This window comes from Flagellimonas sp. (assembly GCF_965222555.1).
In the GTDB taxonomy this organism is placed as follows: domain Bacteria; phylum Bacteroidota; class Bacteroidia; order Flavobacteriales; family Flavobacteriaceae; genus Flagellimonas.
Map to the genome: position 1 here is coordinate 346,030 of NZ_CBDCUG010000004.1, position 115,343 is coordinate 461,372.

108 protein-coding genes, 1 tRNA gene, 1 other RNA gene and 1 pseudogene (2 of these 111 only partly in view) are annotated in these 115,343 nt (G+C 39.5%); 61 read left to right on the forward strand and 50 right to left on the reverse strand.

Annotation, left to right across the window (positions count from 1 at the left end):
• The 11 genes from ACOQO1_RS05970 to ACOQO1_RS06020 all read right to left on the reverse strand — a co-directional run.
• On the reverse strand, nt 1-890 hold the 5' portion of the coding sequence (locus ACOQO1_RS05970; RefSeq protein WP_420601953.1) for a DUF4249 domain-containing protein. It extends 295 nt beyond the left edge of the window; only the first 890 of its 1,185 coding nucleotides appear in the window; the start codon lies at nt 888-890; its stop codon lies off the left edge, out of view.
• Nucleotides 887-2,068 carry a DUF4249 domain-containing protein gene (locus ACOQO1_RS05975; protein WP_420601954.1) on the reverse strand — a complete coding sequence of 394 codons (1,182 nt, stop codon included), beginning with the start codon at nt 2,066-2,068 and terminating at the stop codon, nt 887-889. Before ACOQO1_RS05975 ends, ACOQO1_RS05970 begins: the two co-directional genes overlap by 4 nt.
• A 36-nt stretch (nt 2,069-2,104) precedes the next feature.
• Nucleotides 2,105-3,322, reverse strand: a complete 1,218-nt coding sequence (locus ACOQO1_RS05980; protein ID WP_420601955.1) for a DUF4249 domain-containing protein — start codon at nt 3,320-3,322, stop codon at nt 2,105-2,107.
• 5 nt (nt 3,323-3,327) lie between these two features.
• Nucleotides 3,328-4,497 carry a DUF4249 domain-containing protein gene (locus ACOQO1_RS05985; protein WP_420601956.1) on the reverse strand — a complete coding sequence of 390 codons (1,170 nt, stop codon included), beginning with the start codon at nt 4,495-4,497 and terminating at the stop codon, nt 3,328-3,330.
• Nucleotides 4,498-4,527: 30 nt separating this feature from the next.
• Nucleotides 4,528-7,302 carry a TonB-dependent receptor gene (locus tag ACOQO1_RS05990; protein ID WP_420601957.1) on the reverse strand — a complete coding sequence of 925 codons (2,775 nt, stop codon included), beginning with the start codon at nt 7,300-7,302 and terminating at the stop codon, nt 4,528-4,530.
• Nucleotides 7,302-8,051, reverse strand: coding sequence for a hypothetical protein (locus ACOQO1_RS05995; protein WP_420601958.1), 750 nt, complete (start codon nt 8,049-8,051; stop codon nt 7,302-7,304). The genes ACOQO1_RS05990 and ACOQO1_RS05995 overlap by 1 nt, the downstream gene beginning before the upstream one ends.
• Before the next feature lie 199 nt (nt 8,052-8,250).
• Nucleotides 8,251-10,644, reverse strand: coding sequence for a penicillin acylase family protein (locus ACOQO1_RS06000; protein WP_420601959.1), 2,394 nt, complete (start codon nt 10,642-10,644; stop codon nt 8,251-8,253).
• Nucleotides 10,645-10,724: 80 nt separating this feature from the next.
• On the reverse strand, nt 10,725-12,704 hold the full coding sequence (locus ACOQO1_RS06005) for a cytochrome c biogenesis protein CcdA (RefSeq protein WP_420601960.1): 1,980 nt from the start codon (nt 12,702-12,704) through the stop codon (nt 10,725-10,727).
• The gene (gene tilS / locus ACOQO1_RS06010) at nt 12,701-14,008 is read right to left on the reverse strand and encodes a tRNA lysidine(34) synthetase TilS (RefSeq protein WP_420601961.1); all 1,308 of its coding nucleotides are present in this window, start codon (nt 14,006-14,008) and stop codon (nt 12,701-12,703) included. The genes ACOQO1_RS06005 and tilS overlap by 4 nt, the downstream gene beginning before the upstream one ends.
• 21 nt (nt 14,009-14,029) lie before the next feature.
• Entirely contained in the window at nt 14,030-15,331 is a 1,302-nt protein-coding gene (locus ACOQO1_RS06015; RefSeq protein WP_420601962.1) for an anthranilate synthase component I family protein, read from the reverse strand.
• 6 nt (nt 15,332-15,337) lie between these two features.
• Entirely contained in the window at nt 15,338-15,871 is a 534-nt protein-coding gene (locus ACOQO1_RS06020) for an NADPH-dependent FMN reductase (protein ID WP_420601963.1), read from the reverse strand.
• Nucleotides 15,872-15,999: 128 nt separating this feature from the next.
• Here ACOQO1_RS06020 and ACOQO1_RS06025 point away from each other — a divergent pair, with 128 nt between their 5' ends.
• A complete protein-coding gene (locus ACOQO1_RS06025) occupies nt 16,000-17,193 on the forward strand; it encodes an acyltransferase family protein (protein WP_420601964.1) in 1,194 nt (397 codons plus the stop codon).
• A 188-nt stretch (nt 17,194-17,381) separates the two neighbouring features.
• Here the strand turns inward: ACOQO1_RS06025 and lpdA are convergent, their stop codons facing one another.
• Entirely contained in the window at nt 17,382-18,785 is a 1,404-nt protein-coding gene (gene lpdA / locus ACOQO1_RS06030; protein ID WP_420601965.1) for a dihydrolipoyl dehydrogenase, read from the reverse strand.
• Between the two features lie 168 nt (nt 18,786-18,953).
• Here lpdA and ACOQO1_RS06035 point away from each other — a divergent pair, with 168 nt between their 5' ends.
• The 4 genes from ACOQO1_RS06035 to ACOQO1_RS06050 all read left to right on the forward strand — a co-directional run bounded on the left by ACOQO1_RS06035 (nt 18,954) and on the right by ACOQO1_RS06050 (nt 22,927).
• Entirely contained in the window at nt 18,954-20,003 is a 1,050-nt protein-coding gene (locus tag ACOQO1_RS06035; protein WP_420601966.1) for a helix-turn-helix domain-containing protein, read from the forward strand.
• A gap of 94 nt (nt 20,004-20,097) precedes the next feature.
• A complete protein-coding gene (locus ACOQO1_RS06040) occupies nt 20,098-20,697 on the forward strand; it encodes a hypothetical protein (protein ID WP_420601967.1) in 600 nt (199 codons plus the stop codon).
• Nucleotides 20,698-22,017 carry an NTP/NDP exchange transporter gene (locus ACOQO1_RS06045; RefSeq protein WP_420601968.1) on the forward strand — a complete coding sequence of 440 codons (1,320 nt, stop codon included), beginning with the start codon at nt 20,698-20,700 and terminating at the stop codon, nt 22,015-22,017.
• Nucleotides 21,998-22,927, forward strand: a complete 930-nt coding sequence (locus ACOQO1_RS06050) for an aldo/keto reductase (protein ID WP_420601969.1) — start codon at nt 21,998-22,000, stop codon at nt 22,925-22,927. Before ACOQO1_RS06045 ends, ACOQO1_RS06050 begins: the two co-directional genes overlap by 20 nt.
• 6 nt (nt 22,928-22,933) lie before the next feature.
• Here the strand turns inward: ACOQO1_RS06050 and ACOQO1_RS06055 are convergent, their stop codons facing one another.
• Both ACOQO1_RS06055 and ACOQO1_RS06060 read right to left on the reverse strand, forming a co-directional pair.
• Complete coding sequence (locus tag ACOQO1_RS06055; protein ID WP_420601970.1) at nt 22,934-23,323, reverse strand: hypothetical protein; 390 nt, start codon at nt 23,321-23,323, stop codon at nt 22,934-22,936.
• A 107-nt stretch (nt 23,324-23,430) separates the two neighbouring features.
• Nucleotides 23,431-23,889, reverse strand: coding sequence for an Lrp/AsnC family transcriptional regulator (locus ACOQO1_RS06060; protein ID WP_420601971.1), 459 nt, complete (start codon nt 23,887-23,889; stop codon nt 23,431-23,433).
• A 150-nt stretch (nt 23,890-24,039) separates the two neighbouring features.
• Between ACOQO1_RS06060 and ACOQO1_RS06065 the strand changes: the two genes are divergently transcribed.
• The 11 genes from ACOQO1_RS06065 (at nt 24,040) to ribB (ending at nt 34,924) form a co-directional block, all read left to right on the forward strand.
• A complete protein-coding gene (locus tag ACOQO1_RS06065; protein WP_420601972.1) occupies nt 24,040-25,260 on the forward strand; it encodes an aminotransferase class I/II-fold pyridoxal phosphate-dependent enzyme in 1,221 nt (406 codons plus the stop codon).
• Between the two features lie 60 nt (nt 25,261-25,320).
• Nucleotides 25,321-26,808, forward strand: a complete 1,488-nt coding sequence (locus ACOQO1_RS06070) for a Na+/H+ antiporter NhaC family protein (RefSeq protein WP_420601973.1) — start codon at nt 25,321-25,323, stop codon at nt 26,806-26,808.
• A 204-nt stretch (nt 26,809-27,012) separates the two neighbouring features.
• Nucleotides 27,013-27,657: a peroxiredoxin gene (locus tag ACOQO1_RS06075; protein ID WP_420601974.1), complete on the forward strand. Its 645-nt coding sequence runs from the start codon at nt 27,013-27,015 to the stop codon at nt 27,655-27,657.
• Nucleotides 27,658-27,661: 4 nt separating this feature from the next.
• Nucleotides 27,662-27,976 carry a thioredoxin family protein gene (locus ACOQO1_RS06080; RefSeq protein WP_420601975.1) on the forward strand — a complete coding sequence of 105 codons (315 nt, stop codon included), beginning with the start codon at nt 27,662-27,664 and terminating at the stop codon, nt 27,974-27,976.
• Nucleotides 27,957-28,214, forward strand: a complete 258-nt coding sequence (locus tag ACOQO1_RS06085) for a DUF6952 family protein (protein WP_420601976.1) — start codon at nt 27,957-27,959, stop codon at nt 28,212-28,214. Before ACOQO1_RS06080 ends, ACOQO1_RS06085 begins: the two co-directional genes overlap by 20 nt.
• A gap of 102 nt (nt 28,215-28,316) precedes the next feature.
• Entirely contained in the window at nt 28,317-28,823 is a 507-nt protein-coding gene (gene tpx, locus ACOQO1_RS06090; RefSeq protein ID WP_420601977.1) for a thiol peroxidase, read from the forward strand.
• Nucleotides 28,816-29,181, forward strand: a complete 366-nt coding sequence (locus ACOQO1_RS06095; protein WP_420601978.1) for a diacylglycerol kinase family protein — start codon at nt 28,816-28,818, stop codon at nt 29,179-29,181. Before tpx ends, ACOQO1_RS06095 begins: the two co-directional genes overlap by 8 nt.
• Before the next feature lie 62 nt (nt 29,182-29,243).
• Complete coding sequence (locus tag ACOQO1_RS06100) at nt 29,244-31,616, forward strand: DNA translocase FtsK (protein ID WP_420601979.1); 2,373 nt, start codon at nt 29,244-29,246, stop codon at nt 31,614-31,616.
• Nucleotide 31,617: 1 nt separating this feature from the next.
• Nucleotides 31,618-32,268 carry a LolA family protein gene (locus tag ACOQO1_RS06105; protein ID WP_420601980.1) on the forward strand — a complete coding sequence of 217 codons (651 nt, stop codon included), beginning with the start codon at nt 31,618-31,620 and terminating at the stop codon, nt 32,266-32,268.
• Nucleotides 32,269-32,272: 4 nt separating this feature from the next.
• Nucleotides 32,273-33,781: an LptF/LptG family permease gene (locus ACOQO1_RS06110; protein WP_420601981.1), complete on the forward strand. Its 1,509-nt coding sequence runs from the start codon at nt 32,273-32,275 to the stop codon at nt 33,779-33,781.
• Entirely contained in the window at nt 33,782-34,924 is a 1,143-nt protein-coding gene (ribB, locus tag ACOQO1_RS06115; RefSeq protein ID WP_420601982.1) for a 3,4-dihydroxy-2-butanone-4-phosphate synthase, read from the forward strand.
• Here the strand turns inward: ribB and ACOQO1_RS06120 are convergent.
• Complete coding sequence (locus ACOQO1_RS06120) at nt 34,921-36,114, reverse strand: DegT/DnrJ/EryC1/StrS family aminotransferase (RefSeq protein WP_420601983.1); 1,194 nt, start codon at nt 36,112-36,114, stop codon at nt 34,921-34,923. The genes ribB and ACOQO1_RS06120 overlap by 4 nt on opposite strands.
• A gap of 44 nt (nt 36,115-36,158) precedes the next feature.
• Nucleotides 36,159-36,914 (reverse strand): sulfite exporter TauE/SafE family protein, encoded by a 756-nt coding sequence (locus ACOQO1_RS06125; RefSeq protein WP_420601984.1) that lies wholly within the window; start codon nt 36,912-36,914, stop codon nt 36,159-36,161.
• A gap of 103 nt (nt 36,915-37,017) precedes the next feature.
• Between ACOQO1_RS06125 and ACOQO1_RS06130 the strand changes: the two genes are divergently transcribed.
• A tRNA-Ser gene (locus ACOQO1_RS06130) sits at nt 37,018-37,102 on the forward strand.
• 92 nt (nt 37,103-37,194) lie between these two features.
• Here ACOQO1_RS06130 and ACOQO1_RS06135 read toward each other — a convergent pair.
• Entirely contained in the window at nt 37,195-37,968 is a 774-nt protein-coding gene (locus tag ACOQO1_RS06135; RefSeq protein WP_420601985.1) for a MerR family transcriptional regulator, read from the reverse strand.
• A gap of 197 nt (nt 37,969-38,165) precedes the next feature.
• Here ACOQO1_RS06135 and rluF point away from each other — a divergent pair, with 197 nt between their 5' ends.
• From rluF to ACOQO1_RS06150, 3 genes are all read left to right on the forward strand, one after another.
• Nucleotides 38,166-38,888 (forward strand): 23S rRNA pseudouridine(2604) synthase RluF, encoded by a 723-nt coding sequence (rluF, locus tag ACOQO1_RS06140; RefSeq protein ID WP_420601986.1) that lies wholly within the window; start codon nt 38,166-38,168, stop codon nt 38,886-38,888.
• 223 nt (nt 38,889-39,111) lie between these two features.
• Complete coding sequence (locus ACOQO1_RS06145) at nt 39,112-39,972, forward strand: hypothetical protein (protein ID WP_420601987.1); 861 nt, start codon at nt 39,112-39,114, stop codon at nt 39,970-39,972.
• Between the two features lie 683 nt (nt 39,973-40,655).
• Nucleotides 40,656-41,300: a response regulator gene (locus tag ACOQO1_RS06150; RefSeq protein WP_420601988.1), complete on the forward strand. Its 645-nt coding sequence runs from the start codon at nt 40,656-40,658 to the stop codon at nt 41,298-41,300.
• Between the two features lie 115 nt (nt 41,301-41,415).
• Here the strand turns inward: ACOQO1_RS06150 and dnaK are convergent, their stop codons facing one another.
• The gene (gene dnaK / locus ACOQO1_RS06155; protein WP_420601989.1) at nt 41,416-43,335 is read right to left on the reverse strand and encodes a molecular chaperone DnaK; all 1,920 of its coding nucleotides are present in this window, start codon (nt 43,333-43,335) and stop codon (nt 41,416-41,418) included.
• A gap of 220 nt (nt 43,336-43,555) precedes the next feature.
• Between dnaK and ACOQO1_RS06160 the strand changes: the two genes are divergently transcribed.
• From ACOQO1_RS06160 to ACOQO1_RS06175, 4 genes are all read left to right on the forward strand, one after another.
• Nucleotides 43,556-44,980, forward strand: a complete 1,425-nt coding sequence (locus ACOQO1_RS06160; protein WP_420601990.1) for an L-serine ammonia-lyase — start codon at nt 43,556-43,558, stop codon at nt 44,978-44,980.
• Between the two features lie 24 nt (nt 44,981-45,004).
• Nucleotides 45,005-45,250, forward strand: a complete 246-nt coding sequence (locus ACOQO1_RS06165) for a VF530 family DNA-binding protein (RefSeq protein WP_420601991.1) — start codon at nt 45,005-45,007, stop codon at nt 45,248-45,250.
• 239 nt (nt 45,251-45,489) lie between these two features.
• Complete coding sequence (locus ACOQO1_RS06170; protein WP_420601992.1) at nt 45,490-47,220, forward strand: hypothetical protein; 1,731 nt, start codon at nt 45,490-45,492, stop codon at nt 47,218-47,220.
• 11 nt (nt 47,221-47,231) lie between these two features.
• The gene (locus ACOQO1_RS06175; RefSeq protein ID WP_420601993.1) at nt 47,232-47,891 is read left to right on the forward strand and encodes an SCO family protein; all 660 of its coding nucleotides are present in this window, start codon (nt 47,232-47,234) and stop codon (nt 47,889-47,891) included.
• Between the two features lie 16 nt (nt 47,892-47,907).
• Here ACOQO1_RS06175 and ACOQO1_RS06180 read toward each other — a convergent pair whose 3' ends face one another.
• Entirely contained in the window at nt 47,908-48,390 is a 483-nt protein-coding gene (locus ACOQO1_RS06180; protein WP_420601994.1) for a nuclear transport factor 2 family protein, read from the reverse strand.
• Between the two features lie 70 nt (nt 48,391-48,460).
• Here ACOQO1_RS06180 and panB point away from each other — a divergent pair, with 70 nt between their 5' ends.
• Together panB and ACOQO1_RS06190 are read left to right on the forward strand one after the other, a co-directional pair.
• Complete coding sequence (gene panB, locus ACOQO1_RS06185) at nt 48,461-49,279, forward strand: 3-methyl-2-oxobutanoate hydroxymethyltransferase (RefSeq protein ID WP_420601995.1); 819 nt, start codon at nt 48,461-48,463, stop codon at nt 49,277-49,279.
• 10 nt (nt 49,280-49,289) lie between these two features.
• Complete coding sequence (locus tag ACOQO1_RS06190; protein WP_420601996.1) at nt 49,290-49,991, forward strand: RluA family pseudouridine synthase; 702 nt, start codon at nt 49,290-49,292, stop codon at nt 49,989-49,991.
• Here the strand turns inward: ACOQO1_RS06190 and ACOQO1_RS06195 are convergent.
• Entirely contained in the window at nt 49,988-51,532 is a 1,545-nt protein-coding gene (locus ACOQO1_RS06195) for a hypothetical protein (RefSeq protein ID WP_420601997.1), read from the reverse strand. The genes ACOQO1_RS06190 and ACOQO1_RS06195 overlap by 4 nt on opposite strands.
• Nucleotides 51,533-51,678: 146 nt before the next feature.
• Between ACOQO1_RS06195 and ACOQO1_RS06200 the strand changes: the two genes are divergently transcribed.
• Complete coding sequence (locus tag ACOQO1_RS06200) at nt 51,679-52,851, forward strand: 2-isopropylmalate synthase (RefSeq protein WP_420601998.1); 1,173 nt, start codon at nt 51,679-51,681, stop codon at nt 52,849-52,851.
• 40 nt (nt 52,852-52,891) lie between these two features.
• Nucleotides 52,892-54,010, forward strand: a complete 1,119-nt coding sequence (gene leuB, locus ACOQO1_RS06205; RefSeq protein ID WP_420601999.1) for a 3-isopropylmalate dehydrogenase — start codon at nt 52,892-52,894, stop codon at nt 54,008-54,010.
• On the opposite strand, the gene ACOQO1_RS06210 is transcribed toward leuB, so the two are convergent.
• Entirely contained in the window at nt 54,003-55,241 is a 1,239-nt protein-coding gene (locus ACOQO1_RS06210; RefSeq protein ID WP_420602000.1) for a peroxiredoxin family protein, read from the reverse strand. The genes leuB and ACOQO1_RS06210 overlap by 8 nt on opposite strands.
• Before the next feature lie 129 nt (nt 55,242-55,370).
• Here ACOQO1_RS06210 and pheT point away from each other — a divergent pair, with 129 nt between their 5' ends.
• Entirely contained in the window at nt 55,371-57,791 is a 2,421-nt protein-coding gene (pheT, locus tag ACOQO1_RS06215) for a phenylalanine--tRNA ligase subunit beta (RefSeq protein ID WP_420602001.1), read from the forward strand.
• Here the strand turns inward: pheT and ACOQO1_RS06220 are convergent, their stop codons facing one another.
• Nucleotides 57,792-58,331: a fasciclin domain-containing protein gene (locus ACOQO1_RS06220; protein ID WP_420602002.1), complete on the reverse strand. Its 540-nt coding sequence runs from the start codon at nt 58,329-58,331 to the stop codon at nt 57,792-57,794.
• Between the two features lie 225 nt (nt 58,332-58,556).
• On the opposite strand from ACOQO1_RS06220, the gene ACOQO1_RS06225 reads away from it, so the two are divergent.
• Nucleotides 58,557-59,276 (forward strand): hypothetical protein, encoded by a 720-nt coding sequence (locus tag ACOQO1_RS06225; protein WP_420602003.1) that lies wholly within the window; start codon nt 58,557-58,559, stop codon nt 59,274-59,276.
• A 2-nt stretch (nt 59,277-59,278) separates the two neighbouring features.
• Here the strand turns inward: ACOQO1_RS06225 and ACOQO1_RS06230 are convergent, their stop codons facing one another.
• Nucleotides 59,279-60,910 (reverse strand): ABC-F family ATP-binding cassette domain-containing protein, encoded by a 1,632-nt coding sequence (locus ACOQO1_RS06230; protein ID WP_420602004.1) that lies wholly within the window; start codon nt 60,908-60,910, stop codon nt 59,279-59,281.
• Between the two features lie 169 nt (nt 60,911-61,079).
• On the opposite strand from ACOQO1_RS06230, the gene ACOQO1_RS06235 reads away from it, so the two are divergent.
• A complete protein-coding gene (locus tag ACOQO1_RS06235; protein WP_420602005.1) occupies nt 61,080-62,465 on the forward strand; it encodes a TlpA family protein disulfide reductase in 1,386 nt (461 codons plus the stop codon).
• A 60-nt stretch (nt 62,466-62,525) separates the two neighbouring features.
• Here ACOQO1_RS06235 and fsa read toward each other — a convergent pair whose 3' ends face one another.
• From fsa to ffs, 4 genes are all read right to left on the reverse strand, one after another.
• Nucleotides 62,526-63,182 carry a fructose-6-phosphate aldolase gene (gene fsa / locus ACOQO1_RS06240; RefSeq protein ID WP_420602006.1) on the reverse strand — a complete coding sequence of 219 codons (657 nt, stop codon included), beginning with the start codon at nt 63,180-63,182 and terminating at the stop codon, nt 62,526-62,528.
• 104 nt (nt 63,183-63,286) lie between these two features.
• Nucleotides 63,287-63,703 (reverse strand): hypothetical protein, encoded by a 417-nt coding sequence (locus ACOQO1_RS06245; RefSeq protein ID WP_420602007.1) that lies wholly within the window; start codon nt 63,701-63,703, stop codon nt 63,287-63,289.
• 33 nt (nt 63,704-63,736) lie between these two features.
• Nucleotides 63,737-64,546 (reverse strand): SDR family oxidoreductase, encoded by an 810-nt coding sequence (locus tag ACOQO1_RS06250; RefSeq protein ID WP_420602008.1) that lies wholly within the window; start codon nt 64,544-64,546, stop codon nt 63,737-63,739.
• Nucleotides 64,547-64,604: 58 nt separating this feature from the next.
• Nucleotides 64,605-64,703: signal recognition particle sRNA small type (gene ffs, locus ACOQO1_RS06255), an RNA gene on the reverse strand.
• Nucleotides 64,704-64,799: 96 nt separating this feature from the next.
• Here ffs and ACOQO1_RS06260 point away from each other — a divergent pair.
• From ACOQO1_RS06260 to ACOQO1_RS06305, 10 genes are all read left to right on the forward strand, one after another.
• Nucleotides 64,800-65,846 carry a glutaminyl-peptide cyclotransferase gene (locus tag ACOQO1_RS06260; RefSeq protein WP_420602009.1) on the forward strand — a complete coding sequence of 349 codons (1,047 nt, stop codon included), beginning with the start codon at nt 64,800-64,802 and terminating at the stop codon, nt 65,844-65,846.
• 2 nt (nt 65,847-65,848) lie between these two features.
• Nucleotides 65,849-66,238 carry an acyl-CoA thioesterase gene (locus ACOQO1_RS06265; protein ID WP_420602010.1) on the forward strand — a complete coding sequence of 130 codons (390 nt, stop codon included), beginning with the start codon at nt 65,849-65,851 and terminating at the stop codon, nt 66,236-66,238.
• Between the two features lie 2 nt (nt 66,239-66,240).
• Nucleotides 66,241-67,797 (forward strand): hypothetical protein, encoded by a 1,557-nt coding sequence (locus ACOQO1_RS06270; RefSeq protein WP_420602011.1) that lies wholly within the window; start codon nt 66,241-66,243, stop codon nt 67,795-67,797.
• Between the two features lie 128 nt (nt 67,798-67,925).
• Complete coding sequence (locus ACOQO1_RS06275) at nt 67,926-68,660, forward strand: LytR/AlgR family response regulator transcription factor (protein WP_420602012.1); 735 nt, start codon at nt 67,926-67,928, stop codon at nt 68,658-68,660.
• A gap of 140 nt (nt 68,661-68,800) precedes the next feature.
• Nucleotides 68,801-68,962 (forward strand): hypothetical protein, encoded by a 162-nt coding sequence (locus tag ACOQO1_RS06280; RefSeq protein ID WP_420602013.1) that lies wholly within the window; start codon nt 68,801-68,803, stop codon nt 68,960-68,962.
• 31 nt (nt 68,963-68,993) lie between these two features.
• A complete protein-coding gene (locus ACOQO1_RS06285; RefSeq protein ID WP_420602014.1) occupies nt 68,994-69,191 on the forward strand; it encodes a hypothetical protein in 198 nt (65 codons plus the stop codon).
• A 107-nt stretch (nt 69,192-69,298) separates the two neighbouring features.
• On the forward strand, nt 69,299-71,341 hold the full coding sequence (locus ACOQO1_RS06290) for a tetratricopeptide repeat-containing sensor histidine kinase (RefSeq protein WP_420602015.1): 2,043 nt from the start codon (nt 69,299-69,301) through the stop codon (nt 71,339-71,341).
• A gap of 85 nt (nt 71,342-71,426) precedes the next feature.
• Complete coding sequence (locus ACOQO1_RS06295; protein ID WP_420602016.1) at nt 71,427-71,585, forward strand: hypothetical protein; 159 nt, start codon at nt 71,427-71,429, stop codon at nt 71,583-71,585.
• Complete coding sequence (locus ACOQO1_RS06300; RefSeq protein ID WP_420602017.1) at nt 71,566-72,096, forward strand: histidine kinase; 531 nt, start codon at nt 71,566-71,568, stop codon at nt 72,094-72,096. Before ACOQO1_RS06295 ends, ACOQO1_RS06300 begins: the two co-directional genes overlap by 20 nt.
• A 510-nt stretch (nt 72,097-72,606) precedes the next feature.
• Nucleotides 72,607-72,912: a hypothetical protein gene (locus ACOQO1_RS06305; protein WP_420602018.1), complete on the forward strand. Its 306-nt coding sequence runs from the start codon at nt 72,607-72,609 to the stop codon at nt 72,910-72,912.
• A 71-nt stretch (nt 72,913-72,983) separates the two neighbouring features.
• On the opposite strand, the pseudogene glyA reads toward ACOQO1_RS06305, so the two are convergent.
• Nucleotides 72,984-74,263: pseudogene (gene glyA / locus ACOQO1_RS06310) on the reverse strand (serine hydroxymethyltransferase).
• A gap of 249 nt (nt 74,264-74,512) precedes the next feature.
• Here glyA and ACOQO1_RS06315 point away from each other — a divergent pair.
• The gene (locus tag ACOQO1_RS06315) at nt 74,513-75,718 is read left to right on the forward strand and encodes a hypothetical protein (RefSeq protein ID WP_420602019.1); all 1,206 of its coding nucleotides are present in this window, start codon (nt 74,513-74,515) and stop codon (nt 75,716-75,718) included.
• Between the two features lie 95 nt (nt 75,719-75,813).
• Here the strand turns inward: ACOQO1_RS06315 and ytxJ are convergent, their stop codons facing one another.
• A complete protein-coding gene (gene ytxJ, locus ACOQO1_RS06320; RefSeq protein ID WP_420602020.1) occupies nt 75,814-76,203 on the reverse strand; it encodes a bacillithiol system redox-active protein YtxJ in 390 nt (129 codons plus the stop codon).
• 143 nt (nt 76,204-76,346) lie between these two features.
• Between ytxJ and clpB the strand changes: the two genes are divergently transcribed.
• Nucleotides 76,347-78,947 (forward strand): ATP-dependent chaperone ClpB, encoded by a 2,601-nt coding sequence (gene clpB / locus ACOQO1_RS06325; RefSeq protein WP_420602021.1) that lies wholly within the window; start codon nt 76,347-76,349, stop codon nt 78,945-78,947.
• A 121-nt stretch (nt 78,948-79,068) separates the two neighbouring features.
• Nucleotides 79,069-79,665 carry a TetR/AcrR family transcriptional regulator gene (locus tag ACOQO1_RS06330; protein ID WP_420602022.1) on the forward strand — a complete coding sequence of 199 codons (597 nt, stop codon included), beginning with the start codon at nt 79,069-79,071 and terminating at the stop codon, nt 79,663-79,665.
• An 11-nt stretch (nt 79,666-79,676) separates the two neighbouring features.
• Here ACOQO1_RS06330 and ACOQO1_RS06335 read toward each other — a convergent pair whose 3' ends face one another.
• Complete coding sequence (locus ACOQO1_RS06335) at nt 79,677-81,155, reverse strand: PorP/SprF family type IX secretion system membrane protein (RefSeq protein ID WP_420602023.1); 1,479 nt, start codon at nt 81,153-81,155, stop codon at nt 79,677-79,679.
• A 150-nt stretch (nt 81,156-81,305) separates the two neighbouring features.
• On the opposite strand from ACOQO1_RS06335, the gene ACOQO1_RS06340 reads away from it, so the two are divergent.
• Nucleotides 81,306-81,761 (forward strand): histidine phosphatase family protein, encoded by a 456-nt coding sequence (locus ACOQO1_RS06340; protein ID WP_420602024.1) that lies wholly within the window; start codon nt 81,306-81,308, stop codon nt 81,759-81,761.
• Here the strand turns inward: ACOQO1_RS06340 and ACOQO1_RS06345 are convergent, their stop codons facing one another.
• Nucleotides 81,762-82,502, reverse strand: a complete 741-nt coding sequence (locus ACOQO1_RS06345) for a DUF6503 family protein (protein ID WP_420602025.1) — start codon at nt 82,500-82,502, stop codon at nt 81,762-81,764. It lies immediately after the preceding gene.
• Between the two features lie 80 nt (nt 82,503-82,582).
• Between ACOQO1_RS06345 and smpB the strand changes: the two genes are divergently transcribed.
• Nucleotides 82,583-83,044 (forward strand): SsrA-binding protein SmpB, encoded by a 462-nt coding sequence (smpB, locus tag ACOQO1_RS06350; RefSeq protein ID WP_420602026.1) that lies wholly within the window; start codon nt 82,583-82,585, stop codon nt 83,042-83,044.
• Here the strand turns inward: smpB and ACOQO1_RS06355 are convergent.
• Nucleotides 83,041-83,682, reverse strand: coding sequence for a protein-L-isoaspartate(D-aspartate) O-methyltransferase (locus tag ACOQO1_RS06355; protein WP_420602027.1), 642 nt, complete (start codon nt 83,680-83,682; stop codon nt 83,041-83,043). The genes smpB and ACOQO1_RS06355 overlap by 4 nt on opposite strands.
• Nucleotides 83,683-83,795: 113 nt before the next feature.
• Here ACOQO1_RS06355 and ACOQO1_RS06360 point away from each other — a divergent pair, with 113 nt between their 5' ends.
• The 8 genes from ACOQO1_RS06360 to ACOQO1_RS06395 all read left to right on the forward strand — a co-directional run bounded on the left by ACOQO1_RS06360 (nt 83,796) and on the right by ACOQO1_RS06395 (nt 91,292).
• Complete coding sequence (locus tag ACOQO1_RS06360; protein WP_420602028.1) at nt 83,796-84,761, forward strand: Gfo/Idh/MocA family protein; 966 nt, start codon at nt 83,796-83,798, stop codon at nt 84,759-84,761.
• 116 nt (nt 84,762-84,877) lie between these two features.
• On the forward strand, nt 84,878-85,765 hold the full coding sequence (locus tag ACOQO1_RS06365) for a 3-hydroxyacyl-CoA dehydrogenase family protein (protein ID WP_420602029.1): 888 nt from the start codon (nt 84,878-84,880) through the stop codon (nt 85,763-85,765).
• Nucleotides 85,766-85,771: 6 nt separating this feature from the next.
• Complete coding sequence (locus ACOQO1_RS06370) at nt 85,772-87,007, forward strand: DUF1015 domain-containing protein (RefSeq protein WP_420602030.1); 1,236 nt, start codon at nt 85,772-85,774, stop codon at nt 87,005-87,007.
• Between the two features lie 3 nt (nt 87,008-87,010).
• Nucleotides 87,011-87,670, forward strand: coding sequence for a YggS family pyridoxal phosphate-dependent enzyme (locus ACOQO1_RS06375; RefSeq protein ID WP_420602031.1), 660 nt, complete (start codon nt 87,011-87,013; stop codon nt 87,668-87,670).
• A 17-nt stretch (nt 87,671-87,687) separates the two neighbouring features.
• Nucleotides 87,688-89,049, forward strand: a complete 1,362-nt coding sequence (locus tag ACOQO1_RS06380) for an exonuclease domain-containing protein (RefSeq protein ID WP_420602032.1) — start codon at nt 87,688-87,690, stop codon at nt 89,047-89,049.
• On the forward strand, nt 89,046-89,885 hold the full coding sequence (locus ACOQO1_RS06385) for an ion transporter (RefSeq protein WP_420602033.1): 840 nt from the start codon (nt 89,046-89,048) through the stop codon (nt 89,883-89,885). Before ACOQO1_RS06380 ends, ACOQO1_RS06385 begins: the two co-directional genes overlap by 4 nt.
• Entirely contained in the window at nt 89,882-90,805 is a 924-nt protein-coding gene (gene miaA / locus ACOQO1_RS06390; protein WP_420602034.1) for a tRNA (adenosine(37)-N6)-dimethylallyltransferase MiaA, read from the forward strand. Before ACOQO1_RS06385 ends, miaA begins: the two co-directional genes overlap by 4 nt.
• Entirely contained in the window at nt 90,798-91,292 is a 495-nt protein-coding gene (locus ACOQO1_RS06395; protein WP_420602035.1) for a gluconokinase, read from the forward strand. The genes miaA and ACOQO1_RS06395 overlap by 8 nt, the downstream gene beginning before the upstream one ends.
• A 70-nt stretch (nt 91,293-91,362) precedes the next feature.
• On the opposite strand, the gene ACOQO1_RS06400 is transcribed toward ACOQO1_RS06395, so the two are convergent.
• The 13 genes from ACOQO1_RS06400 to ACOQO1_RS06460 form a co-directional block, all read right to left on the reverse strand.
• Nucleotides 91,363-92,076 carry a response regulator transcription factor gene (locus ACOQO1_RS06400; RefSeq protein ID WP_420602036.1) on the reverse strand — a complete coding sequence of 238 codons (714 nt, stop codon included), beginning with the start codon at nt 92,074-92,076 and terminating at the stop codon, nt 91,363-91,365.
• 5 nt (nt 92,077-92,081) lie between these two features.
• On the reverse strand, nt 92,082-93,662 hold the full coding sequence (locus ACOQO1_RS06405; RefSeq protein WP_420602037.1) for a sensor histidine kinase: 1,581 nt from the start codon (nt 93,660-93,662) through the stop codon (nt 92,082-92,084).
• Nucleotides 93,663-93,739: 77 nt separating this feature from the next.
• Nucleotides 93,740-94,327 carry a dephospho-CoA kinase gene (gene coaE / locus ACOQO1_RS06410; RefSeq protein ID WP_420602038.1) on the reverse strand — a complete coding sequence of 196 codons (588 nt, stop codon included), beginning with the start codon at nt 94,325-94,327 and terminating at the stop codon, nt 93,740-93,742.
• Complete coding sequence (locus ACOQO1_RS06415; RefSeq protein ID WP_420602039.1) at nt 94,324-95,265, reverse strand: CdaR family protein; 942 nt, start codon at nt 95,263-95,265, stop codon at nt 94,324-94,326. Before ACOQO1_RS06415 ends, coaE begins: the two co-directional genes overlap by 4 nt.
• Before the next feature lie 17 nt (nt 95,266-95,282).
• A complete protein-coding gene (locus ACOQO1_RS06420) occupies nt 95,283-96,290 on the reverse strand; it encodes a glycosyltransferase (protein WP_420602040.1) in 1,008 nt (335 codons plus the stop codon).
• Nucleotides 96,291-96,345: 55 nt separating this feature from the next.
• The gene (locus tag ACOQO1_RS06425) at nt 96,346-97,158 is read right to left on the reverse strand and encodes an enoyl-ACP reductase FabI (RefSeq protein ID WP_420602041.1); all 813 of its coding nucleotides are present in this window, start codon (nt 97,156-97,158) and stop codon (nt 96,346-96,348) included.
• Between the two features lie 89 nt (nt 97,159-97,247).
• Entirely contained in the window at nt 97,248-98,900 is a 1,653-nt protein-coding gene (gene recN / locus ACOQO1_RS06430; protein WP_420602042.1) for a DNA repair protein RecN, read from the reverse strand.
• 46 nt (nt 98,901-98,946) lie between these two features.
• Nucleotides 98,947-99,837, reverse strand: a complete 891-nt coding sequence (locus ACOQO1_RS06435; RefSeq protein WP_420602043.1) for a DUF4835 family protein — start codon at nt 99,835-99,837, stop codon at nt 98,947-98,949.
• A complete protein-coding gene (coaBC, locus tag ACOQO1_RS06440) occupies nt 99,830-101,035 on the reverse strand; it encodes a bifunctional phosphopantothenoylcysteine decarboxylase/phosphopantothenate--cysteine ligase CoaBC (RefSeq protein WP_420602044.1) in 1,206 nt (401 codons plus the stop codon). Before coaBC ends, ACOQO1_RS06435 begins: the two co-directional genes overlap by 8 nt.
• Nucleotides 101,036-101,038: 3 nt before the next feature.
• Nucleotides 101,039-101,365, reverse strand: a complete 327-nt coding sequence (locus ACOQO1_RS06445; protein ID WP_097046104.1) for a DNA-directed RNA polymerase subunit omega — start codon at nt 101,363-101,365, stop codon at nt 101,039-101,041.
• 20 nt (nt 101,366-101,385) lie between these two features.
• Nucleotides 101,386-102,213 (reverse strand): outer membrane protein assembly factor BamD, encoded by an 828-nt coding sequence (locus tag ACOQO1_RS06450; protein WP_420602045.1) that lies wholly within the window; start codon nt 102,211-102,213, stop codon nt 101,386-101,388.
• Between the two features lie 106 nt (nt 102,214-102,319).
• On the reverse strand, nt 102,320-103,210 hold the full coding sequence (gene dapA, locus ACOQO1_RS06455) for a 4-hydroxy-tetrahydrodipicolinate synthase (protein WP_420602046.1): 891 nt from the start codon (nt 103,208-103,210) through the stop codon (nt 102,320-102,322).
• Nucleotides 103,210-103,743: a DUF6913 domain-containing protein gene (locus ACOQO1_RS06460; RefSeq protein WP_420602047.1), complete on the reverse strand. Its 534-nt coding sequence runs from the start codon at nt 103,741-103,743 to the stop codon at nt 103,210-103,212. Before ACOQO1_RS06460 ends, dapA begins: the two co-directional genes overlap by 1 nt.
• A 116-nt stretch (nt 103,744-103,859) precedes the next feature.
• Between ACOQO1_RS06460 and ACOQO1_RS06465 the strand changes: the two genes are divergently transcribed.
• From ACOQO1_RS06465 to ACOQO1_RS06480, 4 genes are all read left to right on the forward strand, one after another.
• Nucleotides 103,860-104,573, forward strand: coding sequence for a 5'-nucleotidase C-terminal domain-containing protein (locus ACOQO1_RS06465; protein WP_420602048.1), 714 nt, complete (start codon nt 103,860-103,862; stop codon nt 104,571-104,573).
• Complete coding sequence (locus ACOQO1_RS06470; RefSeq protein ID WP_420602049.1) at nt 104,574-105,485, forward strand: metallophosphatase; 912 nt, start codon at nt 104,574-104,576, stop codon at nt 105,483-105,485.
• A 127-nt stretch (nt 105,486-105,612) separates the two neighbouring features.
• Nucleotides 105,613-107,124 (forward strand): ComEC/Rec2 family competence protein, encoded by a 1,512-nt coding sequence (locus ACOQO1_RS06475; RefSeq protein ID WP_420602050.1) that lies wholly within the window; start codon nt 105,613-105,615, stop codon nt 107,122-107,124.
• A 71-nt stretch (nt 107,125-107,195) separates the two neighbouring features.
• Nucleotides 107,196-108,665, forward strand: coding sequence for a T9SS type A sorting domain-containing protein (locus ACOQO1_RS06480; RefSeq protein ID WP_420602051.1), 1,470 nt, complete (start codon nt 107,196-107,198; stop codon nt 108,663-108,665).
• Nucleotides 108,666-108,716: 51 nt separating this feature from the next.
• On the opposite strand, the gene ACOQO1_RS06485 is transcribed toward ACOQO1_RS06480, so the two are convergent.
• From ACOQO1_RS06485 to ACOQO1_RS06505, 5 genes are read right to left on the reverse strand one after another with little or no spacing between them, the layout of a single operon-like run.
• Nucleotides 108,717-109,016, reverse strand: a complete 300-nt coding sequence (locus ACOQO1_RS06485) for a hypothetical protein (RefSeq protein WP_420602052.1) — start codon at nt 109,014-109,016, stop codon at nt 108,717-108,719.
• 9 nt (nt 109,017-109,025) lie between these two features.
• Nucleotides 109,026-109,607, reverse strand: a complete 582-nt coding sequence (locus ACOQO1_RS06490; protein ID WP_420602053.1) for a M23 family metallopeptidase — start codon at nt 109,605-109,607, stop codon at nt 109,026-109,028.
• 2 nt (nt 109,608-109,609) lie between these two features.
• Nucleotides 109,610-111,604, reverse strand: a complete 1,995-nt coding sequence (gene ligA / locus ACOQO1_RS06495) for an NAD-dependent DNA ligase LigA (RefSeq protein WP_420602054.1) — start codon at nt 111,602-111,604, stop codon at nt 109,610-109,612.
• The gene (prmC, locus tag ACOQO1_RS06500) at nt 111,601-112,485 is read right to left on the reverse strand and encodes a peptide chain release factor N(5)-glutamine methyltransferase (protein ID WP_420602055.1); all 885 of its coding nucleotides are present in this window, start codon (nt 112,483-112,485) and stop codon (nt 111,601-111,603) included. The genes ligA and prmC overlap by 4 nt, the downstream gene beginning before the upstream one ends.
• A gap of 2 nt (nt 112,486-112,487) precedes the next feature.
• A complete protein-coding gene (locus tag ACOQO1_RS06505) occupies nt 112,488-112,973 on the reverse strand; it encodes a GNAT family N-acetyltransferase (protein ID WP_420602056.1) in 486 nt (161 codons plus the stop codon).
• A gap of 29 nt (nt 112,974-113,002) precedes the next feature.
• Between ACOQO1_RS06505 and ribD the strand changes: the two genes are divergently transcribed.
• The 3 genes in view from ribD to ACOQO1_RS06520 are tightly spaced (each overlapping or abutting the next) and all read left to right on the forward strand, a layout consistent with a single transcriptional unit that may run on beyond the window.
• Nucleotides 113,003-114,055 carry a bifunctional diaminohydroxyphosphoribosylaminopyrimidine deaminase/5-amino-6-(5-phosphoribosylamino)uracil reductase RibD gene (gene ribD / locus ACOQO1_RS06510; RefSeq protein ID WP_420602057.1) on the forward strand — a complete coding sequence of 351 codons (1,053 nt, stop codon included), beginning with the start codon at nt 113,003-113,005 and terminating at the stop codon, nt 114,053-114,055.
• Nucleotides 114,048-114,650: an HAD family hydrolase gene (locus tag ACOQO1_RS06515; RefSeq protein WP_420602058.1), complete on the forward strand. Its 603-nt coding sequence runs from the start codon at nt 114,048-114,050 to the stop codon at nt 114,648-114,650. Before ribD ends, ACOQO1_RS06515 begins: the two co-directional genes overlap by 8 nt.
• Nucleotides 114,651-115,343 carry the 5' portion of an EamA family transporter gene (locus tag ACOQO1_RS06520; protein WP_420602059.1) on the forward strand. The gene runs 171 nt beyond the window's last position, so 693 of the gene's 864 nt are visible here — the first part of the coding sequence; the start codon lies at nt 114,651-114,653; its stop codon lies off the right edge, out of view.

The window sequence follows — 115,343 nt, forward strand, 5'->3', positions numbered from 1 at the left end:
TCCTGCTCAGAATAAATATTGCCCTCCAAAAACCCCGGTTGGGTCTCTGAGAACAAACTCTCATTTGTGGAAAAGTTGTTCAACGTTTCCAGAAAACTAGCCGTCTCTATGGAATGTGTATGTTGGCGCACCAAAATACTGTACCTATGTGAAATAATATAATCATTCCTGTTGATGAAGTGTACCATAAAATCTGAAACCGTACCTCCAGTAAAATCCTCTGTATCGGCAAGAAGAATTTTGTTGGAAACCCTACTTGGATAACAAATCCTTTCATCCAGAGAGCGGGGAACAAGGATTATGGAGTCACCTATACCACCCCGTATTACCTCCAATTCCCTGGGAGCCCATCTTGGTGCAATTACCTTGTAAGTTTCTTCATATTCATACCTGTAAAAACTGTTGGCATCATCAGTAAGGGCTGCACTTACGAATATGGCCATCCCTTCTTCACCTAAATCATTGGTCAATCTTTTGGCATAGACAGTATCTATTTTGGATTCTTGTGGCAGGCTCATGTCCTGTGACCTATACTTTTTGCCATTTTGAGTGGTAATAGATAGGTGATATTCTTTTTGTGGAGAAGCTGCAAAGGGTATTTTGGACAGATATTTGCCCGAGTCGGTTTCTTCAAAAGCATATTCGTTTCCAGAATTGTCCTTTACCATGATACTTGCATTGGCTTCTGGCGGTGGTCCTTCATCTTGAAACCTATATGTTCTTGTTAGTACAATTTCTTGCCGCTTCATTTCATCAGTAATCTTGGCATCCACTACAAAAGCATCCTTAAAATCCACAAATTCCGTTTCAAAGGGTTCAATGCAACCCAACAGCAGCCAGGCCATCATGATGGCCAACGACTTCAGATATGTGGCTTCAAGTTTTATCATTCAATCCAAAAATCAGGTACCTCTGTGGTTCCCAAAACCTTACAGTCCCCACAAACTCTGGGAACTATAAAATATGGCCCTTCATTCTCAGAGGGCTCTCCATTGTCGCCAAAATATATTCCAGCTCCAATTTCAAGGATAGGCCTTAATACGCAACCACCCATATTAGCAATAACGGGAGCACTTGGCACGCAGGGTTCCACATATGGTGGTAATGCTTCGCCCGGATAAAAATCATCAAAGTTGAAAAAAATACGTTTCTCCGAGACGCTGCTAACATCAAAAAATCCCAGCACTATTTCATTTGCATTCTCCTTGGAAGACACATTTCCTTGCAAAAAACCCGGCTGGGTTTCTGAAAAAAGGCTTTCCGATCCAGAAAGTTCATTAAGCGTCTTAAAAAAGGTAAATGCCTCATTGGATTGCACAAGTTGCTTTACCAAAATACTGTACCTATGCGAAATAATGTAGTTATCCCTCGATATAAAATGTACCATAAAATCACTTACCCTATCTTCTTCCAAATCCTCTGTTGATGTTAGGATTATCTTGTTGGAGAAGCTTGTAGGATAGCATATTTGTTCATCCGTGGTATTGGGTATTTTGATTACATCACAACCTGGTTCCGGAGCACCGGTCAAAGATGTTGGGTTCCAAGTAGGAGCAATAACCCGATAAGTTTCCACGTATTCGTACCTATAATTCTTGGAATTACCGGTAGAATCAAAACTGTCGACCAAAATTGCCACCCCGTCTACCCCATCATCATTGGTGATTCGTACTGCATTTACCTCATCTATGGAGGTAGCCGCCGTAAGCTGTGTTGGATCAGACCCATAGTTCCTTCCATCCACTGTGGTTACCGAAAGTTGATAACTTCTACCTGACTGGGCGGCAAATGCATTTTCCGAAAGATAAACACCATTACCAGTATCTTGAAAATTGAATGTATTGCCCATATCGTCACTAACACTAACAATGGCATTGGATTCGGCAGTAGGTCCTTCATCCTCAAACCTATAAGTCCTGGATAGTACAACTTGCTGCTGTTTTATCTCATTGGTTATGGTCGCTTCAATAACCAAAGCACTTTCAAAGTCCACAAATTCAGCTTCAAATGGTTCAATACAGCCATAAAGCAAAATACTTATAAAGCCGATAATAATTCTATTTTTCATATGGAGTTTACAACTCTTAGTCATTAATTCAATTAATTATTCTATCCAAAACTCTGGTATCTCTACTTTCCCAATTTCCGTGCAATCTCCGCATACGGATGGAACAACAAAAAAGGGGCCTTCTGTTGATCCTCCACTATCATTATCTCCGGCATAACTTACAACTCCAAGGTCAGCCTGAATCGCCAAAATACATCTTGGAGGAATTCCAGGCGTACTCAATGGCGGGGAGCTCAATTGACAAGGGTCAACGTATGGAGGTAGGTCTTCCCCTGGGAAAAAATCATCATAGTTGAGGAAAATACGTTCTTCAGATACCGAAGCAACATCAAAATAGCCAAGTACTTTTTCATTTCTACTCTGGTCTGAAGAAATATTACCCTCCAAAAAGCCCGGCTGGGTTTCGGAAAAAAAACTGTCGCTGCCAGAAAACTCATTTAGGGTCTCATAAAAGGTGAAAGCTTCATTGGATTGTATATACTGCCTCACCAAAATGCTGTATCTGTGCGAAATGATATAGTTATCCCTATTTATAAATCTTACCCTAAAGTTGCTGACTCGATCCTCGGAAAGATCCACAGTAGATGCCTGAATTATTGAGTTGGAAAAATCTGTTGCAAAGCAAGTTTCCTTGGATTTTTCATCTGGAATTTTTCTTACATCGCAAATCTGTGTTGCTTCATCCACTGGTGTTCTCTCCAAACCAATGGGCGACCAAAAAGGGGCCACGATCTTATAGGTTTCTTCATATTCATATCGGTAATTGACCGAATTACCCGTTGGGTCAAAGCTGTCCACAAAAACACCAATTCCTTCTTCGCCACCATCATTGGTGATTCTCTCTACTCTTAGATCATCTATTTGGGTGGTCTGGGTCAATTGCACTTCACTCGAACTATAGGTCCTACCGTCCTGTGTTTCAATAATTAGCTGATAAGACGTATTTGGTTGTGCAGCAAACATTTGTTCCGATGTATAAATTCCCGCGGCGTTTTCCTGAAAAACATAGGTGTTGCTCCCCCCTATTACCCTCACGCGAGCGCTACTTTCTGCAGAAGGTCCATCATCTTCAAATTTGTAGGTCCTGGTCAGAACAACTTTTTGTTGTTCTACCTTATTGGTAATGGTAGCCTCAACCACCAAAGCACTTTCAAAATCCTCAAAGGTCACATCAATGGGCTCAATACAGCCGGATATGGGCATGAAAGTCATTGCCAGTATATACAATCCTATCTTGTTAATTGTCTTTTTCATATCAATCATTCCGTCCAAAATTCGGGAGCTTGGTTGCTTCCTAAAACGGTACAGTCCCCACATTCCCGTGGAACTACCAGATAAGGACCTTCTTCAAACGGAGGGTCATCATTTACATTTAGGTAACTGACCTGATTTGCCTCTACCATAGCACTCAAAACACAACGTGCCCCCCCCTGACTTATTAATTTAGGGGCAATTGTCATACATGGATTAACATAATCCGGAAGGTCTTCCCCTGGATAAAAATCATCATAGTTGAAGAAAATCCTCTTTTTGGAAACTGCACTTACCTCGAAATACCCTAATACTTTTTCATCTTGGTTCTCCTCTGAAAAGACATTTCCGACCAAAAATCCAGGTTGACTTTCCGAAAAAATGCTTTCAGTACTGGAGAATTGGTCCAATGAACTGAAGTAGGAAGCGGCATCATTGGACTGGGTATATTGAGTGACCTCTATGCTATAGCGATGGGATATGATATAGTTGTTTCGATCCATAAAACGGACCATGAACCTTTGTACCCTATTTTCATTCAAATTTTCTGTATTCGTCAAAATAATGCCCGTAGACCTATCGTTGGCAAAGCATATCCTATTTTGCACTGTCTTGGGAATAACATCAACCCCACAATCAATACCGGTACTTAAAAGATCAAAATCGTTCCATTCCGGGGCAATGACCTTATAAGTCTCCTGGTATTCGTAACGGAAGTTTTGGGAATTGCCCGTGGCATCAAAACTGTCCACGAAAATTGCAATGCCGTCTTCTCCCAAGCTACTGGTAATCCTGTCAGCATAAACGCTATCCAATGCCACTGCCTGAGGCAAGGAAGTACTTTGGGAACTATAATTCGAACCTTCCCTAGTGGTAACCTTCAATGTATAGCTACTTCCTGGTTGAGCGGCAAACTCCTGTTGAGACCTATACTCACCAGGGTTTGTTTCAACAAAGAGAATTTCATTGGTTTCATTCTCAATGACTTTGACAGATGCGCCTGATACCGTTTCAGGTTCTTCCTCAAAGCCGTAGGTATTGGAAAGGTAGATGGCTTGTAATCCCATTTCATCCGTTATGGTGGCATCTATTACCAAAGTGCTCAAAAATTCATCAGAATCCACTTCAAAAGGGTCAACGCACGAAGAAGTTAATGCTGCCGTGAAGACCAATACCATTAATATGTCCTTTTGAGCCAGTTGCACCTGTTAAAACTTGAAATTATATGTAATAGTTGGCACAGGAATCGAAAATATGGAGCTTTGATATGCTTTAATATCTCCATCCTCGGTAACAAAAAACACGGAATACGGATTATTTCGTCCCAATACATTATAAATGGAGAAGCTCCAAAAACTATGGGCAAACTTTTTGATCTTATGATTTCCTTCCATGTTGAAGCTCAAATCCAACCTATAATAATCTGGTATCCTAAACTTGTTTCTATCACTGTAAAAAACAAACTCAGAATTATTGAAGGAGAAACTTCCTATAGGAAAAGTAACTGGCCTTCCGGTTTGGTAAACAAAATTGGCCGAAGCACTGAACCTTCTGGTAAACTTATAATTGGCTACCAAACTTATATCATGTGGCTTATCAAAGTTTGAAGGGAAAAATTCACCGTTATTTACACGCTCCTCATTAAACTCACTGTCCAACTTCACAAAAGAACGTGAATAGGTATATCCCAACCAGCCATTTAACCTGCCTTCGTTTTTCTTCACTAAAAACTCAACTCCGTATGCTTTACCATCTCCTTGCAAAACCTCTGTCTCAATGGCTTCGTTAAGCAGTAGTTGTGCCCCGACTTTATAGTCCAAAAGGTTTTTTTGTTGTTTGTAATACCCTTCCAGACTCAGCTCATATTTGTTGCCTTCAAAGTTTTTATAAAAACCCAATGAAGCTTGATAGGCTTCCTGTGGTTCAATGTTTAGGTCTGATAATTTCCAAGTATCCGTTGGGGAAACGGTTGTGTTATTGGATAGCGTATGAATATACTGATAGGCATTGTTGATACTCGCCTTAACCGAGAAATCCGGTTTAATGAAATATCGGGTCGAGAGACGTACTTCAGGGCCTCCGTAGGTTTCAATGACCTCATTCTTATCAAATTCTTGGGTCTCTACAAAAGTTCCGCTATTTCTGGGTGCATTGTCTTGGTATATACGCTGGGAAGAAGCTCCAAGTGCGGCATAAAAGGAATATCTCAGACCCATGTCTATCAGCAACTTGTCATTAACCTTATAACTGTCCGATAGAAAAATGGCCGATTCCAATCCACGTTCTTCAGGTATCGTCAAAGCGGTTACATCCGAATCCAAGCCAAGGGGTACAATATCACCAGGGTTTACTATATAAAGTTTACTGGACAAGCCATAATCAAACTTATGTTTGTCACTATGAAGATATTTCATCTTTAGTTTGAACTCCGTTTCGCTGTTTTTGTAACCAAGGTCAAAATCGTCATTGGATTCGCCATCAAACTCAATTCCAAACTTATACTCGCTATTGGAGAGGATAAGACTTCCTGTGGTCTTTCCACTAAATTTATGGTCCCATTTAAGAGACACCAATCTGTTGCTATAATCGTAAATGGAATCCGAAGTAATACTAAACTCATCACGACTGAAGTATCCAGTTGCCTTTATTTCGTTGTTCTCATTTATGGTATGATTGTATTTGGCAACTACATCGAAAAAGGAGGCCGTGCTGTTGTTCAATTGTTCATCATCCAGTGAGCGCAATATCCAATCCGAATAAGTGGCCCTTCCACCAACCAATAAAGCAGATTTATCCTTTACAACCGGAGTTTCCAAAACAATATTACTGGTAACCGGTCCTATGGATGCCTCGCCTGCAAATTTTTGCGTATTCCCATCCTTAGTGGTAATATCAAAAACCGAGGAAAGCCTACCTCCAAATTCGGAAGGGACATGGCCTTTATAAATTTCCGCAGTACCTGTACTGAAAGGGTTTATAGCCGAAAAAATACCAAAAAAGTGAGAAGGGTTATAAATAACCCCATTGTCCAGCAGTATTAAATTCTGGTCGGTTCTACCCCCACGAACGTTATATCCTGCCGCACCTTCACCAGCCGTAGTTATTCCCGGTAGGGTTATCGCTGCCTTAAGGATATCTCTTTCTCCAAGCACCAATGGGATATTTTTGATTTTTTCCACCTCAATAAGTGTTACCCCCGTAAGCGCGGTTTCCACGTTCCTATCAATATTGCCCTGCACCACAACTTCATCCAAAACCTCAAAACTTTCATTTAATTGGAAATTATAGGTGCCATCATTATAAAGTACAACCTTGGTCCTGGAATCTTGGATACCCAATCCTCTGGTCTGGATAATATTTTCACCAACAGGCAATTCAACACTATAATTCCCATTTGCATTGGTCGATGTTCCTATATCTTTTCCCTGTACAATAATTGCCAAGTCAGGAATGGGCTGTCCTTTGGTATTTACCACTTTACCTGAAAGTGTGAACGTTCTTCTCCTATTGTTTCTGTTTTCTTTACCAATTCTAACTACCTGCAATCCCCTATTTGCGCTATCTTCATCTGTATTTACGAACAATGGTCCCAAATCTTGGAGTTCATCGTACCCCGGCTCATCATCCACAATCTGATCTTCTACTTTTCCAAAGAAATCTTCGGGCAGGGTATCATAAATTTGATTGTTCTGCAACAGGAATATTTTTCCATTATCCGCTATGTAGAAGTTGAGTACGGTCTTCTTGAAAAGATCATCCAAAATCAGGCTTACCTGGGTGTTCTCATAACTTCCTGAAACTTTTATATCTTTCAACCATCCCTCCAGATAATAGAACTTATATGGGGTTTTGCTTTCTATTGTATCAAGCGCTTCCTTAATATCAACATTTGTGAACGTCACCGATATTTTCGGAATTTCTTCTTGCGCAATAAGACATTGCATGCTTATCAAAAGCATGGTCACGGTCAAAATTTTTCTCATTATTCTGATTGGTTTGTGTTCTGGGATAGTAGTATATCTATTCGTTTCATAAGACTAATTAGAAAACCATTTGGGTTTGATTTTCTTAGTCCCCTGGCCACATTGTAGAATTTATCTATTTCCTTTTTAAGATCTGGAAACAGTGTAACAATATCTTTTTTGGATTTGATAATGTAATATGTCCCATCATACAATAGGACATTTTCACTGGGACCTTCCAAAAATTCATAATAGAGCGATTTCCTATCTTTTCTTTCAAAACTCTTTTTCACATATTTGGTATACAGCGTAAAAGTTGAGCTTTCCATTGCTATTTCATAAAACCCATATGAATTCAGTAAAGGAGCATCTTTGGGCTGCAGTTTAATAAATCGGCTGCCTCCAATTTCAAAACTGTCCAAATACTCTTTGATTAATTGAACAGTTCCTCCTCCTGCTTTTGTAATCAATTTAAACAGCACTTCATCACCGTAAACATCATACTTCAAATCAAGGTCATAATAACATTGTCCATCATAACAGACATTACCTTTTTGAAAGTCTTTTGTTTTAAAAAATTGATTTTTTTCATTTATGGTCCTATACTTTTCATCATAAACAACTCCTTGGTATAGACCAGTATTTTCAATCCCGATTCGTTGGTCAAAAGAATTATAGTATTCTTCCTGAGCTACCTCTTGGCCTTTGGCGCACAGGCAACATCCTAAGACCAAAAATGGCACTAAAGTATTCCTAAAAAAAAATGTCATAAATGAGTTATGTTATGTCAGGGATTTGACAATGATTATTTGAACTAGCTAGACCTAAAATACTATTTATAATTGTTAATTTTAATCTTATGTTAAAAATTAAATGATCCTCATTAATTCTTATAAAAAACAATGGATATTCTTACTTTTTAACTAAAATTAACAAGTTATTTTCAATAGATTGTAATGTGATTGAAGTCTAATCCTTGGTAAGTTTTAGTACAGATTCTGCATTACGTTCGATCTCTTCCCTATTCATCATCATTTTACGGAATTTTCCATTTACAAAAAGTTCAGCCTGGTCTTTGTAATGTTTGCTAAATGGATTTCCAGATTGTCCTGTGGGCAGGATACTTATGCTGTTCTCGATATCTGAGAAATCGATGATCCGACGGGTAGAAGGGCCAGAATTCACCTTATAAAACCCAGTGCTATCGTATGGGAAGGCCATATTATTGATAACTTCTCTAGTGCCATTGACGGGATAAGGACCAACATTGAAGAATTTTCTAAGGGACTCTACTTGACCTATTGGGTGTTGATGCTCCAAAGTATGTACTCTGTTCCAAGTCCATTGCTTTGGGTCTGGTCCCAAATCGTTCACTAAGGAATTCCAAGCATCTGCGAAAGATTTTAGGACAATATCACTTCGTGTTTCCACTTTGTCCTTAGTGAAAATGTTGTCCCACCATTTACCGACTCCCATTTTGGCACCCCATGCAATATGCCGTTTTAGCAAATGTGTACCCATAAATTGGTCAAACTGTTCTTTACCCAATTCATCTTCAAAAGTATTTTTGAGCACGTAGTATTCACATCTGTGATATAGTGTAGGGTTTGTGCTGTCCAAGGTATAAGACCCATCCCAATTTTTCAGGGCATCAATCAAAACCAACTGTTCTTCCGCTAGGTGGGAAACATCCAGAAGTTTTATGAGCTCTGTGATCAGGGCTGGATTAATTGAGGAGGTAACATCAAGTGTCATTTCAGCAACAGATTCTTTGTCCCAATCATTTTTACCATCCAATAATTGTACTATTCTCTTTGCCCTGTTTTCCGGCAAGTAATACCCTGGGTACACCATCCCTGAAATTGAATCGGGTTGGTTATTTGCCGAATACACATAATACCATGGCGGATTAATGGCGCTAGGGTTTTCAGAAAAATCCAAATAACGAATGGGCTCTTCTTTTCCTGTTTTTCCGTTGAGCACAAACTTGGTTGATATACTATCGGGCATCTGATATAGTTTGGCCGCTGCCCACCAAGCCACATTCCCAGAAGCATCGCCATACATGACATTTAATCCCGGAGCATGAATCTTTGGCAATGCACTTGTAAACTCCTCAAGGTTTTTTGCATCACTGATTTCGTAAAGGGCATCTAAAACCTCGTTTTGAGGTTTGGTATATATCCAAGACATGGCAATGGGCTCTTCGGTAGTAATTTGTTTGGCAATGTTGTTCAATACCGGACCATGCCTTGTCTTTTTATAGGTAAAGGAAATGGTCTCTTCATCCTTGACCTTAATCTCTTTGGTTACATATTCATAATCCTCAAACCCAAATTCTGTTACATACCTTGTGCTATCTGTGGGATGTGTCTCCTCCAGATAAAAATCTATGTCATCGTTCTCGAACATTGTCAAGCCATATGCCAAATTTCTGTCATGGGCAAGAACAGGAAAAGCAACACCCGCAAAGTGATATCCATATTTTTCATAATTGGGCGTACTTATATGGGCTTCATACCAGACCGAAGGCTGTGCAAACCCTATATGGGGATCGTTTGCCAAAATGACCTTTCCGCTTTTTGTTTTTTCAGGAGCGATCACCCAGCTGTTGCTTCCTTCAAATAATGGTAATGAAAGCTGTTCCAATGCCCTGGTAACATTTGCAGTAATGTCTGTGCCAATGGAATCCGCTTTACTATTCTTATAATTCTTAATCCAAACGGTAGAAGTGTCTGAATCAATCGCCAGTTCCCTTATATATTCATCTCCAAGTTGATTCCTTATGTTTGTTAACAACGGGTCAGTCTTGTGGGCCATGGCAAAACTGAAAGCCATATAGCCAATGGCATTGTAACTATCCTCAAGCGAAAAGGGTTCCTTTTTCAACCCTGTAAGGTAAAACTCTATAGGAGTTGGCCCCTTTTCTATAAATTCATTGACACCTTCCAGATAAGCATTGGACAATCGAACCATCTCACTTTCCATGTTCAGTTCAGAAATGGTTTTTGACGTATAATCGTCTATACCAAGTGAAAGAAAGAATTTATCCGTTTCCACCAAATCTTTTCCAAAGACTTCAGAAAGTCTTCCTGTGGCAACCCTTCTTAATAATTCCATTTGCCAAAGACGATCCTGGGCATGCACGTAACCCAAGGCATGAAATGCATCTGCTTTATTTTGGGCATAAATATGCGGGATTCCATAAGTATCGTAAAAAACATTGACCTCACTTTCAAGCTTGGGCAACATTTTTTTTCCTTCGTAATCCGGTTTAAGACTACTGATAATTATTATGGAACCAATGAATAGAATGAACAATAGGCTGGCAAGCACTATGAGTACTTTCTTTAACTTCTTCACGGGGGTCTTGGTTAAGTTAATTAGCTCAACTAAGTTAACTATTTTTCCAAGAAAGGAAAATTTACCCGATGAACTCTGTACTATTTGTTCATGGAAAGATGGTACTTTTCCAAACCTGATTTCAGCCATCTTTCGTAAACATCAATGTCTACATATTGCACGGCATCGTTCAAAATTTCCAGGTTTGGAGAAAGAAGCACATAATATGGCTGGGAAGCTGCATTGAAGTTAATGGTCTGGAAAGTGCCCCATTTTTGCCCAATGGTCTCAATGGCCTTAATTCTTCCTGAATCATACTGAAAGTCGAACTTTTCTGAATCGGGAAGCTCTTTTCTATCATCCACATATAAAGAAATAAGGACATATTCATCCTTCAGCAGCGAATAGATTTTTGAATCGCTCCAAACATTTTCCTCCATTTTTCTGCAATTAACGCAGGCCCATCCGGTAAAATCCAATAGAATAGGTTTGTTCACCTCTTGTGCGTAGGCAACGCCTTCTTCGAAATCCTTAAAACAATCCAATCCTAGAGGGCAATCACTTTCAGTTTCGGTTACGCTATAAAAATCTGGTGGAGGAAATCCACTTAACAACTTCAAGTTGGTAAAGTTCAATAAGCCCAAAATTAAATAGATGCTAAAAGCTCCGCTTAACAATCCAACCAACTTTCTAGCAGGGGAAAGTTTTTGTTTTGGTCCATCGTGTGGAAATCTGAAAACTCCAAAAAGATAAAGGGTGGTCAACACAAAAAGTATGATCCAAATTCCCAAGAAAATCTCTCTTTTAAAGATACCCCAATTACCAACCAAATCGGCATTGGAAAGGAACTTGAAGGCGAGTGCCAATTCCAAAAAACCTAAAACCACTTTTACCGTCGTCATCCAACCTCCAGATTTGGGCAAGGAGTTCAACCATGCGGGAAATAACGCAAACAAAGCAAATGGCAGAGCCAAGGCCAAGCCAAAACCTACCATCCCTGCTGATAAGTTTACGGCAACATTTCCTTCGGCTAGGGTTGTGCTCCCCAAAAGTCCACCCAAAATGGGGCCGGTACAGGAAAATGATACAATAGCCAAGGTAAGTGCCATAAAAAATATGCCCAGTGCCCCACCTGCCTTGGAAGAGGCTGCATCCATTTTATTGGCCCATGAACTTGGCAGTGTCAGTTCGTAATAACCGAAAAATGAAAAAGCGAAAAACACAAAAATGACAAAGAATAGCACATTCAACCAAATATTGGTTGCAATGGTATTCAGTATTTGTGAATCAACAGAATCAAAAACGTGGAAAGGTAAGCTCAATAAAAAGTATATGAGTACAATAAAAAGCCCATATAATATGGCATTTATTATTCCTTTAGATTTCTGCTGCGATTGTTTTGTGAAAAAAGACACCGTGAGGGGAATCATTGGAAAAACACAAGGGGTCAATAGGGCAATCAGCCCTCCTAAAAATCCCAACCCAAAAATCATCCATAGGTTAGATTTGTCTTTGGCTCCATTTAATCCACCTTGATTTAGAAGCTCCTTGTTCTTTAAATCCAGTTTTAATGCGCCACTTAAAATCTTGCTGCGTTCATCTAATTTTTGTTCTGAAGCAACAAAGGCATTGCCATCCAACGAAATCTGAAACAATTCATCTTTTGGGATACATACTTCCTTACAAATCTGATAAAACAGATTGACCGAAATCTGCTTGACCTCGGGTTTCAGCAGTTTTATGCGCTGTTTGAAAATCGCCTCTTTTTTAAAGAAGGTCTCTTCTACTTCAAAAATCTCACTGTATTCCTTAATGGTTTCACTTTCTTCTGTACTACCAATCAGTTCATAGTCCTCTCCTACTTTTTCAAAAGTAAACTCGCTTGGCAAAGAACCTCCCTCTGCTGTATATTGGGAGTATACATGCCACCCATCTAGAATTTTTCCCTTAAACACCAATTCATACTCGGTGTCCGATATCTTTTTCACCTCATGACTCCATAAAGCCGGGTTATCCGCAGATTGGCCTTGCATGGTCAAGATGGTAAAGAACATTCCTAAATACAGCAACAAAAATCTCATACTGTTAGCGTAATTTTTAAAATGGTTTTGGTTGAGTCATCAACTTTAAAGCGTTCGTCCTGCCTCTTGCCCATTACCCAGACAATATCATTGCCTGAACATAACAACCATTGTTTTTCCTTGGACAAAACATCCATTTTTTCATCCTTGAAAAACTTGGAAAGCTTTTTCTTCCCACGCATTCCAAAAGGATAAAAATAGTCGCCTTTTTCCCAATTCCTTAATATTAACGGATAGTTTAACTTTTCCTTATCTAAAAAAACCACATTTTTTAAGGCTTCATCTATTGATTTCACCTCCTCAATCTGTAAAGGAACAGGGGTTTCAATACTGCTATTTTCTTCTGAAATAAGATAAGTTTCTTTATTCCCAAGCTCCATCTTGGACAAGAATAAATGTTCCCTGTCCTTTAACAATCTATGCGTTTTTGAGTGTACTTCCTTCCCGCTCATTGCAGTCAAAAGCTGTTTAACATCATTCCATTCCGTAAAACCATATGGCTTGAAAAGCTGGTACAGATAGGCTTCAACTGGTTGTAATTCCAGCAAATGCCCAATATTTATCTTAAACCTATCACCTTCTCTTTTGAACAAATCTTTCTTAAGCTGTGCAATATACTGTGCAACGATTGTACCGGTCTGATGCAAATGCGATTGTGTTTGTTTGAAATTTTCCAAAAAAGTAGGATGAAGCTCTTTCAGTCGCGGAACAATTTCCAATCGTATTTTATTGCGGAGATATTTATCATCCTGGTTACTGCTATCTTCCCTCCATTTCAAATTTTCCTTATGGGCATAGGCTGAAATCTGATTTCTGGAGAAACTCAATAATGGACGAACCACTTTGTCATTTTGAGCGGGAATCCCTGTGAGGCCATCCAACCCTGTGCCTCTAGAAAGGTTTATCAAAAAAGTTTCCAAACTATCATCGGCATGATGGGCTGTCAAAACATAATCAAAACCCTTATTGTCCATTAATTCATTAAACCAATGATACCGAAGTTTCCTGGCCACCATTTGTATAGAACCTTTGCCAAACTGAACCTGTTCCTGGGTATTAAATGACTTTACTTCTATTTCTGTTTTAAGGTCATTGGCAAGGTTACGGACAAACAACTCATCCCCATCACTTTCTTCTCCCCGTAAATTAAAGTTGCAATGGACCAACGTAACATCCAAATCAGATCTTACTGATAAATGGGCAAGAACGACACTATCCAATCCACCGCTGCAAGCCAGCAACAATCGCTTTCCTTTTAAGAAGGAAAAGTTGTTTTGAATATGTGTTTTGAAGCGTTCCAACATGTTGCAAAGTAACAATAAACATTAGGTCCCTTCCAAAACACTACGCATTGCTTTTGCTTTGAGCAGACATTCTTGGTATTCTTTTTCAGGATCCGATTTTGCCGTTATGGCTCCTCCCACGGAAAAGGAAACATACTTTTTGGTAGCGTTATACAGAATGCTGCGAATGACCACATTAAAATCAAAGTCCCCCGAAGGGTCAAAATATCCCACTGCTCCACTGTAAAGTCCTCTTTTGGTTTCTTCCAATTCCTCAATAATCTTCATAGCAGAAATCTTGGGAGCACCTGTCATGCTTCCCATAGGAAAAGTTTCCTTTATAATCTCTACTGGGCTTTTATCCTTTGAAACTTTTGAAACTACCGTCGAAATCATTTGGTGAACCTGTTCAAACGTATGCACTACACATAGTTCTTTAACTTCAACGCTTCCTTTTAACGCACTCTTGGAAAGGTCGTTCCGGACTAAATCTGTAATCATAATATTCTCCGCTCTTTCCTTCGCATCATTCTTCAAGCCAACCTTGTTCGCCTCATCTTCCATTTTGGTCGTTCCTCTGGGAGCGGTACCTTTTATAGGCTGCGATATAACAGTTTGCCCTGCTTTTTTTAAATAACGTTCTGGTGAAGCACACATCAAATACTTATCCTCCATTCTTAGGAACGCGGCAAACGGAGGTTTGGAAATGGTGTTGAGATTCTTGTAGGTTTCAAAAGGGTTTATTTCTGTATCCTCCGCATAAAACTCCTGACAAAAATTTGCCTCATAAATATCCCCACGGTGAATATGCTCCAAGAACCTATGGGCTTTTTCAAAATAGGCATCCTTATGAATGCGCAATTTTATACGCACGGACTGATGCAACTTTGTTTTTTCTTCTTTTGAATCAGCAATCTGGCATATTTGGTCAAAATCTTTTTGTATTTCATCAGCAGCATCTTCCAGATATAAAAAGTTGATTTCCCGTCCTTTAATTGTAATTATCTTATCTGGTTGAAAAAAATGAATCTTGGAAAAACCAAGACCATCATGGTTGTCGGAAACCAAATCCTCCAACTCATTTTTCAAGTCATAGCTAAGGTATCCGAAGAGCCAATCTTGTTTTTTACCGACAAAAAACTCCAATTCATCGATGTTTTTAACCTCAAAACCAGACTTATCGGTCTGTCCTGAAATCGCCAAAATTGCATCAAAAGAACCATATGCATCAGAATGCTCATTACTATCCAACCAAACTATTTTGTTATTAGGTTTTGACCATTCCAACAAAGCCAGTTTGAACTTTTGGATAGATTGTACAAGGAAAGATTGGTGCTTGCGCAATAGCTATTACTTTAATGATTGTAAAAAGATGTCCAAGGCTTCTTGATGTTGTTGTTTTAATGAGGCATCGGTTATGTCATTTTCATCAAAATTATCATAGAATGACGGCAGGGAGAATTCGGACACAATCTCAGCACCAAATCTTGGTAACATATTTTTAACCACTTCCAATGCGCCAATCCCACCTCTTTTCCCAGGGGAAGTTGACATTAGCAACACCTTTTTGCCTTCTAAAAACTTTCGCTCAATTCTTGATAACCAATCCAATACATTTTTAAAGTATGCAGACGGATTACCATTGTGCTCATTAACAGAAAGTACTATGGCATCAACCTTTCCAATATCATCCTTTAGTTCCACCAAAGAATTGGAATAGCCCTTCTCCTTTTCTTCATCCTCACTAAACATGGGAAAAGGATATCCGGCCATATTGAGCAACCTAACTTCATGCCCTTCGACCAATGATGTTGTATGTTTTACAAGCTTATAATTAACGGAAGTTGAAGAATTGCTCCCTGCGAATGCTAAAATTGCTGCCATATCGTAAAAAAATGATTGTTTGGCTAAAATACCCCAATTGCGTAATACATGCGAGTATTTTGTCTAATTTTGCCCTGCAAAACATCCAAACTTGCTGTTAGGCAAGTATATAGGATAATTATTTGCAAATGAAAGCCAAGACCAACAGATTATTCTTTATTGATGCAATGCGTGCCTGGGCCATTTTAATGATGCTTCAAGGGCATTTTATTGATGGGCTGTTAGATCCTATTTTTAGGGATAAGGAAAATATGGTTTTTAACATCTGGCTCTATTTTAGGGGTATTACGGCTCCCGTTTTCTTTACAGTTTCTGGTTTTATTTTTACGTATTTGCTGATACGCGTTCCTCAAAAAGGGTTTGATAACCCCAGAGTGAAAAAGGGCATTAAACGTGGCCTGCAATTATTGTTGATAGGGTATTTATTGCGAATGAACCTTTTTGGACTACTAAATGGTCATATTTATGATTCTTTTTATCTGGTTGATGTCTTGCACTGCATAGGACTTTCCATTTTAGCAGTAATTGGGGTTTACCTCTTGACCATACAAAAGAAGAAATATCTCTTCCCAGCACTGCTTTTGAGCATTACCATACTGCTATTCTTGTTTGAACCTTTATACAAACAGTGGTCGTTTTCGTTTTTGCCAGAAGCCATTGCCAATTATTTTACCAAGTCCAATGGGTCAGTCTTTACCATAATTCCATGGTTGGGCTACGCCACTTTAGGAGGCTTTATTTCCATTCTTTTTACCCGATTTAAAGACCAAAAATATTTATACGCCATTGCCATTGCAACAGCAACACTTGTAGGATACTTGTTGATTTTCCACTCTTCAAACGGATTTGTTTTCCTTCATAGATTAACCGGAATAGAGTTGTTTAAACTCATTGAAATGAACAACTATCTGTTCATTAGGTTGGGCGATGTTTTTGTGGTCTTTGCAATTTTTATGTTGCTGCGCCAATTCATGACGAACAAAACAGTATTGAACATAGGCGCAAGTACACTTTCCATATACGTTATCCACTTTATCATTTTATATGGAAGTTTTACCGGTTTGGGACTCTACCGCTTTTTCAACCATTCCCTAAATCCAATGGTGGTCATTTCGGGGGCTATGTTGTTCATGATTGCCTGTACATATTTGGCTTTAAAATACAACCAACATGAAACCGAAGTGAAAACCAATATTTCGCTCGGGATCAACTACGCAAAAAACAAAGGAGTGGAATTGTATTCGACAAGTAGGCCGATATTCAAAGAAATTCTGATAAAAATAAGGCTCTTTTTAAGCAGGGTTTTTAAGCCTGCCAAATAGAGCCCTACCAATACTTTGTAACTTACGAAACAACTCAAAATCAACATTAATGTTGATTTGATTTATTTGTCAGGTCGAGCGCAGTCGAGACCTTTTAAAAAAAACTGTGCTTTTATTACTTCTCGACTGCGCTCGAAGTGACAATTATTCTTTTCTTGGAATAGCTACACAAATAATACTATGTCAAATTAAATATGCACAGCCCTATCGTCAGTGGCTGCCAATGCTGCCTCTTTAACTGCTTCGGCATAGGTTGGATGGGCATGACTCATACGGGCAATATCCTCTGCAGAAGCTCTAAACTCCATCGCCGTAACGCCTTCAGTAATTAAATCAGCGCAACGGGCACCGATCATATGGACACCCAAAACCTCATCCGTGGACTTATCAGCCAATATTTTTACAAATCCATCTATATCCATGCTCGCACGGGCCCTGCCCAAAGCACGCATAGGAAACTGACCAACTTTGTACTCCACACCGGCCTCTTTAAGCTCTTCTTCGGTCTTACCTACAGCTGCCACTTCTGGCCAAGTATACACTACTCCCGGAATCAGATTATAGTTGATATGTGGTTTTTGTCCAGCCAATAGCTCAGCAACCATGGTTCCTTCTTCTTCGGCTTTATGCGCCAACATAGCACCACGGACTACATCGCCAATAGCATAAATATTGGAAACATTGGTCTGTAAATGGTCATTGACCTCCACTCTACCCCTATCGTCCAATTTTACTCCGGCAGCTTCCGCGTTCAATCCATCTGTATAAGGTCTACGTCCAACAGAAACCAAGCAATAATCCCCTTTAAAAGTGACTTCTTTTCCTTTTTTATCATCGGCCTTAACCACAACCTCATCACCAATACGCTCAACCGACTTTACTTTATGGGACAGGTTGAACTTCATTTTCTGCTTCTTCAAGGATCGTGTCAACTCTTTGGAAAGTCCGCCATCCATACCCGGAATGATTCGGTCCATAAATTCTATGACCGTAACCTCAGCACCCAAACGTTTATATACCTGACCCAATTCCAAACCAATTACCCCACCACCGATTACAATCATGTGCTTTGGAACTTCTTTTAGTGCCAATGCTTCGGTGGAAGTGATGATTCGTTCCTTATCTATTTTAATAAAAGGAAGTGATGATGGTTTAGATCCGGTGGCAATAATGGTGTGCTTTGCCTCTATGGTCTCGCTTTTTCCATCTTTATCAATATTGATATGTGTAGCGTCTTTAAAACTTCCCAGACCTTCGTATACATCAATCTTGTTTTTATCCATCAAAAACTGGATGCCCTTGGTGGTTTGGTCCACAACTCCCTGCTTACGGGATATCATTTGCTTTATGTTGACCTTAATCTCACCGGGAATATCAATTCCATGCTCTTCAAAATGCTTTACGGCATCTTCATAGTGGTGCGAGGAATCCAAAAGTGCTTTTGAGGGTATACAGCCTACGTTTAGACAAGTTCCTCCCAAAGTGCTATACTTTTCAACGATTGCAGTTTTCATTCCCAATTGTGCACAGCGAATTGCCGCTACATAGCCTCCAGGTCCAGACCCGATCACGGCCACATCATATTGATTCATATCTATTTATTAACGATATTATTTAGTTCGAAAATCTTAACAAAAGTAACAATGTTTATCCGAAAAGACCCTCTTCTTTTTGTATTTGATTTAGTCTTCGTGCCGATGTGCTAAGGCACCTCAAATTGGATATGTCGAACCTATTCAATTTCTGATTACATTTGGATTATGCGTCTATGGAGACTAAACAAAGAAGTTGAAATTTTTATTGCAGGAATTGGCGCTGCACAGAGCCTTCTGATGGCCTTTTTCAGTTTTTTTGAACGAAAAAAGGATTTTAGAAACCTTCTGCTTTTTGTTTTTTTTCTGGCCATTACCATCCGCTTGACCAAATCAATCCTCTGGGTTTATTTGGATGTCACACCTCTTTGGATGCTCAATTTGGGATTTATGGCCCATTCCATTTCTGGTCCTGCCCTATTTTTGTATACACTTCATTTCTTATATCCTAGAAAATGGGCATCATGGAGTCTTTTGCATTTTTTGACTGGTCTAATTTTGCTTTTCTATATTGATTCCCTTTCATTGGAAGAGTTTTGGTATGAAGGCGGTTATTCAGTACTACTATTTCACCAAGTAGGCTATAGCTTGACTTCATTGTTTCTTTTGAGCAAATGGTTATTGCAAAAAAATCAAAATGAACAACTGCAGCGCACATCCATTATTTGGATTATTGCTTTGGTGTTGGGTACTGCTATTTTGCAATTCTTGTACTTTTCAAACTATATTCTTGGGATAACACCTTATCTACTTGGTCCTATTAGCTATCTCCCTTTCATTTACTTTCTGGCATTTTTACTTTTTAAAAATCCATCCCTTCTTAAAAATAACACTGCTAAAAAGAGTCAGAACATACGATTGACCCAACATGAACTCCATGAACACGGAAGTAAATTAGAGGAATTTATGCAGGTCCAAAAGCTTTATCTGGACACTAATTGCACTTTGGACATGGTGGCCAAACAAGCTAAATTACCGGCATATATGGTTTCGTACATTCTTAATAATGCCATTGGGAAAAGTTTTCCAGATTTCCTGAACAGTTACAGAATTGAAGAAGTAAAAAAAAGATTGTCACATCCGGATTATAGGCATACAAAAATTGCAAGTATCGCTTATGATTGTGGGTTCAACACGCTATCTTCATTTAATATTGCATTCAAAAAAACTACTGGAATTACCCCATCCCAATTCCAAAAAAACCATCGCAGCACTTAGCATTTTATAAATCCATCAGATTGATTTGCCAATTTTAAACTAAACGAAAAGGAGAAGTATTAACTAGTAAGCTGTTAATACAAACCTTTTCAAGATGAACTATCAAAAGTCAATTCAGTTTTTATTCGTTCTATTTTTTTCCTGCACCTTATTTTCCCAAACCAAGGAGCAAAAACCATCTATTAAAGATTTGGATTTTCTAATTGGTACTTGGGAAATCCAATTTGAATTTTACAATACATACCATCCAGAAAAAGGGGTTTGGTTTACTGAAAAAGGAAAGCAGGTCTGCTACTACGACCTTGACCTAAACGGAGAACCCCGATATATTATATGTAAAGGTGAGGTTACAAGTGATAGCGGAAGGTTTAAAGATAGAAAGAGAACTTTTTTAGAGGCAATCCGATATGGAAATTTTGTGGACGGGTTTGAGCGTGTGGGCCTTTATAGCAATTGGCCCGGTACGGCCAAGGAACGTTTGAGTTACGACTCCATTTCAAGAGTTATGACCATTGAGGGTGAGTTGGAGGTTAGAAATGGCAAAGAACGTTATGAGGACATTTATTCATTTGACCAAAATCATACTTCGTATACAAGAAAAAATGTGGCAAACTTCCCAGATATGCCCATTACCAAATTCAACCTTACCGTAAAGGGAACCGGAAAAAAGATATCATCCAAAAATCTTGATTAGTTGGTCAGTTCAAAAGCGCCATACCATTCCAAAGGGAACAATACCCCAATAAAGAGCAGCCAATTAAAAATAGTGGCCTGTTCAGCAATCTATTTTTTCTGTTTGTTGTGTTCCTATTTTATTCTGAGGCCGCTTCGTGATGAAATGGGAATAGTAAACGGCGCCATAAATATGCAATGGCTATTTTCTGGGACTTTTTTGGCAATGCTTTGCATAGTGCCTCTTTTTGGTTTTCTGATGTCCAGAAATTCGATAAAAAAGGTCCTTCTCTTTTCCTACTCGTTTTGCATTGGCAACATTTTATTGTTCTATATATTATTTGAATTTTTTGGAACCACAAGAAGCATTGCTATTTCGTTCTTTATTTGGTTGAGTGTGTTCAATCTTTTTGTGGTCTCCCTGTTCTGGAGTTTTATGGCCGATGTTTTCTCCAGCAAGTCCTCCAAGCGCTACTTTGGCATTATAGCTTCTGGTGGCAGTCTTGGCGCACTGACCGGTCCGGTAATCGCCAACAGATTAAACCATATATTCTCCATAAGTTCACTCTTGTTGGCCGCAGTCTTCTTTTTGATAATCGCCCTGATCTGTATCAGGATTATTCTTAAGCTATCCAACAAACCTGCTCATTTCAATAAGACTTCCAAAAACATCCAACTCAGCACCAAGGTATTGTTTGAGGGTATTCAAAAGATAATTAAGTCTTCATACCTTAAGGGTATTGTCGGATTTATTCTCCTTTACACCTCCATTTCCACAGTGCTTTATTTTGAACAAGCACATATTTTGGAAAAGACACTGGTCAACAGCGCACAACGCATCAGTTATTTTTCAAACATCGATTTCACTGTAAACGCAATTGCAATCATAGGTCAGTTCTTTTTCACAAGTAAAATCATAAAGAAATTGGGATTGTCCATTGTTTTGGCCTCTATTCCCCTATTCATGGGGTTTGGGTTGTTGGTTTTGGGTCTAAATCAATCTTTAATCACCGTTGCAATTTTATTGGTGATTCATCGCTCTGGAAATTTTATGCTGTTGCGTCCAGGAAGGGAGATACTCTTTACTGTTTCTTCCTTGGATGAAAAATACAAGGCCAAGAATTTTATAGACACTGCCGTTTATAGAGGTGGTGATGCCTTAGTAGGTTGGATTTTCGCTGGTTTCTTTACCCTTGGATTGAGTCTCGGGGCTATCGCGTTTTTAGCAGTACCCGTTGCATTTCTTTGGAGCCGTATAGGCCGAAAATTAGGAAAAGAACAGCAACAAAAAGAGAATGTCTTAACTTTAAATGAAACCATATATGAAAGCAATGTACAATAGAAGGGAACTCATAAAACTATCCTTACTAGGAGGGATTGGACTGTCCTTCCATCCCTATTTAGAGACATTCTCGGCAAGTAGCAAAATTTTAACCAGAGCCATTCCAATTACTGGTGAACTATTACCTGTTGTAGGATTGGGTACTTGGCAAACATTTGACGTGGAAAGCTCCAAGCAGCAACATGCAGTTTTGAGTCAAGTGCTTACGGAGATGCATCGATTGGGAGGTACAGTAATTGACTCCTCCCCCATGTACGGCAGCTCTGAAAAAGTTGTGGGGGGCTTAACCAGTAAACTCAAGTTTAAGGATGACCTGTTTTATGCCACCAAAGTTTGGACATCTGGCAGGGAAGTCGGTATACGACAAATGGAAGCTTCAATAGCCAAAATGCGAAGAAAAAAAATGGATTTAATCCAAATCCATAATCTGGTGGACTGGAAAACCCATGTAAAAACATTGCGAGAATGGAAAGATCAGCAAAAGATCAGGTATTGGGGCATTACACATTATGTGGATTCGTCCCATAGCACATTGGAAAAAATCATTAAAGCTGAAAGACCAGATTTTGTCCAGTTCAACTATTCCATTCGGTCAAGGCATGCCGAAAATTCATTGTTCGATACCGCCAGAAAACACAAAACTGCAACGATAATAAATCAACCTTATGAAAGTGGTTCCTTATTTCGATTGGTTAGAGGAAAACAACTTCCACAGTGGGCCAAAGAACAGGACATAAACAGTTGGGGACAGTATTTTTTGAAGTTTATCCTATCCAATGAGGTTGTCACCTGTGTAATCCCCGGCACCTCAAAACCCCACCATATGATAGACAATATGGGTGCTGGTCATGGCAAAATGCCCAATGTCAAACTAAGAAACAGAATGATTTCCTATATTAAATCTTTGTAGGCGATTCTAAACGGGGGCCAGCGGGAATTTTACCGCTCCGTAGCATCCAATCCAAAGTCCGGCCAAAAGTGATAGGTTCATTCCTGTCTCAAACCAAATTGGACCGCTCCACTGACCACAAAGTACCGCAAAGGACATTTTCCCGACGATAAAAAGTGAAATGAAAAAATGTGGCCAATGGTTATCTCTGACCACGATGAGTGAAGCAATAAAGCCAGCCAAAACTGCAGATGCAAAAGTGGCAAGGCCTCCAAAAGCTAAATCACTACTAGACGATGTGCAATAACTCAGTCCATCAAAAATGATGTCTTGTGACAAGGTTGTGTAAAGTACCAGGGACAGCCCGCCAATGACGGTTGCCAGTATCGTGAGCAAAGCTCGTATACGCGAATTCATTTGTAAAAAGGTGTTTTTTGATTGTAGTTTGTTTCTTGATTGACCAAAATTTAGGAATATCGCTCCAATGTCGATTCCTTTTTAACACCGTTTTACGTTAAACTTTCTTAAATGCTTACCGCAGTACTATGCTTCACTTCCTTTATAGTGAAAGAACTTTGGGTGCTTCCAATATTGTTAATAGCAGTAAGTTTGGTTACCATAAATTCCCGATATTTCTTCATGTTTTCCACGTTGACTTTTAAAATATAATCGTAATCACCACTTACATGGAAGCACTCTGAAACTTCTTCCAACTTTAGGATTTCCCGTTCAAACCGAAGCACATTCTCCTTGGTATGCTGTACCAATTTAATATGGCATAACACAGTAAAATTCCGTCGTACCTTTTCTTTATCCACCAGTGCTACGTAGTCCGTAATAACCTGGTTCCGTTCAAGACGGCGAATTCGTTCATAAACCGCTGTTTTAGACAATTGTAAGCTGTCCGCATATTGTTTAGTGGTCTTTTTACAGTCTTCCTGTAATAGTTTTATCAATTGTATATCCGTATTGTCCAACTCCATTCCGATTGTTTTTCCGTTAGTCTCTATAAACACATTAAAATTATGAATTTTATTCTATTAAATAACAAATTATAGATTTATAATCTATATATACTACTATTAATTGACATTAATTCTAATCATAGGTATTTTTACATCAAAACTAATCCAATGGACTACAAAGCATCAGAAAACATACAGGACTTACAGTATTTTGGCGAGTTTGGAGGAGTAAATCCTTCCATTTCAGACTCATCTACCTATACCTTTTTATCGGCAAAAACCATGTTCGATACTTTTGAGGGCAATACCGAAGGTTGCTATCTATATAGCAGGCACTCCTCCCCTTCAAACCTGTATTTAGGTGAAGCAATGGCGCAACTGGAAGGAACAGAATCCGCCAACATCTATGCTAGTGGGATGGGGGCAATCAGCTCTGTTATCTTTCAACTTTGCAATGCAAATGAACATATTGTTTGTAGTAGGACTATTTATGGGGGTACTTATGCTTTTCTAAAGAATTTTTTGAAAAAGTTCAATATCTCCACATCCTTTGTTGATATTACTAATCTTGAAGTGGTTGAGCAATCCATCACACCAGAAACCAAAATGATATACTGTGAGGCGGTGAGCAACCCTTTGTTGGAAGTAGCAGATATAAAAGCACTTTCCAAATTGGCCAAAAAATACGGTATCCCTTTGGTAGTGGACAATACCTTTTCTCCTTTGAACATTAATGCGGCTAAGTTAGGAGCTGATATTGTGGTTCACAGTCTCACCAAGTTCATTAACGGTAGTAGTGATTGCGTAGCCGGTGCAGTTTGTGCCTCAACAGAATTTTGTCTGAGTCTAAAAGATGTAAATGATGGAGCGGGAATGCTTTTGGGCAGTACATTGGATAGCGTAAGAGCAGCTTCTATTCTCAAAAATATGAGAACATTGCACATCAGAATAAAAAAGCATAGCGAAAATGCATATTACCTTGCTGAACAATTTGAAAAAGATGGGCTTAAAGTGGTATACCCAGGACTGGAAAGTCATCCTGGACATGAAACTATGAAAGCACAAATGAATGCTGAGTACGGGTTTGGGGGCTTGATTACGTTGGATGTAGGTTCACTGGACAAGGCCAACGCCCTAATGGAACTCATGCAAAAAGAAAAATTGGGGTATTTGGCCGTTAGTCTCGGTTTTTATAAAACCCTGTTTAGTGCTCCAGGTACTTCTACTTCTTCAGAAATTCCTTTGGAAGAGCAAGAAGAACTTGGATTGTCACAAGGACTTATCCGTTTTTCAATAGGTCTTGATAATGACATTCACAAAACCTATTTGGCCATGCGCAGCTGTATGCAAAAATTGGGCGTTTTGGAAAACGATACGGTAATAGTGTAAACATCCGTTTGCAGAACAAACTTCAAAATCGTAATATTACCCGTAACAAAATTAGACTTCATGCCTAAAAAAGAGGAAAAGCCCAAGTATCGACAAGATGAACATATCGTAGAAAATAAAGAGTTGAATATTTGGGAGGCGCTGATTCCTGTTTTTGCATTGGTAATCATGCTGGCCTACAACGTTTTTGTCTTTGGAGACAGTGCTGTTGATGGTTCAAACCAGTTTATTTTGTTGCTTGGTGGCGCAGTGGCTGCTATTGTAGGCTTTTTGAACAAGGCGTCCTACAAGCAAATGATTGCGGAGGTGGCCGAAAATGTGCGATCCACCACCGGAGCCCTGCTCATCCTACTAATGGTGGGTGCATTGGCAGGTACTTGGTTGATCAGTGGCATTATTCCGGCTATGATCTATTACGGACTTCACATATTGAACCCTACAATATTTCTCGCCGTATGTGTTGTTATCTGTGCTATTATATCCATTGCCACAGGTAGTAGTTGGACAACCGCAGCTACAATTGGTATTGCACTGATCGGAATTGGGGATGTTTTAGGAATCTCTCTTGGAATGACAGCCGGTGCCGTACTTTCAGGTGCTTATTTTGGGGATAAGATGTCCCCGTTAAGTGACACCACCAATCTGGCCCCTGTGATGGCCGGAGGCGAGCTTTTTTCCCATATAAGATATATGGCTTTAACAACTATCCCAACAATTTCCATTACCCTATTGGTCTTTGTAATTATGGGATTCACCGTTGATTCCACAGGCCCTACGGACGCATCCGATATACTTGGCATAATTGATGCCAAGTTCAACATCAATGGTTGGTTATTCATTGTTCCAATAGTGGTCATTTTCTTGATTATCAAAAAAACCCCTCCTTTGGTCGCCTTATTAATCGGCACACTACTTGGAGGATTGTTTGCGCTTATTTTTCAGCCAGAAATAGTAAGTTCTTTGGGTGGCGGTGACAAACTTACATTTGAATCTGGATACAAGGGAGTTCTAAATGCGATTACTGGGGAAACCCAATTGGATGCGCCAGAGGAATACCGAAAGCTTTTCAAGTCCAAAGGGATGTTTGGCATGTTAAATACAATTTGGCTCATTATCTGTGCCATGGTCTTTGGTGGTATTATGGATGGTATAGGGGCACTGGAGCGCATCACCCAATCCTTGTTGAAAATGGCAAAGTCCACTTTGGGCCTATTTGCCAGTACCGTAGGAAGCTGCTTGGCATTGAATATTACGGCCTCAGACCAATATCTGGCCATTGTTGTACCTGGAAAAATGTTTTCCAAAGCTTACCACGACCGCGGATTAGCTCCTGAAAACTTGAGCCGAACCTTGGAAGATTCCGGTACCGTAACCTCCGTACTGGTTCCTTGGAATACATGTGGCGCCTATCATAGTGGAGTTTTAGGCGTGGGCGTGGGTGAATATGCGCTGTATGCCGTTTTTAATTGGTTAAGTCCATTTATGACCCTCTTGTTTGCTGCTTTCAAAATAAAGATCAAACAACTGGCGGCTCCTTCAAATGCATAACCGATTCTTATCAAGTTTTTTCCAATTCGCAAGTTTTTTCATTGATTATGCACGATAAACCCACGCTATTTTTTTGATTAGCAGCGGGCTAGCGCACAGTATCAACAAGCACTATCAGCGCATAACAAAATCTAATCCCAAAGCTTTAGATTAAGAAGTGCTTGAAATACATTTGCACAAAATCAATAAATAAAAAGTATTAAAATGACGCATGTAGGGAAAAAATTTCCAAATCTTGAAGTAAATGCAATTGATGAATTGGGAGACACCTTTAAAATCAATGTTTTGGATAAAGCTAAATCCGAAAACAAGAAAATTATTCTTTTCTGGTATCCCAAAGACTTCACTTTTGTATGTCCCACAGAGTTACATTCATTCCAACAAGCTTTAGGCGAGTTTGAAAAAAGAAACACCCTTGTTATTGGTGCTTCCTGCGATACTGCAGAAGTGCATTTTGCATGGCTGAACACAAGCAAGGACAATGGCGGCATAGAAGGTGTTACCTACCCCATTCTAGCTGATAGTAACAGAAATTTGGCCAATGCTCTTGGCATATTGGATATTCAAAATGAAGAGTTCAATGAAGAAACAGAAAGTATTTTTGTTGAAGGTGACAATGTTACCTATAGGGCCTCTTATTTGATTGATGAAGAAGGCACCGTATTCCATGAGAGCATAAACCATATGCCATTGGGAAGGAACGTAAATGAGTTTTTACGTTTGATTGATGCCTATACCCATGTGCAACAAAAAGGAGAAGTATGTCCTGCCAATTGGGAAGAAGGCAAAGAAGCCATGAATGCCGATAGAAAAGGTGTTGCAGAATACCTTTCCAATCATATAAACTAATCCTATGGTTTTAGAATTGGAGCAGGATAACCTGCAAGAAATCATTGGGGACAAGAAGAATGTTATTGTACAGTATTCAGCATCTTGGTGCGGCAATTGTAGAATTATGAAACCTAAATTCAAAAAAGAGGCCCAAAACAATGAAGATGTTACATTTGTTTTGGTAGATGCGGAAAAGTTCCCAGCATCAAGAGGTCTTGCCAATGTTGATAATTTACCAACATTTGCAGCTTTTGTGGATGGCACTCTTAAAACCCAGGTGCAGACCAATAAATATGATGTGCTAAAAACATTGATCAATGAGGTTGCCAGTAATTAAACATGTTTTATCATTCATTGAAGCCAATGATGAGGATTATGTTATTGAAACCCTTGAAACTCTTGAACATTTAACTGAGTCTTCCCATTTAAAAGATGAGGAAATAGATGTGATTGGAGAACTGATTTCAAACATGTACGGAGCCATAGAGGTTTCAAAAAAGATGAGCTCTGGTGTTGCCAAGAAAGAGGCGCTCAACGAATTTATGTCCAGGGTCATAGGCTCAATTGACACATAGCATAGGATGCCCTAACGGTTGTTGAAAAACCTTCTTGGCCATTTTGTCAAGAAGGTTTTCTTTTTTCTCTATTTTTGGAGACCAATCTTAATTCAATATAACATGGCATCAATAACTTTAGGAGGAAGCCCTGCAAATACCGTGGGAAACCTTCCAGCAATCAATACACCAGCTCCCAATTTCACTTTAACAAAATCTGACCTTTCCCAAGCTTTACTTTCGGATTATGCCGGCAGCAAACTTGTGTTGAATATCTTCCCTAGTGTGGATACAGGAACTTGTGCACAATCAGTACGACAATTTAACCAGGAAGCGGCAGAACTTGACAATACTAAAGTATTGTGTATCTCCAAAGATCTTCCTTTTGCACAACAAAGATTTTGTGGCGCTGAAGGAATTGAAAATGTAGATATGCTTTCCGACTACAAAACAGGGGATTTTGGAAAGGATTATGGGGTAACTTTTGCGGATAGCGCTTTTGCATCCCTCCTTTCTAGATCTGTGGTGGTAATAAACAAGGAAGGGAATGTGGTTTACACCGAACAGGTCTCGGAAACTGCTGATGAACCTAATTACAAAGCGGCACTAGAAGCATTGATGGATGCCTAAAGAATCTTTCTTGAAAAATAGGATTAAAAGTGTTGGCTATGCCTTTAAAGGGCTATTTCTGCTATTGAAGACAGAGTCCAGCATCAAAATTCAATTTTTTATTGCCCTATTGGTTACTGGTGCGGGTTTTTACTACAATATTTCAAGTACCGAATGGATGGTACAATTGCTTGCCATAGGAATGGTTATGGGAATAGAAGGATTAAATACAGCTGTTGAGAAAATATCGGATTATATCCAACCTAAAAAAGACCCAAAAATTGGTTTTATAAAAGATATTTCTGCCGGCGCCGTTATGATAGTATCCATTGTTGCAAGCATAATCGGACTCATTATTTATCTGCCAAAAATGGTATAACAAACATCTGGGGTCCTAGGTAGCATCGTAAATTTGTAAATTAGCCCCCATATTAGAGATTAATGGCAAAAAAAAGGACTAAATCCAAAAAACCTACATCTTCCAAAAAAGGCTTTTCACTAAAGCTGTCCAAACAAAACAAGATTATTTTGGGCAGCCTATTGATCGTGCTCAGCATTGCCCTGTTCTTCTCTTTTATGTCTTACTATTTTACATGGCAAGAAGATCAGAGCATGCTTTCCGAATTCAAGGATAGAAATGCACAAGCAAGCAATCTGTTGAATAAGTTTGGAGCAAGCGTAAGCCATTTTTTCATGTACAAAGGTTTTGGTCTGGCCTCATTGGCCTTTCCTTTATTATTGGCCATTACCGGACTTTATCTTTTTCTTGGGCTGGACAGTAAAGGTCTAATTGGCAAATGGATATGGGGACTTACAGGAATCATATGGGTTTCAATTGCACTAGGTTTTTTCGCATTTGAACAACCGTTACTTGGTGGTCTTATCGGATATGAAATGAATGACTTTCTCCAAGACTATACTGGTAAAATAGGAGTGTTCCTTTTATTGGTATTTGTGTTGATGGTCATTTTGGTACGACTCTTCAATTTTAGTCCTGAAGGGATTGCCAATTTTTTCCGGTCACAAAAGCAACAACTTAAATCTGATTTCAAGAAAAGTAAACCTGCTCCCGTAACTGTTCAATCTGATGATGGCAGTGTTGAACTCAGCATGGAAACTGATACTCCCGTTGTTGTGGACACCTACACCCATAAAAAAGACATTCCACCTTTACAAAGTGAAGCGGGATTGGATGTCGACCTTCCGCAAGAAGAAGATGTGGATATAGATCTAAAAGTTGAAAAGGTTACGGAGGAAAAAGAAGAAACAGATGTGAAGGCCGCCAAACTGGTCAAGGATTTTGGTGAGTTTGATCCTAAATTGGAATTGGGAAATTACAAATTCCCTCCTATCGAACTTCTTGACCCGCATGGAGCATCTGGTGGCATTACTATCAACCAAGAAGAACTCGAGGAAAACAAGAATAGGATTGTAAGCACCCTAAAGAACTATAAAATTGGAATCGCCCAGATCAAGGCAACCATCGGTCCAACTGTAACCCTGTATGAAATTGTACCGGAAGCAGGTATCCGGATTTCCAAAATCAAAAACCTTGAAGATGATATTGCTTTATCCCTGGCTGCTCTGGGCATTAGGATTATAGCTCCTATTCCCGGAAAAGGCACTATTGGTATTGAGGTTCCCAATAAGAATGCCACCGTGGTTTCCATGAGGTCCGTAATCGCTTCCAACAAGTTCCAGAAGGCAGAGATGGAACTTCCCATTGCCTTCGGAAAAACCATTAGCAATGAAACTTTTGTAGTGGACCTGGCCAAAATGCCACATATGCTTATGGCCGGGGCAACTGGTCAAGGTAAATCTGTTGGATTGAATGCGGTAATCACCTCGTTACTTTACAAAAAACATCCGGCAGAAATTAAGTTCATTCTGGTTGATCCCAAGAAAGTGGAACTCACACTTTACAATAAAATTGAACGCCATTTCCTGGCTAAGCTTCCAGATTCTGAAGATGCCATAATAACGGACAACACCAAGGTAATCAACACACTCAATTCGCTCTGTATTGAGATGGATAACCGTTACGAACTGCTTAAACTGGCGATGGTCCGAAATATTAAGGAGTATAATGTCAAGTTCAAGGCCAGAAAGCTGAATCCCAATGACGGCCATAAATTTCTACCCTATATTGTTTTGGTGATTGATGAGTTTGCAGATCTTATCATGACAGCGGGCAAAGAAGTGGAGACCCCCATTGCCAGATTGGCACAATTGGCACGTGCCATTGGAATACATTTAATTATTGCTACACAAAGGCCATCGGTTAATGTTATTACAGGAATCATTAAAGCTAATTTCCCAGCCCGTATTGCATTTAGGGTAACTTCCAAAATCGATTCAAGGACCATTTTGGATGCCCAAGGTGCTGATCAGCTTATTGGTCGCGGAGATATGTTATTTACCCAAGGAAATGATGTTACAAGGCTTCAATGTGCTTTTGTAGATACCCCAGAGGTGGCTAAAATTACAGAATATATTGGCTCACAACGTGCGTACCCAGATGCCCATTTGCTCCCTGAGTATGTAGGGGAAGATTCTGGCACGGGTATTGATTATGACATTGCGGACAGGGATTCCATGTTTAGAGATGCGGCCGAGGTAATTGTGACCGCTCAACAAGGATCGGCTTCCTTAATCCAACGAAAATTAAAATTAGGGTACAACAGGGCCGGAAGAATCATAGATCAATTGGAAGCTGCCGGAATAGTGGGACCTTTTGAGGGCAGTAAGGCCCGTCAAGTATTGGTTCCAGACATTTTATCCCTTGAACAACTATTACAAAACGAAACAAAGTAACATGACATTTAGAAAACAATTTCTTTTTATTGGTCTTTTGGCAATAGGATTTTTCTCTTATGGCCAGAACTCTTCCAAAGCAAAAGTTTTATTGGATGAAGTATACACCAAAGCAAAAAGCTACGATAATATTTATATAGACTTTATATCTTCCTTGGAAAACACAGAAGCTAATATTAAACAGGAAACCAAAGGAAATGTATATATAAAAGGTGATATGTATATGTTGGATTACTTAGGCGCCCAACAACTTAATGATGGAAAAAAAGTATATACCATTGTTCCGGAAAATGAAGAAGTGACCATTGAAAATATCACTGAGGACAACAATAATATTACCCCTTCAAAAATGCTTACATTTTATAGAACCGGGCATAATTATCAATGGGACATTCTCCAAAACGTTGGGGGAAGAAAAATACAATATGTGAAGCTTACTCCTATTGATTCCAACACAGAAATCAAGTCCATCCTATTAGGTGTGGATTCACAGACCAAGCATATTTATAAGCTCATTCAAACGGGTAAAAACGGTACAAAAACATCCATAACTGTTAATTCTTTCAAAACCAACCAGTCACTGTCAAGCACACTGTTTACTTTTAACGAGAAAAAATACGAGGACAAAGGATACTATATCATAAGAAATTAGGGCATTGAAAATACTGGACAGGTATATATTATCTAGATTTCTCTATAACTTTTTTAGTTCTTTCTTTATATTAATTGTCATATTCATTTTTCAAGGGATATGGCTTTTTATAGATGATTTAGCTGGAAAAGGCCTTGGCATTGTAATCATTGGAAAATTTATTTTTTACTTTATTCCAACACTGGTGGATAAAGTATTGCCCTTAACAGTACTACTATCCTCCATACTTACCTTTGGCACCTTTGCGGAAAATTATGAGTTTGCTGCCATGAAAGCTTCGGGCATTTCACTGCAAAGGGGTATGCGTAGCTTAATTATTTATGTAATCTTTTTAGGTGGAGTAACTTTTTTCTTTGCCAACAATGTTATTCCAAAGTCCGAACAAAAAATGTTCAACCTTAGGCGAAACATTGCTAAAGTTAAGCCTGCAGCAGCTATCACCGAAGGTGTTTTCAGTGATTTTGAAGGTACCGGTGATGGAATGAATATTAAGGTGGACAAAAAATATGGCGAACAAGATCGGTTTTTGGACAACGTAATCATCCATAAAAAAAACAAGCAAAGCATAAACAATGTTGTCATCAAAGCAAAATCTGGTGAGCTGATCAGCAGTGAGGATTCCGACATTATTCAACTGGTGCTAAAGGACGGAAACTATTACGAAGAAATCCAATCCAAAAAAAGCAAGGAAAAAAGAAAACACCCTTTTGCAAAATCCAAATTTGAAACCTATACCATCAATATCGACATTTCCGAATTGAACAATCAAGATTTGGAAGAAGATGGCAACATTACCACGGACAAAATGAAGAATGTGGGCCGGTTGATCAAGGATATTGATTCTTTGGGCAAGAACAATTTGGAAAAAGTTGAGGCTTTTTCCAAGAATATCACCAATCGTATGGGGGCGTTCCCCATTCCCATAAAAAAGGACAGTACCAAAAAAGAAGAGGTGGTAAACGCAAACCTCAACAGGCTACTTGAAGGACAAAAAGGCCAAAATGACAGTATTGAAAGCGTAGATCAATTGGTAAAAAGTCTTCCTAAATGGCAGCGCCAGCAAGTAATCAATACGGCTAAAACGACAGTTTCTGGCATTCTTTCTACCGTTGTTTCCAAAAAAGAAGAACTCCAAAAAAGGTTTAAGTTTTACAATAGCCATATCCTTTCCCTTCATAAAAAATATGCGCTGGCCTTTTCTTGCATCATTTTGTTCTTTGTGGGAGCACCTCTTGGCGCTATTATCAGAAAAGGTGGGTTGGGATTACCTATGGTCATTGCTATTATGCTATTTTTGAGCTATTATTTTATTGGAGTATTTGCAGGAAATTATGCCAAAGAAAATAACATTCACCCTATCTTGGGAGCGTGGTTGGCAACATTGATCATGCTGCCGCTTGGAATTTCACTCACTAAAAGAGCTACTGCAGATAGAGGTCTTATTGGATTTGGACATATAATAGACGGCATTAAAAACCTCTTTAAAAAGAAAGAAAAAGTTTCGGAAGAATAAATGGTTTCCAAAAAAGAAGAAAAAATACAGCTCAATGCCATTGAAGATGCCATTGAAGATATAAGACAAGGCAAAGTCATTATTGTTGTTGATGATGAGAACAGGGAGAATGAAGGGGACTTTTTGGCCGCTGCAGAATTGATTACCCCGGAAACCATCAACTTTATGGCCAAGCATGGACGCGGCTTAATTTGTGCACCACTCACCGAAGGAAGATGTGAAGAATTGGGACTGCATAAAATGGTTACTCACAACTCAGACCCGTTGGAAACGGCCTTCACCGTTTCGGTGGATTTACGGGGCAATGGCGTGACTACGGGAATTTCGGCTGCTGATCGTGCCAAAACGGTCATAGCCCTTACCGAACCCGTTACCAAACCACATGATTTGGCCAGACCTGGACATATTTTTCCATTGATTGCCAAAGAAGGAGGAGTATTAAGACGTACCGGACATACCGAAGCTGCAATAGACTTTGCAAGATTGGCAGATTTAAAGCCTGCAGGAGTCATCGTTGAGATTATGAACGAGGATGGTACAATGGCCAGACTACCTCAATTACTAGAAGTTGCCAAAAAATTTGACTTAAAGATTGTCTCCATTGAGGATTTGATTGCCTACCGAATGGAGCACGATAGTCTTATTGAGCGTAAAGAAGCTTTTGACATCCAAACCCGTTTTGGTGAATTCCGTCTGCGTGCATATAAACAAACCACCAATGATCAAGTGCATATTGCTTTGGTCAAAGGCACCTGGAAAACAGGTGAACCCATCTTAACACGAATCAATTCCACTTTGGTGAACAATGATATCTTGGGTACTTTGACCAATAATCCGGATGAATCACTGCGCCGAATGTTCGATGCCCTCAACGCTGAGGAAAAAGGTGCCATGATCTTTATCAATCAGGGAAACCAATCCATGAATTTGTTGGGTCGCTTGGCCGAGCTTAAAAAGTTACAGGATAAAGGGATACACAAAGCACCCAAAATTGACATGGACACACGGGATTTTGGTATCGGAGCCCAGATTCTACATGATTTGGATATTTCCAAGATTAGATTACTGACCAATTCTAGACAAACCCGAAGGGTTGGAATGGTGGGTTATGGTTTGGAGATTGTGGAGTATGTTACCTATTAGATTATTCTTTGAATGGTATCGACCATCTTTTTTGCCCGAACTTGAACTTCTTCTTCTGTCCAACCTAGCTTGATAAGGCAAGAAATGTTTCTTCCCACCCAATGGTCAGAAGCTGAAAAATCAAATTTGGACTCATCTTGAAGCGAATCAACAACTTCTTGAGGCAACTTACCCAATGATTTTGCAGCTGTTAAGTGTTCCCATTTACGGTAATAGTGCCAATTGTTATCAAACCAATAAAAACAACCATCTACTCCAGCTTCACCAAGTGCTTTTTGAGCGTTTCTTGCTACCTCTTCCGAAGGAAGAAAAAAGTTAAGAAACGAGTAGTTCTCCTCTCCCCCTTCTGGCACTCGTCTGAACACTATCTCTGGAATTTGAGAAAGTGCATCCCTCAAAATTGTGTAGTTTCTTTTCTGGATGGAAATAAACTCATCCAATCGTCCAATTTGGGCCAATCCAACTGCTGCGTTCAATTCGGAAATCCTAAAGTTATATCCTAAAAAAGGATGTGCTTCCGCTCCCCTATCATTTCCCATATGATCATGACCATGGTCGGAATATTTATGAGCATTTTCATAAAAAGTTTTGTTATTGGTGATTACTGCTCCACCTTCTCCGCAGGTAATCGTCTTTACATAATCAAAGGAAAAACAGCCCAAATCTCCAATACTGCCCAGAGGTTTCCCCCGGTAGCTTCCACCTATGGCTTGGCAAGCATCTTCCAATAATAACAGACTATGTTTTGTACAAATGGACTGCAAAGCATCCAAATTTGCCATGGAACCGCACATATGAACGGGCATTACCACTTTTGTTTTTCCCGTAATGGCAGCTACCACGGCCTTTGGGTCAAGTGTAAGGGTATCATCCACATCCACCAAAATAGGAACCGCACCCAAAGCCAAAATGGATTCAAAACTGGCTACAAAAGTAAAGCTGGGCATAATTACTTCATCCCCCGCTCCAATACCAGCACTTGCTAAAGCCACCGTCAATGCTGCTGTACCACTACTGACCAAATGTGTATGCTTTGTTTTCATTCTTTCGGAAAGAACGGCTTCCAATTCCTTGGCTTTCCAATGTCCGTTACGCATTCCATCAAAACCATAGCGCATCAACACTCCTGAATCCAATACGTCTTGTACTTGTCTTTTCTCCTTATCTCCAAAAAGTTCAAATCCTGGCATAAATTTTCGATTTTAGATTCCGCTCCTGCGAAAACAATAACTTCTTATGTAAAAAACCATAGTTTGATGGCCATTGCAATGACCATGACCACCAAAAATGTTTTGATAAACCCGTCTCCTTTGTTGACTGAAACACGACTAGAAACCCATCCTCCGACTCCTGTACCGATGGCTAGTGTAAATCCTGCCAACCAATCAATTTTATCATTTATGATGAACACAACCAAGGCTGAAAGCGTATAAGCTAACACAACAGAAACCTTGGTGGCATTTACCCTGACCAAATTCATCTGGTTTACATAATGCAAAAACAAAATAATGACAAAACCGATTCCTGCATTGATAAATCCACCATAAATTCCAATAAAGAAGAAAGCTACAATTCCAATCCAAAGATGCTTGCCGGTGGTACGTTCGGCAAGTTCCTCAACATTGATTTTTGGTTTAAAGATGATAATCAATACTACGGCCATCATAACGATTGCCAGGATACGATTGAACGTCTCACCTTTTATATCAACCGCTATTTGGGCTCCAATAATTGCTCCGATTAAGGCTGAAATGCCCAAATACACATTGAATGGGAAAGTGGATACACCCTTGCTCTTAAATCCCGCAGTGGCCAATGAGGTTTGGATAATGATTGCCACTCGGTTTGTTCCATTCGCAACACTGGGTGGGAGTCCCAAAAAAATTAGGGTCGGAAGAGCCAAAAGAGAACCTCCTCCGGCTATTGTATTTATAAACCCAACAGCAAAGCCAACTACAACCAATAACACATAGTGATACCATTGATCCATGGGCGCAAAAGTAGTAGGTTATATCGGAATTTAAGTCTTAAAAAAAATAAAGTCTAGAGGCTTTTATAGAAATAAAAAAGGTTAGTATATTTGCACCCGCATTGGAGGAATGGCAGAGTGGTCGAATGCGGCAGTCTTGAAAACTGTTGAGGGTCACACCTCCGGGGGTTCGAATCCCTCTTCCTCCGCAATCCAATGAAAAAAGCCCCTTGTTTAGGGGCTTTTTATTTGCCAGTAGATAAAATCTTACTTTTTCAGCTTAGGTTTATATAATAAACTCTTAAAGTAACTGCGTCTCTGCGTAATACCGCATGGCTTCCTTTAAAAATTGTGCATACTGCGGCTGTGGCTGTCCATCTACCATGGTATAACGTTCATCGGCCACATAAAGCTCTCCTAAACCGGCATAAGCCTTTCCTTGAGAATCTTTTGACCCAGCGGTCCCCCAAAAAGTGCGAATTATTTGATAATGTTGTGATATGAGTCTTTGCACTTTATCATCTTCTGGAGAGGTTCTGCGCAACTCAAATAACTCTTTATTTACTTTTTCAAAATTCTTTTTCAAGGATTCAAAATTTGCTTCTCCTAGTTTTAACAACTCCGTTTCCGCATTTTCAACTAAATCCCTGCCATATTCTTCAATGGCTTGTTCTCTGTAAACAGTTCCCATTTCTTTGGGTAGCCCTTTGTACAACATTTCTGGTTTCATCATCTTTTTTTCTTTTGTTAAATAATCAATTGTTTTATCAATGGTTTTTAATAGTGTCCTTATTTGTTCTCCACGTTTTTTTAGAGCTTTTTTGTGACTCATTAATCCTTCAATCAAATCATATTCTGGATCATCCAATAATTGACTTATGTTTTCAAGTGAAAAATCAAGCTCCTTATAAAAAAGAATCTGTTGTAGACGGAGCAGTTCAGTTTCTCCATAATAGCGATACCCTACCTCGGTTCTTTCTTTTGGTTTTAACAGTCCGATCTTATCGTAATAATGAAGTGTACGTATGGTAACCCCAGATAATTTTGACACTTCTTTTACACTATACTTCTTCATTCTTTATTGTTTATTTCTGATTGATAGGGCAAAACTAGGCTATGACGTAAGGTAAGAGTCAAATATTTTAGTCATTTTTTGAAGAAAAAAATTATAAATTATTGATAATCAAACGATTAATATTTGTATTATTTAAATTACATGTCTACTTCCTCTACTAGAAGTTTACGATATTCGCAAAATCAACTTCCAGTTTTATGAAAGAAACCCGAATCAACAAATACCTAAGTGAAGTAGGCTACTGTTCCCGTCGTGCCGCTGATAAATTAATAGACCAGGGAAGGGTTACCATTAATGGAAAGATACCGGAAATGGGCACTAAAATCACCCAGAATGACGAAGTTAGAGTGGATGGAGAACTCATTTCCGAACCCAAAGACAAACCTGTGTATCTGGCATTTCATAAACCTATAGGCATTGTATGCACTACGGATACCAGGGTTGAAAAGGACAATATCATTGATTTCATCAATTACCCAAAACGTATCTTTCCCATTGGCAGATTGGACAAACCCAGTGAAGGTCTAATTTTTATGACGAATGACGGGGATATTGTCAACAAAATCCTCAGAGCGCGAAATCACCATGAAAAGGAATATGTTGTGACGGTCAACAAACCTATCACCTCAGATTTTCTTAAGAAAATGCGGAATGGGGTACCTATTCTTGATACGGTTACCAGAAAATGTAAGGTGGAACAATTGGGACAACATCAATTTAAAATTATACTGACCCAAGGACTGAACCGCCAGATTAGAAGAATGTGCGAATATTTGGATTATCGGGTGAAAAAACTAAAACGTGTTCGGATTATGAATGTTGAATTGGATGTACCTGTGGGCAAATGGCGGCATTTAACGGACAATGAACTCAAAGAAATCAATAGATTAGTGTCCTCTTCGTCAAAAACGCATGATTAGCCTTTTTAAATTTGGTTCCTTATATTGCTTTACTCTCCGACTATATGCACAAAACATCGTTAATCGGCATATTTGTCAATTCACAAGTGTTAATTATTTAAAATATATTCGATAAAATACCATTTTTATTCGTTAAAATTCAAAACCTATGAAAAATTCATAAGTAATTCGTAAAAATATTTCTTCAAATTTGTCATGTATTAACCCCCAAATCGTTAAAATCATGACACGTTCATTAACCTACAGCTTGACTCTAATCATTGGTTTGCTATTCACTACTCCAATTATAGCGCAAAACCCCATAAAGTTTGAGAATACAAACGGAATCATAAATACAACCAACCAAAATGGGCATTTATCCACGCTTGAAGGCTACATTCCTTCAATATCCGTAACCCAAGATGGCACAACAGCATATTTTAGCAGGTCTAGTGAACAAAAACCAATGTACGGCCTGTTTTCCAAAAAGGAACTTATACATGAGATTTATCGCGCTGAAAAAATCAACGGTAAATGGGGTAATATTACCAAGTTGAAAGTATGCCCGAAATATGCTTCTGCAAAACATCCTACTGTTTCAGAAGATGGTAAACGTCTTTTCTTTGCCTCCAATATGAAGGGAAGCTATGGTAAATACGATATATATGTTGCCGATATTAATACCGACGGAAGTTTAGGTGTGTCCAAAAACCTTGGGCCAAAGGTAAATACAAAAGAAGACGAGTTGTTTCCTAACATATACAATAGTACACTTTTGTTCTTTGCTTCTGAAGGGCGCGATGGATTTGGAGGCTTGGACCTCTACGCAACACAAGTGGTTCACAACACCCTTACCACTTCTGTAAATCTTGGAAGCCATATCAACAGCAGCAGGGATGATTATGCCATACAGCTTGATGTTGAAAAAGGAGAGAGTTATGTAGTTTCCAACAGAGGACAAAACCATACTATTGAGCAAGTAACCATTGCCTATAGAAGACAATCCATGGACGGCACCATGGTAGCCTATAGCGATGAAAACCTTAAAACGGCCTTGAGTACGGGAACTTCGCACGAATACACCAGTACTTCCTTTGACGATTAAGAAATTTAAAAAATAAATTGGTCCTCTACCTGAGAGTTATCTGATTTTGTCAATTACCGAGATACTAAATCTTTATGAACTGTGATGAATTAAACAGGGGTTACTACACTTTATCATAGAAGCGGGTTGTATTATTTCACTTGGACCGATTTAGCAAGAATAGGATGTTCTAAAAAGAGCATCCTATTTCTTTTTGTACTGTACTGTGGATGAATAATCCAAAGGTTTCCGTAACACTTGTATTTACAGACATTTCACTTATTTTTCATGAAAAAGGGAAAGTGCATTTGAACGAAAAAAACTACAAAAAACTCTTCTGAAGGAAAAAATTCCCTAATTTAATTTTTGAAATAATACAAAATCCCAAATCTTAAACTCATGAAAAAAGCTACAATTCTCGGTGCAAGACCAAGTCCCCTAAACCAAACAAGGGTTCTTTTCTAGCATTCCAAAACCTTTTCTAAATCACTATTGATTTAATCCTTTACAGGATTGTTATCAGCATGTCCAGCTAAGGGCATTGGTGAGACACTGTTGCGTTGTATAATTTATTTTGTAAAACTCAAAAGTTCTCCCTTTATGTTCCCATGTGCTGGCATGGCAGACAGGATACATTTTGCCCTAAATCTGGATAAAATGAAGTGCGACAATGACAAAATCAGATAACTCAAAATCTAGTAACCATGAAAATTGAACCATTAAAAATTGTAATTATTGACAATGACGAAAAACTACACCCTCTATACCGATTTTATTTTAGCGACCAATCGCCTTATGAACTAACAGGTATCTATTCATCAGTGAATAGATTTATGTCGCATTCCAGAAAAACGGAAGCAGATATTATTGTTTCCGAAGTCAATCTGACTGGAATTTCGGGAATTGATGGAATCCTCGATTTCCACAAACAGCACAAAGCTCCAAAAATCTTGATGACAAGTCAGAAATGTGATTTCAAGATTATAAAAGAAGCCTTTAAAAAAGGAGCAAACGGATTTCTGACCAAACCCTTGACCAAAAACCGCTTCTTTAATGCCTTAGAGGAACTGCATGAACATGGAATAGCTTTGGAACATGATGTGGCCAAAAAAATCATTCATTCTTTTCAATGTAAAACGTATGAGCGGTTTTCAAAAAAAGAAAATCAAATTATTGAGCTGCTCACCCAGGGATATACCTACAAGATGATTGCTGACAGACTTTGTGTAACACCCAGTGCGGTAAATTTCCACATCCAAAATATTTATGTAAAACTCGACGTGAATTCCAAAGCCGAAGCCTTGAAAAAGCTTCAAGAACTGGAAATACGTCAATTAAATGCTGCTTAGTTGAATTTATTTAAAAAGAAAAGCCCGCAACATGGTTGCGGGCTTTTTTATTATTCAAACTTGAAGTTTTACTTGACTTCTTCGAAGTCTACCCTTCGATTTTGCTCAGGACAGGCTACTTGACTTCTTCGAAGTCTACGTCTTCAACATTATCACCTTCGGCGGCGTCACTTCCTCCAGCGGCGCCTTCGGCTCCAGCTGATGGATCAGCACCATTGGCTTGCGCAGCCTCGGCCTGAGCTTTGTACATCTCTTCTGAAGCTACTTTCCAAGCTTCATTGATTTTCTCCAAAGCAGGCTCAATTACCGCAAGGTCTTTGGTTTCATACGCTTTCTTCAACTCTTCTAAAGCATCTTCAATAGGCTTCTTTTTATCATCGGATAGCTTATCTCCAAATTCCTTCAACTGCTTTTCCGTTTGGAAAATCATTCCGTCTGCCTCATTCAACTTATCTGCGGTTTCCTTGGCCTTTTTATCCGATTCAGCATTAGCTTCCGCTTCTGCTTTCATTTTCTGGATTTCCTCTTCAGTCAAACCAGAAGAAGCCTCAATACGGATATCCTGTGTCTTGTTCGTAGCCTTGTCCGTTGCAGATACCTTGATAATACCGTTTGCATCGATATCAAAAGTTACTTCAATTTGAGGTGTACCTCTGGGCGCTGGTGGAATACCATCTAAATGGAATCTACCAATAGTTTTGTTATCCGCAGCCATTGGACGCTCTCCTTGCAATACGTGAATCTCAACCGAAGGTTGATTATCCGCCGCTGTGGAGAATACCTGTGACTTTTTTGTTGGGATGGTTGTATTCGCCTCAATCAATTTGGTGAACACACTGCCCATGGTTTCAATACCCAAAGAAAGTGGAGTAACATCCAACAGCAATACATCTTTTACATCTCCTGTCAATACACCACCTTGAATAGCCGCACCAACTGCAACTACCTCATCTGGGTTAACACCTTTGGAAGGTTTTTTTCCGAAGAACTTCTCAACAGCTTCCTGTACCGCAGGAATACGTGTTGACCCACCAACCAAAATAATCTCATCAATATCGCTTTTTGAAAGTCCGGCAGATTTCAATGCAGTTTCACAAGGCTTGATGGTTCTTTTCACCAAATCCTCAATCAATTGTTCAAATTTGGAACGGCTCAATGTTCTTACCAAGTGCTTTGGCCCAGAAGCTGTTGCTGTTACATAAGGCAAGTTGATTTCGGTCTGCGCAGAAGAAGACAATTCAATTTTTGCCTTCTCAGCAGCTTCACGAAGTCGTTGCAATGCCATCGCATCTTCTCTAAGATCCAGCTGTTCATCAGCTTTGAATTCTTCGGCCAACCAATCAATTATTTTTTGATCTACATCATCACCTCCCAAGTGGGTATCTCCATCTGTTGCCAATACTTCAAAAACGCCATCACCCAATTCCAGGATAGAAACATCATGTGTACCGCCTCCAAAATCAAAAACCACAATTTTTTGATCTGTATCTTTTTTATCCAATCCGTAAGCCAAAGAAGCTGCAGTTGGTTCATTGATGATTCGCTCTACGGTTAACCCAGCAATTTCACCAGCCTCTTTTGTAGCTTGTCTTTGTGAATCGTTAAAATATGCAGGAACAGTAATCACCGCTCTGGTTACATCCTGTCCCAAATAGTCTTCAGCAGTTTTCTTCATTTTTTGAAGAATCATTGCTGAAAGTTCTTGAGGCGTATACAAACGTCCATCAATATCTACCCTTGGTGTATCGTTGTCACCTTTTTCTACTTTGTAAGGAACGCGATCTGCCTCTTTTTTAGATTCAGAAAATTTGTTCCCCATAAATCTCTTAATGGAATAAATAGTTTTATGCGGGTTGGTCACTGCTTGTCTTTTTGCAGGATCTCCCACCTTTATCTCACCGCCTTCCACAAATGCAATTACAGAGGGAGTTGTACGCTTACCCTCGGCATTTGGGATTACCACGGGCTCGTTACCTTCCATCACAGAGACGCAGGAGTTGGTCGTACCCAAGTCTATACCTATAATTTTGCTCATTGTATCTAAAGTTATATCTGTTTGAATTTCTTTTTTGTCTCGTTCTAGAAATGTCAATGATCATGCCATGTCAAAGAATATGACAAGGTGGCAGAAAACCTGGATACCTACCATATAATGATTTAATAATCAGCAGATATGGTTCGATTTAAAAATTCATGATCTTGGCACACTATTTAATCCTTTCTAGCTTGCTATATTTGAAACCAAAATGTAATGCATGGAATGTATCAGTGTTTTTGATATGTTGAAAATTGGTGTAGGGCCTTCGAGCTCCCACACCCTAGGTCCATGGAGGGCTGCTGAAAGATGGATCAATGAACTAAACGACCAAAACCTTTTTGGATCGGTTGCTGAAGTGAAAGTGTATCTATACGGGTCCCTTTCCCTAACTGGAAAAGGGCATGCCACGGATATTGCCTTGGTTATGGGACTGCTAGGGTGTGATCCAGAAACGGTTCCAACTGAAACCATAGGAGAGACCATTGAGAAAATAAAGACATCCAAGAAACTGGTATTGGGAGGGACAAAAGAAATATCTTTTGATTTTGACCATGACATCGTTTTCAAGAAAGATTTTCTACCATTCCATTCCAATGGCATGCAATTTCAAGCCAACTTGGATAATGGGCAATCCACTATGGAAACCTATTATTCCATTGGCGGAGGTTTTGTTGTTAAGGAGGGACTTGAACATTCCAAGGAAAACAAGGCCACATTCAAGACTTTCCCATGTCCCATAAAAACAGGAGAGGAACTGCTCCGCTATTGTGAAGAGAAACGCAAGTCCATTTCTGATATCGTTCTAGAGAACGAGCTTTCACTTAGGACTGATACCGAAATAAATAAAGAACTTCAACGTATATGGGACACCATGTTAGAGTGCATGTATTTGGGCTGCCATACCGAAGGTACCCTACCTGGTGGACTAAATGTAAAGCGACGTGCCTTTAATCTACACCAAAAACTAAAAGACTCACATCCCTACTCCTCTCAGCAGGAATGGCTGGAAAGTATTCGTGAGACCGAGGTGAAATTCCGCCAGATCATTAAATGGGTCAGTTGTTTTGCACTATCCGTCAACGAAGTCAATGCGGCCTTAGGTCGAGTTGTCACTGCTCCTACTAATGGAAGTGCAGGGGTGATTCCTGCTGTACTCATGTATTATTTGGTGATTGAAAACCATGATGGGGATTTTGAGGATATCAAACGGTTTTTATTGGTAGCAGGTGAAATTGGCAGCATCTTTAAAAAAGGAGCTACCATCTCAGCTGCCATGGGTGGTTGCCAAGCGGAGATCGGAGTATCCTCCGCAATGGCAGCTGGTGCACTGACAGAATTAATGGGCGGTACCCCGGAACAAGTACTCATGGCGGCCGAGATTGCCATGGAACATCACCTGGGACTTACGTGTGACCCCATTGGAGGCTTGGTGCAGGTTCCTTGTATTGAACGTAACGCCATGGGTGCCATAAAAGCAATCAATGCTGCAGAATTGGCAATGGATACAGACCCCAATGAAGCCAAAGTACCTCTGGACAAAGTAGTAAATACGATGTGGGAAACCGCAAAGGATATGAATTCAAAATACAAGGAAACCTCAGAGGGTGGACTGGCCGTAGGCGTCTTTTTAAGTGATTGCTAATCCAAATTATTAAACCAACACATCATGCTTAATCAAAACAATTCCAAAAGGGAACAACCAAATAATCCATTGCATGGCGTTAAGTTGTTGGATATGTTAGAATTGTTAGTAGAACATTACGGATGGGAAGAATTGGCAAATCGAATCAGCATAAATTGTTTCAAAAATGACCCTTCCATCAAATCCAGTCTCAAATTTTTAAGAAGAACCCCATGGGCCAGAGATAAAGTTGAACGACTCTATCTTAAGTTAATGACAGGAAAAAATTAGGTGCATTTTTCCTGGAATACAGTAAATCATTCAGCTTATACAAAATTCATGTATAAATTGAGCAACTTTCACTACCTTGACTATTGATTAACAACGAATTATTAAATGTAATCGCCCATTCAATAGCTATGGCACCGTAATTATCATCTCCCCAGATAGCACTATGCCATTTTATTCAATATTCCCCCACTGATTTGTTAGTCAAAATAAAGAGAAACTAACTAGATAACTTGAACATTATGAAAACAAAACTAAGCGTAGCCATGGCAGTGCTGGGAGCATTGGCAGTGGTTCACTTCTCATCAAAAAACAATTCTTCAAAAGTCTTAAAAAACTACCAGAAAGCATCTTTTAGCTTCATTAAATGCACCCCAACCACATATTTGCTGGAGGTAGTGGACTCCACACAGCAAATTGCCCCTCTTTTTGAAAATTTAGGGGACTTGAGCTACACAATTACAACCAATAATGAAAAAGCACAAACATTCTTTGACCAGGGTTTAAGGCTAACGTATGCTTTTAACCATGCGGAAGCCCATAGATCATTTATGGAAGCCTCCCGTTTGGATCCCACTTCGGCAATGACTTTTTGGGGACAGGCCTATGCTTTAGGGCCAAATATCAACGATCCCTTACCGCCGGAAGACCGTAAAATAAAAACAAATGAGGCAATGGCAAAGGCCAAAAGTTTAGCTTCCAATGCAACCGCTAAAGAAAAAGCCCTCATAAATGCCTTGACGACAAGATATAGTGAAGACCTGACCAAGGATGTGGCGGAACTCAACATGGCCTATATGGACGCCATGGCCAAAGTGCTGAAAGAGTTTCCAGAGGATGCAGAGGTACAGGTTCTTTATGCGGCCTCTGTCATGAACACAGTTCCGTGGAATTATTGGGATGAAGCAGGGAATCCTTCCCCTAACATTCCAGAAGCAAAGGCAGCACTTGAAAAGGCCATGGAGCTTAATCCAAATAATCCAGGGGCGCATCATTATTATATCCATATGGTGGAGTTACCCAAACCAGATTTGGGGGTTGCCAGCGCCGATAAATTGGGAGAACTGATGCCCGCAGCCGGACATTTAGTGCACATGCCTTCTCATATTTATATTAGGGTAGGGCGTTATTTAGATGCCGTAAAAGCCAATCAAGATGCAATTTTAGCAGATGAGGATTACATTTCCCAATGTTATTCACAAGGTCTATATCCTTTAGGATACTACCCCCACAATATTCATTTTCTATGGTCAGCCGCAAGTTTATTAGGCAATAGTGACATTGCCATCGACGCTGCCAAAAAAACCGCCGAAAAAGTACCGGTGGGCGAGTTCATAACCATGCCGTTTTTACAAGACTTCGCTTCTACCCCAATGTTGGCCTATACAAGATTTGGTAAATGGAACGAAATCCTTACCATTCCCGCTCCCAACAAGGATATTAAACATCTTAACTTGATAAGGCATTATGCTAGGGGAATGGCCTTTATACGAAAAGGAAACACTAAAGAGGCCCAAGAAGAATTGGATGCCATTGAAGCTCTAAAAAATGACCCTGAATTGGAGAATTTAGTGGCTACGGCGCATAATCCATCTATCAATTCTGCCAACATAGCCTATGAGGTTGTTGCAGGGGAATTGGCCGCATTGAACGGTGACACATCCAAAGCCATAAAACATTTGGAAAATGCCGTGGAATTTGAAGATGCTCTTACCTATACCGAACCCGCCGCTTGGCATATTCCAACAAGACAGAATTTGGGTGCCCTATTAATGAGTGCCAAAAAATATGAAGATGCGGAAAAAGTTTACCGAGAGGATTTGGATGTTTTGCGTCAAAATGGTTGGTCATTGATGGGCCTACATAACAGTTTGAAGGCCCAAGGAAAAATGCAGGAAGCAGAGGCCATTAAACAAGAATTTGATAAAGCCTGGGAACATTCGGATATTAAAATTGAAACCTCCATCTTATAGGAACATCACCAATGAAAGGGTTGAAAGAGTTAAGCAAAACCAGAATACCGGTAGTCATTTTGGCTATCGGTATTTTAGCTTTCATTTATTGGATGTCAAATAAAAATCAGGAACTACCTGTTTTTACTCCCAAAGATTTTCATCCAGAATTGGTTGATGCCAGTCTACAGAACATCTCTGTAGAACACACCATTGCCGATTTTACGTTGGTCAACCAGAATGGAAAAATTGTGACACAGTCAGATTATGAGAACAAAATCTATGTAACCGATTTCTTTTTTACTCGCTGTCCAAGCATCTGCCCTATCATGTCCAATAATATGGAAAAACTGCAAGAGATTTTCCTGAATGATGATGATGTAATGTTTCTATCCATGTCCGTCACTCCAGAAATGGATAGCGTGCCCATTCTAAAAGAATATGCCCATCGTAATGGAGTTATCGATTCAAAATGGAATATTACCACAGGTGATAAAAAACACATCTACAATTTGGCACGCAAAAGCTATTTTGCCGTAGTTGACCATGGTGATGGCGGTCTACAGGATTTTATACACACTCCCAACTTCATATTGGTGGATAAGAAAAAACAAATACGGGGAGTCTATGATGGCACAAATAATGAAGAAATGCTTCGATTAATTGATGATATCAAAATTTTATCCGAATAGTATTTCCAAAACCTAATTATTCTTCCAAACAACCCGCTCTGCCCCTGGTGTCAATTAAATAGATAATTTTCCATTCGCCATCAAAATTGACAAGCTGAAATGAATTGATACCACAATGACTAAAATTCCCGTTTAACCAAAACTCGTAGCCTACCCAAGCATTGGCCATAGTCCGATCTACTTGAATTGAAAATGAAGTCAACTTTTCTTGAAAACTTATGCTATCCGGAATGCTGGTAATTGAAGTTATCAGTTGTGAAAACTCTTCCGTTCTGAACATTGTTTTACCTTCCTTGTTCCTGCCAGTGGTTTGAAGCACCACCTTATCTGCCACCGTACTTTTTATTATAACCGAATCCTGTTTATGGAAACCATCAAAAAATGTTTCAATCACCTTTTTCACTTCTTGTTTAGAATCTATTTCAGGAGGATTGGGGCCTTGGGCCATAATTTGAACAACGGTGAACAATGATAATATTAAAGTGAGTTGTGCTTTCATTTTTTTATGTTTTTTGATTGAAGTACAAATTAAACAAATCTGCTTACTTTTAGCCATTAAAACAAACCTAATGTCAGTTGCCAAAAAAGAATACAAAAGGGTTACCGTTAAGTCTTTAATAGAAATGAAACAAAACGGTGAGAAAATTTCCATGCTTACCTCCTACGACTATTCCATGGCCAAAATAGTGGATGCCGCCAAGGTAGATGTAATCTTGGTTGGAGATTCAGCCAGTAATGTCATAGCTGGCCATGAAACTACTTTGCCCATCACTTTGGACCAAATGATATATCATGCCAGTTCTGTAGTAAGGGCTGCAAAAAGGGCTCTCATCGTTGTGGATATTCCTTTTGGCAGTTATCAAAGTGATTCCAAAGAAGCTCTACGATCCGCAATTAGAATTATGAAAGAAAGTGGCGCCCATGCCGTAAAGGTAGAAGGGGGTGCTGAAATCGAAGAGTCCGTGAGTCGGATTCTTCAGGCAGGTATCCCAGTGATGGGACATTTGGGACTTACACCTCAATCAATCTATAAATTTGGAACCTATACTGTGCGGGCCAAAGAAGAAGAAGAAGCACAAAAATTGAAAGAGGATGCAAAAATGCTGGAAGAGCTAGGTTGTTTTGGTATTGTTTTGGAAAAAATACCGGCAAAACTGGCCAAAGAGGTCGCGGAGAGCGTTTCCATACCCATAATAGGCATTGGTGCAGGAAATGGCGTAGATGGTCAAGTATTGGTAGTGCATGACTTACTGGGCATGACCCATGAGTTTAATCCGCGCTTTTTACGTAGATATATGAATCTATATGAAGATATGGGCAATGCCATTTCACAGTATGTTGATGATGTGAAGAGCAGGGATTTTCCAAATGAAGAAGAACAATATTAATCGCTGGTAGTTGTCAGGTAACAAACAACACTCCAATCCTTCCAATTTAGACGTCTTATACGAGGACAACCACTTGATTGTGGTCAACAAACGTTCTGGCGATATTGTACAAGGTGATAAAACCGGGGATATTCCACTAGGCGAAGTAGTAAAACAATATTTAAAAGAAAAGTATAATAAACCTGGAAATGTCTATTTGGGTGTGGTGCATCGATTGGACAGACCAACTTCCGGTATTGTGGTGTTTGCAAAAACTTCCAAAGCGCTTCCTCGTTTGAACAAACTCTTTTCCGAAGGAAAAACAAAAAAGACGTATTGGGCCGTTGTGGACAAAGTTCCCGAGGATGACAGTGGAACCTTGACCCATTGGTTGGTTCGCAATCCAAAACAAAATAAATCATATGCCCATAATAAGGAGGTTCCTAACAGCAAAAAAGCCATTCTGGAGTATAAGATTATTCATAAGCTTGATCGTTATTTCCTTTTGGAGGTTGATTTAAAAACAGGTAGACACCATCAGATAAGAGCTCAATTGGCCGCAATAGGCTGCCATATTAAAGGCGATCTGAAGTATGGAGCTGACAGAAGCAACAAAGATGGAGGAATACATTTGCTTGCAAGAAGTCTGGAATTTGAACATCCGGTTAAAAAGGAAAATATCGGATTTGTTGCACAACCTCCCAATGATCCTATCTGGAATGCTTGCGTTTAACGTGTAACGGCCAGTGCCTTTTCCCTAATAATTTCTGCCACGGGTCTGTTTTGTAGATGACTTTCCAACCAAGAGAGAATATCCAAATATAAAAATGCCCTTTTTTCATAAGGGTGGTTTTCATACTTTTTCAACTCATTATAAAGCTTTTGGAATTCATTTTTTAAATCACTTGGGTAAATATCTCCTAGACTACGCAAAAATTTAATCATCTCTTTTTGAACAGCGTGTAAGTCATTCATTTTCAACAAGAACTTGTACGTGCTTTTAAGCTGAACTTCCAAATGGTAATCCATTCCTGCCTCATAGTGGGCCACCAAACTCAACACCCTGGCAAAACACATAAGATCCTCTCTCATCTTAAGGTTTTTATTGGAAATGATTTTCTTCAGATAAACAATACAGTTTTTATTATCCCCATTTCCAAAATACAGACAGGCAATCTTGTAGTATAGCAACATTACATGGTGCTCATCAATCCTATCCTTATGTTTTTTGATTCCATATTCGATGATGTTCACAAGGTACAATCCCTTGCCAAAAGTCCCTTCCAAAAAATGTAGGTTCAACTTATTGGAGTTTATGTACAAAAATGCAAGCGAAGCGATATTATCGTTCTGTGGAAACTTGGAATTGCTGACTTGATTCTCCAATTTTTCCAATGTTTCCCTAAAAAGGGACCCATATTTAACAAAAAACAGCGACTCTAACAGGTAATGGTTACCCTTTAAAAAGAATACCGGATTCAAGGAAATCATTTCTTCATTGTCGTAGAAAAGGTCAACCCATTTACTGGCATATTTATACGATGACAAAAAATCCTGGGTCAACAAGCTATACCATAAATGCGCCTTATACAGCCACAATTTTTCCCTGAAGCCTAAATCTTCCAAATTGTAATCAGGTAAATGTTTTTCAAAATAGTTTTGCACATTTCGCAGATCCTCATCGTTGCGCACATAACCTACTTTCAACATCATACCATAAAGCTGTAAGGACAGATTGGAAAGTTTACTGGTCATCACATTATGTTCAGACAGTTCTTTTGCCTGGCGCGCCAGTTCTTCTGCCCTATCCGGAATGCTTCGTGTAATATATTGTGTTTCTATGATCTTTTCCAGCTCGACAATTTCATAGGCCACGTTCTTCTCCTCGTTTTCAATGGCAAAGTTTTTGGCCTTGTCCAAAATCTTCAAGCTTTGTTTGTACAATCCTTTCTGGTATAGAATTGTTGCAAAATCCAATTGCTCCCGTATTTGAACACGAATGTTTTGGTTTACAGGGTTTAATCGAAGGCTGACCAAAATCTGTTTATACAAGTGAGCCTTTAGATTTGAGAGTTGAGATTTCTTTACGATTCCACTATCCAAAATCTGCCGTTCGTCATACATGCGCATCTTGTCCAAAAGATTAAAAAGAGCTAAAAACTTGGCATCTGTATTCACCCCAAGACGACCAACATACAGTTTAAACTGACGCTTTTCTGATTTGGAAAGAGACTTAATCAATACGAACAAGGTATCCTTGTGGGCATTTGTCATCGTAAAAAATATAAATTAACTAATTGTATTTCAGAATATTACTCTATACGAAATACAATTTAACGTTGTAATGATTTTTGTCATTTTCTCATTCATATCAACTCCTACTCTATCTTTGTATAGTTTAGATAAAACTGACTATAATAATGGGTAAAGATAAGGTACAAATTTTTGACACAACGCTTAGGGACGGAGAGCAGGTCCCAGGTTGTAAGTTGGACACAAAACAAAAATTGGTCATTGCCGAACGGTTGGATGAACTGGGAGTTGATGTTATCGAGGCCGGCTTTCCCATCTCTAGCCCGGGCGACTTCAATTCTGTCCATGAAATTGCCAAATTGGTAAAAAATGCCACGGTTTGTGGTCTAACCAGGGCGGTTAAAAAAGATATAGAAGTTGCGGCGGAAGCCATAAAGATTGCCAAAACACCTAGAATCCATACTGGAATAGGCACTTCGGATTCCCATATAAAGCACAAATTCAACTCTACCCGTGAAAAAATCATTGAGCGGGCTGTTGACGCCGTTGCTTATGCCAAAACATTCGTGGAAGATGTGGAATTTTATGCGGAAGATGCCGGACGAACAGATAACGATTTCTTGGCTCAGGTCTGCGAAGCGGTTATCAAGGCAGGTGCTACCGTTTTGAATATACCAGATACCACAGGATACTGTTTGCCAGAGGAATATGGTGCAAAAATGAAATACCTGAGAGAGAATGTAACTGGTATAGACAAAGCTATTCTTTCTTGCCACTGCCATAACGATTTGGGTTTGGCCACAGCAAATTCAATTGCAGGGGTTATTAATGGTGCAAGACAAATTGAGTGCACCATCAATGGTATAGGAGAACGTGCAGGAAATACTTCTTTGGAAGAAGTTGTTATGATCCTGAGACAACATCCATATCTAAACTTGGATACCGATATCAATAGCAGACTCTTATTGGACACTAGCCAAATGGTTTCCCAAAAAATGGGAATGCCGGTGCAGCCCAACAAAGCAATTGTGGGGTCCAACGCTTTTGCCCATAGTTCAGGAATTCATCAAGATGGAGTTATCAAACAGCGCGAAACCTATGAGATTATTGACCCAAAAGATGTTGGTGTAAGTGAATCTTCCATTGTTTTGACCGCTAGAAGTGGTCGTGCCGCTTTGGCATATCGCGCCAAAAATGTGGGGTACGAACTTACCAAGCTTCAATTGGATGTGGTCTACGAAAATTTCTTGAAGTTTGCCGATCGCAAAAAGGAGATCATGGATGATGACATTCATCAAATCATTGAGACCAGTAATGTTTCCATTGAAAGTTTAGCATAAGCAGTGCCCGTTCCCCAATAAACTTTAAATTGTCCATTACATGAACCTGAATATAGCTTTACTTCCCGGAGATGGTGTAGGACCAGAAGTATTGGCTCAGGCTGTAAAATGTCTTCAAGCGGTTGAGGAAACCTTTAACCACGACTTTATTTACAGGGAGGCCCCTGTAGGTGCCTTTGCAATAGATAAAAAAGGAAGTCCATTACCAGACAAAACACTTCAGCTATGTAAAGATGCTGATGCTGTATTGTTTGGGGCAATAGGGGATCCGAAATATGATAACGACCCCAATGCCAGGGTTAGGCCAGAACAAGGTTTACTAAGATTGCGAAAAGAACTTGGCCTGTTTACCAATATCAGGCCCGTTAAGGTTTTCCCTACCCTAATAGAAAATTCGCCATTAAAAAAAGACATAATCTCAGGTACGGATTTCACCATTTATCGTGAATTGACCGGAGGAATATACTTCGGTGAGAAGAAATTAAATGAGGAGGGAACTGTAGCATCCGATCTTTGCGAATACTCAGAAAAAGAAATTTCGCGCATTGCACATTTAGCTTTTAAAGCAGCTAAAAATAGAAGAAACAAACTTACACTGGTTGACAAGGCCAATGTTTTGGAATCATCTAGGCTTTGGAGAAAGGTGGTCACAAAAATTGGGGAAAGTTACCCGGAAGTAACACTGGATTATCTTTTTGTGGATAATGCGGCAATGCAAATCATTCTCAATCCAAGCCAATTTGACGTGATTCTCACAGAAAATATGTTCGGTGATATCATTTCTGATGAAGGGAGTGTCATTGGCGGTTCAATAGGGCTATTGGCTTCAGCATCCGTTGGCGATGAAAGCGCCATGTTTGAACCTATTCACGGTTCCTATTCCCAGGCCAAGGGAAAAGATATTGCAAACCCCATAGCGTCAATTCTATCTGCCGCAATGCTTTTGGAACATTTTGGACTGTTTGAAGAAGCCATGGCCGTACGCGAAGCGGTTGACAAATCCCTTGAAAAGGGTATTGTAACTCCAGATCTAGACGCTAAAAGTCAATACGGAACCAATCAGGTGGGGGATTTTATCGCAGATAACATTGTGGACAGTGATGATGACTTCAACATCAATGACGAAAATATAGATTTGGGGAAATCAACCATTATTTAGCCTCAATTTCTTCCTGACTAAGCTGGTTTATAGTTTCATTGAACTCTTTTTTGAATTCTTCATATTTTTCACCGGTAGCGGGTCCATTGAATCCAGTATGTATTTTTTGCACCTCCCCCTTTTTATCAATATAAATTGTGGTAGGATAAGACAATACGTGGTTCAACATGGGAAGTTTCTCGTTCGCTTTTTGCTTGTTGGAAGTTCCATACTGGGCCAACAAAATGGGGTATTCTACCCCTACTCTTTTCTTTAGTCTCGCTATACCTTCCAAAGCCTTTTCCTGGGTTTTTGCATATTCGAAGGCCAGTGCCACAAATTCAATGTCCAAATCCGGATTTTTCTTTAAGAAGTCTACATAGAACTTTGTTTCATCCAAACAATTGGGACACCATGTTCCCATAATCTGAACCAGAACCACTTTATCCTTAAAACGCGCATCGGACAAACTCATGGTATTGCCCGTTATATCAGGAAAGGAAAAATCGAAGTGATCATAACCTTCTTTTAAAAATGTCAATGTATTGGCATCAGGGAGTTCAAAGGCATCATTGCGTTTGGCAATAAACTTTTCAACAGAGTGGTTTCCAGAATAAAAATAACCCAATAATGTACTATCCGTTGCCTGGGCTTTGAACATAAAAACGTGGGTGCCGTCAAAAGTTGAAAGTTTAAGTGTATCACCATCAACCACACCATCTAAATACCTATAATCGCCCGTCTTTGTCCTAAACGTGCCTCTTACCGTATTGCCGTTCTGCGCAAATATTCCTTTTGCAGGATATTCATCTTCCGTATTTACGTCAAAATACGTTTCCCAAACCCCAGAAATATTTATCTGGGCAGGGGCATGGATCTTAAATCGGTCCCGTTTGCCATAAACTGCAGAGAATGGCACAACTCGGTCCAAACTTTCTTTGATAAAGTCACCCTTTATTTCATTTTCCGTAAATGTGCCTACAATATATCCTTCAAAAACTGGCATTTGTATTCGTATGGAATCATTCTTGACCTCTATTTCATCCACGGTGATTACCTCATCAGAATTATACATTTCGATACTATACTCTGCTTCATCAGTTTTGGATAATTTAAAGTTAAAAGGGAGTACCTCACTTGGGGAAACATCCATTTTTGCCCACCAATCGCCAATTGTTAATTCCTTTTTTTCCTCATTGCAAGAAGAAAACAATATCAAAACCAACAAATACAAATACCAAATTCTTCTCATAAATTGAAAGATTTATCCTAAAAATAGAAAATAGAAGTCAAAACTTGCCATAAGTCGTTTACATAGCTCATTAATTACGTTGAATCTGTTGCCCTATTGTTTTATATTTGTCCACTTTAAATTTGGGGTATGAAGATTTCTTACAACTGGTTAAAGCAATTTTTGCAAATTGACTGGGATTCGCAAAAAACTGGAGAACTACTCACAGACTTGGGTCTTGAGGTTGAAGGTATCTCCAGCTTTGAATCAGTTAGAGGAGGATTGCAGGGTGTGGTTGTTGGGCATGTACTTACATGCGACAAACATCCAAATGCAGATAGGCTTAAACTAACCACGGTTGATGTTGGAGAGGAAACCCCTTTACAAATTGTTTGTGGAGCTCCTAATGTTGAAGCAGGTCAAAAGGTTCCTGTGGCAACCATTGGTACAACGCTATACACCAAAGATGGAGAAGCTTGGCAAATCAAAAAAGGTAAAATTAGAGGCGAGGTCAGTCAAGGAATGATCTGTGCCGAAGATGAGCTAGGTCTCGGAGAAGGACATGATGGTATTATGGTCCTGAGTGAAACTTTGGAGCCCGGCACTCCCTGCTCAAAAGTTTTTGAAATTGAAAACGACGAGGTTTTTGAAATAGGACTCACACCTAACCGTGCCGATGCCATGAGTCATTTTGGCGTTGCCCGTGACTTAAAGGCCGGATTGGAGCAAAAGGAAATCCAGAAAGAACTTGTAACTCCATCTACCAGTAATTTTTCCATTGAAAACCGTTCCTTAAAAATTGATGTTGAAGTTAAGGACAGTCAGTTGGCTCCAAGATATTGTGGTATTACCATTAGCAATCTAATTGTGCAAGAGTCCCCGGATTGGCTCAAAAATAGATTGAAGGCCATAGGCCTTTCTCCTATCAACAATATAGTGGATATTACAAATTATGTGCTTCATGAGTTGGGCCAACCATTACATGCGTTTGACGCAGCCAAAATAAAAGGCGGAAAAATTGAAGTAAAAACTTTGCCAGCCGGTACAAAATTCAAAACGCTGGACGAAGTTGACCGGGAACTCCATGAAGATGACCTGATGATCTGTGATGCCGAAAAACCCATGTGTATTGCAGGCGTTTTTGGTGGGATTTACTCAGGTGTTACGGAACATACCACGTCCATATTTTTAGAAAGTGCATATTTTGATGCTGTTTCTATCAGAAAAACGGCTAAGCGGCATGGGCTTAATACTGATGCATCTTTCAGGTTTGAAAGAGGTGTTGATATCAACATGACGGAGTATGCTCTAAAAAGAGCAGCTCTGTTGATATGCGAAATTGCCGGAGGTGACATTACCTCAGAAATTGTGGATCTGTACCCTAAAAAAGCTGATGAGCGTCAGGTCTTCTTGACTTTTGATAAAATCAACTCGCTGATTGGACAAGAAATTCCAAGAGATACCATCAAATCCATTTTGGCTTCTTTGGAAATCAAGGTGAACAATATCACCGAATCAGGGCTTGGGTTGACAATCCCAAGTTACCGCGTAGATGTTGAGCGCGAAGTGGATGTCATTGAAGAAATTTTAAGAGTCTTTGGGTACAACAACATTGATTACAAGGATAAACTCACTGCTTCCATCGCAGAATCTTCAAGGTTTGAAAACCATAGGGTTCAAGATCTTGTTGGAAATATGTTGGCTGCCCAAGGTTATTATGAAATCATGACCAATAGTCTTGTTGCCCAAGAAACCCAGAGTATCTTAAAGGATGAAGCCCACTTGGTAAACATGTTGAACCCTTTAAGCTCTGACCTATCGGTGATGAGGACTTCCATGTTATTTTCTGGTTTACAGACCATCAGCTATAACATTAACCGACAGAAAACGGACTTAAAGCTTTTCGAATTTGGTAAGACCTACCATAAGAAGGGTGATAAAAACCAAGAAAACCAGCACTTGTCCATGTTCATTTCAGGGAATCGTACTGAAAATAGTTGGGCGATACCTACACAGAAAACCGATTTCTTCTTTTTAAAAGGTAGTGTTGAGAATATTTTTGATCGTATCGGGCTCACGGATGTTACGGTTGAACCCTACAATGATGTTATCTTTTCAGAAGGGTTACGCTGTATTAAAAATGGCAAACAATTGGGTACCTATGGTTTGGTAAGTAAAGCCATGTTGAAGGAATTTGATGTAAAACAAGATGTGTTTTACGCGGATTTTGACTGGGATGCTGTATTGAACTATCTGAATACCCAAAACATTGTCTTTAAGGAAATTCCAAAATTCCCAGAGGTCAATCGTGATTTTGCTTTGCTGTTGGATGAAGGTGTATCCTTCCAACAGGTATACGATCTTGCATGGAGCACTGAAAAAAGTTTGCTGAAAAAAGTAAACCTTTTTGACGTCTATACTGGGAAGAATTTACCTGAAGGCAAAAAATCCTATGCGGTAAGCTTTACACTATTGGATGAGAAGAAGACCCTGACCGATAAGCAAATCGATAAGATTATGGCCAAGTTGTTGGCTAGATATCAAAAGGAATTGGGAGCGGAATTGCGCTAATTACATTTTAGAAGGTAAGATCACACTATCAATTTCGTGGATAATTCCATTTTTTTGATTCACATCAGCAGCGGTGATTCTTGCCGTATTTCCAATGGGGTCCGTTAAAACAATATCATACCCTTCCATATGAGCAACCAGTTTTTTTCCTTGAATGGTAGTAAAGCTAGCTTTTCCACTGCCCTTGCACATGGCTCTTAAAATTTTTGATGCTGTTAATCGGCCCGGTACAATATGGTATGTGACCAATGACTTTAAATCACTTTTATCCGTGGCATTGATCAACTTCTCCATTTTTGCGTTGGAAAACCTTTCAAAAGCGGCATCAGACGGAGCAAATACCGTATAAGGACCTGACTCATCCAAAATATCCTGCATCTCCGTTGCCTTTACCGCAGCAAAAAGTGTGGTATATCTGTTGGATTCAGTAGTATTTTGTAAACTGGGTTTTGTAGAAGATGTATTTGAATCTTGGGCAGAAACCAAAAATGTACACACTAAACATAGGCAAAGTAGGACTTTCTTGAATGGGGCTTTCATAGGTGTTCTAATCTTTGGGACTAACTCAATTTGTAAATCTTAAATAGTATGTTCTGACGATAAAGTGTCAAAATCTTCGATAAGATACACTTTTTTAGGAAAAACATGAGTATTTTTCTCAAACTGAAATCTATTTAACAAAATGTTAACATTTGTGTTTTTTGAATGATCCTAAAATGAAAATTGCAAATCATTAACTTTGAAGGAGTTGCCTAAATCTAGTTTATGATTTTCAGAAATACAGACATTGAACAAAAATTGCAACGACTGCGTGCAAAGCACACAATGGAACATCTGGTTTTGGAGGAAGTGCGAGATATTTTAGCCAATCATTCCGCTTCAAAAACCGAAATTGAAACTGGATTACATTCAAAAATCCCCTCGGAATCCAACGACTTCAATTTGGACCTTTTACAAACCTCTAGGATCTATCACTTAGATCAAATCAAAAAAACCTGCATTGACTATAGACTCCGCTTTTTGGACAGTCACTATTTTAAGGGAGTCATTCCAGAAAAAACAGTTTCAGAAATTCAAAAGCTGGAAACTTCCCATAATATCAAAATCAAGGGGTTTAAAATTATGGCACCTTCCAAGCTTTTTAAATTGGAAGATAAAGACGACCCCCTACTTTTTGCCCCAATCGGAAATGGGTATTATTACTTGATAGACAAGTGGGGCAATGATTTGCATCCCTTTCGGAAAATGCTGGTCTGGCCTTTTAAGAACATCGTAAACCTGCTGTTCTTTACCCTGTTGGTCAGCTATTTTGCTACGCTCCTGATTCCAGATGGGTTGTTTTCTAAAAACAATTCTACCGCGCAGTTTTGGATTCTTTACTTTTTTATGTTCAAAAGTATTGCGGCTGTCATCATCTTTTACGGTTTTGCCTTGGGCAAAAACTTTAATCCCGCCATTTGGAACAGTAAATATTTTAGGGCATAAGCTTAAACCGTTGCCAACGCATACATTTTTTCTCGCTGCGCCTTGATGGATTTATCCGACATATAATCATCAAAAGTCAAATAGCGGTCAATACATCCCTTTGGAGTAATCTCAATAATTCTGGTCGCCACGGTGTGCACAAATTCATGATCATGTGTGGTAAGCAAAATGGTGCCCTTAAAATTCTTCAGAGAGTTATTGAAAGCGGTAATACTTTCCAAGTCCAAATGGTTTGTAGGCTCATCCAGCAATAATACATTGGCTCGTAGCATCATCATCCTGCTCAACATACAACGTACTTTTTCTCCTCCAGAGAGCACGGTACATTTTTTAAGGGCTTCCTCTCCGCTAAAGAGCATCTTACCCAAAAATCCACGAATGTAAACTTCCTCACGCTCTTCTTCGGTCTTTGCCCATTGGCGTAGCCAGTCCACTAAATTGATGTCATCTTTAAAGTATTCTGCGTTATCTGCAGGCAAATAGGATTGCGTAGTGGTCACTCCCCATTGATATGATCCGCTGTCTGCTTTTACCTTTCCATTGATAATATCATAAAAAGCCGTTGTGGCCCTTGAATCTTTGGAAATGATGGCAACCTTGTCCCCTTTTGCCAAATTAATATTGACATCTTGAAACAACAGATCTCCATCTTCAGAAGTCGCTGAAAGTTTTTCAACGTTCAAAATCTGGTCACCAGCTTCTCGTTCCCGATCAAAAATTATAGCAGGGTATCTTCTACTGGACGGTTTAATGTCTTCTATCTTAAGCTTGTCCAACATTTTTTTACGTGATGTGGCCTGCTTACTTTTTGCAACGTTGGCACTAAAACGCTGAATGAATTCCTGCAGCTCCTTTGCCTTATCCTCCGCTTTTTTGTTTTGCTGTGCACGCTGACGGGCCGCCAACTGGCTACTTTGGTACCAGAACGTATAGTTTCCAGAAAAAAGATTGATTTTTCCAAAATCAATATCAGCAATACTGGTACAGACCGCATCCAAAAAGTGCCTATCGTGAGATACCACAATTACCGTGTTATCGTAATTGGCCAAAAAGTTCTCCAGCCAGTTTATGGTTTCATAATCCAAATCGTTGGTAGGCTCATCCATGATCAAAACATCTGGATTACCGAACAAGGCCTGGGCCAAGAGTACCCGTACCTTTAATTTCGAATCCAGATCGGCCATGTTGGTATAATGGAACTCCTCGGTAATCCCTAAATTGGATAACAGTGCTGCTGCATCGCTATCGGCGTTCCATCCGTTCATTTCCTCAAACTGCACCTGCAACTCACCTATCTTCTCCGCATTTTCGTCGGTATAGTCAGCATATAATGCGTCAATCTCCTTTTTTATCTTGAACAGCGGCTTGTTGCCCATTACAACTGATTCCAAAACTGGAAATTCATCATAGGCGTTATGGTTCTGTTCCAAAATGGACATCCTTTTCCCTGGTTCCAAATGTACGCTTCCGGAAGTGGCATCAATCTGCCCTGACAAAATCTTTAAAAAGGTAGATTTACCAGCGCCATTGGCGCCAATTATTCCATAACAATTTCCATGTGTAAAGGTCACGTTTACTTCATCAAACAAGACCCTTTTTCCAAATTGTACCGATAGATTGGATACTGATAACATGCAGCTATTTATTTTTTTGCAAAAGTAGCTAAATCCACCCCTTATTACCAATTTAAACACACATTATTAAACTACACAATTACAATGTTTTACAACATTTAACTAGCTATTAACAAGATAGGCTTTATGGTATTCTTAATTTTGTTCGTCAAACAAGTTGATTCTCTTTATGATAAGACTTTTACTCGGCCTCACCCTTCTCTCTGTTTTTGCATGCTCTGAAAAATCAGGGGAATGCCCTTCAGTTTTCTTCGGTGGGGAGATTGTGAACCCAACAAGCGAGTATGTTGTCCTTTACAGAAATGACACATACATCGATTCCGTTAAATTGGATGAGGGGAATCGTTTTGCATTTAATTTACAGGGAATTGAAGAAGGGCTGTATCATTTTGATCACAATCCCGAGTTACAATACCTATATCTTCATGAAGGGGACAGTATCCTTATACGGTTAAATACCATGGAGTTTGATGAATCCTTGGTTTTCTCTGGAAATGGAAGTGAGATCAATAATTTTTTGATAGAGATGTTCCTTGCCTATGAGCAGGAGGAACCGCTGGTCTATTCTTATTATGGGCTTGAGCCCGAGGTGTTCAGCAAAAAGCTGGATTCTCTGCGGCTTCTAAAACTTAAACAACTTGATGAGTTGACCGCAGACAATCAAATATCTGAAAGAGGTTTAGCTCTGGCAAAGGCGTCCATTGACTACAACAGTTATATACATAAGGAGAAATATCCTTTTAAACATAAATGGAAGACAGGTGAAAAAAGCGTTCATGATTTATCCCCTTCCTTTTACGACTATAGAAACAACATCGACTTAAATAGTAGTGAGCTTACCTATTTTAGGCCTTACTTTGATTTCATGAAATATCATTTTGGCAATTTGTCCTATATGTCATGCATGAAGAGTTGTGACAACGAGGAAGCTCCCGTTAGCGAACTTTTACATTTTAACAAGCATAAGCTTAAACTGGTTGACAGCTTGGTACAGGAAACTGAGCTCAGGGATATTCTTTTTAGGAATATTGCCATGGACTATCTTTTAAAAGAACGAGGAGCCACAAATATGGAATGTCAGATATTTATTGACAAATTCCGCTCGTTATCATCCAATGAAACACACAAGGAAGAGATTACCCGTTTGTATCGTGGTATTCAAAACCTTCAGCCAAAAAATGACCTTCCTGACCTGCTCGTCACGGATATGGACAACAACAAGGTTTCCTTAAAAGCCCTTGGCAAACAAAAAAAGACCGTATTTTATTTTTGGTCGGCTTCACAGAAAAGACACTTCAAAAACATTATAGGGCACATAGCCAAACTTCAAAAAAAATATCCTGACCATAATTTTGTCGGCATTAACGTAAGGACAGGTTTTGAACAGTGGACCAACATTATAGAGGAAAACCACCTGGACAAAAGCAATCAATATCATGCAGAGGACTTTAAAGAGATTCAAACTGCCATGATCATTGATAACTTGAATAAATGTGTTATTGTGAATGACAACCAGATCGTAGATGGCTTTGCAAGCGTCTACGGTTCCTTCTAAATCAAAAAATCCCAAGAACATAAGCTCTCAGGATTTTCCCAATTTGAATTTCTTTTTCTTTTAGCTATTGCCTTTACGGTAGTCTGCCAAAAACTTTTCCAATCCAATATCCGTTAGCGGGTGTTTTAGAAGCCCTTCAATGGAAGATAATGGGCCTGTCATAACATCTGCCCCAATTTTGGCACAGTCTATTACGTGCATGGTATGTCGTATTGAGGCTGCCAGAATCTGGGTATCAAAAGCATAGTTATCATAAATCTGGCGGATTTCTGCAATAAGGTTCAATCCATCTGTAGAAATATCATCCAACCTACCCAAAAATGGTGAAACATAGGTTGCGCCCGCCTTAGCAGCAAGTAGCGCTTGCCCTGCAGAGAAAACCAATGTACAATTGGTTCGGATTCCATTATCAGAAAAATATTTCAAGGCTTTAACTCCATCCCTAATCATGGGGACTTTGACCACTATTTGTTCATGCAATTTGGCCAACTCCTCTCCTTCTTTTACCATGGCATCAAATTCCGTGGATACCACTTCGGCGGAAACATCACCATCAACAATGTTGCAGATGTCCACATAGTGTTTTAGAATATTCTCTTTACCCGTTATACCTTCCTTGGCCATTAACGAAGGATTGGTGGTAACGCCATCTAAAACCCCTAGCTGCTGCGCCTCAGAAATTTGGTCAAGATTGGCCGTATCAATAAAAAATTTCATTCTTATGTGCTGTTTTAAGTTGTGTAGAAATGAATCAGTTGCGAATTTACAACAATAAGAAGGAAGGCCGGTTATTATTGTTTAACAAAATGGTGGGGTTAGTGCTAATCCACTACCTGAATAACGAACTCCCTAACCGTTGAATCCGAACACGTTGGACTTCCATCATACCCGTCATAGTCATAAGATTCAACAAACAATTCCACTTTGAACCTGTAAACACCCCGTTCTTCTGGAGTTCCATAAAATTCTATGGACCTACGCCTAATGTCATAAAAAATTCCAGGTGGAAGCTCACCAAAAATATCGAAGTTATAATCGTAGTCATTGTCATTGACTTCGTTACTTATTTCCGCGGTCACAAAACCTCGGTACCTTTCGCCCACAAGCCCTATCTCCAAAGGCTTATCGTGGATTTCCGGATTAATGTTGAACACACACTCGTAGATTTCATCGCAGCCTTGAAGAAGAAGAATTCCGGCTGCACAAAATAGTCCTAGTAATCTTTTACTTTTTCCCATGTTTTTTCAGTAATCAAAAAACATGCCATCGCTTTACAACTTGTAATGGTTGAGTAAAAGTTTTTCATAGACCCTATCTGGTAAAATTTTCTTTAAGAAGAGTGAAAACTTTTGCATAAACTCTCCCACAGGGTAATGAATCTTAGGGTTTGTCTTCAAAATAATTTTGTGCACCTTTTTAGCCACCTGCATGGGATCCCCTCCGGCATCCACATGCTCGTTCATCAAATCCAAACTATTTTGATAAGCTTGTTCATAGGCGGAGTCCTTTATCACTGGAGCATGGTAACGTCCTGCAGCAATGTTGGTGGCAAAATCACCCGGGGCAAGATTGGTAATGGAAATACCGAACTTTTTGGTCTCCATGCTCAAGGCTTCGGTTATCAACCCCAAAGCTCCCTTTGAAGCGGAATAATACCCTCTAAACGGCAATCCCATATATCCAGCTATGGAAGTGGTATTGATGATAAGCCCCCCTCCTTGTTTGCGCATTTGTGGCAATACGGCCTTCATCATGCGTACAGGGCCATGAAAATTAATATCAAAAACATTTTGAATCTCTTCATACGGAGTTTCCTCTACCGGCCCCGTGATTCCCACTCCGGCATTATTGATCAAAACATCCAATCTGCCTTCCTTACCTATAACATCACTAACTGTTTTTTCAACACTTTCTGACTGCTTCACATCCAACTGCATCAGCTCAAAAGCATCAAAATCTGGATAGTTCTTGGGATTTCTGGTGGTTCCGTACACGGTAAAACCTCTACCTGTCAAATACGTTCCTATAGATTTACCTATTCCAGAGGAACCTCCGGTTATCAAAACAACTTTTTTATCCATTCTAACAGTTTGTTTTTGGACTGGAAAGATACATGATCATGAGAATTTAGGGCACAAAAAAAGGCAAGCTACCTACATCGCACCGCTACGACCGCATACCCTTGCTGCGTTCCCACCCTGGGGGATTTTGCAGGAGCTGGTCGTGTAGGACTTGCCAAGTGCAAATATACGACCTTTTAAATTTGCTGCAATCCCAATTCATCCTTAATTTCGATACCCAAGGTCATAAAAAATGAAACAAGTTATCAAAACTATGGTCAAGTTATTTTCTATCAGTGGGTTCTTACTTTTTTTCCTCGGTTGCGGAGGTAATGCAGACCCTTCTAAATTTTTTGATATACAATTGGAAGGAAACAAAAATAAGTTTCAACAACATCAAGAAGTTGGAGTTGCCATTAAAAACAAAAAGGACCTGGAAATCTCCAGTGTATCCTATTCTATTGATGGCAAAGAACTACCATTGACCAATGGAAAACTCAAATTGGATATGCCAACTTTGGGAAATAAGGTCCTTGTGGCCAATATTGGTTTTGAAGAACAGTCTGTTGAAATAAAAAAGAAGATTCGGTTATTGGCGGCCAAGGCCCCTGAGGTTTATACCTATGATATCATCAACACTTATTCCCATGACCCAACCGCATATACGCAGGGTCTGGAGTTCAGCAATGGAGTCTTGTTTGAAAGTACAGGAAAAAAGGGTGCTTCCACAGTTAGAAAAGTAAATTTTGAAACCGGGGAAATCCTTCAAAAAATAGATATGGACAACACCATTTTTGGCGAGGGCATTACCTTAATGAACAATAATCTTTACCATCTTACCTGGAGAGCGGGCATTGGGTATGTGTACCATCCGGCTAATCTAGAAAAAATCAAGAATTTCAGTTATGGTGAAAGTCGCGAAGGTTGGGGGCTGTGCAACGATGGAAAAAAAATATTCAAAAGCGATGGAACGGAAAAAATTTGGTTTTTAGATCCTGATTCATTGGAAGAACAGGGGTACATAGAAACCGTGACCAATAAGTCCATTTTCAATATGGCCAACGAATTGGAATATGTGGATGGGAAAATCTATGCCAACGTTTACCAAAAAGAAAGCATGATGATCATTGATGCAACATCAGGAGCCATAGAAGGTGTGATCAATTTTGGTGGACTTAAGAACAAGGTCAAAAAGGGACCCCAATGGGATGAGGGCAATTCTGTGTTGAACGGGGTGGCCTATCACAAGGAAAGAGGAACGTTTTTTGTCACTGGCAAAAACTGGGACAAGCTCTTTGAGGTCAAAATCAGAAAGAAATAGTAATGCAGACCTATTCCCAAACCTTTCCTGTTAAACAAGACGATCTGGATGAGCTGAACCATGTGAACAATATTAGGTATGTGGAATGGATCCAGGAGATTTCCAAAAAACATTGGATAGCGGCCACCACCCCTGCCGTTAGGGATAAAATGATCTGGGTAGTTAAAAACCACAACATCACCTATTCCAAATCCGCAATACTGGGAGACACCATTGAAGTCTCCACCTATATTAAGGGTACCAAAGGTCCATTGTCCATCAGGGTTGTGGAAATCAAAAACAATAAAACAGGCAATGTCTTGGTTAATGCTTGTACGGAATGGTGCCTTTTGGATGCTGAGACGTTTAAACCAAAACGTGTTCCAGTAGCTGTTCAAAATCTATTCAATTAACCGTGGATCGTTGGTATATAAAATTGGGAAGTATTGTAATTGGGCTGGTACTTGCCATTTCCATAAGTTCTTGCCGAAAAGATTTTGATTACGTCCCAAGTTCCGGCAATCTTCAATTTTCCAAGGACACTGTTTTTTTGGATACCATTTTCACCAACATAGGCAGCAGCACCTATACCTTAAAGGTATACAACAGAAGCAACGAGGATGTCCTTATTCCATTTGTTGGTCTGGAAGATGGACAGAACAGCAGCTACAGACTCAATGTGGACGGACAGGCAGGAAAAGAGTTCGACAACATCCCCCTGTTGGCCAAGGACAGTCTTTTTGTATTTATTGAAACCACCTTTGATGTATCCCCGACCCAGAAAAATGAATTTTTACATACCGATGCGATAGTATTTGGCAGCGGCGCCAACCAACAAGAGGTACAATTGGTGACCTTGGTAAAGGATGCTGTTTTTTTGTATCCCCGAACGCTTTCCAACGGCACAAAGGAAACACTGGTATTGGGTATGGATGAAGATGGGAACGAAATTCGAGTGGAAGGATTTTTTCTGGAAACTGACGAACTGCAGTTCTCCAAAGAAAAACCATATGTTATTTACGGTTATGCAGCTGTTCCCGAAGGGAATATTTTGGACATGGAAGCAGGTACCCGCGTACATTTCCATAAAAACTCGGGTATTATTGTCAACGATGGAGCTGCAATACACATTAATGGTGCATTGAGCCAAGATCAAGAGATATTGGAAAACGAAGTTATCTTTGAAGGGGACCGTTTGGAGCCTACCTATGCCAATGAACCCGGGCAATGGGGCACTATTTGGATAAGGGAAGGGAGCAACAACAATCTTATTTCCCATCTTACCATTAAAAATGCCACTGTAGGTATACGAGCGGATGGCGATGGTGTTTTGACCGACCCAACCCTTACATTGAAAAATGTCCAGGTGTACAATAGCCAAAATCACAATCTGTGGGCCACAACGGCCAGTATAATAGCAGAAAATACTGTATTGGGAAGTGCCGGGGGCAGTTCCTTTTATGGCAATGTGGGTGGCAAGTATGTTTTTACGCATTGTACTTTCGCCAACTTCTGGAACAATGGGCCACGTACCGCTCCTACCCTATTATTAGATAATTTTACCACCGGCACGAGTGGTGAAACGCTCACCGCCGACTTGGAAAATGCGGCCTTTGTGAATTGTATAATAGATGGTACCCAATCCATTGAGTTTTCACTTTTTGAAAATGCCGGGGCAGCGTTCAACTTCAATTTTAAAAATTGCCTATTGACATTCAATGATTCAAATAATCAGTTTACAGACAATCCCCTGTACAACTTTGATGATTTGGATCATTATCAAAATAATATTTTTAATCAGGATCCAGATTTTCAAAGACCATTTGAAAATCAATTTCATATAGGAAGCAATTCGGCGGCAATTGATGCTGCCGACCCCACCATTGTTCCTCCAATTGTCAGTGATATTTTAGGGAATGACAGAACGCCCAATCCTGACATTGGTGCTTATGAAAAGAGTGTAGACAACTAGTTTTAGGCTAAAAACAATGTTTTTTTAACGAAAAATCCTTCATTTTGGGGGAAATCTACAATTTTTTTAAGGGAAAACTGCAATGAGTTTTTTTTACTCGTTAGTAACTTGCACCCAGTAGATTAGCGATGAATTACACCTACATCATAATAGATTCCAATGCTGGCTCCAAGCTACAATTGCAATTGTACTTGCAAGAGTATGGAGATTTCTCCTGTGTGGCCACTGCCAAGGATGCAACGGAGGGGTTGAATTCCATTCTAAAGTTTATGCCAGATGTAGTGCTGATCAACCTTAATGAAGAAGGCATGGACTACTTTCAAATGGTATCGGAACTTGGCCAGTTCATTAAGACCTTACCTGTTATTATAGGATATTCCGCTACCAAAAAGTATGCTTACAATGCCATAAAGAGCAGCTTTTTTGATTATTGGATCTTACCGCACAATGAATTCGACATCCGTAAGACCATTATGCGACTTAGAAAGCGGCATCCAAAACAACACATGCCCTCCACCATCTGCTTAAAGTCATATAACGACTACCGCTATTTGGACACGGACGAAATCCTATATCTAAAATCTGACAACAATGCCACGGACTTCTTTATGAAGGACGGCAATGTTGTAAGTGCGTTCAAGACACTAAAATCGTTTGAGCAGCGTTTACCTAAGAGTTTTATACGAATACACCAAAGCTATATACTAAACAGCAGATATGTTTCCCGTATCAACTACGGAAAATCTATGTGCACACTTCGTAACGAGCATGAAGAGGAACTGCCCTTTTCCAAAACCTACAAGGACAAGATCGATGCCCTAAAGGATATGCTCTCCAAAACGGCCATTAAATCACTTAATTAGTGTAATTCTTACAGTTTTCTGTGAAATTCTATCACAATTGGTACGGATACTAAAATAATCCGTGCCATGTCCCCAGCATCCCTTCCTCATAATATCTTGGCTGCATAAACCATAAGTTCTAACCTTAAAACATGATTATTATGAAAAAAGTATTTGGTATTTTGGCTGTAGCAGTTTTGACTCTTGGAATGTTCTCTTGTGAACCGGAAAGTGATGTGAAAGAAACCGAAGCTCTTATGGCGGAAATTGGAGATCAGGATGCTAACACTGGACAAAGCTCTGGCTCCGACGACAGAAACTAATATACCATCTTGACTCTTTAAACACATCAAGATGAAAAAGTTAACCTCAAAAACTCTCCTTTTAATTGCCAGTTTCTGTGTCTTGGCCTGTAACAGCAGCTCCAACGAACAAAGTTCTTCGGTCTCTGAGGAGATGGCACTTTTAAAAGAAGAAACAAACATCAACGTTAACACGGTAAGCAATTTTTCAGCTTTAAAGTCCTCAATGGATGATGATAGAGAATTGTGACCTATGATAGTTTTAAAACATAGCCCCTGATCGTATCTGGTTTGGGGCTTTTTTTTTACCTTGTAGTAAAAGAAAACAAACATTTGCTTACTTTTTAGTACATCAATTTGAAAAACAAGGGTTTAATACTTTTTTTTATTCTTTTAACCTGCTGTGGAAAGCAATCCAAGGACAAGGTAACTCCTTTGGATTCTGAATCTGCTGTCATAAATGAGTGGATCAATATAGCTCGGGACAGTACACAACTATCGCTGCAAGGTCGTAAACAATACTTGGTCAATGCTACAGAAAAAGCGAATACTTTTTCAAACGACACCGTCCGTTTAGACCATCTTTCAAGAGTTTCTTTGGCCTATAAAAAACTGGAAGATTCAACTGGCTTTAGAAATATGAACCGAAGGGTCATGGATTTATCAAGAGATGATAAAATCTATAAAGCCTTGGGAGAGTCCCATTGGGATTTGGCAGCCTTCTTTAAATCCTATGGGGTTATGGACAGTGCCTATTTCCATTACGAAAAAGCCTATAAAAGCTTTGATCAAATGCCCTTAGATTCCACCTCCCTTTCATTGAGAGGTAGAATTTTATATAGCATGGGGAGAATTCAAGATTATTTTAAGGACTATTTGGGTGCCGAGGTAAACATTACAGAAGCGTTACGAATTTTTGAGGATTTGGAAGACCGTAAAAGAATCTATAACTGCAACAATATTTTGGGTATGGTTGCCAGTGGAATGAATAATTCTGAAAAAGCATTAGAGTACTTCCAAAAAGCAAGGGAGGATATCGAAGAATTTGAACCTGACAATAGGACTTCTTATATCTGGGAGAATGGAAATAATATTGCTAATGAATATCTAAGAAATAAGGAGTATTTAAAATCAGCCAAAGCTTACCTAAAACTTTTTAATGACAAAGGTTTAAGTACCGAGAATACATCTTTATATTCTAAAGTGGTAACAAGCCGCGGCTATGCTATTTTTAAAGGGGAGAAAGATTTAGAAGGAGCTAAAGAGTTGTTAGAAAAAGCCATTAGTTTGAACGACAGCATGCCTCTATCTGTAGAAAATGACCAGGCCCGGGCCAAACAGTATTATTCAGAATTGCTAGCTACGGCAGGAGATACAACATTGGCCAAACAATTTGCCAAAGAATCCTTGACGCTCGCTAAAGAAACATCCAACAATGACCATCATTTACAGGTGTTAAGGCTTCTTACAGCCATAGATTCAGAAAACGCGGTCGCTTATTCCGATGAATATTACGAACTCAATGAAAAAATAAAGCATGAAGAACGGGCAATCAGGGATAAATTTGCCCGTATCCGGTTGGAAACGGATGAAGTAATCCAAAGAAACGAGCTGCTCTCCAAACAAAAGCAAATATGGACAGGTGTCGCGTTGGGGCTCCTCCTTTTAGGGGTGGCATTTTTTATTATTATTTCGCAGCGCATCAGCAACAACAGGCTTAAATTTCAACAAAAACAACAGGAGAGCAATCAAGAAATCTACAACCTTATGCTGTCCCAGCAGGGAAAATTTGAAGAGGGCAAACAGCTGGAACAAAAGCGTATTTCAGAAGAGCTTCACGATGGTATTTTGGGAGAAATGTTGGGGATACGACTCATCTTAAGTGGCTTAAATGATAAGGATGACGAAGCTTCGGTACAATACCGGGCCGATCTTATAGAAAAACTGCAGCAATTGGAAGAGGAAATAAGGACCATTTCGCATGAGCTGAGTGATGCATCCTACCAAAAATTTTATAACTTTATTGTATCTCTGGAGGATTTAATCAGTACCATAGGTACATCTTCAGGGATTTCGTGTTCTTTTACATATGCCGAGGGCGTGGAATGGGACAATCTTGATGGGGATATTAAGATCAATATCTACAGAATTGTTCAGGAATCGCTCCAAAACTGTGTTAAACATGCCCAGTGTGATAATATTCAGGTAAGCTTTGAGGTGAAAGGCAGTATGCTGGAGCTAAAAATTTCGGACGATGGCATTGGTTTTGACACCGGTAAGGGCAAAAGAGGCATTGGCTTGCGAAATATAATTTCGAGAGTTGAAAAAATAAACGGAGACCTTACCGTTGACAGTAAAAAAGGTAAGGGAACCACAACTAAGGTAGTGTTCCCCCTATGATGATACAAGACCAGAAGATCCCATTGACATAATGGATCACAAACAAGTGATGAATGTTTAGTGGGACCAACCAAAAAACAGCAGTATGCAAACACTTAGAATTTTAGCCATTGATGATCATGAAATGACCATGCTGGGATATAAGTTTATCCTGGAGCGTGTGGAATTTGAGGGGTACAATATTATAGTGGATACGGCCAACACCTATGATCAGGGCAAAAAAAATGATAGAGGATTCCGTTAACTCCTTTAGATATGACATTTTGTTCTTGGACGTACAATTGTTCCCGCCCAATGAACACCAACCGGTAACCGGGGAAAACTTGGGCATACTGGCTCGTAAACTGGTGCCAGAGACCAAGATCGTGTTCATGTCCTCTTTTAGTGACAGCTACAGAATAAACAGTATCCTTAAATCTGTTGATCCAGATGGGTATTTGGTAAAGACCGATATAGATCCAAAAACCTTGGAAGATGCAGTTAAGACCGTTACGCTGAATCCTCCGTATTATTCCTCCAAGGCGCTCTCTGCCATTAGGAAGAAAATGGCCAATGACATCAACTTGGATGAAAAGGACAAGAAGATATTGTACCATCTTTCCATTGGCACCAAAAACAAGGATTTGGAAAACCATATTCAATTATCGCCATCTTCCATAGAGAACAGAAAGCGACATTTGAAATCACTTTTTGGAACGGAAAATGAGAATGATCTTGCCTTGATTCTCGCAGCCAAGAACAGAGGTTTTATTTAAAATTCTACTTAACCGCTAGGTTTGCCAGTTCACAAGAAAGTCCTTTTTTGTGACGCTTTTTTCAAAAAAAAACGTACAAATAGGAGAAAAAACCCCAGAATTTTTAAGGTTTTCCTCCAATCTGAAGAAAAAGATTCGTTTTAACTTTGAAAGAGAACATTCATGCAAACCACAAAATTATGCCATTCCAAAAAAAAGTCAACCCCTAATTTCCCCCCTGAGCGGTATGCGGACTTTTGTTACCGCGAATGGGTTAAATGAGTTTATTAAAGTCCTAGAAAAAGAGTTTTTTTGCCGAAGGTAGGAGTACAATGCCGTTACCATACCGATAACGAGAACACAGATTTGGTCCTAGACCTATATTGTAATTTTGGACTTACTGAGAGCCTTCACCATTTTAACAATGGTAATTGGGGGTGGTTTTGCATACGCCAAAAAAAGATGCAACTATATCATCCTTTGAAGCAGCCTTTCAAAAACTATGTGCCGACAACCACAATACCGTAGACATTGCGGAACTTTCATTACATTTTTAAGGATACATCCTTAATAATTACCAGAATCTACGATCATAGTATTCCGGCTCAGTTAGAGGACATTATATCCAAGGCAAGTGAACACTTTGTGTATTTTACCAAAGGACTTACCGAAATGCCCTATGAAATTTTTGTTCCCGTTTTTGAGGACAACACGCAAAATACCACGGAGATTTCAAAAAATCAAAGTACCTATTTTGATTATTGGGGCCTTTACTTTGATGATGAGGTACAACACGATGTAAACGGTATACACCTTAAAAACAAGACAGCTCCGTAAAGAAGATTTTTTTTCTTTTGGATTAATTAACGAAACAAAAAATACTAGTTCAAATAAAGCTTAGGTAGTTTCTAATCAGTAGTAAATAAAGGTCGTGACTTCATTAGGTCATTGACCTTTGTTTTTTATTTGGGCTATATGGGCTTCATCGCTAGGGTTCATAATAACACTATCAATAAAATCCACAATGGTTTCCATATCGGCTTCCTTTAAACCTCTGGTAGTTATTGCAGAAGTCCCAAATCTGATTCCCGAAGTAATAAACGGAGACTGATCATCAAAAGGCACCATGTTTTTGTTTGCCGTAATAGCGACCAAATCCAATGCTTTTTCAGCATCTTTCCCAGTAATATTTTTGTTTCTGAGGTCGATCAACATCATGTGGTTGTCCGTTCCTCCAGAAATTACTTTGTAGTCTCTTTTCATAAATGCTTTGGCCATGGCATCAGCGTTCTTCTTCACCTGAAGCATGTAATGTAAGAAATTGTCGGACAATGCCTCTCCAAAAGCAACCGCCTTGGCAGCAATGATATGCTCCAATGGTCCCTCCTTGGTTACCTGGGAACACTGCTAAATCCAGCAGACCAGACATTTTACGCAGATTACCGTTCTTAAGCCTTATTCCAAATGGATTTTCAAAATTCTCTCCCATAAGGATGAGTCCTCCCCTAGGGCCTCTCAATGTTTTATGTGTGGTAGTGGTTACTATATGGCAATGTGGTACCGGATCGTTCATGATACCTTTGGCTATCAACCCTGCCGGATGTGATATATCTGCCAATAAAATGGCATTTACGCTATCAGCAATCTCTCTAAAACGTTTAAAGTCCATATCCCGTGAATACGCAGAAGCTCCAGCAATAATCAACTTTGGCTGTTCCTTAGTTGCTATTTCTTGGATCTTGTCATAATTCAAGGTCCCGGTCTCCTCATCAACACCATAAAACACAGGATTGTACAATTTTCCAGAGAAATTTACTGGTGAACCGTGTGTAAGGTGTCCGCCGTGTGAAAGGTCAAAGCCTAAAATGGTATCTCCGGGTTTTAAACAGGCATGGTATACGGCTGCATTGGCCTGCGAGCCGGAATGGGGCTGTACGTTGGCATATACGGCTCCAAAAAGCTCCTTGGCGCGGTCAATGGCCAATTGCTCCACCTCATCAACTACTTCACAGCCTCCATAATAACGTTTACCTGGATATCCCTCAGCATATTTATTGGTCAACACGGAACCTGCCGCCTCCATTACCTGGGGGCTTGTAAAATTTTCCGAAGCAATAAGTTCTATCCCTTCAAGTTGTCTTTTTCTTTCATCCTCAATGAGGTCAAAAATCTGGTGGTCTCTTTGCATTTGCCTTTAAATTAAGAAGTCCCAAAATTACAAATACAAAGGGAATTTGAACCCAAAAAAATAGGTGGGATCATGTATTTTATCAAAAGGCAATTAACAATCTGTTTTTACTCCAGAATTACTAAAAAAAGCGTGTTTTTTGTGTATTTCATCGAAATTATACTACCGTTTATCCTTTTTCGTTACTAGTGTATAGGTTTTTGGCACGGCTGTTGGAAACCAACTAAAAACCAATAAAATCAAAAAGCCATGAAAAAAATATTACTCATTAGCACATTAATTCTACTTGCCGCATGTGGTGGAGTAAAAAAAACCCAAGAAGCATTGAACAGTGGCAACTATATTTCTGCCATGAACAAGGCCATTAAAAACCTTGCGGAAAATAAAACCAAAAAAGGGCATCAGGCCTATGTTGTTTTGTTGGAAGATGCGTTTGCCAAAAATGCTCAGCGTGAAATGGAGCAAATATCCTTTTTAAAAGGAGATGGTAATCCTGCAAACTTGGAAACCATTTACAACAAGTATTTGCAACTGAAACAGATTCAGGAACGAATCAGACCATTAATGCCCCTTCCTATTTATGACGAAAACAGGAACGCTTCTTTCGATTTTGTAAATTATGATTCGAGAATCGTAGCTACAAAAAACAATCTATCCGAGTATTTGTACAGCAATGCCAATAATCTTTTGACTTCTGCTGACGAAAAAGAGGATTATAGAGCCGCTTATAGCGAGTTGAAATATTTGCAGGAAATAAACCCAGGGTATAAAGAAACCATTGGCAAAATGGAGGATGCCTATGCCAAAGGACTTGAATATGTTAGGGTTGAAATCGGTAATGACACTCAACAGATTATTCCTGAACGATTGGAAGACGAACTATTGGATTTCAATTCATATGGCATCAATGACTTTTGGATGGAGTACCATTCCAATCCAGTGGCCAATATTAAATATGACTATGCGCTGAACCTTGATTTTAGAGAGATCAATGTTTCTCCTGAACAAGTAAACGAAAAGCAGATCATAAAGGAAAAACTGGTCAAGGATGGTTATGATTATGTTTTGGACGATAATGGAAATGTGGCTAAAGACAGTCTTGGAAACGACATAAAAGTTGATAAGTTCAAAAAGGTGAAGTGCAATTTTTACCAGTTCACACAATTTAAGGCCGCCCAAATTGGTGCTAAAGTTAGTATTACCGATTTAGAGAGTGGTCAGGAAATCAACTCTTATCCCTTAAGTAGTGAATTTGTCTTTGAGCATGTGTATGCCAACTATAGAGGAGATAAAAGAGCTTTGGATACAGATCTAATTACCTTGCTGAACGTTAGGGCTGTGCCGTTCCCTACCAATGAACAAATGGTCTATGATGCAGGGGAGGACTTAAAATTAAGATTAAAGTCCATTATTGCCCAGAACCGGTTTGTGGCCGATAATCAGTTCAATGATTAAATAAATTATCAAATCGAGACTTAAAAAACAACACTCGAACGTAACAGTTCATTTAAAAAAAACAAAGCCCCGACGATGTAGTCGGGGCTTTTATATTATACATATTCTTCTATGTTGGTATCTGTTATGGCGCCATGTGAAGTATGGAAGCTAGTCTCTCCATTTTTAATAATCAATAATTGTGGAGATTGGTGCATTACCTGAAATTTAGCTGCCACAGCATTGGAAATATCACGATGCGCGTGTAAGTCCAAAAAATAGACGTCTACATCTTCTCCCAGAGTATATGCCGAGGTGAACATATTCAACACCATTCGGCTAATACCACAAGTGGTGGAATGCTTAAAAATAAGTTGGGTCCTAGTTTTTGATTTTTCAGCAATCTCATCCAGTTGTTCCAAGCTTACCAAAGGTATCCACGGAACTTGTCTTTCTTCTCTTTGCTTTTCTTCTTTCCTGCCAAATAAACTATTAAATATTCCCATGCTGCTAATTTAATAGTTATGTCGAGCTTGGGCAAAAAGCTTACAAACTGACGAAATGTCCTTTGTTTTTAGGGTTTTACCGACATTTTGACGGTGCTTTACCTATGGTAAGGTTGTTGAAATAGAGGAAATAAAACATTGAAATGAACTTAAATAATTTCACTATAAAATCACAGGAAGCCATTCAGCAAGCGCAACAGCTTGCGCAAGGGCTTGGACATCAACAAATAGAAAACGAGCATATTTTTAAGGCCATTACCGAGGTGGATGAAAATGTTTTGCCGTTTATTTTAAAAAAATTGAATGTCAATACATCACTGATCAGTCAAATCTTGGAAAAAGAATTGGAAAGTTTTTCCAAAGTTTCGGGTGGGGAACTCATGCTTTCCAGGGAAGCTGGAAAATCATTGAACGAGGCCAGTATCGTAGCAAAGAAGATGGGCGATGAATATGTATCCATAGAACATTTGCTCTTGGCTATTTTCAAATCAAAAAGTAAAATTGCCCAAATCCTAAAAGATCAGGGAGTAACCGAAAAAGACTTGAAGGCCGCCATTGAAGAACTCAGAAAAGGAGGTAAAGTAACTTCGCAGAGTGCAGAGGACACCTATAATTCCTTGGATAAGTACGCCAAAAACCTAAACCAACTAGCGGACAGTGGTAAATTGGATCCCGTTATTGGACGTGATGAAGAAATTAGAAGGGTACTTCAAATTCTATCCCGTAGAACCAAGAACAACCCCATGCTGGTTGGTGAGCCCGGGGTGGGTAAAACGGCCATCGCCGAAGGATTGGCCCATCGAATTGTGCAAGGAGACATCCCAGAAAACCTCAAGGACAAGACAATTTATTCCCTTGATATGGGTGCATTGATTGCCGGTGCCAAATATAAAGGAGAGTTTGAGGAGCGATTAAAAGCGGTCATCAAAGAAGTTACCTCTTCAGATGGTGACATTGTACTCTTTATTGATGAGATACACACCCTTGTAGGTGCTGGAGGTGGCCAAGGCGCCATGGATGCCGCTAACATTTTAAAACCAGCTTTGGCAAGAGGTGAACTTAGAGCCATTGGAGCCACCACCCTAGATGAATATCAAAAGTATTTTGAAAAGGACAAGGCCTTGGAGCGTAGGTTTCAAAAAGTAGTCATTGATGAGCCCGATACCGAAAGTGCCATTTCCATCCTAAGGGGTATCAAAGAAAAATATGAAGCTCACCATAAGGTGCGTATTAAGGATGAGGCGGTGATATCGGCAGTGGAGCTTTCGCAACGTTATATCACCAACCGGTTTTTGCCCGACAAAGCTATCGACCTTATGGATGAAGCAGCTTCCAAACTTCGCATGGAAATCAATTCCAAACCCGAAGAATTGGATGTGCTCGACCGAAAAATAATGCAGTTGGAAATTGAGATTGAAGCCATCAAACGAGAAAACGATAAGGCGAAGCTTCAAAGTTTGAATCTGGAATTGGCCAATTTAAAAGAAGATCGCAATGAGATTTTTGCGCAATGGGAAAGCGAAAAAAGTGTGGTGGACAACATCCAAAAGACAAAACAGGATATTGAAAACTTTAAACTTGAAGCGGAGCGCGCAGAACGTAATGGGGATTATGGAAAAGTGGCAGAGTTACGCTATGGAAAAATAAAGGAATCCCAGGAACGGCTTGAAAAACTTCAAGAGGAATTGGCAGAACAACAGAGTTCTGGAACCTTGATCAAAGAAGAAGTGACCAATGAGGACATTGCCGAAGTGGTTGCCAAATGGACAGGCATTCCCATGACCAAAATGATGCAGAGCGAGCGCGAAAAACTACTACAGTTGGAAGATGTGCTCCATAAACGCGTCGTAGGTCAAGAAGAAGCCATTGTCGCGGTTTCAGATGCAATTAGAAGAAGTAGAGCTGGTTTACAGGATGCTAAAAAACCGATAGGTTCATTCCTGTTCCTCGGAAACACAGGTGTTGGTAAGACAGAATTGGCCAAAACATTGGCAGCTTATCTTTTTGATGATGAAAATGCCATTACCCGCATTGATATGAGTGAGTACCAAGAACGTCATTCCGTAAGTAGATTGGTTGGAGCACCTCCAGGATATGTAGGTTATGATGAAGGCGGTCAATTGACCGAGGCTGTTCGACGAAAGCCATACTCCGTGGTTCTTTTGGATGAAATTGAAAAGGCGCATCCCGATACGTTCAACATTCTATTGCAGGTATTGGATGAAGGCCGATTGACGGACAATAAAGGTCGTGTGGCGGATTTCAAAAATTCCATTATCATTATGACCAGTAATATGGGAAGTCCCATCATTCAAGAGAAGTTTGAGGGTGCAGTAGATTTGGAAAGTGCAGCTGATGCAGCTCGAATCGAGGTCATGGGCTTGCTTCGCAAGACTATCAGACCAGAGTTCTTGAACCGTATCGATGATATCATTATGTTCACTCCATTGACCAAGTCAGATATCAAGGAAATTGTACGGTTACAATTGGATCAGCTCAAAAAGATGGTTTCCAGGCAGCACATTACTTTGGATGCCACGGAAGAAGCCATTACATATTTGGCAGAAAAAGGATACGACCCTCAATTTGGAGCAAGACCAGTAAAACGGTTGATACAAAAAGAGGTGCTTAACAACCTTTCCAAAGAACTTTTGGCTGGGAAAATAAAAGCGGACAGTATCGTTTTACTGGATTCTTTTGATGACCAATTGGTCTTCAGAAATCAAAATGAGCTAGTGGAATAAGTAGGTTTTTTAAGATAATCAAAGCCCTTATTATGTTAAAAGTAAGGGCTTTTGTGTTTTAATATACCATACAGTATCTGTTTTTTATATATTAGCTATACCCAGAACCAACCCGACCACTATGACCAAAAAAGCAGAACGGACAACCGCTTATATTATTGAGACCGTAGCTCCCATCTTCAACAAGTATGGATATATTGGTACCAGCATGAGTGATCTTACCGAAGCTACAGGGCTCACCAAAGGTGCCATCTATGGAAATTTTGAGAATAAAGAAGCCCTTGCCCTATCTGCCTTTGAGTATAATCGAAACCACCTTCTTGCTGTGATCGATGAAAAATTAGAGGTTGATGGTGGTGCTTTGGACAAGGTTTTTTCACTCTTGCGATTCTACCGACAATATGATGTGTTCACTCTTCCTTTTGGCGGATGCCCCATACTCAATGTTGGCGTGGATGCGCAAAACAATAATAAGTTATTGGCAGCAGCGGTAAAGGAGACCATAATGGAAATTGAGGGCAAAATTGCCCTTGTTCTTGAAAATGGCGTTAATCAGAATGAAATTCATTTACCCGTTCCCCCACTCCAATTTGCCAAACAATTGTTTACCATGCTCCAAGGTTCCATTGCCATGAGCACCATGACCCGCGACCGAAAATACCTTATCAATACCATTGCCTATTTAGAGCATTTGGTGCAAAGGGAAATAAAAAAATAGTTTACTCAAATTTAATCTCCCCTCACCCTAAAAATCCAGGTTTTGTCTGGGTATTTTCCAAAGAACTTGCTATCTCGGGCCTTTCGAGCCTCCTGCATGGTATTATAGCGCTGCAAATACACGTAATTAAACTTATTAAGGCTTCTATAAAATGATTTTGGTTCCAATCCTTTTTTCTTTAAGGTGAGCATGAAACTTTCAAAGTAATGTTTCGTTCCAAACACATTCGCAATCAAATAAAAGCCAGGTTCCAACCCTTCTGCTTTGGCTATCTCTTCATATTTTTCGTTGGGTTTAACCTCTATCTTTTCCCTTTGTAGCTCGGCTATACTATCTCTCTTCCTTTGTTCGTCCAATAATTCTTTGGCTATTAACCTTACCTTTGCAATAGAATCTTGCACCTTTGCTTGCTCTGCAAGCAATTGTTGTTGTCTTTCGGTTTCCAATCGTTTTTCTTCAGCTAACTTCAATTGCTGCTCTTTTTCCCTTTTTTCTGCCTCTTTGGCTTCCGCAAGTTTTTGCTCTTCAATTGCATCACGTTTTTCTTGCTCCTTGTCAACTTCCGCCACTTTCTTTCGCTTATTCGATTTTCCAAAGTGATATGATGCAATTAATTCCAGAGTAGGGTCTTCATTGTCCAAAACACTGTCTGTTCCAAATTCCAGTAACCCACCAATAGAAAATTTTCTAGCAAAAGTTACACCTGCACCACCAGATATGCCATAGAAATTATTATAACCACCCTGCAACCAAAATTTAGAGGTGGAAAGCAGTCCATTGATACCAAATTGGGTATCTGCGTTGGGAATTGCCCTAACATAAATCATTGGACGTACAAAACTGTTGTCTAGCCCTGGGAACAATGCCAATGGGAAATCATTGCTCAATGTTCCAGTAAAAATACTTTCATCTTCAGAACTTTCACTTCCACTATCGGATAAATTGAGATAAATCGCATTTTCAACGGCGAGCCCTACACTAAATCGATTAATCTGTAACCTTACCGCGGGAGAAAATTGCATGATAAACTCGCTGGAGTTTTCCAATTGAGGTAAATCAATATCAGGGTTTAGGTCAAACCTATCATCTGCTAATTCCTTGCTAAATGCCGCAACGTTAGTCCCTACTACCAATTTCATGGTATCATCCAAAGAAAATGCATAAACATAGTTTAGATTCGCTCCGGTATTTAAGAAAACACCAGTATTATGTTGTAATAACCCAATCCCCAAAACAGATTTTTGATTGAATTGATGTGTATAATTGGCAAACAAGCTGGTTGGGTCACCATCAATGGTCTGCCATTGCCAACGAGACCAAACGGAAAAGGAATTTGGAGTATTCCAATCTAAGGAATAAGTAGAATTTAATAAATTGGCATTGAACTGAGTGAGGTTATGCTGTCTAAAATCAGGAGGTAATGTAATTTCCTGCGCCCATGAAAATGAGGCCACCATCAAAAAAACAAAAAAGACATGCGGTTTGGTCATACCAGAAAATGAAAATTAAACGTTACATTTAAGTATTGATACGTAAAAAAAGGGGACTTTAGATCAATTATTATGCGAATCACCAAACTTTTGATTGCGATTACAATTTTTATTGTTGGAAGCACCAGCTGCAATAATTCAAATAAAGATATGGAAATTACAAAAGATCCTGTGATTTCCACTTTCTATTTTATTAGACATTCTGAAAAAGATCGCACCAACCCTGAAAATAGAGATCCCGAATTAAATCAGGATGGATTGGGAAGGGCAATGCACTGGGCAGAAATTTTTGATCCTATTGGGCTAGATGCCATATATTCTACCAATTACGAGCGGACATCCATGACCGCTGCCCCAACTTCTGTCAAAAAAAATATTGATATAAAATACTATGACCCCAGCTCCATAGATATTGAAGCATTTAAAGCTGAAAATGAAGGAAAAAACGTGCTTGTTGTAGGCCATAGCAACACTACACCTTCTTTTGTAAACAAAATGTTGGATATAGAAAAGTACGAACAAATGGACGATAGTGACAATGGCAGTCTGTTTATTATCCGAATCATAGATGGCGAAGCAACCGATATTCGTTTGAATATAGACTAATTACCTAATAACTTCAATCGCCGATAGTTCTATCTTGGATAATAACTCCAACTCGTCTTTTCCAAAAAGTTGCCCTATTTTAAGAATCTCAGTTCCTTTCTTTTTAGGCTTGTAATTGTTATAATCCACAAAACGAATTCCATTTACATAGCGTTCGTTATAAGCTTCTCGGAAACGTTGTCCTCCACCATCCACGTGAAAACTATACGCCAAATAATCGGGTTTAAAAGTTTCCTTGTTGAACCAATACACATAAGTGTCATCAAAATCATCACCGCCACCGGCTTGGTCAAAAGTGACCTTAACTTTATAATATTTAGTTCCGTTAATGATTTCCTCTCCCAACAATTCCTTGTTCACCGCCTTATCATTTAATCCGTAGGGTAACCTGGCAAAATAATGTACGGAGTTCACCGAATTTGCATAGCGGTTGGAAATGGAATCGGGTAAACTCAACAAAGAATCGCTCATAAAACGTTGAAACGTTGAATTGGTCTTAATATCCGTAATGGTCACAGAGTCCAAAACCGAGATTCGTTTCAAAATCTTCTTCCCTTCGGATATTTGGGAAACATACTTCTTGTCACGAAATTCAAAAGATGTATCATGGTCAGTATATTTAATTCCCCCACTGACTTCAATGGATTTATCCACAATTTCTTGCGCAGTTGGTTGAGGTTTGGTGTTTTCTTTACATGAAACAACCAAAAGTGCCATTATGGCGAAAAAGATTCCTTTCATTGGTCCAGTTTTCTTTACAATCGTAAAATACTCTGTAACATTACAATTTTCTTTGCAAAGAGTTTCTATTTTTGCCAGCAATGCAGAAAAACATTAACATAAAGAACAAACGCGCTCGGTTTGATTACGAGATTTTGGATACCTATACGGCCGGAATAGTGTTAGGGGGTACCGAAATTAAATCCATTCGGTTGGGCAAGGCATCTATTTCCCAAAGTTTCTGCGAATTTAATGAAAAGGGAGAACTTTTTGTGATCAATATGCAGATTGATGAATACAGTCACGGAGGGTATTACAATCATAAACCCAAAGCGGAACGTAAACTGCTCTTGAACAAAAGGGAGCTGAAAAAATTGCGAAAAGAGGTGACCACATCGGGGCTTACCATAATCCCCCTTAATCTTTTCATCAATGAACGAGGATTGGCCAAAGTAAAAATAGGGCTTGCAAAGGGTAAAAAACTGTACGACAAACGGGAAACTATCAAAGATCGTGACAACAAACGCAATCTTTCCCGAATTAAAAAGAATTTCAATTCCTAGTTTTTATCTTCTAATAAGGGCACAAATCGAAAAGCGCCCAATTCCTGCTTTTCAAATTCCTTTTCTGATTTTCTTATAAACAAGGTCATTACCTGCTCATCTACCCCCACAGGAATCACCAACCTCCCTCCTACTTTCAATTGTGATAGTAAGGGTTTAGGCACCATGGGTGCTCCCGCCGTAACAATAATTCCATCAAAAGGAGCTTCAGCAGGCAAACCTTTGTATCCATCCCCAAAAATTACCTTTTTAGGTCGATATCCCATTTTATTGAAAAACAGCTTGGTCGCTTTAAAGAGTTCCTGCTGCCGTTCAATAGTATATACTTTAGCTCTCAGATGCAATAAAACTGCTGTTTGATAACCACTTCCCGTGCCTATCTCCAAGATTTTGTCGTTTGGCCTTATCTTGAGTAATTCCGTTTGAAACGCAACCGTATAGGGTTGTGAAATGGTCTGCTCTGCACCTATGGGAAAGGCTTTGTCTTGGTACGCATGATCTTCAAAACCACTGTCCAGGAACAAATGTCTGGGTACTGTTTTGATGGCATCCAAAACGGCTTTATCCTGTATTCCTTTGGCAGACAGCACTTCCACCAACTTATTGCGCATACCCCTATGCTTCAATGTATCCTTCATGTCTTTGGTCTGGTACACGAATTTAAAAAGTTCCGAAGGATTTTATGGATAGATGCGACCTATTTTTATGGAAGAATGACACCATATCCGTATTTTTGACAAAAACAGGAAGTATGCTAAAAGTAGGTGTCCTTGGTGCAGGACATTTGGGTAAAATTCACCTTAGGCTCTTAAATGAATCCAGTAAATATGAACTCATAGGTTTTTACGACCCCGATGAGATCAACGCAAAAAAAGTAGCGGATGAATTTGGCTATTCCTACTTTGAAAATATCAACGCACTTATGGATGCCGTTGATGTGGTTGACATTGTTACCCCTACCCTTTCCCATTTTGATTGCGCAAAAAAAGCCATTGAAAAAGGAAAGCACATCTTCATAGAAAAACCCATTACCAACACTGCCGAAGAAGCTGAAGAACTGCTTCAAATGGCCAAAAAGCATGACATAAAAGGTCAGGTAGGTCATGTGGAACGATTCAATCCTGCTTTTTTAGCCGTAAAGGACAAGATTGAGACTCCAATGTTTATAGAAACACATCGCTTGGCAGAATTCAATCCCAGAGGTACCGATGTCCCTGTCGTTTTGGATTTAATGATTCATGATATTGATGCAATTTTAAGTGTGGTAAACTCCGAAGTAAAGAATATCAATGCCAGTGGCGTTTCCGTAATAAGCAAGTCGCCGGATATTGCCAATGCCCGAATTGAGTTTGAAAATGGATGTGTGGCCAATCTCACCTCAAGCAGGATTTCTTTGAAGAATATGCGAAAATCCAGATTCTTTCAACGGGATGCTTACATCTCTGTGGACTTTTTAGAAAAAAAGGTGGAAGTGGTCAAAATGACGGACGCCCCAGAAAAACCCGGTGATTTTGACATGATCTTGCAAAATGCCGAAGGGGAGAAAAAACAGATTTATTTTGAAAACCCGGAAATTGAGACCAATAATGCCATTCTGGACGAGCTGGAAACCTTTGCGGATGCTATTAACAATAACACCGAGCCCGTTGTAACCCTAGATCAGGGAACCCAGGCCCTTCGTGTGGCGTTGCAAATTATTGAATCGTTTAAAAAATAAAGGTCACACTGAGCCTGTCGAAGTGTGATTACATCTATATCAATTATTAAGTATTCTCGATGTTCCTTCGACAAGCTCAGGATGACAGCTCGAATTGACCATAAAACTCAAACTAAATGAAAACTATAGCAGTAATAGGAGCCGGAACCATGGGCAACGGAATTGCCCACGTTTTTGCACAAAATGGATTTCAGGTAAACCTTATCGACATCGCACAAGCCTCTTTGGACAAAGGATTGGCAACCATAGCCAAGAACTTGGACAGGATGGTGTCCAAAGGTGTTATTAAAGAGGAAGGAAAAAGCAACACCTTAGGCAATATCACAACATTCACTGATCTAAAAAAGGGTGTTCAAAAAACAGATTTGGTTGTAGAAGCGGCTACTGAAAACTTAAATATCAAGCTTCAAATTTTCAAGGATTTGGATGAAATCTGTGATGCAAATACTATTTTGGCCACCAACACCTCTTCCATATCCATAACCCAAATTGCAGCGGCTACACAGCGCCCCAGTAAGGTCATTGGAATGCATTTTATGAACCCCGTTCCCATTATGAAACTTGTGGAGATCATCAGGGGTTACAGCACTTCTGATGAGGTCACTAAAACCATTATGGAACTGTCCAAGCAGTTGGGCAAGACACCCACGGAAGTAAACGATTATCCTGGTTTTGTGGCCAATAGAATTTTAATGCCGATGATCAATGAAGCCATTGAAACCTTGTACAATCAGGTCGCAGGAGTTCAGGAAATTGACACTGTAATGAAATTGGGCATGGCCCATCCCATGGGGCCCTTACAATTAGCAGATTTTATAGGGCTTGATGTATGCTTGTCCATTTTGAAGGTCATGTACGACGGTTTCAAAAATCCAAAATACGCTCCCTGTCCCCTATTGGTAAACATGGTAATGGCAGGAAAACTCGGGGTAAAATCCGGAGAAGGATTTTATGATTACGCCGAATCCCGAAAGGCTGAAAAAGTTTCAGCTCAATTCAGTTAAACCACCATGGCCCATATAAAACCATTCAAGGCCATTCGCCCAGCACCTGATAAAGCAGCTTTTGTCGCTTCCCGTTCGTACGAGGAATACTCAAAAGATGAGTTGAAGTCTGTATTGAAATACAACCCCTTCTCTTTTCTTCATATTATCAATCCTGGTTTCAAGTTCCATAAAAACGTATCTGGTAAAGAACGCTTTAAGTTGGTACATAATCGCTATTTGGAATTCTTGGAGGAAGATATCTTCAAAAAAGATGAACAGGATAGCTTTTATTTGTACGAAATCTCAAAAGGCAACTTGACCACTTTGGGCTTTTTCTGTGCCTGTAGTGTATTGGACTATCAAAATGATGTCATCAAAAAACATGAAGACACTATTCGCCGAAGGGAAAAACTCTTTGCAGATTACTTGGACACGGTAGGCTTTAATGCCGAACCTGCGCTTATGACGTACTCGGACAATGGTGGCATTGAGCCAATTTTGCGGCAAGAATCTGCCAAGCGACCGGATTACGATTTTACCACTCCAGATAAAGTCAATCATAAGCTTTGGAAAGTGAGGGATTCCAAAATTATTGAAAGGCTTCAGCGCGCATTTGGAAAAATAGATGCACTTTATATCGCGGATGGTCACCACAGAAGTGCCTCATCCAATCTTTTGGCTGAAAAAAAGAAATCCGAAAATACTTTGCACACTGGAGATGAAGCCTACAATTTTTTCATGGCCTATTTGATTCCAGAATCGGACATCAAGATTTATGAGTTCAACCGAATGGTCAAGGATTTAAATGGCTATTCCACGGAAGAATTCCTGATTCAGCTGGACACCTATTTCAGAATAGAAAAAAAGGAGGACGGATTATATAAACCTTCCAAAAAACATCACTTCAGCATGTATCTGGATGGGGATTTTTATTCGTTGTACCTCCGAAAAAAGGTCTATACATTTGATGATGCACTCAGTGAACTGGACACCCAAATCCTTTACAAAACCATACTGGAGCCTATTTTAGGGATTTCAGACTTAAGAAATGACAAACGTATTGCCTATGGATATGGTAAGCACAATGTCATTAAAATGAAGGATAGTGTGGACAAAGGGGAATTTGCGGTTGGATTCAGTTTGGTGCCCATCAATATAAACGAAATAAAGGCTATAGCCGATGCCGGGTTGGTAATGCCACCAAAAAGCACCTATATTGAGCCCAAACTTAGAAGTGGGTTGACGATTTATGAATTTTAGCGCATGTCGATAAAAGAGAATTTAAGAAAAGTAAAAGGTTCCATTCCTAAAGAGGTAACATTGGTTGCTGTTTCCAAAACCAAGCCCAACGATGCCATTTTGGAAGCTTACCATGCCGGTCAGCGGGTTTTTGGTGAAAACAAAATCCAGGAGATGACCCAAAAGTGGGAAGCACTCCCCAAAGACATCGAATGGCACATGATCGGACACGTACAGCGCAACAAAGTAAAGTATATGGCCGAATATGTTTCACTCATCCACGGAGTGGACAGCTTTCGATTGTTGACAGAAATTGACAAACAGGCCAAAAAGCACAATCGGGTAATTCCGTGCTTGTTGCAGATACATATTGCAGAGGAAGAGACTAAATTTGGGCTAAATCAAGCTGAATTGGAAGAAATCATCAATTCCGATGTGTTTAAAAATCTTGAAAAAATCAAAATAGTTGGGCTTATGGGCATGGCAACCTTTACCCATGATTTGGATCAAGTTCGCAAGGAGTTCCGTTTTTTGAAATCCATCTACGATGATTTAAGACAAAAACTTCCTGAAATTTCTGTACTATCCATGGGTATGAGCGGGGATTATAACATTGCCATTGAAGAAGGCAGCACCATGGTGCGCATTGGAAGTAGTATCTTTGGAGCACGAAACTATTCGTAACACTATTTTAAATTTTCATGTACGCCATACTCGATATTGAAAGCACAGGAGGAAAATACAATGAGGAAGGCATTATGGAAATTGCCATACACAAGTTTGACGGGCATCAGGTAGTGGATAAGTTCATGAGTTTGATAAACCCAGAAAGGGAAATCCAACCGTTTGTGGCCAAACTCACCGGAATCAACAATAAAATGCTGCGTACCGCGCCAAAATTCCACGAAGTGGCCAAACGCATTGTGGAGATTACGGATGGTGCAACTATTGTAGCCCACAACGCCCAGTTTGATTATCGAATCCTTAGAACTGAATTTAGACGTTTGGGGTACGACTTTCAGCGCAAAACACTCTGCACGGTAGATTTAGCAAAAAAACTATTGCCAGACGCAGAATCCCACAGTTTGGGAAAATTGGTTCGTTCTTTAGGTATTCCCATGAGTGATCGTCACCGTGCAAACGGCGACGCCATTGCTACATTAAAGCTTTTTAAACTACTGTTGGATAAGGATTCCAAAAAGATAATCATCAAAGAAGTGATTCGGGAAGAGTCTCTTGGTGAATTATCACCTACCCAATTGGACATTGTTGCTGCTCTTCCTTCAGAAACTGGGGTGTATTATATGCATGATAAGGATGGCGAGATTATTTTCTTGGGTAAGACAAGGGATGCCAAAAGAAGGGTCAACCAGCATTTCACCAATGTGGGTCAATTGGCAAGGAAACTGCAAAAAGAGACTAAAAAAGTCTCCTTTGAACGCACAGGAAGTGAATTGGTCGCTATCTTAAAAGAATATGTTGAACTAAGAAAGACAAGGCCTAAGCATAACAACATAACCAAAAAGAATCTCTTCTCCCACGTAATCAATTTTTCCAAGAACGGAAATCCCCATATGGAATTGGAAATTGTAAAAAGTAGGTTCCAAAAAGCACATAATATTGGTTTTAATGGGATTCCTTCGGCCAAAAGTTTTTTAAAGAAAATTAGTGAGGAATATGAGCTTTGCCCAACTTCGCTGGGTCTTGACATCATTTGTGAGCATTTAAACAATGGTTGTGCCCAAGGTTGTACCGCTTTGGAGGATGCATCGGAATACAATCAAAAAATTACAACTGTTCTTGATAAATACAGCATAAAAAACAAGAACATCGCTTTGCTGGACAAGGGTCGTGAGCTTGGGGAACACAGTTTCATCTTGATCAAGAATGGCGCCCTGAGTGGTTTTGGATATGTGGAGCTCAATCATCAAATAAATAATATTCATATATTAGAATCCATTATTACCCCGATGAACAGTGATGCAAACACCACGTTTATTGTTGAATCTTACTTGAGGAAAAATAACAAACTCAAGATTTTGGAATTAACATCTGCCGTTTGAAAAAACAGGAAGTACATTCTGGTTGGAAACATAGGCTACATGAAGTTATTTATGAGGCAGATACTCCCTTGGGAAAACTCTTTGATATTATTCTTGTTGCGCTCATTGTCCTTAGTGTAATCTTGGTAATGCTGGAAAGTATTGAGGATGTAGATCAGCACTACCATCGAGTTTTACTGACCTTGGAATGGGTGGTCACCATTTTCTTTACTTTGGAATATATTGCTAGGCTCATAAGTATAAAAAAGCCATGGAAATATGTCTTCAGTTTTTATGGTATAATTGATTTCGTTTCCACCATCCCACTTTATCTATCCTATATTCTAGCTGGTTCACAAGTGTTGTTGGCCGTTAGGGCGTTTAGACTATTGCGGATATTCAGGATATTAAAATTGGTCAAGTTTATGGGTGAGGCTTCGCAATTAAAGGCGGCATTAAAGGCCAGTAGGGCCAAAATTGCTGTTTTTATCTATGTTGTACTCATCCTTTCCGTGATCATGGGAACCATCATGTACCTAATTGAAGGGGACGAGGCTGGTTTTACAAGTATTCCCAGAAGTATTTACTGGACCATTGTTACATTGACCACTGTGGGCTATGGAGATATTGCACCACAGACCAATTTAGGGCAGTTTTTGGCCACGGTAATCATGATTTTGGGTTATGGTATCATTGCGGTGCCTACGGGCATTGTCACAGTTGAATTCTCAAGACATAAAAATGGTGACAAGCGCAAGAGTGTTGTGCACACCAATACCCAAGCCTGTCCAAGTTGTTCATCCGAAGGGCACAGGGACGATGCTTCCAATTGTTATAATTGCGGCGAATTATTATGAGTTCGAAAACTTTGATTGCCGTTGTTGGACCTACTGCCATTGGAAAGACCAGATTGGGAATAACATTAGCCACACATTTGCAAACAGAAATTGTTTCGGCAGATTCGCGTCAGTTTTTCAAGGAAATGAACATTGGAACAGCGGTTCCGTCAATGGAAGAATTGAACGCCGTCCCTCATCATTTTATTCAGCATAAAAGTATTTTAGACCCTTATTCCGTAGGGGATTTTGAAAAAGACGCAATCGGGTTGCTATACACTCTATTTCAAAAAAAAGATGTTGTTGTAATGGTAGGCGGCAGTGGTCTTTATGTTGATGCGGTAATTAAAGGATTGGATGATTTTCCTGAAGTTGACCCAAAAACAAGAGATTCCTTAAATCGGGGTTTCAAAGAAAAAGGATTGCAATATCTTCAAAAAGAATTACGAACTCGAGATCCTGAGTATTTTAATATTGTAGATATTGAAAACCCACACCGGTTGATAAGGGCATTGGAAATCTGTATTACCGCAAACCAACCCTATTCCTCGTTCTTAAATCAGAAAAAGAAGGAAAGGATATTCAATCCACTTTATGTGGGGATTGAGGCCGACCGAGAAATCATTTATGATCGTATCAATCAGCGAGTGGATCTAATGATGGAGGCTGGTTTGTTGGAAGAAGCAAGGAAACTCTACCCCCATAGAAATCTAAATGCATTGCAAACTGTTGGCTATCGCGAGCTTTTTGAGTACTTTGATGGTAATTTCACCTTGGAATTTGCTATTTCAGAAATCAAAAAAAACACCAGACGATTTGCAAAAAGACAGCTGACCTGGTTGAGAAAGAACAAGAACATTCTCTGGGTAAAGTATGATGAAAAACCAAATGAAATTTTGAATAAGGTCTCGCAACACTTGAATATTGGTTTAAATGGATGATTTCAACAAGGTTTTAGTGGTTATGGGAGTCTCCGGTACGGGAAAATCCACCATTGGAAAAATGCTATCGAGTGTTTTGGGTATCCCGTTTTATGATGGTGATGATTTTCACCCAGAAGCCAATGTCAAAAAAATGAGTGCAGGACAACCTTTGAATGATGATGATAGGCAAGGATGGCTTGAGAGGCTTAACGCATTGGCCATAGAACACCAATCACAAGGAGTAATTATAGCCTGTTCCGCACTGAAACAGCGTTACCGTAGATTGCTTCAAAGCAACATGGGGGAACAAATGCAATTTATTTATTTGGAAGGTTCATCTAAGCTAATAAAATCACGCTTGGAAAATAGAAAGGCGCATTTTATGCCTTTGGAGTTATTAAAATCGCAATTTGATACCTTGGAGCCTCCAACAAACGCAATTGAAGTCTCCATTGCTTTGTCTCCTGAAGAAATAGTAAAACGGATTACAGCGCAACTTTCTTAGCAAGCAAAATATTTGGTACAAAAAAACCACCTGAAAAGGTGGTTTCAATATTTTAAACAAGATATTATTCTTATTGATTTTCTGCTTTTATGACCAATCTAAATCCTTCTCCATGAATATTAAGGATTTCCACAACATCGTCACGCTTCAAATACTTTCTAAGTTTGGCTATGTAGACATCCATACTTCTGGAGGTGAAGTAATTATCGTCCCTCCATATTTTGGTCAAGGCCAATTCTCGTGGCATTAGATCATTTTCATGTAGTGCAAGAAGCCTTAACAATTCATTTTCTTTTGGAGACAATTTTATAGGCTCTTCTTCCATATACTTAAGGAAACGCAGCTTGGAGTTCAAATGAAAATTACCAATTTGAAACTCGAATTGCTTACTGTCGGCCAATGTGCTAGATGCTTTTCTTTGAAGTATTGCTTTAAGTTTCATCAACAACACTTCCGAATCAAAAGGTTTATTTAGATAATCATCAGCCCCGGCCTTGTATCCTTTAAGTACATCTTCCTTCATGGTCTTAGCGGTAAGGAAAATAATCGGAACGTTTTCGTTCTTTTCACGAATCTCCCTCGCAAGGGTAAATCCATCTTTGTATGGCATCATCACATCCAAGATGCAGACATCATAATTGTCTTTCTTGAATTTTTCGAAGCCCTCCATTCCGTTTTTTGCCAGAACAACATCAAAATCGTTCATGGACAAATAGTCCTTAAGGACAATCCCAAAATTGGGATCATCTTCCACTAATAATATTTTCTTCTTTTCTGTCTCCATAGTTTTTAAATTAAAGGAAGTTTTATAAAGAAAGTACTGCCTTTTCCTTTTTCACTTTCTGCATAAACCTCACCCTGATGATCTTCTATTATTCGTTTTACATAGGCCAATCCTAATCCATGACCTTTTACATTATGAATATCACCGGTATGTTCCCGGTAAAACTTTTCAAATACTTTTTTAAGGACCACTTTGCTCATTCCGGCCCCTTGGTCCTGCACTTTGATGATGATGCTATTTTTTACCAACTCAGTAAAAACATCAATCTTTGGGGATTCCGAAGAATACTTCACTGCATTGTCCAGAATGTTGACTATTACATTGGTAAAGTGCATATCGTTGGCCAAAACCTCAGACCTTTCAGCATCCAAATGTGCATTTACATACCCTCCGCGATCCTTTACAATTAGCTCTATATGTGTTATGGCATCCTCAATAATTTCATGTACATCCACCCTATCCTTGCTTATATCCAATTGGTTTTTTTCCAACTTGGATATGCGCAATACATTTTCTACCTGAGCGTGCATTCTTTTGTTTTCATCCTTGATCATGCCCAAATATCTTAGCACCTTCTCTTTATCTTCTATTGACTTCGGGTTTCTTATGGCCTCAACCGCTAGATTTATAGTTGCTATAGGTGTCTTAAACTCGTGGGTCATATTATTGATAAAATCAGATTTTATTTCTGATATCTGTTTTTGTTTTATCAACTGATAGATGGCGCTTGAATAAGCGATCATAATGACCAGTGTAAAAATCAAGGACAACAACGCCATTCCCATGATCGATCTAAAAAGGAACTTCTTCATTGTAGGAAATGTGAGCAACAACGAAAAATTGGTATGCCCTTCACTATCCTTAAAAATTGGCGCTTCATACATTTTGGACTTTGCGAACTTGAATTTTTTTGATCTAACCTTGGTTGGATAGCCTTGGCTATACACCCCGTACTCGTAATCAATTTCAATATTCCTGTTTCGCAATTCCTGACTAAGCAACAATTCCAACTCCTGTTTGGACACTCTTTTATGAATTGGTTTGTTCTTGGCATTCTCCATAAAAACATCTTCCAATGCCAATTTTTCCATACTGGAAAGCCCACCTATCTTCTCCACCCTTTGTATGGGAGTCAAGGTATTCATTCTGCCATCGAGTCCAAATTCTTCCTTAAAAACCGCTTTGGTACGTTTACTGGTATAGTTTTTAATGGTAGTAGTGTCCTCCCCGTTAAAGTTATCAAAGAACGTTGATGACACATCGTAATCCTCTTCCAAAATTCCGTGGGAATAAAATAGAATTTCATCAGAATTTACATCCCTGTCAACAAATAAAAAATTCTTGAACTGGGTAGTTTTGGGCTGCCCAACACTATCCACAAATGAAGCTAAACGGTCTGAATAATCCTTCATCTCCCTTTTCTCCACTCTGCTTGCCACTTTATCCAGTATGTCCGTGACCGTTCTTGAGAATTGCTCCTCTTTATCGTCTACCGATGTCCTTATCCAATAAACCTGAACAAAAATTATTCCAGTAAGGGATAAACTCATTAGAATGACGAGAAGAACGAATAGCTTCTTGTTCATTGGGGTAAAATTAGAAATTTAACATTTAGGCCTTTCACCGTTTAACCTAACCTTAACAAAAATGTTAAAATTGTAGGTCAATTCGCCAATTTGATAAGTTTTTGATGCAGTTCTGCCACCTTTTTTTTAGTGATTTTGAGGTCCAGGTTCTCAATATGAAAGTCAGCTAAAGGCAGTTTTTCATCATCGCCCATTTGATTTTCAATACGGTCCACCACTTCATTCCTGGAACTATGATCTCTTTCCATTACCCTTTGCAAACGTAGTTCCAGAGGCGCAGTTATCAACAGGATATAATCATATTGGCCTTGGGAACCGTTCTCAAAAATCAAAGCCGTCTCTTGAATCACATAAGGGGAGGTTTGATTTTCCGACCAATTCAAAAAGTGACTTTTTACAGCTGGGTGCACAATTGCGTTTAGTTGCCCCAAAAGGTCAGGGTTCTTAAAAACCTTTTTTGCAATGTATGCCCGGTTTAATTTTCCCCTTCTATAAGCACTTTTACCAATTAGCTTGGTAATGGAGCTTTTAAGTTCCGGTGAGTCGACCATCATTTTTTTGGCTTCCATATCCGAATCATAGACTTGAACGCCCAAATCCCTAAACATTTGTGCAATGGTACTTTTACCACTTCCAATCCCTCCTGTTAGTCCTACAATCATCATTTTTGTTCCAAAACAAAGTTAACTTTGTTCTCCAATAGTCTAACCCCATAAACATTCTCAGGTTGTTTAGCCAGTGTTAAGTATAAGACATTATCATCAGAGCTGTTCAACTGTTTATAATCTGCAACTACCTCAAAATCATTAGCAGCTATTGTTTTCAATTGCTCTATAGTCGCCTTGCAAAGTACCGAGACTGAATTCGGAAATGTTTTTGCCGTATATCCCTCCGGATAATTTATAGTTTGAATGGGCACCATATAAACTTTTTCGGAAAATTTGGCCACCTTTCCTTTAACGTTGACCCTGTTTACAGAAAAAATGCTGTTTGCCATATTTTTAGGGAACACCAGCAACACATCTTTGGAGAAGTCTGATGAAACATTGTTCAGTTCTATCCTAGATGTATATATATGCTTAAGAGTGTCGATTTCATTTCTTGGCCCTTTTACCAAAACCTTCTCTGGTGTTATTTCTGGTTGGCCATCCAAAATATAATTTTGTTGAAATTGAATGTTCAATCTTGGCTTGATGAAAATCTCCTTGGAAGCCACTTGATACAAATCCAGGAACAATTGTCTTCTATCCAAATCAATTAATGAAATGTTTTGGGATAGTTGCCTCTCCATTTGTTTTTTTAGAGCATCCTCTGTCAGTTGGTATCTCCCATCCTTATATATTGCCTGGGAGAGGTCAACATCCACTTCCTTGGTGTTCAGTTTGTAGTACAAAAATTGGAAACCACTTGTCCTGAGTTTTGCTTCGATGCTTTTAGCTGCATTGTTTCCCAACAATAAAGTATCTGGTAAGTTTCTGTAATTCAGATAAAAATCTGCCCTAGATTCGTATGATTCAGACAAATTGCTCAAAAACCAGGCTAGAAACGAGCAGGTCAAAAAAAGTAAAAAGACTTTTACTTTTCTTTTGTTTAGACCGGACATTAATTTTTTGAACACTGCTATATTCTTTTAAAGAATAACTTAGGAAACAGTTTTTCTGGCTCCCTACCACTAAAATTAAGTAAGATTGTGGATTTAAGAAAACCTATTCCATATCCAGTAAACTGTATTAATGCCGCAAAAATTGCAAGAAAGGCCACTTTTATGTTCTTATTCTGAATAAGTGCATCAACAAACAGGAGCAAAAAGTATCCAGCAAATAGCATCAGTGGAATAAATGATATTCCAAGTGCAATAATGATAGAAGCACAAAATGCCATCATGAAGAGTGTTGGGAACCAATATGTAAGCTTTGCGGTGCCTGCATGCCACTTATTAAGGATGGGGCGGACCATTCCAAATTTATTGACCTGGATATAAAACTTGTTCCAATCTATTCGTCTTTTATGGTATACATATGCTTTGGGGAACAATCGAGATTCAAATCCGCCCTTCCAAATACGAAAAGTGAGGTCTGGGTCTTCTCCGGGATGGATTCGGCCAAACCCACCGACTTTTTTGAATGCTTCTCTGGAAATTCCCATATTAAAGCTACGAGGCTGGAATTTACCGACCGATTTGCTTCCACCTCTTATTCCACCCGTCGTAAAAAAAGAGGTCATCACATAATTTATGGCTTTTTGCACAGTGGTGAAAGATTGGTCAGCAGCATCTGGTCCACCAAAGCAATGAATAAATTCATTTTCCAACTCCATGTTGACCTCTGTTAGATATTGTTCGGGTAGAATACAATCGGAATCCAGAATGATAAAATAATTCCCTTTGGCCTTTTGCATTCCAAAATTTCTAGAATCGCCAGGGCCCGTATTCTCCTTGTAGTAATATGAGATATGAAGTTTGTCATGAAACTTCTTGACAACTTCTTCAGAGCTCTCAGTCGAGCCATCCTCAACAATGACCACCTCATAATCGCCTTTAAAATCTTGTTTCAAAAGGCTTTCCAACAATTCCCGAATTTCCTCAGGTCTGTTGTATACAGGTACTATTATGGAGATGTTTATTTCCATCCAGAAACACAAAAGCCATCCTAAAAAGGATGGCTCTTATTATTATTTTAAAGTGTTACTCGGTAAATACATCAATTACTTCTTGACTTACTCCAGTATTGGAAAATCCTCCATCATGGAAAAGGTTCTGCATGGTAACTTTTTTGGTCAAATCTGAGAACAAGCTTATGGTGTAATCAGCACAGTCTGCAGCTGATGCGTTGCCCAAAGGGGACATTTTTTCTGCATAACTAATAAAACCACCAAATCCTTTAACTCCCTGTCCAGCCGTGGTTGGGGTTGGAGATTGCGAAATGGTGTTCACCCTAACTTTCTTTTCCTTTCCAAAGAAATAACCAAAACTTCTGGCCACAGATTCCAAATAGGCTTTATTATCTGCCATATCATTATAATCTGGGAAGGTACGTTGCGCCGCCATGTAGGTCAATGCCACTATACTGCCCCATTCGTTCATGGCATCTGCCTTGTACAAACTCTGCATTACTTTGTGGAAAGAAAGTGCGGAGACATCCCATCCTTTAGCCGTAAAATCATATTTCTCATCTGTGTAGGCACGTCCTTTTCTAACATTAATGGACATCCCAATGGAATGCAACACAAAATCCAACTTTCCACCTAAAATCTCCATGGATTTCTCGACCAGATTTTGCAAATCTTCTTCGCTAGTGGCATCCGCTGGAATAATTTCGGAATTGGTTTTGGCCGCCAGTTCTTTAATCTGACCCATACGCATAGCGATTGGTGCATTGGTCAACACAAAAGTACCACCTTCTTCATGAACGCGTTCAGCGGTTTTCCAAGCAATGGAGTTTTCATCCAATGCTCCAAAAATGATTCCTTTTTTACCTTTTAAAAGATTATAAGCCATATTATTTATCGTTGGTTTTGGCGACAAAGATATTTATTCTTGTCGAGTTTTATAGTTTTCATTTTAAGCCCCTTTAAAATGAATTTTATTTACTGTAAAAGTTGCTTTGCATGGGCCAAGGCAGATTCTGATATAGATTTCCCTCCCAGCATTTCGGCAAGTTCGTTTATCCGTTCATCCGGATTCAATTTTCGCATTCGTGTACTTGTGCCGTGGGCGCTTTCCTCCTTAAAGACTTTAAACTGTTGTTTTCCCTTGGAAGCTACCTGCGGTAGGTGGGTAATGGAAAACACCTGCATGGTATTGCCCATTTGTTGCATAATCTCTCCCATTTTATTCGAAATCTCTCCTGAAACCCCAGTGTCAATCTCATCAAACATCATGGTAGGCAAATGCTCGTATGTTGCCAGAATGGATTTTATGGTCAACATGATCCTCGAAAGCTCCCCTCCTGAGGCCACTTTTTTCAATTCGCCATAGTCCGAACCCTTGTTGGCCGAAAAAAGAAAGCTCAAATCATCTTTTCCAGTAGATTTAAAATCAGAAGCAGGATTCAATCCTATCTTAAAACTGGCCGAAGGCATTCCAAGATCATGCAGACTTTCTTGTAGCATACTTTTCAATTTGGGAATTATTGAGTTTCTAGCATCGCTAATTTTGCTGGCCCAACCTGCCAATGATTTTTCCATTTTAGAAATCTCATCTTCCTTTTCCTTGATCTTGGATTCAATATTTTCAACCGTATCCACTTGTTCCGATAACTGGTCCCTCACAGCTATAAGTGCTGCGGCATTGGGGACTTGATGTTTCTTTTGTAGATTGTACAATAGTTGAAGCTTACTGTTGACCACTTCCAAGCGTTCTGGATTGGCTTCCACCCCATCTTTTAATCTTTCCAGTTCCGAAGTAATATCATCTACTTCAATAAAAACAGACTGTATCCGTTCATTCAAGGTATGGTACTCAGGACCAAATTCAGCCAAGTTTTGAAAAGCTCTTTTTAAATCTGCCAACTTGGTAAAAATGCCAAGCTGCTCATCATTCAACAGTTGATGTCCTTGAGACAAATGTTCCATGATCTGCTCCACATTGTTCAACTGCTCAAATTCAACCTCCAGCTCCTCTTGCATTCCTTCTTTTAACGCAGCTGCTTCCAATTCCTTCAGTAAAAAACTGTTATAATCATGTTCTTTATTGGAGCTTGCTTGAAAATCCAAAAGCTCTTGTAATTCTTTTGAAGCTTTTCTATATGCAGATAAATGGGTACGATAGATCTTTAAATTTTCATTATTGCCCGCCAAAGCATCCAGCACTTTTAATTGGAAGTCGTTTTCAGTCATTTGCAACGTTTGATGCTGCGAATGCACATCGATCAATTGACTTCCAAGTCCTTTTAAAACATCCAATGTTACCGGCGAATCGTTTACAAAGGCTCTTGACTTTCCGCTGGGAAGAATTTCACGCCTGATGATGGTGCTATCTTCATAATCTAAGTCATTGGATTCAAAAAAACTATTGATCTTGTATTTTGAAATTCCAAATTCCGCTTCTATAATACATTTTTGATCCTTGTTTTTAAGCGAAGATAAATCGGCACGCTTACCCAAGACCAGGGAAAGGCCGCCCAATAAAATTGATTTTCCGGCACCTGTTTCGCCAGTAATGGTGGTAAAACCATCAGAAAACGAAACGTTTACATCATCAATTAACGCGTAATTCTGGATTGAAAGATTTGTTAGCAATACTGAAGATTTTCTCCGTAAAGATAAATCTCTTTGAAGAAATGGGCTAGTATTTTATCTGACTCCATGTACTGGAGTAAAATGGAGCCACCCGGTTTAGGGTTTCCTTGAGTTTTACGATATCGACCTTAGGTCCATCCGAAAAGATATTTTGTATTTCTTCTGACTTGGCATCAAAGAAAGTCTGTATCAAAAATGCATTGGGTCTGCGCTTGATCAATGTCTCGAACAATCGCATGCTCCCAGCAATAACCTGTTTTCCCGTACTGTTATTATCCCCAAGAATATCCAACCCCTTTCTGTGGTAGTTGTACATGGCTATGCGATATTCCCTAAAGGAATTGCTCAAAAGGTTATCCACCAGTTCAAATCGGGTACGCTGCCCTGTTTCCTGGCTCCATCCAGAGAAATTGGTTCCTTGAGCCTGTGTCACAATATTCTGTGCTTTTCTATATAGGTCATCTCCTCCTTCCAGAGAGAATGTATCCGCATCCAGACCAAGAATGATATATACGTAGTATGTTATAACTCCCACCAGATTGGAGTCAAAAACATTTTCATTAAAAACCAAAGGTTGAAATTCCTGGTACCTAAAATTGAAGGCGTCATCCTTATAATTAAAAACCGGGCTTTCGTATGATGTATTAAAAACCGGTCGCGAAGATTGAATTTGGATATTGGCCTCAAAACGATCGGACTCATATTGGGTAACCGTAATAAACATTCGGGCGTTGACCCTTTCATTCTCTTTATACACCCTGTTGGTCCATTTGTTCTTGTTCACAAAATCGTTCAGGGAACGTTCCAAGGTTCTAAAAATCTGTTGATTGGTCTGACCTACCTGATCAGAGTTGACTGTAATGGTGCAGTTTAATTCCTGCGCAATAAAAGTTTGCGAAAACGCCAATAACAAGGTGAGCAATAAAATCTTACGCATGAATTCTGGAGATAATTTCTTTCCAAATGTCCAAGGCCACTTCGGGCTTTGTCTTCAATGCAAACGTTTTTATGTCCGAATTCTTATCAATAAAGGTAATTTTATTGGTGTTGGTCCCAAAACCTGCACCATCATCTTTTAAGGAATTAAGTACGATGGCATCAAGATTCTTGCGTTGCAGTTTCCCTTTGGCATTTTCCAATTCGTTTTCGGTCTCCAAGGCAAAACCGACCAAAAACTGTTTTTTCTTTGCCTCTCCCAATGAAAAAAGAATGTCAGGATTCCGTTCCAACGCAATGTGTAGGTCGCCATCTTTTTTCTTCATTTTTTCCTTGGCAACGTGCTTAGGACGATAATCGGCAACGGCAGCAGCACAGATGGCAATATCCATTTCCTTGTAATGTTGATGGCATACATCGTACATTTCTTGGGCCGATGTGACTCGAATCAACCTAATCGAATCATTCTCCACCTGTAGATTTGTAGGACCAGAAACCAAAATCACCTCAGCTCCCAAGTTTGCAGCACTTTTTGCCAGTTCAAATCCCATGGTCCCAGATGATCTATTCCCTAAAAACCGAACGGGGTCAATGGCTTCATGGGTTGGACCCGCAGTAATCAATACTTTCTTTCCATTTAATGGAAGTCCTTTCTTTAAATCCTCCTGAATAAACTCAATAATGGTCTCAGGTTCTGCCATTCTGCCCTCTCCATGCAAACCACTGGCCAGCTCTCCAGATTCAGCAGGAATCATAGTATTCCCAAAGGAACCTAATTTTTCAAAAGAAGCGGATGTTGATGAGTGCTTGTACATGTCCAAATCCATGGCCGGAGCATAATACACCGGGCATTTTGCCGATAGGTATGTTGCCAAAAGAAGGTTATCACAGGTGCCATGCGCCATTTTTGACAGCGTATTGGCGGTTGCAGGGGCAATGAGCATAATATCTGCCCACAATCCAAGTTCCACATGGTTGTTCCATGAAAGACTGCCATCTTCCTCGTTTACAAAATCAGTAAGTACCGGATTTTTTGAAAGTGTGGAAAGCGTAAGAGGAGAAACAAAAGAGCCGGCACTTTGGGTCATCACAATTTTGACCTTAGCACCAGCTTTTATCAATAGTCTAACCAGAAATGTGGTCTTATATGCGGCAATTCCCCCGGTAATGCCCAAAAGGATGTTTTTACCGCTAAGCATTTCTTAGGCGTCCTTCTCTGTGTTCCTGTAGTAAATTTTGTCTTCCAACCATTCCATAACAGCTAGAGCGTGTGGTTTTGGAAGTTTTTCGTAAAATTTGGAAACTTCTATCTGTTCTTTGTTTTCAAAGACTTCTTCCAAACTATCACTATACGTTGCAAACTCCTCCAACTTCTCCAACAATTCTTTCTTTATTTCAGAATTAATTTGAATTGCACGCTTGGAAGCAATGGAGATTGCTTCATATATATTATCTGTTTTCTCGTCAAATTCGTTTCTGTTGTGTGTAACAGTAGAAACGGGAGCTTTTGTATTCTTCAAATCTTGCATGTGCCTGCTTATTTAAACTATTATTTGGAGTTGGAATATGAACTTAATTCCTTCTGTATTTTTTCAGATAGGTTATCGGCCTTCTTTTTAAACTTTGTCTCTGGGTAATAACGCATTAAGTTATTGTACGCGCTTTGTGCATCTTCCAGACGTTCCTGTTTTTTGTTTTCGGTACTGTTAAGCGCTAAATTGGTAGCTGCTGCTATACGATAATACAATGCTTCTTCCCTGTAGATAGAACCAGGATTATCAGAAATAAAATTGTCCAATGCCGTAATTGCCGAAATCAAGATGGGATAATTGAACTCACCCAGTTTGTTGAACTGCTTGGCTATCTCTATTTGTTTTTTCTCTTTTTTTGACGTCAGCTCCTTGGCCATAGCATTGGCTTCGGCAAAATATTCCGATTCTGGATAGGTGTTGATGAATATCTGAAGCTTTGCCAACGCCTTGTCAGTATCAGTTTGGTCCAAAGAATACGCCGGAGAGAGCTTATAATAACTCTTTGCCCCTAAAAAACTGGCTTCTTGGACCTTATCACTTCTTGGGTATGATTTAATAAATCGTTCAAATTGATATCCAGCGAGATAATAGTCCTTCGACTTAAAGTAAGAATCGGCAAAAAAGAACATTACACGTTCACCCTGAGGTTTGCCAACATATTTGGGAGCAATTTGCTCAAAAAGCCTTTTTGCCCTCTTATAGTCCCCTTCTTTATAAAACTTCTCGGCCATATCATACTTGGCCTTAACATCTTCATTTTTAAGTACCTTTTGATACTCGCTACACGATGAAAGAAAGATTGCTGCTAAAAGTAAAGGGAGAATCGACCTCATTTTCAAAAACATTTTGCAAAATTAGTGATAATCAATGGATTTAAAAAATTGATTTACTCTCCAAAAATAACTGCATCAATAACCATTCGCCAAGGTTTTGGCGAACATTTAACGAACATTAGGCGTAAACTTGGTCAAATGATTTTAAAAAGTCGGAAATCTTATTTCTCAATTCAGGGGAAGCCTTCACCAATGGCAATCGCACTTCAGGGTTGCACAGTCCAAAATGGTCAAAAATACTTTTGATTCCAGCTGGATTCCCTTCCTGAAAAATAAGCTGCATGACGGGTAGAAGATCATGATGTATCTGATAAGCTTCCTCCGAATTGCCATTTTGACCCAAACCAATCATTTTGGAAAACGCACGAGGCAGTCCTTGTCCCAGAACCGAGATAACCCCGGACCCACCAGCCAAAACTGTTGGCAGTGCTGTAAAATCATCCCCCGAAATCATTAGAAAATCCTCTGGCTTCCCTTTAATGATCTCGTCTATTTGCACCATATCACCACATGCTTCCTTAATGGCCACGATATTGGAAAAATCGTGAGCCAAACGCAAGGTGGTTTCCGGCAACATATTACTTCCCGTCCTTGAAGGTACATTGTAAAGTACGATTGGTTTGGGAGAGGCATTTGAAATTGCCCTAAAATGTTGATAAATGCCTTCTTGAGTAGGCTTGTTATAACAAGGTGTTACAGATAAAATTGCATCAAAATCCGATAAGTCCAATGTAGAAAGTTCTTCAACAACGGCAGCTGTATTATTTCCCCCAACTCCCAATACCAAGGGTAATCTCCCGGCATTGGCTCTTATTACCACATCTATGACCAACTGTTTATCGGTTTTGGAGAGTGTTACGGATTCTCCAGTTGTCCCAAGAACAACAAGGTAATCAACCCCACCCTGAATACAATGCTCAACAATACGTTCCAATGCCTTAACATCAACAGAAAAATCATCATTGAACGGGGTAACCAACGCAACTCCCGTACCTACTAACTGTTCCATTACAATTCGTTTAAAACTTTTAAATACTTTTTCAACTCACTTTTAAAGACTTTAAAGTCTTTAAAAGATGTATTTAAGATCAGGTCATTTATTTTGGGGTCCAAAGCTCCAAAGCCAACTTTTAGTCTTGCCTGGGTCTTTACGGAGAGTAACTTCATCATTAAATTGTCTTCTTGATAATAATTGATGAGCATATCATATTCCCTACCCAAAAACTCCAAGACATATCCATTTTCTATGACTCCTTTCCAGCCCAAATCCTTGTCTGAAAAAATTTGGATGGCATAAGGTGAGTTTTTATCGTATTCCCTTTTATATCCAATTATTTTAATGGCATTGGGCCTAAGGGAAAAATCATCAATCAACTCGTAGAAAATTTCGGCATTCTCAAAATTGTCCACATCAACAATACAGCCAATACTGCTGATTCCTTTCTCTCTCTCAACGACCGTAGGAGGTTTTTTCATTTCCTCCTGCAAATATTTAAGACCTGATTTAACCTTAAATTTATCCTGGAGACCTTTTAGAAACATATTTTTTATGCATTTTTACAAAGGTAATTATTCTACCAAGATAGCTTAACAAAGATACTCACGTGAATAATTTAAAATACAAACAATTCGTTATATTTATAACTTTTTGTTTTTTGATGTCCTGCAAGCAGGAAAAAGGAAGCCTTTCGGAAATTGAAGGCCGGCAGATTCAAATAGACTCCACTTTACACACAGCGGATTCTATTTCCTCATTTATTAAACCCTTCAAGGATCGAATAAATGATGTGTTGGATAGCGCACTTGCCTATGCCCCAAAACCTTTGTTGTTGGAAGATAGTGAACACAACACCTCCATGGGGAATTTAATGGCTGATATCGTTCTATTGGAAACAGCACCGCTGTTTAGATCAAAGACCGGGAAGGAACTTGATTTTGTTGTGCTGAACAGAGGGGGCATCCGATCTATAATTTCCTCGGGCAATGTTACGGCTAGAAATGCATACGAGGTAATGCCATTTGAAAACTACATATCCGTTGTTGAACTGAATGGCACTGCCGTAAGAGAGCTTATCACATTCTTGATCACAGCTACGCGGCCCCACCCCATTGCGGGAATGCAAATTGTTATGGGTAAAAATGGTGGTTTGGAATCGGTTACGATTAACGGAATGCCATTTGATGAAAATCGAAATTATTTTGTGGCCACTTCTGACTACTTGGTTCAAGGCGGTCCCAGTATAGGTTTTTTTAATGAAATAGTTTCAACAACAGATACAGGTTATCTTATTCGGAATGCCATAATAGACCACTTTAAGAAAATAGATACTGTACAAGCTACTGTTGACAACAGATTTATACAACTCAAATAAATGAAAAGAAGGGATTTCATTGCAAATACTGCTGTATCTACCGCGTTAATAGGTCTTGGTGGATTAGGACTTAATTCCTGCTCCAATCGTAACAATACACATATTACCATTCTGCATACAAATGATGTGCACAGCCACATAGATCCTTTTCCAAATTCCCATTCCCATTATGCGAATCTTGGGGGTATTGCTCGAAGGGCAACTTTGGTGCAGCAGATACGAAACGAGAACCCAAACACTTTACTTTTTGATGCTGGGGATATTTTTCAAGGCACTCCTTATTTTAATTTTTATGGCGGGGAATTGGAATTCAAATTGATGAGCAAACTTAAATACGATGCGGCTACCATCGGAAACCATGATTTTGACAATGGAGTAGATGGTCTATTGGCACAAGTACCCCATGCCAAGTTTGAGCTGTTGTCTGCCAATTATGACTTTTCCAACACGGTGATGGATGGGTTTGTAAAACCCTATAAAATTTATATGGTCAACACTATAAAAATTGGCGTTTATGGAATCGGAATCAAACTGGATGGGTTGGTAGGTAAAAGACTTTACAAGGAAACCGAGTATCTAAACCCTTTTGAAATAGCTTTGGATATGGAACTTAGACTTAAGGAGGAAGAAAATTGTGACCTTATCATCTGTCTTTCCCATTTAGGGTATGATTACGAAGATCCGGAGCGGCCGTCAGATACACAATTGGCCGAACGCACCCTTCACACCAATTTGATTATTGGGGGGCACACCCATACGTTTTTGGATAAACCTGATATTCGCACAAACAAAAATGGAGATTCAGTATTGGTGAATCAAGTAGGGGCCTTTGGCCTCAATTTGGGTCGAATTGATTTTTATTTCGATGCATCTAAAAATACTTCTGCCAACGGAGTAAGCATTTCCGTTTAGCACAAGGTAAATCCTTCAATCCATACACAATTTAATACACATCCTACACCCCCTGAATGGGCATATGGGAATTTTCTTATCTTAAAGAGCATTCCATTTTGTTCAACAAGAGAAAATCAAAAGCGCCATGCCACAATTAGATTCAACCCTCTTCAATACCAGTGGTTCCCTAAAGTTCACCTTTGCTGGTTTCCCTGATGCCAAAATTTTGGAGAGCGAAACTTCATCCAAGTGGATACAACATCTGCTTTTTGGTGATTACATCACCCTTTTGGATACTGAAATAATCAATAATCGAGTTAGAGTGCATTCCAGGAATAAAACTGGCTGGATTTCAATTGACAATATTCAAAAGAATAGAACGCTCGAAATAAATTTTGTGGATATTGGTCAAGGTGACGGTTGTCATTTAATAACCCCGGACGACCAGCATTATTTTATAGATGCCGGTAAGGGAGACAATATGTACCGCTATCTGTATTGGCGTTTCAATCTGGATGAAAATGACAGTCTGCCCATGATGTTCAAAGCAATTGTGAGTCACCCAGATAATGACCACTATTTGGGTTTTGCTGATATTTTTGAAGAACCCGCAATTCAATTTGATATCATTTATCATAGTGGGATAGTACATAGACCTGTTGATAATACCAAAGGCTGGAATACGCAGCTTGGAAAAGTGGAGGAACTTTCTGATGGTGAGGATTATTTGTTATCTCTGGAGCTCACCGATGCGGCAATGAAATCGATATTGAACGATCCCCAAAATTCTGTTGGCACGGGATCTCAATATCCAGAGACCATGGCTTTAGCATTGTCCCAACAAAACCAACCCACTTTTACCGCTCTTAATAATCAAACAGGGTTTTTATTGGGTAACGGAGGTGCCAATGAATTTTCATTGAAGGTCATTGCCCCGATTTTAGAGCAAAAAGATGGAAACACGGTACTTCCATTTCTTAAAAACAATGGTAAGACCAAAAATGGCCATTCTGTTTTGCTGATGCTACACTACAAACATCTGCGCGTTATGTTGGGCGGAGACATTAATGAGGAAGCAGGAGAATACATTAATGGCAAACTAGGAGCCAATGCAAACACAGTACTCCAAGCGGATATTGCCAAAGCATGCCACCATGGAAGCCATCTGTTCAGTTATGAATTCTTGGAAAACATCAACGCTCTGGGCACGGTAATTTCAAGTGGTGATGACGAAAACTATAGCCATCCTCGTCCGGATACCCTTGGGGCCATTGGCAAGACCGGCTATAGTAAAAAACCTTTGATTTTCAGTACGGAACTAGCCAGGTCCAACAAGGATTTTTCCTCTACGACCATTCCCGAATTGGTTAAAAAATACCAAAGCTGGGAGAAGGCCAAAGTTGAATTTGAGGATTTTGAAAAAGATTTCGTAGACACTCCTGCCAATCAACAGGAGTTACAGGAACTCAAAGAAAAAATGGTCAAGAAGTACAAAGAAATCAACTCATATCTTACCCGTTATGGAATGATCAGCTTAAGAAGTGATGGCGATCAAATGATAGTAGCCCAAAAATTGGAAAGGGATTCAAGAAGCAGTAAGTATGACATTTACGAGTTTGCGTTTGATGCACAGGAACAACGCTTTGTTCGAAAATAAAAAACATTCTTTTTGTTAATTTTTTAACATTTTTTGTACATTGTGTGCTAATCTTAACTAAACACGACTATATGAAAGAAAAGATTTCTACCCCACAAACCCCTCCATTACCTATCTCACTCACCTTCTTTCTCACTCTATTTTTGGTTACTATTTCGTTTGGACAAAGCCAGTATAACTTGCCTGCGCCAATAAGCCAACTTACAGTGAATGAAAATGGAGATATTGCCTGTAACATTCATACCAATGATGCTATTGCGGTAGGGCATCATCAAATGGGAAGTGCAAAATCAGGACTTAAAATGAACGGAGCGCAAAAAGTAGCTTCATCATCCAAAAAAGCACCGAGTGGTGCCACAATTTTTGTCGACTATTATAATTTTGACCTTAGTTTTCCTGAAGAGGATTTCATCATTGCGGCAACCGCTTTTCAGTCCGCAGTGGACGCATGGGCAGCCAGTTTATCTTCTGATGTACCCATTTTTGTAGCTGCAGTTTTTCAGCCATTAGACCCTGGCGTGCTTGGTTCGGCAGGTCCAACCAGTGTATTTGCAAACGCTCCAGGATTGGAGCGTAATACATGGTATGGAAATGCACTTGCCGATAAACTTAGCGGAGAAGACCTTTCTCCTTTAAGCTATGATATTGTGGCTAATTTCAGTACAGTTTTCCCTAATTGGTATTACGGAACTGATGGGAATACACCTCCTGGCGATTTTGATTTTAAAACCGTTGTGCTGCATGAGCTAGGTCATGGCCTTGGATTCTTCGGATCTATGTTTGTTGATAATGCAAGCGGCATTGGAGACTACGGTTTTGGAATTCCAGACCCAATATACCCTGCAATCTACGATCGCCTGGCTAATTCTTCCGATGGAAAATCCATCTTAAAGGAAAATAGATATGGTAATTTCTCTACGGAGTTGGGTAACGTACTATTATCTGGTCCATTGACGGCTAAAGGACCAAGAATCAAGAAAGCTACTCAAGGAAAAGGAGCTCAATTGTTCACCATTCTTGATTCAGCAATCTTTGGGGACATTCCGGGTTTAACCGATGTTTGGCTACCAGGATCTAGTTATTCCCACCTTGATTTTGTGACCTATGCAGGTAGTCCTAACGGATTAATGGTACCTTTTTTGTCCAGAGGGCTCTCATTTTCAAGTCCTGACAACATCGTCCTTTCCATTTTTGATGACATGGGATGGAATGACAAGGTAAATAGAGAAGTCATGGAGGACAAAAGTAATAGTGGAGATGATGGTGATGATCCACTGGCAGAGTCTCAAAATGTGGTCTCACTTTATCCAAACCCCTTCATAAATGATGTCAACATTACACTTACCGAAGGTAGATCAATCAAAAAAGCATCGGTATCAGATTTCTCGGGAAGTCAATATTCAGTCCCAAAAGGAAAAATACGAGGTGGCAGTAATGCGACTATTGACCTTTCCAACTTTAGAGGTAGATCGGGGTTGTACTTTTTGCAGTTGACCTATGATGACAATACATCCGAAGTAGTAAAAATTTACAAGCGCTAATTCAAATAATCTTTACTTGTAAAGAGATGCCGAGCAATTGCTCGGCATTTTTTATGGGTTGATTATAAACTGAACCAATTGTTTCAGTTCCTCTTCCAAAGTTAATTTTGGGAATGACCTGCCCGCTTGCCTATACCAATACCCCGCATTCCAATCATCACCTTCTTTACGATGTAAATAAGCATGAATCCAACTCCCCATCTGTGTATGCAGTTCTTGAGCGATGTCATGCGAAGCATTCCAGTCTCCCTTGGCATCCCACCACAAAGCCTGTAAAGCCAAAGACCAATCATTCGGAGGACTTGAATCACTTAGTGTTTCCTGAAAAGTTTTATAATTCGTTGGTGTCATTTTACAAAATTATGGACGAAGCCAAGTATCCGGATTCAAATAGAACATTTTTTTCCATCCTTGTACTGCATCAGTATCTTTTAAATGTACATAAGGAAAAGGAGTGGTAATGGCATAATGCAAATGCGGAGGTTTACCTTGGGCATTTCCTGTATTGCCCACTGTCCCTATGGTTGAACCTCGTTTTATGGGTTTTAGTGGAAAAGTCTGGATTTCATCCAAATGGGCATAATAATGAAATCGCCATTTTGGTCCCAGCACCATTACGGACTTCCCTCCTTTACCACCCTCATAAGTATATACTACAATTCCATGGGTAGAAGCAATTACGGGAGTGCCTTTGTCCGCAAAAATATCAATCCCCTTGTGGGTCACCGAGCTTCCCCACGGATAGGCCCAAAATGATTTTTTATCCCAACTGCTGGTATTGGCCCTTTCAACGGGGATTATCATGGATTGGGGCCAAAGAAATCCTAATAAAAGAACGAGCAAGGGCAACCAAAACCATTTCTTAAAATATCGATAGCGAACCAAAAAGGCAAAGCTCGATAATAGCAAATACCAAAAACGTCTGGTTGTATTGGTAATCATGGTTACAGTTTGGCCATGAACTCTTGTTCCGAAATAATAGGCACCCCTAAATTTTCCGCTTTGGTTTTTTTACTGGGTCCCATTTTGTCACCAGCCACCAAAAAACTTGTTTTTGATGAAATGGAGGAAGCCACTTTGCCTCCATTGTCCTCTATCAATTTCTTCAATTCCGTACGTCCGATGGTTTCAAATACCCCTGAAACCACAAAGGTCTGCCCTTTTAATTTGTCAGATTGATTTTCCAATTGGGCCTCAGAAAGTGAAAATTGTAATCCGTAGGATTTTAGTCGTTCTACTGTTTCAACATTGGTCGGATTACCAAAAAACTGCACCACGCTTTCTGCAATCCGTTCCCCAATTTCATCAACAGAAACCAATTCTTCCTGCGAAGCAATCATTAAGGCATCAATATTTTTATAGGCCTTGGCCAATTTCTTTGCCACAGTTTCGCCTACATATCGTATTCCCAAAGCAAACAATACCCGTTCAAAAGGTATGGTTTTGGAAGCTGCGACTCCGTTTACCAGGTTTTCTGCCGATTTTTCAGCCATTCGTTCCAAAGGCATTACCTGTTCCTTGGTCAAAGTGTACAGATCCGCATAGTTCGTAATCAGCCCTTCTTTGAATAACAGCTCCACGGTTTCACTCCCCATACCTTCAATATCCATGGCTTTTCTGGAAATAAAATGTTGGATGCGTCCCGTGATTTGGGTTGGGCACCCGGTATCATTAGGACAAAAATGTTGTGCCTCACCTTCTTTCCGAATCAACTCAGTTTCGCATTCCGGGCAATGCGCAATGTATTTTGTAGGGGTTGAATCAGAAGGGCGTTTCGTAAAGTCAACGGCAATGATCTTGGGAATGATCTCCCCTCCTTTTTCCACAAAAACGGTATCACCTTCCCGAATATCCAGTTTTTCAATCTGATCTGCATTGTGCAGCGAAGCCCTTTTAACTGTAGTTCCCGCCAAGAGTACAGGTTCTAGATTGGCCACTGGAGTTATGGCCCCTGTGCGTCCAACTTGATACGTAATCTCATTCAAAACGGTTGAAACCTGTTCTGCCTTAAACTTATAGGCCATGGCCCATCGGGGTGCTTTGGCGGTATATCCCAATTCTTCCTGATATCGAAGGCTATTGACCTTAATGACCACTCCATCTGTCTCATAAGGTAAATCGTGTCTGTGCACATCCCAGTGTTCCACAAATTGCATCACCTCATCCGTGGTTTTACACAGTTTTGCGACCGTAGGGACTTTAAATCCCCATGCGCGGGCTTTGTCCAAGACTTCAAACTGCGAATTAATATTCAAGTTTTTTCCGGTGATGCTATACAGCAGACATTCCAAAGGGCGCTGGGCAACCAGAGCACTGTCCTGCAACTTTAAACTTCCAGAAGCCGTATTTCTAGGATTCATATATGGATCTTCCCCAGCTTCAATCCGTTCTTTGTTCATTTGGGCAAATCCCTCCAAAGTGAGGATAATTTCCCCCCGAATATCAAATTTGGGAGGGTAATCTCCGTGTAGTTGTAGAGGTACCGATTTTATGGTTTTGATATTGGTGGTTACATCATCACCTTGAAATCCATCCCCCCTAGTGACCGCACGCACCAATTTTCCATCTTCATACGTTAGGCTGATAGATGCTCCATCATACTTTAACTCGCAAGTGAATTCAACCGGGACATCTCCCAAAATACGTTGAATGCGTTTCTCCCAATCCTCCAGATCATCTTTGGAATAGGAATTGTCCAAGGAATACATACGATGCTCATGCTGTACGGTTTCAAAATTTTTGGTCACCGCTCCCCCAACACGAAGTGTTGGTGATGTGGCATCATAAAATTCTGGATTTTCCTCTTCCAGTTTTTGAAGTTCCTTGAGTTTTATGTCAAACTCATAATCAGAAATGGTGGGTTTGTCCAATACATAATAGTTGTAATTATGTTTTCGGAGTTCATCCCTTAAGGATGTTATTTTTTGTTGGATGGTCATGATTTTATTCCTTTAAGCATTCTATCGTTTCCAAAAAGGTCTTTGCGGAGTTCAATTTCCAAAAAATTATGCGCTTCTAAAAGTGCCTGGGTCTTATCTCCCAAATATTGGTTGATTTCAAAAAACAAACTTCCATTGGTTTTTAAATTATCCGAAGCGAATTTTGTGATGGCTTCATAAAATACCAATGCGTTATTATCTGGGACAAAGAGCGCTAAATCAGGTTCATAATCTCGCACATTCTTTTTCATTTCTGATTTTTCCAGCTCCCGAACATAGGGAGGATTGGACACGATAATATCGAATTTGGATTCTGGCTCAAATCCGGGGTCAAGAATATCTTTTTGAAGAAATGTGACATCCACTTCGTTCAATGCAGCATTCTGTTTCGCCACATCCAACGCTTTTTCAGAAACATCAACGGCATACACTTTTGCATTGGGAAGGTTTTTGGCCAATGCAATGGCAATACAACCGCTACCCGTTCCTATGTCCAAAATATTTAGGTCTCGACTGCTCCTTCGACTGCGCTCAGGATGACATTGTTCTCCCTGACAATAATCAAGAATCCATTGTACCAACTCTTCGGTTTCCGGTCTTGGAATGAGAACATGTTCATTAACTTGAAATTCTAAATCCATAAAATGGGCATTACTCAATATATATTGAATAGGTTTTTCCTGTTTAAGTTGGGCCAACGTTTCAAAAAGTGGTTGTTCCTCTTCTTTGGTAAGGGTCAAGTTAGGTTGCAGCACCAAAACAAACCGCTCCAGTTTTAAGTAATGTTCAATGGTCCAATAAAAAAAAGTATCAACTTCTTCCGTTGGGTAGATTCCGTCCAACTCTTTATGAAAAATAGTCTTGATTTCCCTTAGTAACAATGTTACAGTGTTTTAAGCATCCAAACTGGGCACGAATAATGTCCGGTATCGCCCATTGGGGCATCTATATATTCAAATCCGTTGTTCTGATATAATTTTTGGGCAGCTTTCATATAGGGCATGGTCTCCAGATAACATTTTTCAAATCCAAATTCCCTAGCTCTTTCAAGGCACACTGATATCAACTTTGTTCCAACTCCCTTCCCTCTAGCCTCAGACAACAAATACATTTTCTGAAGCTCACAAACATTTCCCTTATAATTATCCAATTGTGCAACCCCTGCACATCCAATAATCTTACCATTTTCCACCACAGCGTAATATGTAGCTTTAGGGAGGTTATACGTTCCATACATATCATCCAAAGCTTTATCAGCATAGGCCGTACCTACCTTTGGAACGCCCATTTCCAACAAAACCTCACGAATCAGTTTGGCAATCTGCCCATTGTCTTCGGGGGTGATTTCCCGAATTACAACTTGGTCCATATTGTATTTTATTATCCTATTTTTGTTGGGTGAAGATACATGAAAAATACATGTTGCGGTGCATTCAATTGGGCAAAAAAGGACTCGGGAACACCGCTCCGAATCCAATGGTGGGATGCGTAATAGTGTATCAGGAAAAAATTATCGGAGAAGACTATACAAGTCCATACGGAGGGAATCATGCCGAAGTAAATGCCATTGAATCGGTAGCTGACAAATCACTTTTATCAAAGTCAACCTTATATGTGACTTTGGAACCTTGTTCACACCACGGCAAAACCCCGCCTTGTTCCGATTTAATCATCAAACATAAAATTCCGGAAGTAGTTATTGGTCTTAAAGATCCGCATGATAAAGTAGCGGGTAATGGGATTAAAAAACTGGAAGCATCAGGTTGTAAGGTAAATGTTGGTGTTCTTGAAGATGAATGCCGAAGGCATCATAAACGTTTTTTGACCTTTCATGAAAAAAATCGACCCTACATTATATTAAAATGGGCCGAAACCCAGGATGGTTTTCTTGCCCCAAACAAATCGCAAAGAACTGAAAACCCACAACCTTTTTGGATTACCAACACCTACTCGAAGCAATTGGTACATCAATGGCGCGGTCAGGAACAGGCCATTTTGGTTGGAACTAACACTGTTTTAGAGGACAATCCCAAATTGACAACCAGAAATTGGAAGGGCAAAAATCCCATTAGAGTGGTTTTGGACAGTAGTTTGAAGATTCCGAAAGAATTTCATGTAATGGACGGCAGTGTAAAGACTATTGTACTCACTGAAGTAAAGGAGGAGTCAAAATACCTAGCTCATATTGATTACGAAGTAATCGATTTCTCAAAACCTTTGGCTTCCCAAATTTGTGCTGTCCTGCACAAGCATTCCGTAACCAGTATTTTGGTTGAGGGTGGCTCAAAGACCCTTCAAACTTTTGTTGATGAAGGTTTTTGGGATGAAGCTAGAATCTTTGTTGGAGCAACTACTTTTGAAAATGGGATTTTCGCGCCCAAGATTTCAGGTAAACTTTTAGAAACTACACCTATTTTATCAGACAACTTATCCATATTTGTACATGATTAAAAATATTATACTCGATTTTGGCGATATCTTCATTGATTTGGATAAACCAGCTACAGCTGAAGCCATGAAGAAATATGGCTTTACAAATCTGACCCCGGCTCTGGACAATCTGTTCAAAGAATATGAAAAGGGAACTGTCAGTTCTTCAAGCTTTTTAGATACGGTCTCCGTACATTTTCCAGAGGCACCCAATCAATATATAATAGATGCCTGGAATGCCATTTTAAAAGATTTTCCCGATAGCAGGCTAGAATTTGTAGAGGCATTGGCCAAAGAAAACAATTACCGTTTATTCCTGTTGAGCAATACCAATGACATACATATAGAATATGTAAAGCAACAAATGGGTATGGAAAAATTCAACCGGTTCAAAAACTCTTTTGAGGTATTTTACCTTTCCTATGAAATGGGGATGCGAAAACCCGATGTGGAAATCTTTGAATTTGTATTGCATACTGACAAGCTTGTTGCTTCCGAAACGCTGTTTGTGGATGATACAAAAGAAAACACGGATGCCGCGGCCAGCATAGGCATCAATGTGTGGAATCTCCAGGTTGGCAAGGAGGATATCACCCAATTAAAATCATACCTGTAGATGTTGTATTTAGTTTTAAGCGTTCTCTGTACAAGTCTGATCTTTGTAATCTTCAAACTTTTTGACACATATAAAGTCCAGACTTTATATGCCATCGTCGTTAATTATGTGGTTGCCTGCACTGTTGGCCTACTACTTTCCGAGGGCTCCTTCAATATTTATGAGACGATGGAAAAATCATGGTTTCCGGGAGCTATTGCTTTGGGAATGTTTTTTATTCTCGTTTTTAATTTAATGGCCAAGACTTCCCAAGTTGCAGGAGTTTCTGTTGCTTCTGTAGCTACAAAGATGTCATTGGTCATTCCTGTGGTTTTTGGGGTGATTCTTTATCAGGAAAGACTTTCGGGTCTTCAGATAGTGGGTATCTTTCTTGCGCTTGCAGCGGTTTATTTTGCCTCTATGAAGGAAAAAGGCGCATCACTCTCCAAAAAATCATTGATTCTCCCTTTATTGGTCTTTTTGGGTTCTGGAATCATAGATGCCAGCATCAAATATTTTGAAGCAAGCCATTTAAAACCTGAAGAGGTTTCCATTTTTTCTGCAATGCTTTTTGGGTTTGCGGCCATTTCGGGATTTTGTTTTATTGGAATAAAAGCGGTTAAAAAACCTTTAAAGGCAAATTTCAAGAATGTATTGGGCGGAATCTTTTTAGGGGTGCCCAATTACTTTTCCATTTTCTTTTTGTTAAAAGCA

Excerpts from the sequence above, each read along its gene's own strand:
- ACOQO1_RS06180 (WP_420601994.1), bottom strand. The coding sequence starts at position 48,390 with ATGAAAGCACAACTCACTTTAATATTATCATTGTTCACCGTTGTTCAA.
- ACOQO1_RS06445 (WP_097046104.1), bottom strand. The coding sequence starts at position 101,365 with ATGCAAGATTTGAAGAATACAAAAGCTCCCGTTTCTACTGTTACACAC.
- ACOQO1_RS06515 (WP_420602058.1), top strand. The coding sequence starts at position 114,048 with ATGATTAAAAATATTATACTCGATTTTGGCGATATCTTCATTGATTTG.
- ACOQO1_RS06060 (WP_420601971.1), bottom strand. The coding sequence starts at position 23,889 with ATGGAGTTGGACAATACGGATATACAATTGATAAAACTATTACAGGAA.
- ACOQO1_RS05990 (WP_420601957.1), bottom strand. The coding sequence starts at position 7,302 with ATGAGAAAAATTTTGACCGTGACCATGCTTTTGATAAGCATGCAATGT.
- panB (WP_420601995.1), top strand. The coding sequence starts at position 48,461 with ATGTCAGTTGCCAAAAAAGAATACAAAAGGGTTACCGTTAAGTCTTTA.
- ACOQO1_RS06055 (WP_420601970.1), bottom strand. The coding sequence starts at position 23,323 with ATGAATTCGCGTATACGAGCTTTGCTCACGATACTGGCAACCGTCATT.
- ACOQO1_RS06245 (WP_420602007.1), bottom strand. The coding sequence starts at position 63,703 with ATGGGAAAAAGTAAAAGATTACTAGGACTATTTTGTGCAGCCGGAATT.
- ACOQO1_RS06280 (WP_420602013.1), top strand. The coding sequence starts at position 68,801 with ATGAAAAAAGTATTTGGTATTTTGGCTGTAGCAGTTTTGACTCTTGGA.
- ACOQO1_RS06170 (WP_420601992.1), top strand. The coding sequence starts at position 45,490 with ATGAAAACAAAACTAAGCGTAGCCATGGCAGTGCTGGGAGCATTGGCA.
- ACOQO1_RS06040 (WP_420601967.1), top strand. The coding sequence starts at position 20,098 with ATGAACTATCAAAAGTCAATTCAGTTTTTATTCGTTCTATTTTTTTCC.
- ACOQO1_RS06400 (WP_420602036.1), bottom strand. The coding sequence starts at position 92,076 with ATGGAGACAGAAAAGAAGAAAATATTATTAGTGGAAGATGATCCCAAT.
- ACOQO1_RS06355 (WP_420602027.1), bottom strand. The coding sequence starts at position 83,682 with ATGAAGGATACATTGAAGCATAGGGGTATGCGCAATAAGTTGGTGGAA.
- ACOQO1_RS06470 (WP_420602049.1), top strand. The coding sequence starts at position 104,574 with ATGAAAAGAAGGGATTTCATTGCAAATACTGCTGTATCTACCGCGTTA.
- ACOQO1_RS06505 (WP_420602056.1), bottom strand. The coding sequence starts at position 112,973 with ATGGACCAAGTTGTAATTCGGGAAATCACCCCCGAAGACAATGGGCAG.
- ACOQO1_RS06210 (WP_420602000.1), bottom strand. The coding sequence starts at position 55,241 with ATGAGAAGAATTTGGTATTTGTATTTGTTGGTTTTGATATTGTTTTCT.
- ACOQO1_RS06295 (WP_420602016.1), top strand. The coding sequence starts at position 71,427 with ATGCAAACACTTAGAATTTTAGCCATTGATGATCATGAAATGACCATG.
- coaE (WP_420602038.1), bottom strand. The coding sequence starts at position 94,327 with ATGATGATTGTAGGACTAACAGGAGGGATTGGAAGTGGTAAAAGTACC.
- ACOQO1_RS06160 (WP_420601990.1), top strand. The coding sequence starts at position 43,556 with ATGGAATGTATCAGTGTTTTTGATATGTTGAAAATTGGTGTAGGGCCT.
- ACOQO1_RS06220 (WP_420602002.1), bottom strand. The coding sequence starts at position 58,331 with ATGAAAGCCCCATTCAAGAAAGTCCTACTTTGCCTATGTTTAGTGTGT.
- ACOQO1_RS06475 (WP_420602050.1), top strand. The coding sequence starts at position 105,613 with ATGCCACAATTAGATTCAACCCTCTTCAATACCAGTGGTTCCCTAAAG.
- ACOQO1_RS06070 (WP_420601973.1), top strand. The coding sequence starts at position 25,321 with ATGCCTAAAAAAGAGGAAAAGCCCAAGTATCGACAAGATGAACATATC.
- ACOQO1_RS06265 (WP_420602010.1), top strand. The coding sequence starts at position 65,849 with ATGCAGACCTATTCCCAAACCTTTCCTGTTAAACAAGACGATCTGGAT.
- ACOQO1_RS06415 (WP_420602039.1), bottom strand. The coding sequence starts at position 95,265 with ATGTCCGGTCTAAACAAAAGAAAAGTAAAAGTCTTTTTACTTTTTTTG.
- pheT (WP_420602001.1), top strand. The coding sequence starts at position 55,371 with ATGAAGATTTCTTACAACTGGTTAAAGCAATTTTTGCAAATTGACTGG.
- ACOQO1_RS06145 (WP_420601987.1), top strand. The coding sequence starts at position 39,112 with ATGACACGTTCATTAACCTACAGCTTGACTCTAATCATTGGTTTGCTA.
- ACOQO1_RS06360 (WP_420602028.1), top strand. The coding sequence starts at position 83,796 with ATGCTAAAAGTAGGTGTCCTTGGTGCAGGACATTTGGGTAAAATTCAC.
- ACOQO1_RS06345 (WP_420602025.1), bottom strand. The coding sequence starts at position 82,502 with ATGAAAGGAATCTTTTTCGCCATAATGGCACTTTTGGTTGTTTCATGT.
- ACOQO1_RS06420 (WP_420602040.1), bottom strand. The coding sequence starts at position 96,290 with ATGGAAATAAACATCTCCATAATAGTACCTGTATACAACAGACCTGAG.
- leuB (WP_420601999.1), top strand. The coding sequence starts at position 52,892 with ATGAACCTGAATATAGCTTTACTTCCCGGAGATGGTGTAGGACCAGAA.
- ACOQO1_RS06150 (WP_420601988.1), top strand. The coding sequence starts at position 40,656 with ATGAAAATTGAACCATTAAAAATTGTAATTATTGACAATGACGAAAAA.
- ACOQO1_RS06020 (WP_420601963.1), bottom strand. The coding sequence starts at position 15,871 with ATGGCAGCAATTTTAGCATTCGCAGGGAGCAATTCTTCAACTTCCGTT.
- ACOQO1_RS06230 (WP_420602004.1), bottom strand. The coding sequence starts at position 60,910 with ATGTTATCAGTATCCAATCTATCGGTACAATTTGGAAAAAGGGTCTTG.
- ACOQO1_RS06450 (WP_420602045.1), bottom strand. The coding sequence starts at position 102,213 with ATGTTTTTGAAAATGAGGTCGATTCTCCCTTTACTTTTAGCAGCAATC.
- ACOQO1_RS06370 (WP_420602030.1), top strand. The coding sequence starts at position 85,772 with ATGGCCCATATAAAACCATTCAAGGCCATTCGCCCAGCACCTGATAAA.
- ACOQO1_RS06025 (WP_420601964.1), top strand. The coding sequence starts at position 16,000 with ATGAAAGCCAAGACCAACAGATTATTCTTTATTGATGCAATGCGTGCC.
- ACOQO1_RS06065 (WP_420601972.1), top strand. The coding sequence starts at position 24,040 with ATGGACTACAAAGCATCAGAAAACATACAGGACTTACAGTATTTTGGC.
- ACOQO1_RS06005 (WP_420601960.1), bottom strand. The coding sequence starts at position 12,704 with ATGAGATTTTTGTTGCTGTATTTAGGAATGTTCTTTACCATCTTGACC.
- ACOQO1_RS06335 (WP_420602023.1), bottom strand. The coding sequence starts at position 81,155 with ATGACCAAACCGCATGTCTTTTTTGTTTTTTTGATGGTGGCCTCATTT.
- coaBC (WP_420602044.1), bottom strand. The coding sequence starts at position 101,035 with ATGCTTAGCGGTAAAAACATCCTTTTGGGCATTACCGGGGGAATTGCC.
- ACOQO1_RS06340 (WP_420602024.1), top strand. The coding sequence starts at position 81,306 with ATGGAAATTACAAAAGATCCTGTGATTTCCACTTTCTATTTTATTAGA.
- ACOQO1_RS06085 (WP_420601976.1), top strand. The coding sequence starts at position 27,957 with ATGAGGTTGCCAGTAATTAAACATGTTTTATCATTCATTGAAGCCAAT.
- ACOQO1_RS06275 (WP_420602012.1), top strand. The coding sequence starts at position 67,926 with ATGAATTACACCTACATCATAATAGATTCCAATGCTGGCTCCAAGCTA.
- ACOQO1_RS06165 (WP_420601991.1), top strand. The coding sequence starts at position 45,005 with ATGCTTAATCAAAACAATTCCAAAAGGGAACAACCAAATAATCCATTG.
- ytxJ (WP_420602020.1), bottom strand. The coding sequence starts at position 76,203 with ATGGGAATATTTAATAGTTTATTTGGCAGGAAAGAAGAAAAGCAAAGA.
- ACOQO1_RS06365 (WP_420602029.1), top strand. The coding sequence starts at position 84,878 with ATGAAAACTATAGCAGTAATAGGAGCCGGAACCATGGGCAACGGAATT.
- ACOQO1_RS06105 (WP_420601980.1), top strand. The coding sequence starts at position 31,618 with ATGACATTTAGAAAACAATTTCTTTTTATTGGTCTTTTGGCAATAGGA.
- ACOQO1_RS06035 (WP_420601966.1), top strand. The coding sequence starts at position 18,954 with ATGCGTCTATGGAGACTAAACAAAGAAGTTGAAATTTTTATTGCAGGA.
- ACOQO1_RS05980 (WP_420601955.1), bottom strand. The coding sequence starts at position 3,322 with ATGAAAAAGACAATTAACAAGATAGGATTGTATATACTGGCAATGACT.
- ACOQO1_RS06330 (WP_420602022.1), top strand. The coding sequence starts at position 79,069 with ATGACCAAAAAAGCAGAACGGACAACCGCTTATATTATTGAGACCGTA.
- dnaK (WP_420601989.1), bottom strand. The coding sequence starts at position 43,335 with ATGAGCAAAATTATAGGTATAGACTTGGGTACGACCAACTCCTGCGTC.
- ACOQO1_RS06250 (WP_420602008.1), bottom strand. The coding sequence starts at position 64,546 with ATGGATAAAAAAGTTGTTTTGATAACCGGAGGTTCCTCTGGAATAGGT.
- tilS (WP_420601961.1), bottom strand. The coding sequence starts at position 14,008 with ATGTTGGAACGCTTCAAAACACATATTCAAAACAACTTTTCCTTCTTA.
- fsa (WP_420602006.1), bottom strand. The coding sequence starts at position 63,182 with ATGAAATTTTTTATTGATACGGCCAATCTTGACCAAATTTCTGAGGCG.
- ACOQO1_RS06260 (WP_420602009.1), top strand. The coding sequence starts at position 64,800 with ATGGTCAAGTTATTTTCTATCAGTGGGTTCTTACTTTTTTTCCTCGGT.
- smpB (WP_420602026.1), top strand. The coding sequence starts at position 82,583 with ATGCAGAAAAACATTAACATAAAGAACAAACGCGCTCGGTTTGATTAC.
- ACOQO1_RS06050 (WP_420601969.1), top strand. The coding sequence starts at position 21,998 with ATGAAAGCAATGTACAATAGAAGGGAACTCATAAAACTATCCTTACTA.
- miaA (WP_420602034.1), top strand. The coding sequence starts at position 89,882 with ATGAGTTCGAAAACTTTGATTGCCGTTGTTGGACCTACTGCCATTGGA.
- dapA (WP_420602046.1), bottom strand. The coding sequence starts at position 103,210 with ATGGAACAGTTAGTAGGTACGGGAGTTGCGTTGGTTACCCCGTTCAAT.
- ACOQO1_RS06100 (WP_420601979.1), top strand. The coding sequence starts at position 29,244 with ATGGCAAAAAAAAGGACTAAATCCAAAAAACCTACATCTTCCAAAAAA.
- ACOQO1_RS06485 (WP_420602052.1), bottom strand. The coding sequence starts at position 109,016 with ATGACACCAACGAATTATAAAACTTTTCAGGAAACACTAAGTGATTCA.
- ribB (WP_420601982.1), top strand. The coding sequence starts at position 33,782 with ATGGTTTCCAAAAAAGAAGAAAAAATACAGCTCAATGCCATTGAAGAT.
- ACOQO1_RS06435 (WP_420602043.1), bottom strand. The coding sequence starts at position 99,837 with ATGCGTAAGATTTTATTGCTCACCTTGTTATTGGCGTTTTCGCAAACT.
- ACOQO1_RS06135 (WP_420601985.1), bottom strand. The coding sequence starts at position 37,968 with ATGAAGAAGTATAGTGTAAAAGAAGTGTCAAAATTATCTGGGGTTACC.
- ACOQO1_RS06120 (WP_420601983.1), bottom strand. The coding sequence starts at position 36,114 with ATGCCAGGATTTGAACTTTTTGGAGATAAGGAGAAAAGACAAGTACAA.
- ACOQO1_RS06480 (WP_420602051.1), top strand. The coding sequence starts at position 107,196 with ATGAAAGAAAAGATTTCTACCCCACAAACCCCTCCATTACCTATCTCA.
- ACOQO1_RS06380 (WP_420602032.1), top strand. The coding sequence starts at position 87,688 with ATGTACGCCATACTCGATATTGAAAGCACAGGAGGAAAATACAATGAG.
- ACOQO1_RS06285 (WP_420602014.1), top strand. The coding sequence starts at position 68,994 with ATGAAAAAGTTAACCTCAAAAACTCTCCTTTTAATTGCCAGTTTCTGT.
- tpx (WP_420601977.1), top strand. The coding sequence starts at position 28,317 with ATGGCATCAATAACTTTAGGAGGAAGCCCTGCAAATACCGTGGGAAAC.
- ACOQO1_RS06235 (WP_420602005.1), top strand. The coding sequence starts at position 61,080 with ATGATAAGACTTTTACTCGGCCTCACCCTTCTCTCTGTTTTTGCATGC.
- ACOQO1_RS06080 (WP_420601975.1), top strand. The coding sequence starts at position 27,662 with ATGGTTTTAGAATTGGAGCAGGATAACCTGCAAGAAATCATTGGGGAC.
- ACOQO1_RS06125 (WP_420601984.1), bottom strand. The coding sequence starts at position 36,914 with ATGGATCAATGGTATCACTATGTGTTATTGGTTGTAGTTGGCTTTGCT.
- ACOQO1_RS05975 (WP_420601954.1), bottom strand. The coding sequence starts at position 2,068 with ATGAAAAATAGAATTATTATCGGCTTTATAAGTATTTTGCTTTATGGC.
- ACOQO1_RS06490 (WP_420602053.1), bottom strand. The coding sequence starts at position 109,607 with ATGATTACCAATACAACCAGACGTTTTTGGTATTTGCTATTATCGAGC.
- ACOQO1_RS06225 (WP_420602003.1), top strand. The coding sequence starts at position 58,557 with ATGATTTTCAGAAATACAGACATTGAACAAAAATTGCAACGACTGCGT.
- rluF (WP_420601986.1), top strand. The coding sequence starts at position 38,166 with ATGAAAGAAACCCGAATCAACAAATACCTAAGTGAAGTAGGCTACTGT.
- ACOQO1_RS06075 (WP_420601974.1), top strand. The coding sequence starts at position 27,013 with ATGACGCATGTAGGGAAAAAATTTCCAAATCTTGAAGTAAATGCAATT.
- ACOQO1_RS06195 (WP_420601997.1), bottom strand. The coding sequence starts at position 51,532 with ATGACAAATGCCCACAAGGATACCTTGTTCGTATTGATTAAGTCTCTT.
- ACOQO1_RS06315 (WP_420602019.1), top strand. The coding sequence starts at position 74,513 with ATGAAAAAAATATTACTCATTAGCACATTAATTCTACTTGCCGCATGT.
- ACOQO1_RS05995 (WP_420601958.1), bottom strand. The coding sequence starts at position 8,051 with ATGACATTTTTTTTTAGGAATACTTTAGTGCCATTTTTGGTCTTAGGA.
- clpB (WP_420602021.1), top strand. The coding sequence starts at position 76,347 with ATGAACTTAAATAATTTCACTATAAAATCACAGGAAGCCATTCAGCAA.
- ACOQO1_RS06375 (WP_420602031.1), top strand. The coding sequence starts at position 87,011 with ATGTCGATAAAAGAGAATTTAAGAAAAGTAAAAGGTTCCATTCCTAAA.
- ligA (WP_420602054.1), bottom strand. The coding sequence starts at position 111,604 with ATGACCATCCAACAAAAAATAACATCCTTAAGGGATGAACTCCGAAAA.
- ACOQO1_RS05985 (WP_420601956.1), bottom strand. The coding sequence starts at position 4,497 with ATGGTATTGGTCTTCACGGCAGCATTAACTTCTTCGTGCGTTGACCCT.
- ACOQO1_RS06300 (WP_420602017.1), top strand. The coding sequence starts at position 71,566 with ATGATAGAGGATTCCGTTAACTCCTTTAGATATGACATTTTGTTCTTG.
- ACOQO1_RS06200 (WP_420601998.1), top strand. The coding sequence starts at position 51,679 with ATGGGTAAAGATAAGGTACAAATTTTTGACACAACGCTTAGGGACGGA.
- ACOQO1_RS06395 (WP_420602035.1), top strand. The coding sequence starts at position 90,798 with ATGGATGATTTCAACAAGGTTTTAGTGGTTATGGGAGTCTCCGGTACG.
- ACOQO1_RS06425 (WP_420602041.1), bottom strand. The coding sequence starts at position 97,158 with ATGGCTTATAATCTTTTAAAAGGTAAAAAAGGAATCATTTTTGGAGCA.
- ACOQO1_RS06175 (WP_420601993.1), top strand. The coding sequence starts at position 47,232 with ATGAAAGGGTTGAAAGAGTTAAGCAAAACCAGAATACCGGTAGTCATT.
- lpdA (WP_420601965.1), bottom strand. The coding sequence starts at position 18,785 with ATGAATCAATATGATGTGGCCGTGATCGGGTCTGGACCTGGAGGCTAT.
- ACOQO1_RS06465 (WP_420602048.1), top strand. The coding sequence starts at position 103,860 with ATGTCCTGCAAGCAGGAAAAAGGAAGCCTTTCGGAAATTGAAGGCCGG.
- ACOQO1_RS06405 (WP_420602037.1), bottom strand. The coding sequence starts at position 93,662 with ATGAACAAGAAGCTATTCGTTCTTCTCGTCATTCTAATGAGTTTATCC.
- ACOQO1_RS06095 (WP_420601978.1), top strand. The coding sequence starts at position 28,816 with ATGCCTAAAGAATCTTTCTTGAAAAATAGGATTAAAAGTGTTGGCTAT.
- ACOQO1_RS06460 (WP_420602047.1), bottom strand. The coding sequence starts at position 103,743 with ATGTTTCTAAAAGGTCTCCAGGATAAATTTAAGGTTAAATCAGGTCTT.